Genomic DNA, 108,635 nt, shown 5'->3' with positions numbered 1-108,635 from the left:
TCCAGAGCCCCGTCCTTGCGCAGGAAGTCGGGGGTCAGGATCTCGACGGTCGTGCCGGGGCTCGCCCGGCGGATCGCCGCGATGGTGCGGGCGAAGTGCTCGGCGCCGCCGTCCTTCAGGTCGTCCCGGTCCACCGAGGTGATCACCACGTGGTGCAGGCCGAGCTTCGCCACCGAATCGGCGATCTTCTCGGGCTCCCCGGCGTCGAGGGCGTCGGGCAGCCCGGTGCGGACGTTGCAGAAGGCGCAGGCCCGCGTGCAGGTGTCGCCCATGATCATGAAGGTGGCGTGCCGCTTCTCCCAGCACTCGCCGATATTGGGGCAGCCGGCCTCCTCGCAGACCGTGACGAGGCCGTGCTCGCGCACGATCTTCTGCGTCTCGGTCCAGGCCTTGGAGCCGGGCGCCTTCACGCGGATCCAGTCCGGCTTCTTGGCCTGGACGGGCTGGTCGGGCCGGTGCGCCTTCTCGGGATGGCGCAGGCGCGCGGTGCGCGGATCGTTCTTCAGGATGTCGAGGACGACGGCCATGGGTCGGGGGCTGCCACACCGCGGGGAGGCGCCCGTGGGCGCGGTCGGGATCGCCCTGATTTAAGGCCCAAGGCGTCGCGCCGCAAACCGCCGCGACGCCGGGCCGCCCCGCGGCGGTTGAGGGTGCGGGATTTCCGTCAGATCCCGAGCAGGCGTACGAACAGCCCGGCCAGCACGGCCCCGACCACGGGGCCGGCCACGGGAATCAGCGCGTAGCCCCAGTCGGAGGAGCCCTTGCCGGCGATGGGCAGGACCGCGTGGGCGATGCGCGGCCCGAGGTCGCGGGCCGGGTTGATGGCGTAGCCGGTGGTGCCGCCGAGCGACAGGCCGATGCCCCAGACCAGCATGCCGACCATGTAGGGTGCGACGCCCCGCGGGATCGCCCCCGCGGAACCTAGCGTGGTGGTCACGAGGGCGGAGATCGTCAGGATCAGGAAGAAGGTCGCGATGATCTCGGAGAGCCAGTTGGCCTTGGCGTCGCGGATCGCCGGACCGGTGCAGAAGCAGGCGAGCTTGAGGCCGGTATCCTGGGTCGCGCCCCAATGCGGCAGATAGTGGAGCCAGACGATCACGGCGCCCACGAAGGCGCCGAGCATCTGGGCGGGAATGTAGGTGGCAAGCTTGCTGAAATCGCCGGAACTGACGGCGCCCGCCACCGTGACCGCGGGGTTGATGTGGGCGTCGGCGCTGCCGGTGGCGTTGGCCACGAACACCCCGGCGAGGACCGCGAAGGCCCAGCCTGCCGTGATGGCGATCCAGCCGGCATTCTCGCCCTTGGAGTGCTTGAGCAGGGCGCCCGCGACCACGCCGTCGCCGAGCACGATCAAGGTCATCGTACCCAGAAATTCGCCCAGGAATGGTGATGTCATAGTCTTGTCTCCCCCGTTCGCTGCTTTTTTGTAAGAGTTAAAAGCTTGTGCGAGCGTGTGGCCGCCGAAGGCGGTCACCGAATGTCCGACCGTTTCCGGTCTTCACCCGCATCCTGAGATGCGGGCGCGGAGCGGCCGCCTGGAAAGAGCCTCCAGCCGGCCGCGCGATCTGTGGAGGCCTCCTTCGAGGCGGCTGCGCCCCACCTCAGGATGAGGTCGCGGCGGGCGGGATCGGATCACGACGGACCCCGAGCCCGCGCACGGGCCCGAGAGCCGTTCGTCAATCCTCGTCGGTCTTCCAGTCGAAGGAGCGCTGCACCGCCCGGCCCCAGGCCGCGGCGATCTTCTCGCGCTGGCCGGCATCCATCTTCGGCGTCCAGCGCTTGTCGACGCCCCAGTTGCGCTTGAGATCGTCGAGCCCCTTCCAGTAGCCGACCGCGAGGCCCGCCGCGTAGGCGGCGCCGAGCGCGGTGGTCTCGGCCACCTTCGGGCGCACCACCGGCACGTCGAGCAGGTCGGACTGGAACTGCATGAGCGTGTTGTTGGCGACCATGCCGCCATCGGCCCGCAACTCCTTCACCGGGATGCCGGAATCCTTGGCCATCGCCTGCAGCACCTCGCGGGTCTGGAAGGCGGTCGCCTCCAGCACCGAGCGGGCGATGTGGCCGCGGTTGACGTAGCGGGTAAGCCCGATGATCAGGCCGCGGGCACCCTCGTTCCAGTGCGGGGCGTAGAGCCCCGAGAAGGCCGGCACGAAGTAGACGCCGCCGTTGTCCTCGACCGTCGTGGCGAGCGTCTCGACCTCGGCGGAATCCTTGATCATGTGCAGGTTGTCGCGCAGCCACTGCACCAGGGCGCCCGTGATGGCGATCGAGCCTTCGAGGGCGTAGGCCGGCTTCTGCCCGTCGAGGCGGTAGGCCAGCGTGGTGACGAGGCCGGCCTTCGACGGGACCGGCTCGGTGCCGGTGTTCATCAGCGCGAAGCAGCCGGTGCCGTAGGTGTTCTTGGCCTCGCCCGGCGCGAAGCAGGTCTGGCCGAACAGCGCCGCCTGCTGGTCGCCCAGGATGCCGGCGATCGGCACGCCGGCGAAGGGCGCCTTGGTCTCCCCGTAGACCTCGCTCGACGAGACGATCTTCGGCAGCATCGCCCGCGGGATGCCGAAGGTCTCAAGCATGCCGTCGTCCCAGTCGAGGGTCTTGAGCGACATGAGCTGCGTGCGGCTGGCATTGGTCACGTCGGTGACGTGAAGGCCGCCCTCCGTCCCGCCGGTCAGGTTCCAGACGAGCCAGGTGTCGATGTTGCCGAACAGCACGTCGCCGGCTTCGGCCTTCTCCCGGGCCCCCGCGACGTGGTCGAGGAGCCAGCGGAGTTTGAGTCCGGAGAAATAGCTCGCCAGCGGCAGGCCGGTGAGATCCCGGAACCGGTCGCGGCCGCCGTCGCGGGCAAACTCGCCCACCAGCCGGTCGTTGCGGGTGTCCTGCCAGACCAGGGCATTGTGCAGGGGCTTGCCGGTCGTCCGGTCCCAGATCAGCGTGGTCTCGCGCTGGTTGGTGATGCCCACGGCCGCCAGATCGGAGGGCTGGAGCCCGCCTTTCTCCAGCGCCTCGCGCATCACCGCCTGCGTCTTGGTCCAGATCTCGCCGGCGTCATGCTCGACATGGCCCGGGGCCGGGTAGATCTGCGCATGCTCGGCCTGGGCCAGCGCGATCACGCTGCCCTCGCGGTCGAACACGATGAAGCGGCTGCTCGTGGTGCCCTGGTCGATGGCCCCGACGTAACGGCTCATCGTTCCCTCCCCTGTGATGCCCGACCGGTCTGGCGCCGGATCGAGGCCGAAAAGATCAGGCTGCCTCGGCCTTGCGGTCGAGGTAGGCGGTCAGGCGCGCCGCGCTGTCCGCGCTGGTGCGCAGGCCGAGCTTGGAGCGCCGCCAGAGGATATCCTCGGCGGTCACGGCCCATTCCTCGGTGCGCAGGTAATCGACCTCGGCCGCCGTGAGCCCGCCGTCGAAGACCTCGCCGAGATCGGCCATGGATTGCGCGGTCCCGACGATGTCCCGGGCCCGGGTGCCGTAGGCGCGGGCGAGGCGCCGGGCGGTCTCGTCGGGCAGGAACGGCTTCTCGGCCCTCAGCTTGGCGAGGAACTGGTCGAAATCGGCATCCTTCATGGCGCCCCCGGGCAGGACCGCGTCGCCGGTCCAGGTCTTCCTGAGCGCCGGGAAGTACGGCTTCAGCTTCTCCAGCGCGTGCTCGGCGAGCCGCCGGTAGGTGGTGATCTTGCCGCCGAAGACCGAGAGCACCGCCGCCCGTCCGCCCTGGTCCTCGACGTCAAGGACGTAGTCGCGGGTCACCGCCGAGGCGTTCTCGGCCGCGTCGTCGTAGAGCGGGCGCACGCCCGAATAGCTCCAGACCACATCGGCCGGGGTGATCTTGGTGTCGAAGGAGCGGTTGATGCAGCCGCACAGGTAGTCGGTCTCTTCCGGCGAGATCGAGACCGGGCCGGGCTCGCCTTCGTAGGGGACGTCGGTGGTGCCGATCAGCGTGAAGTCCCGTTCGTAGGGAATCGCGAAGATGATGCGCTTGTCGGGCTGCTGCAGGATGTAGGCCTGATCGCCCGCGAACAGGCGCTTGACCACGATGTGGCTGCCCTTGATCAGGCGGACCGCCGCGCGGCTGTTGATGCCCAGCGTGCCGCCGAGCGTCTCGCTGACCCAGGGGCCGGCGGCATTCACCACCGCCCTGGCCCGGACGGTGCGCTCGGTCCCGCCGCGCTCGTCGCGCAGCGTCGCGACCCAGCCGTCGCCCTCGCGCCGGGCCGAGACGACGCCGGTGCGGGTCAGCACCGTGGCGCCGCGCTCGCGGGCATCCATGGCGTTGAGCACGACGAGGCGGCTGTCCTCGACCCAGCAGTCGGAATAGACGAAGCCGCGCTTGAGGCGCTTCTGCAGCGGCGCGCCGTAATCGGAGCTGCGCAGGTCGACGCCGTGGGAGCCCGGCAGCGTCCGCAGCCGCGCCAGATGATCGTAGAGGAACAGGCCGAGCCGCAGCATCCAGGCCGGGCGCAGGCCCTCGTCGTGGGGCAGCACGAAGCGCAGCGGCCAGATCACGTGCGGCGCGAGCCGCAGCAGCCGTTCGCGCTCCGCCAGCGCCTCCCGGACGAGACGGAACTCGTAATATTCGAGGTAGCGCAGGCCGCCATGGATCAGCTTCGTCGAGGAGGACGACGTGAATCCCGCGAGATCCCCGCGCTCGGCCAGCAGGACCGACAGGCCCCGGCCGGCTGCGTCCCGGGCGATGCCGGTGCCGTTGATGCCGCCGCCGACGATCAGGAGATCGTAGGCGTCGGACGGCTCGCGCTGGCGCGTTGCTGCCGCCATGGTTCCTCCAAGGCCGCCCTGATGGCGGATTGGCATAATATTGACACGGCCGTGTGTTTTCGCAAGCGAAAAAATGGATGTTCGTTACGGTTCGTCCGCGCTGTCGGCCACCGCGAGGGTGACACCCTGGCGCTCCATGAGCGCGACCACCTCGGCCGGCGGCATCCGGTCCGTGAAGAAGGTGTCCACCTGCTCCAGACGCCCGACCTGGACCATCGGCCGACGACCGAACTTGGTGTGGTCGGCCACCAGGAAGGTCTTGCGGGCATGGGCCAGGATGGTCTGCGTCGCCCGGACTTCCTCGTAATCGTAGTCGAGGAGCGCCCCGTCGGCGTCGATGCCGCTGATGCCGATCACCGCCACGTCGACGCGGAACTGGCTGAGGGTGTCGCAGGTGAGCTGGCCCAGCACGGCGCCGTCGCGGTTGCGCACGGTCCCGCCGGCCACGACGATGCGGAACTCGGTGGCCTCGGCCAGGGAGATCGCGACGTTGAGGTTGTTGGTGATGATGCTGAGATCGTCGTGCCGGGTCAGCTCCCGGGCGACGGCCTCCGGGGTCGTGCCGATGTTTATGAAGACCGAGCAATGCGATGGGATGCGGCTCGCCGCGAGGCGGCCGATCCGGCTCTTCTCCGGCAGCAGGGTGACGCGGCGGTCGGCGTAGTCGATGTTCTCGACGCTCGACGGCAGGCCGCCGCCGCCGCGATAGCGCTCCAGGCGGCCCTCGGCGCTCAATTCGTTGAGGTCGCGGCGGATCGTCTGGACGGTGACGCCGAACTGCGTCGCCAGGGCCTCAATGGTGACGAAGCCGCGCTGCCGCACCGCCGTGACGATGGCGCTGCGTCGCCCCTCGACGCCGGTCGCCTCGACCCTGTCGTCGGATCTCCGGTCGAGCGGTCGTGACATCGATACTCCCTCGCGTTGCCTCCGGCCGCCGCACCGCTGTAACGGTGCTCGGCCGATGTTCGTTTGCGAACATTTTTCGTTGTCGAAGGCCGCCGCGCAAGCTTGGACCGCCTGTGGCCGGCCCGCAACCGCCGTCGGTCCGAACTATGATTCAAGGGTGCGCGGACGCCCGGCCCGCCGGCGAGCGGGCACAAAAAAGGCCTGCCGCGCATGCGACAGGCCAAGCCACCCGGGCGGTGCCGTCTTCGGCACGCCCTGGGGCCCTTCGATCACATGTTGTGGCGCATCCGGCGGTGATGCTTCATCATCTTCTTGTGCTTCATGCGCTTGCGCATCATCGGACGCTGGGCCGGAGCGGCGCCCTGCTCCATCGCGGCGGCCTCGCCGGCGCGCTCCATGCCGCCGCGCGGGCCACCGGCCTGCGCGCCAGAGGCGTTGTAGGGCGAGTTACCCTGGGCGTAGGCGGAGCCCGCGAGGAGCGTCAGCGACGCGGCGGCCAACAGAAGTTTCCTCATCATCAATCCCTGGCGTAGACCGGCGCAGGCAAAGCGTCGCACCTCGTCAGGCGCGTTGCCGCTGCGTCGGAAAATAAGCGGCCCAGACGAGACTTGGTTCCGCAGTCCCCGCCCTTGCAGCGCACAATTGCCGGGAGCGTTAACTCGGCCTATGTCGCGTCCCGTCCCGGCCCGGCCGCGACCGAGCACGAGGGGAGCGGGTGGCGGTGGCCAGCAGCGGTTCGGCCTATCTCCTGCTGGATGTCGCCGGCACGGCCTGCGCCCTGCCCCGCAGCGCGGTCGCCGAGATCCTGCCGCTCCCGGATCTCCACACGCCCCCCGCGGCCGGAGGCTGGCTCCTCGGCTTCCTCAATCTCGGCGGCGCGCCGGTTCCGGTGATCGATCTGGCGACCCTGCTGGGCCTGCGCCCGGCGGTCGCGGCGCCCGGCCTCTACGCCCACCTCGCGCTGATGCAGGGCGAGGCCGTCGCCTATCTCGTCGATCGCGTCGCGGATCTCATGACCGTCCCGGACTCCGCGATCCGGCAGGCCGAGGAGGCCGATACCCTCAACGGCTGCGTCGCCGCCGAGCTGGTCCTCGGCGAGCGCCTCGTCCACGCGCTGGCGCCGGAGCGTCTCCTGACCGCGCAGGAACGCATCCGCGTCGACGCCCTGACGCGGGCCGCCGCCGAACGTCTCGCCGCGCTGCCGCACTCCGTCTGACCGCGCGATGGCCCGTCCGGGTAGTCCCCGTCCCGATCTGGGTGCCGATCCCGCCTACGCGCCCCTCAAGGCGCGGATCATCGCGCGCACCGGCCATCATTACTACATCGACAAGGACGAATTGCTGATCGAGCGGCTGCACCGCCGCTTCCGCGCCGCGGCCGTGGCCGACTGCGCCGCTTACGCGGGTCTCCTGTCTGACGGCGCGTCGGGAGAGGCGGAATGGGCCCGGCTCGAGGCCGAGATCACCGTCGGCGAGACGTTCTTCTTCCGCTACGCCGAGCAGTTCCAGGCGCTGCGCGAGACGATCCTGCCGGCGCTGATCGCCGCCCGGGGCTCCGAACGCGTCCTGCGCATCTGGAGTGCGGGCTGCTCCACGGGGGCCGAGCCCTATTCCCTGGCGATCCTGGTGCACGAACTGCTCGGCGATGCCCTGCCCGACTGGCGGGTCTCGATCCTCGGAACCGATATCAGCACCGAGGCGCTGGCCACCGCCCGCGCCGCCGAGTACGGCCGATGGGCCCTGCGGACGATGCCGCCGGAGGACCGGCTGCGCTACTTCACCCGTCTGCCGGCCGCTCCGGGCATCCGGCGCGAGGGCGGCTACGCCCTGCGGCCGGAATTCCGCGGACCGGTCCGGTTCGAGCGGGGCAACCTGCTCACCCTTGCCGCCCCCGTTCCGTCGCAGGGCGAGCCGTTCGACCTGATCCTCTGCCGGAACGTGCTGATCTACTTCGAGGCCCGGACGGTGGCCGCCGTGGTGCGCGGTCTGGGCCGCAGGCTGCGGCCGGACGGGTGGCTGCTGCTCGGCCACGCCGAGCCGAGTCCCGCCTTCGCGAGCTTCCTCGACGCCGTCAGCCTGCCCGGCACCGTGGCCTACCGCCCTCGCCCCGAGGCGCCGCCGCTCGCCCTGGCCGCCGTGCCGGCGGCGGATCCGCCCCGTCCGGCGCCACAGGGGGCGGAGCCGTGCGGCCAGAAGCCCAGCCGGATTCCGACCCCGTCCGCCGCGGCCGTCGACGCGGCCGTCGACGCTGCTGCCGATCCCGCCCCGAACCCGGCTGCCGATGCCGCAGCCGGGACGATCTCCGCCGAGACGATCTCCGCCGAGACGGGGCCCCCGGACGCTTGGTCGGCCGAGGAGGAGGCGGGAGGGCTCGACCGCATCCGCACGCTCGCCGATGCCGGGGAGACCGGCGCGGCCTGGCGGGCCCTGCGGACCGCGCTGGATCGAGATCCGACCGACACGGCCCTGCGCTTCTACGAGGGGCTGCTGGCCCATACCCTCGGGCGCGACGCCGAGGCCGAGCGGGCGCTTCGGGCCGCGCTCTACCTCGACCGGGGCTTCGTGATGGCGCACTATCACCTCGGCCTGCTGCTGATCGCGCTGCAGCGCCCGCACGAGGCCGTTCGCGCCCTCGACAATGCCGTCGCCTTGAGTCAAGCCCTCGGGCCGGACACGGCGCTGCCCGAGGGCGACGGCGCCTCCGCCGGCGAGATCGCGGCCAGTGCGGCCGCGGCCCGCGCCGCGCTCGGCGTCACCGACAGCAGGAGGTCCTGATGGGGGCACGCCCGAGTGCGCAGGAGGCCCGGCCGCGGACGCGGCCGGAGCGGGATCTGCGCGCCGAGCGCGCGGTCGCCCTCGCCCGCCGCGGTGCGGTCGCGGCGGCCGCCGGCCTGGACATCGACCAGCTCGTCTGCGCCTGCGGCAGCGAGCGTTATGGCCTGCCCCTGGCAGCCGTCGCGCAGGTCCTCCCGTCACGCCCCTGCACGCCGATGCCCGGCGCGGTGCCGGCGCTGGACGGCCTCATCGCCCTGTCCGGGCGGATCGTCGGGGTCCTCAGCCTCGCCCGGGCTCTCGGCCGGCCCGACGCGGCATCGGATGCGGGGTCGGAGGGTCATCTGATCGTGCTGCGCGGGCCCCATCCGCAGCCCCTCGCCCTCGCGGTGGACCGCGTGCTCGGCATCGCCCGGGTCGCCGCCTCCGGCGAGGCCGCGGTCGATCCCGACGGCTTGGGCAACGAGGCCGCTTCGGTCTATGCGCCGGGCTCCGCCTCCGGAGCGGTCGGCGACGGCCGCCCCGACTTCGTTGTCATCGACCTCCCCCGTCTCCTGCGCCGCGCCCTGCCCTGAAACGGGCCGCCTGCCCCAACCGGAGCCCTCCCCGCCCGTGTCGCTCTCGATCGGAAAACGCATCCTTCTCGGCTTCTTCGCCATCACCGCCGTGGTGGTGGCGCTCGGGCTCTACGCCCTTGAGCAGATCGGAGCGGTGCGCGACACGACCGACGCGATCGTCCGGCGGGACATGACGGTCCTGCGCCAGCTCGACGATCTCGGGAACGAGGCGCGCGATCTCGGTCTCCTGCGCCGCACCGCCGTGATCGGGATGCTGATGCAGGCTCAGGGCCGCCCGGCCCAGACCGGCGAGACCCTCACGGCCTGGCGCCAGACCGCGGCCCAGGTGGAGAACCGGCTCGCCACGACGATCCAGCTCGCCGGCGAGTACCGGGCGCAGGGGATTTCCGCCGAGCGCATCGCGGCCTGGGACCGCATCGCCGCCGCGGCGAACACGGTCCAGGGCTTCTTCCGCGAGGTCAAGGCCCAGGGCGAAGCGCAGTTCGCCGCCATCGCCCAGCAGGATGTCGCGGCGGTCGAGGCCCGCAACGCGGAGATCAGCCGCCTGCAGGCGCCCTTCCTCGACGGGATCAAGAACCTCCGGTCGCAACTCGACGGCAGCATGGCCCTGGGCCAGCGCGCCGCGCAGGCGGTCTACGAGCGCTCGCGCCTCTCGATCTACCTGACCCTGGGCGCCTCGGTGCTGCTGGCGCTCCTGATCACGTGGCTGATCAGCCGCGCGGTGGTGCGCCCCCTCGAATCGGTCATGGCCTTCGTCGCCCGCGTCGGCGAGGGCGACCTGTCCGGCCAGCTGACGGCGGGCGGCCGCGACGAGATCGGTCAGCTCTCCGCGCGTCTCAACACGATGGTTGCGGGTCTGTCGGATCTGGCGCGGACCAACCGGGCGGCGACGGCGGATCTGAACGCGGCGGCGGCGGAGATCCGCGCCTCGGCGCAGGAGCAGGCGGCCTCGGTGGAGCAGCAATTCGCGGCGGTGCAGGAGACGGCGGCCACGGTCGACGAGATCACCCATTCGGGCGCGCAGATCAGCAAGCGGGCCACCGAGGTGATCGCCACCGCCCAGGCGACCGCGCAGACCTCCCGCCAGGGCCTGCGCGCCGTGTCCGACACCGCCAAGGCCATGGAGGCGATCCGCGAGCAGGCGGAGGCGGTGGCCGGCAACATCGTCAGCCTGTCGGAGAAGACCCAGACGATCGGCGACATCATCGAGACGGTCAACGACATCTCGGAGCGCACGCACCTGCTGGCGCTCAACGCCGCCATCGAGGCGGCGGCGGCCGGCGAGAGCGGGCGCAGCTTCGCGGTGGTCGCCTCCGAGATGAAGCTCCTGGCCGATCAGGCCAAGGCGGCCACCGGCCAGGTGCGGGGATCCTGGGCGAGATCCAGCGGGGCATCAACACCTCGGTGATGCTCACCGAGGAGGCGGTCAAGCGCGCCGCCGCCGGCAAGACGCGCTCGGACACGACGCAGCGGACCATCGAGGAGATCACCGCCCGGGTGGAGGAGAACGTCCAGACCTTCCAGCAGATCGTCGCCTCGACCAACCAGCAGCAGCTCGGCATCGAGCAGGTGATGGGCGCGCTCCAGAACATCCGCCAGGCCAGCCAGCAGACCGCGGCCGGCACCCGGCAGGTCGAGGCCGCCTCCGCGAACCTCACCGAGCTCGCCCAGGCCCTCATGGCCCTCGCCGAACGCTACCGGAACTGAGGCGGCGCGCCCCTTGGCCGAGGACATCCGCAAGCTCCTGCTCGCCGCCTTCGATGTGGAGCATCGGGAGCACGTCACGGCGATCCGCGGGGCGCTCGGCAGCGCCACGCCGGATTGGAACGACGTCTTCCGCCGGGCCCACAGCCTGAAGGGGGCGGCGCGCGCCGTCGACCTCCCCGCGGTCGAGGCGGTCGCCCACCGCCTCGAGACCCTGTTCGAGGGCGTGCGCACCGGCGCCACCGCCCTCGACCGCGAGGCGGCCAACGCCGTCCACCTCGTCCTCGACCGGATCGAGTCCTACGTCGCCGGCCTCACGGACGGGGCCGGCCCGGAGATGCCGCCCGATGCCCTGGCGGCGCTCGGGCGCCTCCTCGATCTGCCCGGGGAAACGCCGCCGCCCGGCCCGGCGTCGGCTCCGGCCCCGAGCCCGCCCGCCATGCCATCGGCCCCGTCACCGACCCCGTCACCGGCCGCGCCTGCGCCGAAGCCGGCCCCCGAGCCGGCCGAAGCCTCCGCCGCCATCCTGCGGGTGCCGGCGGACGCCGTCGAGGCGCTGGCCCGGGCGAGCCACGATCTGGCCAGCACCCTGGCGGGCCAAGCGCCCGCAGCCGACGGCCTCGCCCGCCTCGCCCGCCTCGCCCGCGACCTGCGCCTCGGCGCGGAGACCATCGCCGCCGGGGCCGGCGCGGAGCGGCCCGAATGGCGCGCCTTCGCGGCCCGCGCCGACGCTTTCGCCCGGGAGGCCGCGGATCTGTCGCGGCGCCAAGCTTCTGCGACCAGCGCGGTCGAGGGGGCGGCGACCCGCGTCCGGGCCGCCGCCGAGCGCCTCGCCCTGGTGCCGGCCGAGACCGTGCTGGCGCCGCTGGCCCGGTCGCTGCGCGAGACGGCCCGGGAGCAGGGCCGCGAGGTCGATATCGACCTGCGGGGCCTCGACCTGCCGGTGGAGCGTGGCACGCTGCAGGCCCTGAAGGATCCGCTGCTCCACGCCCTCCGCAACGCCCTCAGCCACGGCTGGGAGGCGCCGGAGGTGCGGCGCGCGGCCGGCAAGCCGGAGGCCCTGGGCCTCGGGCTCGCGGTCGCAGTGCAGGGCTCCCGCCTTCAGGTCACCGTCTTCGACGATGGGCCCGGGCCGGACCTCGCCCGGATCGAGGCGGCGGCCCGGGCCCGCGGCCTCCTCGGCCCCGCGGCCGCCGCCGACCCGGAGACCCTGCTGCGCCTCGTCTTCGAGCCCGGCTTCTCCACCGCCGAGGCGGTCGATACCCTGTCGGGGCGCGGCTACGGCCTCTCGGTCGCCGCGGACGCCGCCCGCCAGCTCATGGGCAGCGTCCGCCTGGAGCCGCGCGATCCGGCCGGCACCGCCCTGATCTTCAGCCTGCCGCTCTCGGCGGCCCGGCGCAGCCTGCTGCTGGTCGAGGCGGCCGGGCGCAGCTACGCGCTGCCGGGGGGCGCCGTGGAGCGCCTCCTGCGCCTCAAGCGCGGCGAACTCCCGGTCGCGATGGGGCGGACGATCCTGCGGCTCGGTGAGGGGGATGCGGCGACGAGCCACCCGGTCACGGACCTCGCCGCGATCCTCGGACAGTCGGCCGATCCCGCCGATCCCGGCATGCTGACCGCCGTGGTGCTGCGGACCCGCGGCGGCCGTCTGGCCCTTTCGGTCGATCGTCTGCACGACGTCCGTCCGTTCCTGGTCCTGCCCGCGCCCGCCTTCGGGGCCGATCCGGGCCTGATCGCCGGCACGGCGGTCCTGCACGGGGACGTGCCGGTCCTGGTCCTCGATCCCGAGGGGATCGCGGTTCGCGCCCTGGCCGGGGCGCCGGGCGGGTCGCTCGGAACGATGGGGCCGGCTCAACGTTCGACGACTCCCGTGTCGCCGCGCGCATCCGCCCGCGCAACGATTCTGGTCGTCGACGATTCGATCACCACCCGGACCTTGGAGAAGGGCATCTTGGAAGCCGCCGGCTACCGTGTGGTCGTTTGCGTCGACGGGCAGGATGCCCTCGAACGGCTGCGCGCCGAGATCGAGCCCGTGGACCTGGTCCTCGCCGACGTGGAGATGCCACGGCTCGACGGGTTCGGCCTGCTCAAGGCCCTCCGGGCCGACGAGCGCTTCGCCCGGCTTCCGACGATCCTGATGACCTCCCGCGGGGATGCCGCCGACGTCGCCCGGGGCCTGGATCTCGGCGCCGACGCCTACCTCACCAAGCAGAAGTTCGACCAGCGCCAGTTGCTGGATACGATCGGGCAGCTCCTATGACCCCCGTCCGTGTGATGCTCGTGGAGGACAGCCTCGTGGTGCGCGAGCTGCTGCGCCACATCGTCTCCCGCGATCCCCGCCTCGAACTCGTGGCCGCGGTCGCCTCCGGCGAGGAGGCCCTCGACAAGCTCCGGACCGTGCGGCCGGACGTGATCTCGATGGATATCCGCCTTCCGGGCATCGACGGCCTCGAGACGACCCGCCGGATCATGGCCGAGCACCCGACACCGATCGTCGTCGTGGCGGATTCGGTCGAGGATTCCTCGCTGCGCATCTCCATGAACGCGCTGCGGGCCGGGGCCCTGTCGGTGGTCGAGAAGCCGGTGGCCACGACCCATGCCGGCTATGAGGGCGTGGCCGGCGAAATCTGCACGCAGCTGCGGATCATGGCCCAGGTTCCGGTCATCCGCCGCCGCCCGATCGGCACCGAATGGGCGGGCCGTGCCGTCGCTGCGCCCCACGCGCCGCCGGCCGAGCTGACCGGGCAGGCGCCGAGCCTCCTGGGCATCGCCGCCTCGACGGGCGGCCCCCCGGCGCTGGCGCGGGTGATCGGCGCCCTGCCCCAGGATTTCCCGCTGCCGGTGCTGGTGGTCCAGCACATGGGGGCGGCCTTCATGGACGGGTTCGCCAGCTGGCTCGACAGCGTCGTGACCCTGCCGGTGGCGCTGGCCCGGGACGGGGAGCGGGCCGAAGCCGGCCGCGTCTACGTGGCTCCGGGCGACCGCCACCTGGAGATCGGCTCCGGCCGGATCCTGCGGGTGATCGACTCCGCGCCGGTCTCGGGCCAGCGCCCCGCCGCCACCGTGCTGTTCCGGTCCATGGCCCGGCAATCCGGAGCCTCCGGCATCGGCGTGCTGCTCACCGGCATGGGCGAGGACGGAGCCATCGGTCTCGCCGACATGCAGAAGGCCGGCGCCCAGACCGTCGCCGAGCATGAGAGCACCGCGGTCGTCTACGGCATGCCGGCGGCGGCCGTACGGCTCGGGGCCGCCCGGGCCGTTCTCCCCCTCGACCGCATCGCCGACCACGTCCTGCGCCTCGTGGACGGGGGGGCTCGGCCGTGATCGAGGCCGGCACGGTTGAGGTGCCGGCCCGGATCCTGCTCGTCGAGGATTCGGAGACGCAGGCCCTGGAGCTGCGTCTGCTCCTGGAGGCGCATGGATTCGCCGTGGAGCGCTGCGCCTCCGCCGAGACCGCCCTCGACCACCTCAACCGCAGCCAGCCCGATCTCGTGGTGGCCGACTATCACCTGCCGGGCATGAACGGCGACGAGCTGATCCGGCAGATGCGCCTGTCCCTGCGCACCCGGGCCCTCCCCGTCCTGATGCTGACCGGCGGCAGCGGGGGCGAGCGTCAGGGCCTCGAGAGCGGCGCCGACGCCTACCTGCCGAAATCCGCCGATCGCGACCTCATGATCCTGCGGATCCGCGCCCTGCTGCGCGAGCGTCGCCCCGCGAGCGAGGGCGAGGGCCCGGGTGCGGCCGCGTTCCGGCGCGGGCGGATCCTGGTGATCGACGGGAGCGCGACGTACCGGACCTTCCTCGCCGGCCTGATGGGCCAGGACGGCCATCACGTGGTCAGCGCCGACGGGCCGGACGCGGCGCTGGCCGCCCTGGACGCGGCGGCCGGCGCCGAGGCCTTCGACTGCGTGACGGTCGATCTCCTGGGCCACGCCTATGACGGCCTCGCCCTGTGCCAGGTGATCAGCGAGCGGCGCTCCGGCCAGGCGGCGGGTGCGGGCTTCCACCTCGTCGGGATCGCCGGCAGCGATCCGGCCAAGACTTTCCTCGTCGAAGCCTACGCGGCCGGGGCCGACGACGTGGTCTCGAAGACCGATGCCGAGGTCCTGGCGCTGCGGGTGCGCGGCTTCGTGCGGCGGCGCCTGCTGGAGGAGGATGACCGGCGCATCGCCGGCCAGTTCGGCGAGCGCGAGCGGGCGGTGGAGCGCGCCCGCGCCGAGGCCGAGGCGGCCGAGGCGCGGGCCGGGCTCGCCGACGCCCTGGAGCGCGCCAACCGCGACCTCGCCGACGCCAATCGCCAACTCACCGAGGCGCAGTCCAAGCTCGTCCAGGCCGCCAAGATGGCGTCGCTGGGCGAACTGGTGGCCGGCATCGCGCACGAGATCAACAACCCGCTGGCCTTCATCCTGGCCCATCAGGGCACGGTCGAACGCCTGCTCGGCGAATTGCCGGATGCCGCGCCGGACGCGGCCGCCCGCGCCGTCGACAAGGCCCGGCAACGGGTCGGCTCGATGCGGATGGGGCTGACCCGGATCCAGGATCTCGTGCTGAACCTGCGGAAGTTCTCGCGCCTCGACGAGGGCGAACGTGCCCTGGTCAACGTCCCGGAGGCGATCGAGACGGTGCTGGCCCTGATCCAGCACAAGCTCGGCGACCGGATCGCCGTGGAGCGCAGCTTCGCGGGGCGCGCCGAGATCCACTGCACCCCGGCGCTGCTCAATCAGGTGGTGATGAACATCCTGGGCAACGCCGCCGACGCGATGCCGGAGGGCGGCACGATCCGGATCACGACCCAGTCGAGCCCAGAGTTCGACGAGATCCGTATCAGCGATACCGGTCCCGGAATCCCGGATACGTTGCGGGAGAAGATCTTCGAGCCGTTCTTCACGACGAAACCGGTGGGGTCCGGTACCGGTCTGGGTCTTGCGATTGCATACAGCGTCGTTCAAGCGCATAGCGGCTCGCTCACCGTGGAGACGGCCCCGGGTGGGGGAGCCTGCTTCGTGATCGGGATCCCGCGGCAGGCGCCAGTGCATGAGTGACGGTACGGCAGGTGTAGGGACGATCCTGGCCGTCGACGACGAGCCGGATATCCTGATCGCCCTGGAGGACCTGTTCGAGGAGTCCTACCGGGTGCTGACGACCTCGCGCCCGGCGGAGGCGCTGGAGATCCTGCGCGCCGAGCCCGACATCGCCGTCGTGCTCTCCGACCAGCGCATGCCCGGCCTGACCGGCGACGCGCTCCTCGCCGAGGCCCGGACCTTTCACGACGCGCAGGCGATCCTGCTGACCGGCTACGCCGACATCACCGCGGTGATCGCCGCCCTCAACCGCGGCGGCATCGTCGGTTACGTCACCAAGCCCTGGGATGCCGGCCTGCTGCGCTCCACCGTCCGGCAGGCCTTCGAGCGCCATAGCCTCGGCCGGGACCTCGCCACCGAGCGGGCGCTCCTGCGCGGCCTCCTCGACCACGCCCAGGACGCGATCAGCTTCAAGGACGCCCAGGGCCGGTTCGTGCGGCTGAACGCCCGCAAGGCCGCCCTCCTCGGCCACGACATCGCCGCCTGCCTCGGGCGGCGCGAGGGCGAGCTCCTCGGCCCGAAGGCGGCTCCGGTGACGGCGGCGGACGAGGCGGCGATCCGCTCCGGGGCGGTGGCCGAGAGCCTCATCAGCGATGGCCCGACGGGGGCCGAGCAGTGGAGCCACGTGACGCGCGTGCCGATCCGCGACGCCGGCGGCTCGATCAGCCACCTCGCGATGATCGAGCGCGACGTGACCGAGCAGCGGACCCTGGAGGCCCGGCTGCGGCAATCGGACAAGATGCAGGCGCTGGGCACCCTCGCGGGGGGCATCGCGCACGATTTCAACAATCTCCTGACCGCGATCCTCGGCAGCCTCGAACTCGCCGCCCCGAAGGTTGCCGACCAACCGCGGGTCCAGCGGCTGATCGAGAACGCCCGCGGAGCCGCCGAACGCGGCGCGTCCCTGACGAAGCGCCTCCTCAGCTTCAGCCGTGCCCACGACCTCCAGGCACGGGCCGTCGACGTGAACACCCTGATCACCGGGATGAGCGACCTGTTCGGGCGCAGCCTCGGCGGCCTCGTCACGGTCCGGACCGACCTCGAGGAGGGTCTTGCGGCGGTCCAGGTCGATCCGGACCAGCTCGAACTCGCCGTGCTCAACCTCTGCATCAACGCCCGGGACGCCATGCCGGACGGGGGCGCCATCACGGTGGCGACCCGGCAACTCAGCATCGGCGGCGATCCCGAGATCGCCGACGGCACCTATCTGGGCATCAGCGTCACCGACGAGGGCACCGGCATACCGGAGGAGATCCTGCGCCGGGTCTGCGAGCCGTTCTTCACAACCAAGGCGGTCGGCCAGGGGACGGGGCTCGGGCTCGCCATGGTGTTCGGCCTCGCACAGCAATCCAAGGGCCGGCTGGTGATCGACAGCGTGGTCGGGCGCGGTACCCGTGTCGAGCTGGCTCTGCCCTTCGCCGATCAAGCCCCCGAGCAGGCCGCCGAGGCGTCCGGTGCCGCCCCGGTCGCCGGCCGGCGCGCCCGCGTCCTCATCGTCGACGACGACCCGCAGGTGCGGCACGTGACGGCCTCCTTCCTGACCGGATTCGGCCACAGCACCACGGAGGCCGGCGATGGCGAGGCTGCGCTCCGGCTTCTCCAGGGGGACCGCTACGACATCGTCGTGGCCGATCTGGCCATGCCCGGCATGAGCGGCATCGAGCTGGCCGCCGAGATCCGCGACCGGGATCCGCACATGCCGGTCCTGATCCTCACGGGCCACGCCGATGCGATGCAGATCCCCGAGGACCTGCCGGTGCTCGCCAAGCCGTTCCGCTCGGCCGATCTCGCGGCCCGGGTCGCCACGCTGCTGGAGGGTGCGGTCGGGACCTCCGTCTGAGGGGGGCTTGCAACCAACCGGTTGCCGGCTCATTCTCTCTCCGTGGAGCCCGATGGCTCCGGGTTACGAAGAGGAGGTGGACCATGAGCAATCACGGCATCTTCCCGCGCCGCAGGCGTGACAACGATCTGGACCAGGACGGTCCACCGGACGAGTTCCGGCAGGGATAGGGGTTTTCGGAACGCGGCGCGGTCGAGTTCCCGGCCCGTCCGATACGGGCCGCCAGGGCGAGCTCCCGCGACCATCCGAGACGTGGACCCTGCTACAGACCCGTCGGCGCGAGCCGGCGGGTTTTTTTTATGACTCGCGCATCCTCATCGCGAGCGGAGCGACCCAGGGACACGCGACAGCTTGAGACCGCGCGCTGCCTTGGATTGCTTCGCTCCGCTCGCCAGGACGCGAAACGCAAGAAGCCGCCCCGGATGAGCCGGGACGGCTTCTCAGACATCGGGAGCGTCGGAACGCCCTTCGAGGGATCAGGCGGCCTCGGCGACCTGGCTCGGACCGGAATCCTTGCCGCGGGCCTCGACGTCGCGATCGACGAACTCGATCACGGCCATCGGGGCGTTGTCACCCTGGCGGAAGCCGGCCTTCATGATGCGGCAATAGCCGCCCGGACGGCCCTTGTAGCGCGGGCCGAGCACGGTGAAGAGCTTCTTGACCATGTCGGCATCGCGCAGCTGCGCCATGGCGAGACGACGGGTGTGAACGCTGTCGATGCGGCCGAGCGTGATCAGCTTTTCCACCACCGGGCGCAGATCCTTGGCCTTCGGCAGGGTCGTGATGATCTGCTCGTGCTTGAGCAGAGCGACCGACATGTTGGCGAACATCGCCTTGCGATGCTCGGCGGTGCGGTTGAAACGGCGGCCGCGATAACCGTGACGCATGGTGCTGGCTTCCTTTTCGTCTCGGCCGCCGTGCCACGGTACGGCCGGGTGCCCCGAAATCGGGGCGGTTGATTCCGCATGACCCTGCGGCGGGATTCTTTCGGGACCTCGCGTCGGCTCGGCGAAGTCCCGGGTCTGGACCGGCCGAACCGACGGCGCCGTACAGCGCCGCCCCGTTCAGCCCGAGGCGGCTTCGCCTCTCAGTAGTGCTCCTCGAAGCGCTTGGCGAGGTCCTCGATGTTCTCCGGCGGCCAGCCGGGGATGTCCATGCCGAGGTGCAGGCCCATGCCGGCGAGCACTTCCTTGATCTCGTTGAGCGACTTGCGGCCGAAGTTCGGGGTCCGCAGCATCTCGCCCTCGGACTTCTGGATGAGGTCGCCGATATAGACGATGTTGTCGTTCTTCAGGCAGTTCGCCGAACGGACCGACAGCTCCAGCTCGTCCACCTTCTTAAGCAGCGCCGGGTTGAAGGGCAGCTGCGGCGCGAGCGGCGCGGCCTCTTCCTTGCGCGGATCCTCGAAGTTCACGAAGACCTGCAGCTGGTCCTGGATGATGCGGGCGGCATAGGCCAGCGCATCCTCCGGCGAGACCGCGCCGTTGGTCTCCACCGTCATGGTGAGCTTGTCCTTGTCGAGATCCTGGCCCTCGCGGGTCGTCTCGACGCGGTAGCTGACCTTGGTGACCGGCGAGAACAGCGAGTCGACCGGGATCAGGCCGATCGGGGCGTCCTCGGGGCGGTTGCGCTCAGCCGGGACGTAGCCCTTGCCGGTGGCGACCGTGAACTCCATCCGGATCTCGGCGCCGTCGTCCAGCGTGCAGATCACGAGGTCGGGGTTCAGGATCTGGATGTCGCCGACCGTGCCGATGTCGCCGGCCGTGACGAGGCCCGGGCCGGTCTTGCGCAGGGTCATGCGCTTGGGCGCGTCCGTCTGCGAGCGGATGGCGATGGTCTTGATGTTGAGGACGATGTCGGTCACGTCCTCGCGCACGCCGGGGATCGACGAGAACTCGTGCAGCACGCCGTCGATCTGCACCGAGGTCACGGCCGCGCCCTGGAGCGACGACAGGAGCACCCGGCGCAGGGCGTTGCCCAGCGTCGTGCCGAAGCCGCGCTCGAGCGGCTCGGCGACGACGGTCGCGACCCGCTTGGGGTCGTCGCCGGTCGTGACCTGCAGCTTGTTCGGCTTGATCAGTTCCTGCCAATTCTTCTGAATGACCACGATCCTACCTCTCGTCCATGCCCGGGATCCGCGACGCCCGTTCCCGCGCTTCGGCCGTTCGGCGCCGCCCCTTGGCGCCCCGAACGGTCCCTGAATCCGTGTTTGCCGTTACTCGCCGCCGACCCAGAGTGCCGGAACGAAGCTGTATCCCGCCCCGTCCCGATCCACGTAGCCGAGCGCCGGGAATTCGAGATGCGAGCCGGCGATGAAGGTCCGCTCGCTCGCCACCGCGTCCATGATCTTCTTGCGCGTCTCCCGCGCCTGATCTCCGTCGACGTCGAAGCCCACACCCGCCTGCGGGTTCTTGAACTGGATCGCCGGCAGGTGCACCACATCCGTCCACATCAGCAGCGACTGTCCACCGGAGACGATGCGGAAACCGCAATGGCCCGGCGTATGGCCGGGCAGATGGAGTGCGGTAATGCCGGGCAGAACCTCGCCACCCCGATGCTCCCGCATCCGCTTGGCATAGGGCGCCACGGCCTTCCGGGCGCCCTCGAAATACGGCTTGGCCGCATCCGGCGCCCGCGACAGGGCCTCGTCCGGCAGCCAGTGGGCCGCCTCGTCGGCGTGAACCACGATCTCGGCGTTCGGGTATCGGGCCGCACCGTCCTTCACGAGCCCGCCCACATGGTCGGGATGCAGGTGGGTGACGAGAACGGTTTCGATCTCCTCCGGCTTGACGCCCGTGAGCGCCAGCGCCGCGCCGGCCCGGCCGAGGGTCTCGGCCGGAGCCAGATCGCCATAGCCCGTATCGATCAGCACCGGCTTGCGGCCGGCGCCGGTGATCAGGAAGGCGTTCAGCGTGATCTTGGGCTGCTCGGTGCGGAAGCCCGCCACCTGTAGCCGCCCGGCCTCCTCCTGGGAGATCCCCGTGACGAGATCGAGGCTGGCCTGAAACCAGCCGTCGTTGAGCGCGGTGACCGTAAGGTCGCCGAGGTTCCAACGCAGCACGCCCGGAAGCGGCTTCGATCCCGTCATGAGCTTCTCCGTCAAAAGGCTTCTCCGGCGCGGATCAGACGCGGCGACGCTTGCGCGGCCGGCAGCCGTTGTGCGGGATCGAGGTGACGTCGCGGATCGAGGTCACCGTGAAGCCCGCGGCCTGGAGGGCGCGCAGCGCCGACTCGCGGCCCGAACCGGGACCCGACACCTCGACCTCAAGGGTGCGCATGCCGTGCTCGGCGGCCTTGCGGCCGGCATCCTCGGCGGCAACCTGGGCGGCGTACGGGGTCGACTTCCGCGAGCCCTTGAAGCCCATGGCGCCGGCGGACGACCACGAGATCGTGTTGCCCTGCGCGTCCGTGATGGTGATCATCGTGTTGTTGAACGAGGCGTTCACGTGGGCGACGCCCGACACGATGTTCTTGCGCTCGCGGCGGCGGACGCGTTGCGGTTCCTTAGCCATCTGTTCTCACTCTTCCTTCAGGCACGCCCGTAACACCAGGCGCTCGGGATTCTTCTTGGGACTTGGCCGCTTGGCCCGTGCAGGGCTGGCGAGCCAGAGCCGGGCGCCTCATGGGGCGCCCAGCGGGACGGAATGGAGGCCGAGCGAAGCCCGACCCCCCGATCCCAAAAGATTACTTCTTCTTGCCGGCGATCGGCTTCGCCTTGCCCTTGCGGGTGCGGGCGTTGGTGTGGGTGCGCTGGCCGCGGACCGGCAGCTGCTTGCGGTGACGCAGGCCGCGATAGGCGCCGAGATCCATCAGGCGCTTGATGTTCATCGACACTTCGCGGCGCAGATCGCCTTCGACCAGGTAGTCGCGGTCGATCGTCTCGCGGATCGAGAGAACCTCGGCGTCGGTCAGCTGGTTGACCCGACGTTCGGCGGGGATGTTCACCTTCTGGGTGATCTCCTCGGCCTTCTTGGCGCCGATGCCGTGGATGTACTGAAGCGCGATGACGACGCGCTTGTTGGTCGGGATGTTGACGCCTGCGATACGGGCCACGATCACTCTCCATGTCAGGCCCGGGGATCCGGGCAGGTGTCGCGCGCGTCCGGTGGAGGCCGGCCCTTGCGCACGTGAAACGACGACGCGGCCCGCGGGCGGCCCTGGACAGGGCACCTCGGACCATCGTTCGGTTGGACGAAGGAGGGCCTGCTAGCGCGCGGGCGGCCCGATGTCAACGACCGTCAGGCATGGCCGCGTCCCGTCATGCGCCGCGTGCGGGACCCGGGCCGAGATGATCGAGGAGCCAAGATGGCGGTTCTGACCAGCGACGGCGCAACGCTCCGGGCCTTCGCCGATTCGGTGTTGCGGGCCGCCGAGGAAACCCTGGACGAGGTTCTACCGGTGACGCTCGCGGTCATCGGCGGCATCCTCGCCGAAGCGGAGCCCGGCTCCGTGGCGCTTCAGAGCGCGGATGACGGGCCGCCCCTGCTCTGGGCGACCTTCGCCGGGCGCCGCATGGTCTTCCGCTACAACCCGATGACGGCGATGATCGAGCTGCGCATCGGCACCGACGAAGGCTACCCGTTCCGCCTGTTCGGCCACCGCTCGCTTCAGATGGATATCGCCAACTTCTTCGGAAGCCTGCGTCGCGAAGGGCGGATCTGATGCATCGTCCGGGGCGCTGCGAGTCGGCAGCCGCGTCTCAGCGGAAGCCCTGGTTCCGCAGCCGGCAATAGCCGCCCATATCCTGATAGCCCGCGGGGCAGCGGCGGGCGCAGGTCCCCGCCACATACTTGAGCGGCGGCCGGCAGGCATGGCGGAAGCGCTTCTGCCCGTACACGAAGGATTGGGCGGGGCTCTGCGCGAAGGCCGGCAGAGGGGGGAGTGCGACCGCGAGGAGGAGCGTCGCGGTGGCGAAGAGGCGGAGGGTCATGGCGATTCCGATCCGGGATGCGCCTCTCAACCCACTGACCGCGCCTCGGGTTCACGTCCGCGCGCCACCGAGCGGTCGGCGCGCGGCGATCGACTCAGGAGGCGACACGCTCCTCGTGCGGCTCCAGCACCGCCATCAGGTCGGCCGTGACCTTGTCGATCGGCTGCATGCCGTCGATGGTCTCCAGCATGCCCTGCTTGGCGTAATAGGCCGACAGCGGGGCCGTCTGGGCGCGATAGGCCTCGAGACGCTGCTTGAACACCTCCGGGGTGTCGTCCTTCCGCACCGCCTGGCCGCGGGCCAAGGTCTCGGCGGCCCGCTTCTCGATGCGGCCGACCAGGGCGTTCTCGTCGACCTTCAGCTCGACCACCGCGGAGAGGCCCATCCCCTTGCCGGCCAGCATCGTGCCGAGGGCCTCGGCCTGCGCCACCGTGCGCGGGAAGCCGTCCAGGATGAAGCCGCGGCGGGCATCCGCCTCCTCGATCCGCTCGGCGACGATGCCGACCACGATCCGATCCGAGACGAGACCGCCGGATTCCATCACGGCCTTGGCCTCGAGGCCGATCGGCGTCCCGGCGGCCACGGCCGCCCGAAGCATGTCGCCGGTGGAAAGCTGCGGGATGCCGAAGCGCTGTACGATCCGCTCGGATTGCGTCCCCTTCCCCGCACCGGGCGGCCCGAGCAGAATGATACGCATGGCGTTGTCCTCGTTCGGCCCACTCTCTCTGTGGGCACAAGCCGTGGTGGCGAAGCCTCCCTGGCATCGCCGGGTTCGGGGTCTTCTAGCCGGTCAGGGCCCGACAGGCATCCAGACCTTTGGGCCAGAGGCGGGCGTGTCCTTGGTGACGGCCCGCCTCTGTAGCAGGCTCAGCGCCGGCGTTGCGTGGTCGAGGCGCCACGCAGCTTGGCCTTCTTCACGAGGCCCTCGTACTGATGGGCCATCAGGTGCCCGTGGATCTGCGCCACGGTGTCCATCGTGACCGAGACCACGATCAGCAGCGACGTGCCGCCGAAACCGAGGCTCGCCGCTGCGTAGGACGACAGGATCTCCGGGCACAGGCACACCAGCGTCAGGTACAGGGCGCCGATTACCGTGATGCGGGTCAGCACCTTGTCGATGAACGCCGCGGTGCGCTCGCCCGGCCGGATGCCCGGGATGAAGCCGCCATGCTTCTTCAGGTTGTCGGCCGTCTCCTGCGGGTTGAAGACCACCGCGGTGTAGAAGAACGTGAAGAAGATGATCAGCGCCGCGTAGAGCACCATGAACAGCGGGGTGCCGTGGCCGAGATAGGCCGTCACCGTGCCGAGCCAGCCGGTGGCGCCGCCATTGGCCGAGAAGCTCGCGGCGGTCGCCGGCAGGAGCAGAAGCGACGAGGCGAAGATCGGCGGGATCACGCCCGAGGTGTTGAGCTTGAGCGGCAGGAACGAGGTCTGGCCCTCGTACATGCGGTTGCCGACCTGGCGCTTCGGGTAGTTGATCAGGAGGCGGCGCTGGGCGCGCTCCATGAACACGATGAAGTAGACGAGCGCCACGGCGGCGACGCCGACGCCCAGGATGATCGCCGGGGACAGGGCACCGGTGCGTCCGAGTTCCAGTGCGCCCGCGATCGCCACCGGCAGGTGGGCGACGATGCCCGCGAAGATGATCAGCGACGAGCCGTTGCCGATGCCGCGCGACGTGATCTGCTCGCCGAGCCACATCAGGAACAGGGTGCCGCCGGTGAGCGTGATCACCGTCGAGGCCAGGAAGAACGGCCCCGGATCGATCGCGGCCGAGGAGCCCTGCAGGCCGATGGCGATGCCCCAGGACTGCACCAAAGCCAGCACCACCGTCAGGTAGCGGGTGTACTGGTTGATAACCTTGCGGCCGGACTCACCCTCCTTCTTCAGCGCCTCCAGGCTCGGGATCACCGAGGTCAGGAGCTGCACGATGATCGAGGCCGAGATGTAGGGCATGATGTTCAGGGCGAAGATCGCCATGCGCTCGACCGCGCCGCCCGAGAACATGTTGAACAGGCCCAGCACGCCGCCCGATTGCTGCTGGAAGTTCCGGGCGAACTGCTCCGGGTCGATGCCGGGGATCGGGATGTACGTGCCCAGCCGGAACACCACGAGGGCGCCGAGCGTGAACCAGATGCGCTTCTTCAGCTCATCGGCCTTGGCGATCGCACCGAAATTGAGGTTGGCGGCAAGCTGCTCGGCGGCTGAGGCCATAAGCGTCGCGTCCTGGACATGTCGCCGGGCGGTGGAGCCCGGATGAAACGAAAAACGGCGGCCCGCGTGGTCGCAGGGCCGCCGCTCGAAGGTTCGGCTTAAAGGGTGCGCGGAAACCGTGCAACGGGTCCCGGCGTCGCTCCCGTCAGGCCGTCGCCGCCTCGCTGCCGCCGCGGGTGGAAGCACCCTGAGCGTAGACGACGGTGACCGAGCCGCCGGCCTTCTCGACCGCCTCGACGGCGGACTTGGAGGCGCGGGTGACCTCGAAGCTGAGCTTCGCGGTGAGCTCGCCGACGCCGAGAAGCTTCACGCCGTCGCGGGGACGGGCGATGAGGCCGGCGGCGACCAGGCTCTCCACCGTCACGGTGGCGGCCTTGTCGAGCTTGCCCGCGTCGACAGCCTCCTGGATCCGGCCGAGGTTCACCTCGTTCAGGTCCTGGGCGTAGAGGTTGTTGAAGCCGCGCTTCGGCAGGCGCCGATGCAGCGGCATCTGACCGCCCTCGAAGCCCTTGATGGACACGCCGGTCCGGGCCTTCTGACCCTTCACGCCGCGGCCCGCGGTCTTGCCCTTGCCGGAGCCGATGCCCCGGCCGACGCGCATCCGGTCCTTGGTGGCGCCGGGATTGTCGCTGATCTGGTTGAGCTTCATCGGGACCTCCTCACGCCACGTCGCCGTGGACGCGCACGAGGTGCGCAACCTTGCGGATCATGCCGCGCACGGAGGGGGTATCCTCCAGCTCGGACACGCGGTGGAGCTTGTTGAGCTTCAGGCCGATCAGCGTCGCGCGCTGGCTGGCCTCGCGGCGGATCGGCGAGCCAATCTGCTCGATGCGGAGAGTCTTCTGTGCCATCGGACCCTCCCCTTACGCGACCGCGGCTTCGGACTGGTCGGCCGGGTCGGCATCGCGGCGGCGCGACTGGAGGGTCGACACCTTGATGCCGCGGCGGGCCGCCACGGAGCGCGGGCTGTCCTCGTTCTTGAGCGCCTCGAAGGTGGCGCGCACGAGGTTGTAGGGGTTCGAGGACCCCAGCGACTTGGCGACGACGTCCTGCATGCCGAGGGTCTCGAACACGGCGCGCATCGGGCCGCCGGCGATGATGCCGGTACCCTGCGGAGCCGCGCGGAGGATCACCTTGCCGGCGCCGTGGCGGCCGTTGACGTCGTGGTGCAGAGTCCGGCCCTCGCGGAGCGAGACGCGGATCAGGCCGCGCTTGGCGGCCTCGGTCGCCTTGCGGATGGCCTCCGGCACCTCACGGGCCTTGCCGTGGCCGAAGCCGACGCGGCCCTTCTGGTCGCCGACGACGACGAGGGCCGCGAAGCCGAAGCGACGGCCGCCCTTCACCACCTTGGCGACGCGGTTGATGTGGACGAGCTTGTCCACGAACTCGCTGTCGCGCTCCTCGCGATCATCGCGGCGGCCGCGGCCCCCGCCTTCCCGTTCACGTGCCATTGCTTTACCCGTTCATCTCACTGGCGCAGGCGGCGGGCCTGCTCGCTCGATTGCTTCGAATGCCGGACATGCACCGCACGTCCGGCCCGCCGTCGTTCAAAGATCCCGATCGGGGCCGCCGGCGGCGGATGCGCCGCCGGCGAGGTCCCTAAGATCAGAACTCCAGGCCACCCTCGCGGGCGGCCTCGGCCACGGCCGCGACACGGCCATGGTAGATGTAGCCGGAGCGGTCGAAGATCACCTTCGTGACGCCCGCGGCCTTGGCGCGCTCGGCGACCAGCTTGCCAACCGCCTTGGCGGCGGCGACGTCGGCGCCGGTCTTGAGTTCGCCCTTGAGGGCCTTGTCGATCGACGAGGCCGCGGCCAGCGTCTTGCCGGCGACGTCGTCGATGACCTGCACGTAGATCTGCTTCGACGAGCGGAACACCGAGAGCCGCGGGCGGCCGTTGGCGGCGGCCCGCAGCGCGCGGCGGACGCGCGCCTTGCGGCGATCGAGGGCTTCGAGCTTGCGAGACATGATGCCCTCCTTACTTCTTCTTGCCTTCCTTGCGGAAGATGAACTCGCCCGCGTACTTCACGCCCTTGCCCTTGTAGGGCTCGGGTCCGCGGTAATCGCGGATCTCGGCGGCGACCTGACCGACCTGCTGGCGGTTGATCCCGGAGATCGTGATCTCGGTGGGCTTCGGGGTAGCGATCGTGATCCCGGTGGGGATCGCGTATTCGATGTCGTGGCTGTAGCCGAGCGACAGCTTGAGGGCCTTGCCGGCCATCGCGGCGCGATAGCCGACGCCGGTGATCTCGAGCTTCTTCTCGAAGCCCTTCGACACGCCCTCGGCGATGTTGGCGATCTGCGCCCGCGACGTGCCCCACAGGGAGCGCGCCGGCTTGGACTGGTTGACGGGCTGCACCTCGATGGCGCCGTCCTTCATCGCCACGGCGACGAGCGACGGGACGTCGTAGGACAGTTCGCCCTTCGAACCCTTCATCTTCACCGTCTGACCGGTGACCGTGGCGGTAACGCCCGCCGGCACGGGGACCGGCTTCTTGCCTACGCGAGACATGGGATAACCTCCTTATGTCCCGATCAGAACACGGTGCAGAGCACTTCACCGCCGACGTTGCGCTCGCGCGCCTCGTGATCGGCCATGACGCCCTGCGGGGTGGAGACGATGGTGACGCCGAGGCCGTCGGCCACGTGCGGCAGCTCGCCGACGGACGAGTAGACCCGGCGGCCGGGCTTCGAGACGCGCTTGATCTCGCGGATCACCGGGCGCCCGTCGTAGTACTTGAGCTCGATGGCGAACTCGGTGCGGCCGTTGCCGAGGTCCGTCGCCGCGTAATCGCGGATGTAGCCCTCGGCCTTCAGGACGTCGAGGACGCTGGCGCGCAGGCGCGAGCCGGGCGTCTGGACGACGTTGCGACGGCGCAGCTGGCCGTTGCGGATGCGGGTGAGCATGTCGCCCACGGGATCGTTGACCATGGGGACCTCCTTACCAGCTCGACTTGACCAGGCCGGGGATCAGGCCCCGGTTGCCAAGCTCGCGCAGCGCCACGCGCGAGATGCCCATCTTGCGGTAATAGGCGCGCGGGCGGCCGGTCATGCCGCAGCGATTGCGGATGCGGGTGGCCGACGAGTTGCGCGGCAGTTCCGCGAGCTTGAGGCGCGCCTCGAAGCGCTCCTCCATCTCGAGGGCTTCGTTGTTGGCGATCTCGAGGAGCGCCTTCCGCTTGGCCGCGAAGCGCTTCACCAGCGCCTTGCGAGCCTCATTCTTCTCGACTGAGCTTTTCTTCGACATGTGGTCTATCTCCGGTGTCCGCGTCTGAAGCCCGAGAGCTTCACTGCCGGAACGGGAACTTGAAGGCGGCGAGCAGGGCCTTGGCCTCGGCATCGGTCTTGGCGGTGGTCGCCACGACGATGTCCATGCCCCAGGTCTGCTCGGCCTTGTCGTAGGAGATCTCCGGGAACACGAGGTGCTCCTTGAGACCGAGGGCGTAGTTGCCGCGGCCGTCGAACGAGCGCGGGTTCAGGCCGCGGAAGTCACGTACGCGCGGCAGCGCGATGGTGATCAGCCGGTCCATGAACTCGTACATGCGCTGCTTGCGCAGGGTCACCTTGCAGCCGATCGGCATGCCCTCGCGGACCTTGAAGGTCGCGATGGCCTTGCGGGCCCGGGTGATGACCGGCTTCTGGCCGGCGATCAGGGCGAGGTCGCCCGCCGCCACCGAGGCCTTCTTCGAGTCCGCGGTGGACTCGCCGACGCCCATGTTGATCACGATCTTGGTGATCTGCGGCACTTCCATGGGGTTCTTGTAGCCGAACTCTTCGATCAGCTTCTGGCGAACCACCTCGTCGTAGTGCTTGCGCAGGCGCGGGGTGTAGGCGTTCTTGTCGGCCTCAGCCATCGATCTGATCCCCCGTGGTCTTGGCGAACCGGACCTTGCGCCCGTCTTCGAGGATGCGGAAACCCACGCGGGTCGGCTTGCCGTTGGCATCCGCGACCGCGATGTTCGAGAGCTGGATGGCGGCCTCCTTGGAGATGATGCCGCCTTCCTGGTTCTGGGTCTGCTTCTGGTGCTTCTTGACCAGGTTGATGCCGCGCACGAAGGCCCGGCCTTCCTTCGGCAGAACCTGGATCACCTCACCCGACCGGCCCGAATCGCGGCCGGTGAGCACGACGACCTTGTCGCCCTTCTTGATCTTGGCAGCCATTACAGCACCTCCGGAGCCAGGGAGATGATCTTCATGTGGTTGCGGGCGCGGAGCTCGCGCGGAACCGGTCCGAAGATACGGGTGCCGATCGGCTCCTTCTGATTGTTGATCAGGACCGCGGCGTTCTTGTCGAAGCGGATGACCGAACCGTCGGCACGCTTCACGTCCTTGGCGGTGCGGACGACGACCGCCTTCATGACGTCGCCCTTCTTGACGCGACCGCGCGGGATCGCCTCCTTGACGGAGACGACGATCACGTCGCCCACGCCGGCATACTTGCGCTTCGACCCGCCGAGTACCTTGATGCACATCACACGGCGTGCACCCGAGTTGTCGGCGACGTCCAGATTCGTCTGCATCTGGATCACGTGCGTGACTCCTTGTTTCAGGCGGGTTTCCGCACACGGACGGTATTGCCCGGCGGACGACGCCTGATGGGGACCTGATGTCCCCGGCTCATGTGTTCGACCGCGCTGGCGGTGTCGCAAGGACACCGGCGCGGTCACCGCGTTCACAGGGTGCGAGCACCCATCGGAATGTCGCGAAGGCCGGGCGGATACTACGGGCCGCCCCGGATGGCAAGCGGAGCGGCGCGAAATCGTCGGCGGCGCATGGCTGGATTGACCCGATGCACGGCCTGGTTCCAGTCGGCGCCCGTCAGGAGGCCGCGTCGCGTGGGGATCGTCGGCGCGCCCCGATTCGGCCTCGCGCGCACGACTCGCTGCGGATCTGTCGTGCGGGCCGGCGTGCCTCTCAAAACGCGACGACCGGCGCGCCTCTCGGCGCACCGGTCGCTGAGCGCTCGGGCGGGACTCAGGCGGGCTGGCCGCCTGATTCGAACAGGAAGCCGTCGAGGCTCGGGATCGTCACCGACGCGCCGCTCGCGGGCTTCGACAGGCGCCAGGGCCGCTCCGAGCGGGCGCGGATCGCTTCGGAGGGGCGGAGCCGCCGCATGAGACCGTCCTCGCCGACCTCCTCGATCGCCAGGAATCCGTAGACCTGAAGCCGGGAGGCCGTCAGTTTCGTCCCGCGATCCTCGGCGGCGACGACCATGCTGCCGGTGGCGTAGACGGCATCGAGCAGGGACCGCTGCTCGCTGCGCCGGCGGCTGCGTGCCTCCCACTCGCCCGGTGCCTGGGCGGGAATGGCCCGCCGGAACGGAACGACGTTGCTGACCGCGACGCAACCCATACGCAAAACCCTTGACGCAGACCCGCGGCGGCACACGGGCCGCCCGTTGATCGCGACAATTCGACGGATCGCTTTAATTCTCCGTAGACCCTGCCGGCGCCCCCCTGCCCCGATCCGGTACGTCCCCTCCGGCAACCCGGCAGGATTTGCCGGCTTGCCCGCGTCCGGGGCGGGGTCCTCACGGCGGCCGCACCGGCCGTCAACGGGCCTCCTCTCATCTCCGCCGGATGGCTTCGGCCCCTCTGGGCTGCCTCCTACCCCCGACAGCGGAGTGGGACGCATCGCGTGACGGTTTCGGCGGGAGACCGTTTCATCGCCGGCCGAATCCGAGGTCGCGGCCATCGTTCGATCCGGCACGACGGGCGACCCAGGGGCCTGCTCCGGTCAGGATGGCCTCAGCCGAGATGCGCCTTCGGTCGCGAGCGGCGCCGCACGAGTCGCGCGGCGAGCCTGTCGAGAGCGACGCACAGGCCCGCGTAGAGGGCGCCGACGAACAGGAAGATCTCGGCCGGGTAGACCATGGTGCGGTTGTTCACCTGGGTGGCCACGAAGGACAGCTCGGGCACGCCGATCACGTAGGCGAGCGAGGTGTCCTTGATGAGCGTGGTCAATTGATTGACGAAGGACGGCGCCATGGCCCTGAGCGCCTGTGGCAGGATGATGAAGCGCAGCACCGGCCAGCGGCCGAAACCGAGGGCGAGGCCGGCCTCCCACTGGCCGTGGCCGATGCTCTCGATCCCGGCCGCCACCCCGTACGAGAGATAGGCCCCGCCGACGAGCGCCAGGGTCGCCGCCACGGTGCCGATCTCCGGAACCGATACGCCGAACAGGATCGGCAGCAGGAAGTAGCTCCAGAAGATCAGCATCACGATCGGCACGGCGCGGAAGACGCCGAGCCCGATGGTCAGAGCGACGCGGGACGGCCCCGCGCTCATCGCCAGGGCGATGCCCAGGACGAGACCCAGCAGGGCCGAGGCGAGGCCGGACAGGCCGGAGAGGATCAGCGTCAGCGCCAGCCCGCCGACCGGGCCCCTGGGCCAGGCGCCGAGCAGCAGGTAGCCGAGATTGTCGGTGATGATCGCAGGGTTCATCGGCGCGGTCCCGGAGCCGCGGCGCGGCGGGCCGCCGCCTGCCCCGCCGCCTCGACCAGGGCGACCGCGCCCACATAGAGCAGCGTCGCGATGCCGAAGGCCTGGAAGGTCTTGAACGTCTCGGTCTCCACCTGCCGCGACGCGTAGGACAGCTCCGCGAGGCCGATCGTCATGGTGAGGGCGGTGTTCTTGATCGTGTTGAGGTACTGGCCGACGATCGGCAGCCAGGCGACGCGCAGGGCCTGTGGCAGGACGATGTGGCGGAAGGCCTGGACCGGCGTCAGGCCAAGGGCGATGGCCGCCTCCCGCTGGCCGGGGCGAACACCGTTGACGCCTGCCCGGCCCTCCTCGGCGATGTAGGCGCCCGCATAGACGGTGAGGCCGAAGAACCCGGCCAGGGTCTCGTAGGCCGGCCAATGCACGGCGCCGAATCCCAGATCGAGGGCGTGCGGCGTGTTCAGCCAGGTTGTCGCGCCGCTCGGCAACAGGGCTGCGCCCACGAAGTACCAGACGAAGAGCTGCACCAGCAGCGGCGTGTTCCGGACGATCCCGACGAAGCCGGCCACGGCCCGCCCGGCCGCGGCGCCGCCCGCTTCCCGCAGGCAGCACGCCGCGAGACCCACCCCGGTGCCGGCGAGACACACGGCCGCCGAGAGGGCCAGGGTGAGTTCGAAGCCTTGGATCAGCCAGACGAGGTAGCGAGGCGCCAACAGGTCGCCGAAGAGCTGGCCCATCGCCGTCGCCCGGCCTCGGCTAGTTGCGGTCGCCGATTCGGAACAGGCGCGGCAGCGGCTGCTCGGTGTTCGGGCCGAACCAGCGATCGTAGATCTGTGCCGCCTTGCCGCGCGCCTCCAACTCGCGCAGCGCCTCGTTCACGAGATCCCGAAGCCGGCCCTCCCCCTTCGGGATGCCGACGCCGATATAGTCGTTGGAGATGCTGAAGGGCGGGATCTCGTAATTCTGGCGGTCCGGCACCTTCGCCAGCAGCCCGACGAGCTTCGGCCCGTCCTGCGTGATCGCCTGGACGTTGCCGTTGCGCAGGGCCGTGAAGGCGAAGGGCGTGTCATCGAAGGCGACCACCGTCGCCTTCGGGAAGTCCCGGCGTAGCACGATCTCGTTGGTGGTGCCCCTGTCGACGCCGATGCGCAGGCCGTTGAGCTGATCGGGGGACGACAGGGTGCCCTTCTTGGTCAGGAACTGCTGGCCGGACGCGAAGTAGGGGATGCTGAAGTCGAGTTGCTTGCCCCGCTCCTCCGTGATCGTGAAGTTCGCCAGGACCAGATCGACTTTGCCGGAGATCAGCAGCGGGATCCGATTCGCCGGGTTGGTGGGACGCAGTTCGACCTTTATGCCGAGCTTGTCGGCGATGGCCTGGGCGTAATCGACATCGAGCCCGGCAATCTGCAGGGTCCCGCGATCAACGAAGCCGAAGGGCGGATTGCTGTCGAAGACGGCCACCCGGAGAACGCCGGCCTTCCGGATGTCGTCGAGCCTGTCGGCCTGAGCTGCACCCACCGAACAAAGGATTGCCAGGGCGAGAGCGAAGAGGCGGCGCACGCGAATCTCCATTGGACGGAGCGGTGACAAAAACTCGGGCCGTTCACGGACGACGGAAGATCTTCGGTGCCGGACGCAAGACGATCTCCGGTCCGGAGAAGACGATCGGAGCGGTCTGTCCCGAGCCTCCGCATCATTCTCTGAAAGCCGCAATCCGATCAACGGACCGGATTTCCGTTTTTCACCGGAACATCAGCACAGCGTGCTGGGGAAGCGTGGAGAAAGGCGGTGGATGTTCTTCTTGCACCGGCAGGACGATTCGCGTGATCTTCCCCGGGTTCTGCCGCGGGTTGATGCCATCCCGGATCGAGCGCGGGGGCGGCCGTGGTTGACGGTCCGGTGATGCGGTGAGGGTCGTGTACGCGCGGACGGGGATTCCGCGCCTTGACCGATCCTTAACCTCCGGCGCGGTGCAGTTTTCTGCCGCCACCGCATTGACCTGCGGGACAACCGCGGCTAGAAGCGCGCCACTTCGGACGGCCATCGGCTGCCGACGGCCCTTGGGCATACCCCCTTGACGCCGCCGCCATCGCCCCGCGCGCTCCGAGGGTTCAAATCGCCTGACGCTTAAGTCAGATCCGTAGGTATGAGCGCGTTCGTTTCGGGCGTGCTCCTCTGCCCACACCGCGCCGAGGGTCCGTGACAGGCCCTCCGGCGCATATTCGTTTTGCGGACTGCCCTGTGCAGTCCGGCCTAGGTGACCGAGGAAGAGGGCACAGGATGCCGACGATCAACCAGCTGATCGCCCAGCCGCGGAAGATCCAGCGGAGCCGCAACAAGGTTCCGGCGCTCGACGCTTGCCCGCAGAAGCGCGGCGTCTGCACCCGCGTCTACACGACGACCCCGAAGAAGCCGAACTCGGCGCTCCGTAAGGTCGCCAAGGTGCGCCTCACCAACGGCTTCGAGGTGATCGGCTACATCCCGGGTGAGGGTCACAACCTTCAGGAGCACTCCGTGGTGATGATCCGCGGCGGCCGCGTGAAGGATCTTCCGGGCGTACGCTACCACATCCTGCGCGGCGTGCTCGACACGCAGGGCGTGAAGAACCGCAAGCAGCGCCGTTCGAAGTACGGCGCCAAGCGTCCGAAGTAAGTCGGACGCCCGGATTTTTCCCGGGCGCCGGTCTGCGTTTCCACGGCCTCGCAAGGATGTCGCCGGCCTTACGGCTCAGGCGGCCTGCGCGGGGTGCTTAAGATCTTTTCGTTCGAGAGTTCCAGAAGATGTCCCGTCGTCACTCTGCCGAGAAGCGTGAGATCATCCCGGACCCGAAGTACGGGGACGTGGTGCTGACGAAGTTCATGAACTCCATCATGTACGAGGGCAAGAAGTCGACCGCCGAGCGGATCGTCTACGGTGCCTTCGACATCGTCGAGAACCGCGCCCGCGCCAACCCGATCGAGGTGTTCCGCGCCGCCCTCGACAACGTCGCCCCGATGATCGAGGTCCGCTCCCGCCGCGTCGGCGGCGCGACCTACCAGGTCCCCGTCGAGGTGCGCACCGAGCGTCGCCAGGCCCTCGCCATCCGTTGGCTGATCCAGGCGGCCCGTTCGCGCAACGACCGGACCATGATCGAGCGGCTCTCCGCCGAGCTGCTCGACGCCGCCAACAACCGCGGCAACGCCGTCAAGAAGCGGGAAGACACGCACCGGATGGCGGAAGCCAACCGCGCCTTCTCGCACTACCGCTGGTAAGCGGTTCCGCCGTCTCTCAGGAGCAATTCGATGCCCCGCACGCACGCGATCGAGGACTACCGCAACTTCGGCATCATGGCCCACATTGATGCCGGCAAGACCACGACGACCGAGCGGATCCTCTACTACACCGGAAAGTCCCATAAGATCGGCGAGGTCCATGAGGGCGCCGCCACCATGGACTGGATGGCGCAGGAGCAGGAGCGTGGCATCACGATCACCTCGGCTGCGACGACCTGCTTCTGGCGCGACAAGCGCCTCAACATCATCGATACCCCCGGTCACGTCGACTTCACCATCGAGGTCGAGCGCTCCCTGCGCGTGCTCGACGGCGCCGTGTGCGTGCTTGACGGCAACCAGGGCGTCGAGCCGCAGACCGAGACCGTGTGGCGCCAGGCCGACAAATACGACGTGCCGCGCGTCGTGTTCGTCAACAAGATGGACAAGATCGGCGCCGACTTCTTCAAGTGCGTCGCCGACATCATCGACCGCGTCGCCGGCAAGCCCGTCTGCCTGCAGCTGCCGATCGGTGCCGAGTCCAGCTTCCAGGGCGTGATCGACCTCATCAAGATGAAGGCGATCGTCTGGACGGGTGAGGCGCTCGGCGCCAACTTCGACGAGACCGAGATCCCGGCCGACCTGAAGGATCAGGCTGTCGAGTACCGCACCAAGCTGGTCGAGGCCTGCGTCGAGCTCGACGACGAGGCGATGTCCGCCTACCTCGACGGCAGCGAGCCCGACGAGGCGACCATGCGCCGCCTGGTGCGCAAGGCCGTGCAGCTGCGCGCCTTCCACCCGGTGCTGTGCGGCTCGGCCTTCAAGAACAAGGGCGTGCAGCCGCTCCTCGACGCCGTCGTGGACTACCTGCCCTCCCCGGCCGATCGCGGCGAGATCAAGGGCATCGACTTCAAGACCGAGGAAGAGACCGTCCGTCACCCGACGGATTCGGATCCCTTCTCCATGCTCGCCTTCAAGATCATGGACGATCCCCACGTCGGCACGATCACCTTCTGCCGCGTGTACTCGGGCAAGGTCGAGACCAGCGCCAACGTGCTGAACTCGTCGCGCGACAAGAAGGAGCGTGTCGGCCGCATGCTCCTGATGCACGCCAACAACCGTGAGGACATCAAGGAGGCCTTCGCGGGCGACATCGTCGCCCTGGCCGGCCTCAAGGATACCCGCACGGGCGACACCCTCTGCGATCCGCAGAAGGCCGTGATCCTCGAGAAGATGGAATTCCCCGAGCCCGTCATCGAGATCGCCGTCGAGCCGAAGTCGAAGGCCGATCAGGAGAAGCTCGGCATCGCGCTCTCGAAGCTCGCCGCCGAGGATCCGTCCTTCCGCGTGTCCACGGACCAGGAATCCGGCCAGACCATCCTCCGGGGGATGGGCGAGCTCCACCTGGACATCAAGGTCGACATCCTGCGCCGCACCTACAAGGTCGACGCGAATATCGGCCAGCCGCAGGTGGCCTACCGCGAGAAGCTGACCCGCCGTCAGGAGATCGACTACACGCACAAGAAGCAGACCGGCGGTACCGGTCAGTTTGCCCGCGTTAAGTTCGTGGTCGAGCCGAACGAGCCGGGCGCCGGCTTCCAGTTCGAGTCGAAGATCGTCGGCGGCGCGGTGCCGAAGGAGTACATCCCCGGCGTCGAGAAGGGCCTCAACTCGGTCCTGGGTGCGGGCGTCCTCGCCGGCTTCCCGGTGGTCGACGTGAAGGTCGAGCTGATCGACGGCGCCTACCACGACGTCGATTCCTCGGCGCTGGCCTTCGAGATCGCGTCCCGTGCAGCACTCCGTGAGGCCCTGCAGAAGGGCGGCTCGGTCCTGCTCGAGCCGGTGATGAAGGTCGAGGTCGTCTCGCCGGAAGAGTACACCGGCTCGGTCATCGGCGACCTGAACTCCCGCCGCGGCCAGATCCAGGGTCAGGACATGCGCGGCAACGCCAACGTCATCAACGCGATGGTGCCGCTGGCCAACATGTTCGGCTACGTGAACAACCTGCGCTCCATGTCGCAGGGCCGGGCGAACTTCACCATGCAGTTCGACCACTACGAAGAGGTGCCGCGCGGCGAGGCCGACAAGGTCATCGCCAAGTACGCCTAAGGCTTCGGCCTGAGGCATCTCTTCTTCCGCAACGCGAATTCGAATCTAGGAGGCTCTGATGGGCAAGGAAAAGTTCTCCCGCACCAAGCCGCACTGCAACATTGGCACGATTGGTCACGTTGACCACGGCAAGACGTCGTTGACGGCGGCGATCACGAAGGTTCTGGCGGAGACGGGCGGGGCGACGTTCACGGCCTACGACCAGATCGACAAGGCTCCGGAGGAGAAGGCGCGCGGGATCACGATCTCGACGGCGCACGTGGAGTACGAGACGCAGAACCGTCACTACGCGCACGTGGATTGCCCCGGGCACGCCGACTACGTGAAGAACATGATCACGGGCGCGGCGCAGATGGACGGCGCGATCCTGGTGGTTTCGGCGGCCGACGGCCCGATGCCGCAGACCCGCGAGCACATCCTTCTGGCGCGCCAGGTCGGCGTTCCGGCGCTGGTGGTGTTCCTCAACAAGGTCGACATGGTCGACGACGAGGAGCTCCTGGAGCTGGTCGAGCTGGAGGTGCGCGAGCTCCTGTCGAAGTACGACTTCCCCGGCGACGACATCCCGATCACCAAGGGCTCGGCGCTGATGGCGCTTGAGGACAAGGAGCCGAAGATCGGCAAGGAGGCGGTGCTGGCGCTGATGGCGACGGTGGATGCCTACATCCCGCAGCCGGAGCGTCCGATCGACCTGCCGTTCCTGATGCCGATCGAGGACGTGTTCTCGATCTCGGGCCGCGGCACGGTGGTGACGGGTCGCGTCGAGCGCGGCATCGTCAAGGTCGGCGAGACGGTGGAGATCGTCGGCATCCGCGACACGCAGACCACGACGGTCACGGGCGTGGAGATGTTCCGCAAGCTGCTCGACCAGGGCCAGGCGGGCGACAACGTCGGCGTGCTGCTGCGTGGCACGAAGCGCGAGGACGTGGAGCGCGGCCAGGTCGTGTGCAAGCCGGGTTCGGTGAAGCCGCACGCCAAGTTCAAGGCCGAGGCCTACATCCTGACCAAGGAAGAGGGCGGCCGCCACACGCCGTTCTTCACCAACTACCGGCCGCAGTTCTACTTCCGCACCACCGACGTGACCGGGATCGTGACGCTGCCCGAGGGCACCGAGATGGTGATGCCGGGCGACAACGTGACCATGGACGTGGCGCTGATCGTGCCGGTGGCCATGGAGGAGAAGCTGCGCTTCGCCATCCGCGAGGGCGGCCGCACCGTCGGTGCCGGCGTCGTCGCCGCCATCAACGATTGAGCTCGAGCAAGCATCCTTAGCAGGGCGCGGCGGGGTCAAGGCCCCGCACACCCCGCCGTCCCTCTCAAGGTTCCAGGATCATGAACGGTCAGAACATCCGTATTCGCCTGAAGGCGTTCGATCACCGCATCCTCGATGCGTCGACCAAGGAGATCGTCTCCACGGCCCGGCGCACCGGCGCGACCATCCGGGGTCCGATCCCGCTCCCGACGCATATCGAGAAGTTCACCGTGAACCGCTCGCCGCACATCGACAAGAAGTCGCGCGAGCAGTTCGAGATGCGCACGCACAAGCGTGTGCTCGATATCGTCGATCCGACGCCGCAGACCGTGGACGCGCTGATGAAGCTCGACCTCGCCGCTGGCGTGGACGTGGAGATCAAGCTCTGAGTCCGCTGAGGACTTAGAGCTTACCGTTTCATCGCGCGAGGGAGAGAACCTATGCGCTCAGGCGTCATCGCACAGAAGGTCGGCATGACCCGCGTCTTTACGGACGCGGGGGAGCATGTCCCCGTCACGGTGCTCAAGATCGACCAGTGCCAGGTGGTTGCCCACCGCACGGTCGAGAAGAACGGCTACGTTGCGCTGCAGGTCGGCGTCGGCAAGGCCAAGGTCAAGAACGTCTCGGCCGCCGAGCGGGGCCGCTTCGCGGTTGCGAAGGTCGAGCCGAAGAAGAAGCTCGCCGAGTTCCGCGTGTCCGAGGACGCGCTGATCCCGGTCGGCGCCGAGATCACCGCGGACCACTTCATCCCCGGCCAGTTCGTGGATGTCACCGGCACGACGACCGGTAAGGGCTTCGCCGGCGGTATCAAGCGCTGGAACTTCGGCGGTCTGCGCGCCACCCACGGCGTGTCGATCTCGCACCGCTCGATCGGTTCGACCGGTGGTCGTCAGGATCCCGGCAAGACCTTCAAGAACAAGAAGATGCCGGGTCACCTCGGCGTCGAGCGGGTCACGACCCAGAACCTCCGCGTCGTGCGCACCGATCCCGAGCGTGGCCTCATCCTCGTCGAGGGCGCGGTTCCGGGCGTGGCCGGCGGCTGGATCCAGATCCGCGACGCGGTGAAGCGCAAGCTCCCCGCCGACGTTCCGCTGCCGGGCAAGTTCCGTGAGAACGGCGCGTCCGCCCCGGCTCCCGAGGCCGCTGCGGCTGAGGAGACCGCGTGATGAAGCTCGATATCAAAACCCTCGACGGTGCCGGTGCCGGCTCGGTCGAGCTCAACGAAGAGATCTTCGGGCTCGAGCCGCGCGCCGACCTGCTGCAGCGCATGGTCCGCTGGCAGCTCGCCAAGCGGCGCGCCGGTACCCATGCCGTGCAGAACCGCTCGGACGTGAACCGGACCCGCAAGAAGCTGTACAAGCAGAAGGGCACCGGCAACGCCCGTCACGGCGCGGCCTCGGCGCCGCAGTTCCGCGGCGGCGGCCGGGCCTTCGGCCCTGTGCCGCGTGACCACAGCCACGACCTGCCCAAGAAGGTCCGTGCGCTGGCTCTGCGTCATGCCCTGTCGGCCAAGGCCAAGGCCTCGACCCTGATCGTCGTCGACGACATCAAGATCGAGGATCACAAGACCAAGGGTCTCGTCGAGCGCTTCGGCAAGATGGGCCTCTCGAACGCGCTGATCATCGGCGGGGCCGAGGTCGACGTGAATTTCGGCCGGGCCGCCCGCGCCATCCCGCAGATCGACGTGCTGCCCGTGCAGGGCATCAACGTCTACGACATCCTGCGCCGCGACACGCTCGTCCTGACGAAGGCCGCCGTCGACGCGCTGGAGGAGCGTTTCAAATGAGTGCCGATCCGCGCCACTACGACATCGTCGTCTCCCCGGTCATCACCGAGAAGGCGACGAACCTGACCGAGCAGAACAAGGTCGTGTTCCGGGTCGCCCCCAAGGCGACCAAGCCTCAGATCAAGGAGGCCGTGGAGAAGCTGTTCGACGTCAAGGTCACGGCCGTGAACACCCTTGTCACCAAGGGAAAGAAGAAGATTTTCCGCGGCCTCCGCGGACAGCGCTCCGACGTGAAGAAGGCGATCGTGACCCTGGCCGAGGGCCACACGATCGACGTCACGACCGGGCTCTGAGGACGGGTTTTAGGGATCCAAGCCGATGGCCTTGAAGACATTCAAACCGGTCACGCCGAGCCTGCGCCAGCTCGTGCTCGTCGACCGCCGTGAGCTCTACAAGGGCAAGCCGGTGAAGGCGCTGACGGAGGGCAAGTCGTCCTCCGGCGGCCGGAACAACCTCGGCCGCATCACCGTCCGCTTCCGCGGCGGCGGCCACAAGCGCGTGCTGCGCAACGTCGACTTCAAGCGGCGCGAGCAGCTCGGCGTCGCCGCAACCGTGGAGCGGATCGAGTACGATCCGAACCGCACGGCGTTCATCGCGCTGATCAACTTCCCCGACGGGAAGCAGAGCTACATCCTGGCCCCGCAGCGTCTGCAGCCGGGCGACAAGGTGGTGGCCGGCGAGAGCGTCGACATCAAGCCGGGCAACGCTGCTCCGGTCGGCTCGATGCCGGTGGGCACGATCGTCCACAATGTCGAGCTGAAGATCGGCAAGGGCGGCGCGATCGCCCGCTCGGCGGGCAACTACGCGCAGATCGTGGGCCGCGACCAGGGTTACGTGACCCTGCGCCTGAACTCCGGCGAGCAGCGCCTGGTCCATGGCCAGTGCTTCGCCAGCGTCGGCGCGGTCTCGAACCCGGACCACATGAACATCTCGCTCGGCAAGGCCGGGCGCAACCGTTGGCTCGGCAAGCGCCCGCACAACCGCGGTGTGGCGATGAACCCGGTCGACCATCCGCACGGCGGCGGCGAGGGTCGCACCTCGGGCGGCCGCAACCCGGTCACGCCCTGGGGCGTGCCCACCAAGGGGAAGAAGACCCGGTCCAACAAGCGGACCGACGTGTTCATCCTGTCCAGCCGCCACAACCGCAAGAAGTAATCGCTATGGCACGCTCTCTCTGGAAGGGGCCGTTCGTCGACGGCTACCTCTTCAAGAAGGCCGAGGCGGCGCGGGGCTCCTCGCGTTCCGAGGTCATCAAGATCTGGAGCCGCCGCTCCACGATCCTTCCGCAGTTCGTCGGGCTCACCTTCGGTGTGCACAACGGGCAGAAGCACATCCCGGTCTACGTCACCGAGGAGATGGTCGGTCACAAGTTCGGCGAGTTCTCGCCGACCCGCACCTTCCCGGGCCACGCGGCCGACAAGAAGGCGAAGAGGCGCTGAGATGGGCAAGCAAGCCACCCCCCGCGCGCTCCCCGAGAACGAGGCGAAGGCCGTCGCGCGCATGCTGCGCGTCAGCCCGCAGAAGCTCAACCTCGTGGCGCAGATGATCCGCGGCAAGAAGGTCGACACGGCGCTCGCCGAGCTGCAGTTCTCGCGCAAGCGGATCTCCACCGAGGTCAAGAAGTGCCTCGAGAGCGCCATCGCCAACGCCGAGAACAACCACGACCTGGACGTGGACGACCTCGTCGTCTCCCAGGCCTTCGTGGGCAAGGCGCTGGTTCTCAAGCGTTTCCACGCCCGCGCCCGCGGCCGCGGTGCGCGCATCCTGAAGCCCTTCTCGAACCTCACCATCGTGGTTCGCGAAGTCCGCCAGGCCGAAGCGGCCTGAGGAGGATCTGATGGGCCAGAAAGTCAATCCGATCGGTCTCCGGCTCGGCATCAACCGGACCTGGGACTCCCGCTGGTTCGCCAACAAGGGCGACTATGCGAAGCTCATGCACGAGGACGTCGCGATCCGCGCCGCCCTCATGAAGCAGCTCAAGCAGGCGGCGGTCTCCAAGATCGTCATCGAGCGTCCGCACCGGAAGTGCCGCGTCACCATCCACTCGGGCCGTCCGGGCGTGGTGATCGGCAAGAAGGGCGCGGATATCGAGAAGCTGCGCAAGCTCGTCGGCACGATGACCAAGGCCGACGTGACCATCAACATCGTCGAGGTGCGCAAGCCCGAGATCGACGCCACCCTGGTGGCCGACTCGATCGCCCAGCAGCTCGAGCGCCGCGTCGCCTTCCGGCGCGCCATGAAGCGGGCCGTTCAGTCGGCCATGCGTCTCGGCGCCGAGGGCATCCGGATCAACTGCTCGGGTCGTCTCGGCGGCGCCGAGATCGCCCGCCAGGAATGGTATCGCGAGGGCCGGGTCCCGCTGCACACGCTGCGTGCGGACGTGGATTACGGCACGGCCACGGCGTTCACGACCTACGGCACCTGCGGCATCAAGGTGTGGGTGTTCAAGGGCGAGATCCTTGAGCACGATCCGATGGCTCAGGATAAGAAGGCCCAGGAAGAGGGCGGCCGCTCCGGCGGACGCCGTGAGCGCGATGGCGAGGGCGGCCGCGAGCGCGGACGCCGCGAGCGCGAGCACGCGTAAGGTAGGAAGCCATGCTGCAACCGAAAAAGACCCGCTTCCGCAAGCAGTTCAAGGGCCGCATCCACGGTGCGGCCAAGGGCGGCTTCGAGCTGAACTTCGGCCAGTTCGGCCTGAAGGCGGTGGAGCCCGAGCGCATCACCGCCCGCCAGATCGAGGCGGCCCGCCGCGCGATCACCCGCGAGATGAAGCGCCAGGGCCGCGTCTGGATCCGGGTGTTCCCGGACGTGCCGGTCTCGTCGAAGCCGACCGAGGTCCGCATGGGCTCCGGTAAGGGCGCCCCGGACTATTGGGCGGCCCGGGTCCATCCCGGCCGGATCATGTTCGAGGTCGACGGCGTTGCCGAGAACATCGCCAAGGAGGCGCTCCGCCTCGGCGCCGCGAAGCTTCCGATCCGCACGCGGGTCGTCCAGCGCATCGCCGACTGAACGGAGGATATCGTGAAGTCGACCCAGAGAGTGTCTGATCTCAAGGCCCTGTCGCCGGATCAGCTGAATGACGAGTTGATCAACCTCAAGAAGGAGCAGTTCAACCTGCGCTTCCAGGGGGCCACCGGCCAGCTCGAGAACGTCGCCCGCGTCCGTGAGGTCCGTCGCGACATCGCCCGTGTCCGGACGCTGCAGCGCGCGAAGACGCTGCAGGCGGCCAAGAGCTGATACGGGCCGCTAGGAGAACACCATGCCGAAGCGCATCCTGCAGGGCACCGTCGTTAGCGACAAGGGCGAGAAGACCATCGTGGTCAAGGTGGAGCGCCGCTTCACCCACCCGGTGATGAAGAAGACCGTCCGCCGCTCGAAGAACTACCACGCGCACGACGAGGCGAATGTCGCCAAGGTCGGGCAGACGGTGTTCATCGAGGAGTGCCGTCCCTTCTCGAAGACCAAGACCTGGAAGCTGGTCGAGGGCGACGCCGCCCAGGCCGAGGCCGGCGAGGCCGCCTGATCCTGGGATCCCGGCGGCTGCGGTCTCCGCATCCGCCTGATCCCGGCCCGCGACGCTGCGGGATGGCCCCCGAGACGGGTCCATTCCTGGGTCGCGGCATGACCGGTTCGACGAACGCCCGGACGCAATTCGACTCGTAAGAGCCGGATTCGTGCCGGGCTTCGTCGTTTCGTCATCCTGCGATCTGAATGCGTGTGCAGGCGCCGTTGTGAAGCGCGGACGTCTCTGTCGGGACCGCCGCTCGCCGCGGTGGCGTCGCATACGGGTTGGGGGCGTGCCTGTTTGGTGGTGCCCCAACTCTGCGTCGAGGGTCTCTGAGGCCGCGGCCGAGTCCGGACGTCCGCTTCTTTCGTATTCCGCTATCGATCGGTGCCTTGGGCCCAAAACAAAACCCCATGGCGATCCTGCGATCGCCATGGGGTTCGGTCTTAATGGATCGGGCGCCGGACTTGGTCCACCGCCCGGTCTTCGGATCAGGCTTCGCCCTCGTCGAGATCGTCGGCGGTCGGGGTCGCGTTCTCCAGGATCTTCTCGGCGACCAAGCCGGAATTCTGCCGGATGGAGCCCTCGATCTCGGCGGCGATCTTCGGGTTGTCGCGCAGGAAGCCCTTCGCGTTCTCACGGCCCTGGCCGAGGCGCTGGCTGTTATACGAGAACCACGCGCCTGACTTCTCGACGATGCCGGCCTTCACGCCGAGGTCGATCAGCTCGCCGACCTTCGACACGCCCTCGCCGAACATGATGTCGAACTCGACCTGCTTGAACGGCGGCGCGACCTTGTTCTTCACCACCTTGACGCGAACCTGGTTGCCGATCGCCTCGTCGCGATCCTTCAGGGTCGAGATGCGGCGGATGTCGAGGCGCACCGAGGCGTAGAACTTCAGGGCGTTGCCGCCCGTGGTGGTCTCGGGGCTGCCGTACATCACGCCGATCTTCATCCGGATCTGGTTGATGAAGATGACCATGCAGTTCGAGCGCGAGATCGAGCCGGTCAGCTTGCGCAGGGCCTGGCTCATCAGACGGGCCTGAAGGCCTGGCTGGCTCTCGCCCATCTCGCCCTCGATCTCGGCGCGCGGGGTCAGCGCGGCCACCGAGTCGACCACCAGCACGTCGATGGCGCCGGAGCGCACCAACGTGTCGGTGATCTCCAGGGCCTGCTCGCCGGTATCGGGCTGCGAGATCAGCAGGTCGTCGAGGTTGACGCCGAGCTTGCGGGCATAGACCGGATCGAGGGCGTGCTCGGCATCCACGAAGGCGCAGACGCCGCCCTTCTTCTGGGCCTCCGCGATGGTGTGGAGCGCCAGCGTCGTCTTGCCGGACGATTCGGGGCCGTAGATCTCGATCACCCGTCCGCGCGGGAGGCCGCCGACGCCGAGGGCGATGTCGAGGCCCAACGATCCGGTGGAGACGGTCTCGACCTCCTGAACCTTGTCGTTCTTGCCGAGCCGCATGATCGAGCCCTTGCCGAAGGCGCGCTCGATCTGAGCCAGGGCGGCGTCAATGGCCTTGGACTTGTCCTTGTCCACGGGGGGCATGTCGACCACTTTCAATGCGGGCTGGGCCATCTGGCGGGCTCCTTATGAAGGGGTTGGACGCAGTTCACAACGCGCGTCGCCACCGCCTTCATGTACCTGTTTTGTTCTTATTCGACAAGGGCGGTACCGTGGGTTGTGCATAGCCTGCCGGCGCCATCGATGCGGTTCAGGGCGAACCGCGGACTCCGGCGCGCCGATCAGTCGGGGCATGCCCGGGATCCGGTGCCGCACTCCGTTCAGGGTCTGAACACGGTGGGCGGCACCGGATGCCGGATTTCGCAGGGAAGGGCCGGGACGCTGCCATCGACGACGCCATCGACGCCGTTCAATCGGCCATCGTCTTCTTCACGGTCTCGACGAGCTGCTTCAGACTGAAGGGCTTCGGCAGGAAGTTGAAGGTCTCCCCCTCCGGCAGGTTCTTGCGGAAGGCGTCCTCGGCGTAGCCGGAGACGAAGATCACCTTCAGGTCGGGCTGATGCTTGCGCACCTCCCGCAGCAGGGTCGGGCCGTCCATCTCGGGCATGACGACGTCGGAGACGACGAGGTCGATCGGCTGGGTGCCCTCGCGGACGATCGCCAGGGCCTCGAGGCCGGAGGCCGCCTCCAGGACCGTGTAGCCGCGGGCCGAGAGGGCGCGACTGTTGACCGCCCGGACGGGATCCTCGTCCTCCACGAGCAGGATGGTGCCCTGCCCCGTATGATCCGCGGCGGGCTTGCGCGGCGCCGGCTTGTCGGCCGTGGCCGGAGCCGGTGCACTCCGCGGCGCGCCGGCATCGCCCGGCTCGGCAGCCGGCCGCGGCGACCCGGAGACCGGCGCGAGCGGCTCCGCGCGCGGGAGCGCCGGCACCGCAGCCGGGGCCGGAACCTCCTCTGGTTCGGCCACGGGCACATGCCGCGGCAGGTAGATGCGGAAGGCGGTCCCCTCCCCGATCGTCGACTGCACGTCGATGGTGCCGCCCGATTGCTTGACGATGCCGAACACCGTCGACAGGCCGAGTCCGGTGCCCTTGCCGATCTCCTTGGTGGTGAAGAACGGCTCGAAGATCTTCTCCATCAGCTCGGGGGGGATGCCCTGGCCGGTGTCGCGCACCTCGATCAGCACGTGGTCGCCGGCCGGCGCCCCGCCGCGTCCCTCCGCATCGGAGGCCGCCCCCGGATCCAAGACGTTCTCCGTCCGGATCATCAGCTTGCCGCCCTCCGGCATGGCGTCGCGGGCGTTGACCGCGAGATTGACGATCACCTGCTCGAACTGGTTGACGTCGGCCTTCACGGGCCAGACCTCGCGGCCGTGCTTCAGCTCCAGGGCGACCCGCTCGCCGAGCAGGCGCTTGAGCAGGAGAGTGAGTTCGGAGAGCGCCTCTCCGACATTCATCACCTCCGGACGCAGGGTCTGCCTCCGGGAGAACGCCAGGAGCTGGCGGACGAGGCCCGCCGCCCGGTTGGCGTTCTGCTTGATCTGCATGATGTCCTGGAAGGCCGGGTCGGTCGGCCGATGGCTCGCCAGCAGCAGGTCCGAGTACCCGATGATCGCCTGCAGCACGTTGTTGAAGTCGTGCGCGATGCCGCCCGCGAGCTGGCCGACCGCGTTCATCTTCTGGGCCTGGGCGACCTGCTGCTCCAGTTGCCGCTGCGCCGTCGTGTCGAGGGCGTACAGGATCACCCGCTCGGCCTCGTCGGTCTGCTGCCCCGGATCGCCGCCGTCGGCGGGGCTGAGCCAGACCCGGGCCGAGCGGCCGCCGGGCCCGGTCAGCTGGACCTCGATGGGTTCCGGATCGGTCCGACCGCTCGCCGCCCGGGCGAGCCCGGCTTCCAGGGCGGTCCGGTCGGCCACGGAATCGGCGACGTTCGGCTCGACCCGGGTCGCGCCGTCACCGTCGAAGGCGCCGTCATCGGCCTGGCGCGGCACCGTGCCGAACAGCCGGGTGAACGAGGCGTTGGCCCGGGCGATGCAGCCGGTCCGGTCGAGGGTCGCGATCGCGATCGGCGAGTTGTTGAGGAAGCGGGCGAGGCGCACCTCGGCGGCGCGCTGCGGCTCGTCGGTCTCGGCCCCGGCGGAGCGGTTGATCACGAAGGTCCGCGACGAGCCGGGCTTGCCGTCCTTGCCGAAGGCGACCCTGTGGTAGAGCCGCACCGGCAGGGTGTGGCCGTTGCGGCGGCGCAGGTCGAGGTCGAAGCGGTCGGTGCGGACCTCGCCCGGCAGGCCGGCGGTGCGCACGAGAACATCCGCCTCCGGGGCGATCTCGGTGAGATGCGGCCCGCCGGGGCCGACGCTGGCGAGATCGTAACCCAGCCAGGCGGCGAGCGTCGCGTTCATGTAGACGATGGCGCCGGCCGGATCGATCGACAGGAAGCCCGCCGGGGCGTGGTCGAGGTAGTCGATGGCGTGCTGGAGTTCCTGGAAGACGTTCTCCTGCCGCTCGCGCTCGGCGGTGATGTCGGCCACCGTCCAGAGCGAGGCCGCCCGGCGCGGACGCGCAAGGGGCCGCACCGAGACGCGGTACCACCCGAAGCCGCGCTCGCCGACCGTCGGCCCGAGGGGCGGCGACATCCGGACCTCCTCGGTATGGGCCCTGGCATCGCGCGAGGCCTGCGACAGGCGATAGACCGCCTCGGAGACCTCCGGAGAGCCGACGAGGATGCGCTCCACCGGCACGAGGTTCGAGAACGTGTCGCCGCTGGCGATCCGCAGATAGGCCTCGTTGGCGTAGATCAGCCGGCCCCCCTCCTCGACGACCAGCTTGCCGTCCGGGGAGGCGTCGACGATCCCCTTGGTGATGTCGTCCCGGGCCGCGCTGCCGCTGAGCTGGAGCGCCCCGATGGCGAGGGCGAACAGGAAGAACACGCCCGCCATGGCCAGCAGGGCCAGCAGCCAGACGATCAGCGACTGGGCCTGCTCGTTGGCCACGAAGGACAGGCCGATGGCGGCGCCGACCAGCAGCCCGGCGAGCACGAGGAGCAGGCCGACCCGGCCCGGCTGCTCCGACCGGTCGATCGAGCCGGTGCCCAGCAGGGCGGACGCCTGCGAGACCGGAGGCCCCGAATTCTGCGGGCCCGCGGCAGGCGCCGGAGGTCCAGTGACGTCGGCCATCGGCTTCATTCCAGAACAGTCACCCGGTTGGTCAGCCGGCCATATCAGGACATGCGGGGCGCGGCACCACTCTCGTCGCGCCAAGCCTTGATACAGCCTCGCGAAAAAAGGTGGAGGAAGCGTGGCTTTCCGTCGGCTCCGGCCCGCGGCATGGCGCCGTTGCTAGGCCGCCCGCCTCCGCAGGCGCAGCACGAACCCGATGACCTCCGCCACCGCGCGGTAGTGCTCGGCCGGGATCTCCCCGTCGATCTCTACAGTGGCGTGGAGCGCCCGGGCGAGGGGCGGATTCTCGATCACCGCGACGCCGTGCTCGGCCGCCACCGCGCGGATGCGCAGGGCCAGGGCGTCGACGCCCTTGGCGACGCAGATCGGCGCCGCCATACCGGTCTCGTAGCGCAGCGCCACCGCGTAGTGGGTCGGGTTCGTCACCACCACGGTGGCGGTCGGCACCGCGGCCATCATGCGCTTCTTCACGCGGGCCATCCGCAACTGCCTCAGGCGGCCCTTGACCTCCGGGTTGCCCTCGGACTCCTTCATCTCCTGCTTGAGCTCTTCCTTCGACATCCGGTGACGCTTGCGCCAGCGGAACCGCGCGTAGAGGGCATCTCCCAGGGTGATCGCGAGATGCATGCACAGCATGCCGGCGAGCAGCTTCAGGCTGAGGGTCAGGATCGCCGGCAGGGAGGCGGCCGGGTCCAGGCGGGCGAACACCTCCAGCCGGTCGCGGTCGTTCCACAGCAGCACCGCGCCGACGACGCCCACGGCGCCGATCTTGGCCAAGCCCTTGCCGAACTGGAACAGGGCCTCGACGCCGAGGAGCCGCTTCACGCCCGCCATCGGCGACAGGCGCGAGAATTTCGGCATCAGCGTCTCGGTGGAGAAGACCAGCGGGTGCTGCAGGAGTCCCGCGGCCAGTCCGGCCACGACGGCCAGACCCACCGGCACGGCCACCGCCTGGAGCCACAGCCACAGGCCGCGCGTCATGGCCGCCTTCATCGCCGTGGCGTCGTCCGGCAGGGCATGGGCGTTGGCGAGGTAGGCCTTGAGGCCGTGCAGGAGGTTCGTGGCGATGCTCGGGGCCGCGACCAGCAGGGTCAGGGTGAACGCCCCCAGCATCGCGAAGGTGTTGATCTCGGTGCTGGTCGCGACGTCGCCGCGCTCGATGGCCTGATCGAGCCGCCGTTGGGACGGCTCCTCGGTCTTGTCCTCGTCGTCGGTATCGTCGGCCATCTCGCTTCGCTCTCAGCGCGGACGGGTGATCGGGGCGCGAGCGGTCCGGCCGCTCAGCGGCCGACGTAATCCCCGAGATACCGGCCCAGATCGTCCAGGAAGACGCCCATCATGACGCCGAGGCAGCCCATCAGCAGCAGCATGCCGATCAGCACCGAGGCCGGGACCGCCAGGAAGAACACCTGCAATTGCGGCATCAGCCGCGACAGCACCCCGAGACCCAGGTTGAACAGGATCCCGAAGGCGATGAACGGGCCGGAGATCTGGACCGCCAGGGTGAAGCCCCGGGCCAGCGCCTTCGTGGCCAGCATCAGCGCGTCCGAGAAGGACGGCACGCCGTCGGGGGGCAGAACCTCGTAGCTGCGGGCCACGCCCTCGATGGCGAGATGATGCAGATCCGCGGCGAAGATCAGCGTGATCCCGAGCAGCGACAGGAAGTTGCCGATCGCCACCTGCTGGCCGCCCTGGTTCGGATCCACCGTCATGGCGTAGGACAGGCCGACCTGTGCCGCGATGATCACACCGGCGGTCTGAAGGGCCGCAAGGATCATGCGCACCGTCAGGCCGAGCACCAGCCCGATGATCGTCTCCCCGAACAGGAGCCCGATCAGCCGCGGGCCGGCCACGCCCTCGGTCCCGCCCAGCAGCGGACGCACGGTCGGGAACAGCACCAGGGCGGTGAGCAGCGCGAAGGCGAGGCGCAGGCGCGGCGGCACCGTCTGCTCGCCGATCCCCGGCATCAGCATGATCAGCGTGCCGATGCGCGCGAAGGTGATCAGGTAGGCCGAGGCGATGCCGGGCAGGAGCAGGTTCATCGCGGCCTCTATGGCACGCGTGGGCCGCGCCTGTCCCGGCCGGGGCGGGCATCAGCCGCCGGCCGCGATGCGGGCGGCGATGCGGGTCATGTAGCCGGCCATGGCGTCGCCGATGAAGGGCAGCATCAGCAGGAGCGCGGCGAACACCGCCACGATCTTGGGCACGTAGATCAGCGTCTGTTCCTGGATCTGGGTCAGGGCCTGGACCAGGGAGACCGCGAGCCCGACCGCCAGGGCGACCAGCATCAGGGGCCCGGCCACCTTGAGGAACACGAAGATGCCGTCGCGGGCGACGTCGAGGATGGCGAGGCCGGTCATGGGGATGCGATCTGTACGGAGGGCGCGGGCGGCGGAATCGGCGAGGGACCGGGCCGCCGTTCAGATCTGCATGCGCATGATCTCCTCGTAGGCGGAGATCATGCGGTCGCGCACCGCCACCATGGTCTGCAGGGCGGTCTCGCTCTCGGCCACCGCGGTGACCACGTCCACGACATTGGCCTTGCCGGCGGCGGCCGAGACGGCCTGCGTGTCGGCCCGCCGGCCGGCATCGCCGACGCTGTCCAGGGTCTGCCCGAGGAGCTGCATGAAGTCGCTGCCGGTCCCGGTCGTCGGCTGGACCCGGGGCGCGGGCCGGCCGCCGGCGAGGCCCTGAACGGCCGCGTAGGCACCCGCCGCGAAGTTGCTCGAAGCCATCGCCATGCGTCCTTGCTATGCGTCCTGCAGGCTCACTTCAGGATGCCGAGGGTCTGTGCCAGCATCTTGCGGGTGGCGCTGATCATGTTGAGGTTCGCCTCGTAGGAGCGCTGGGCCTCGCGCAGGTCCATGTTCTCGATCTGCGCATTGACGTTGGGCATCTGCACCACGCCCTGGGCGTCGGCCGCGGGATTGCCCGGCTCGTACTTCGTCCGGAAGGCCGACGGGTCGCGCCTGACGCGCCCGGCCTCGACGAGCCGCGCGCCGGTCTCGTCGTCGAGATGGCTGGTGAAGGTCGGGATCTTGCGCCGGTAGGGCTGCGCCCCGGCAGAGGCCGGCGCGGAATCGGCGTTGGCGATGTTCTCGGCGATGATGCGCATCCGGCCGGACTGGGCCTTGAGGCCCGCCGCCGCCACCGCCAGTGACTTGGTGAATTCCATGGCTCAGGCCCCTCCTGCTGCCGTGACCGTGCGGCCGTCGGCGCTCCCCCCTCGGTCGTCGCGCATCAGCTCTTGCCGATCGCGATCTTCAGGGTGGTCAGGCTGTGCTGATAGAGCGAGGCGGCGAGTTGGTAGTCCGACTGGTTCTCGCCGGCCTTCATCATCTCGTCCTCGAGGTTGACGCCGTTGCCGCTCGGGCGGACCTCGAAGCCCTTGGCGCGCTTTGAATCGGCCCCGACCGTCTGACCGGCGGGCGCCATGTGGCCCGGGCTCGTCAGCGTCAGGCCGGTCGCGGTGGCGGCCAGCGTACCGGTCGCCCGGTCGAAGCGCGGCTCCACGAGGTCGCGGGGCTTGAACCCCGGCATGTCGGCATTGGCCACGTTCTCGGCGATCACGCCCTGGCGCGCCTGTGCCCATTGCATCCGCGTGCGCAGCATGCTCAGCACGGGCAGATCGGTGAGAGCCAAGGTCGCCTCCGGGATGGCGTGGCCGCGCCGGAACGAGCGGGCTCGGCAAAATCTGCCGTGCGCATGGTTAACGGCGCGTTAAGCCCGCGATCAGGGACGGTCGGTCTGCGGATCGGCCGCGGGATCGCGGCTGTCGCGCCGGCGCGGGCCGCCGGGCCCGAAGCGGCGGCAGCCTTTACCGCGGACGAAGGACCGTCCGGCCTCGGATCCGCTGACCCGGCGGCTTATCCCCGACCTACTGTCTTGATCGCGCTCAATTAAAAGGTCTGTTAACGAACTCTTAACGTCGTTTGCCATGCCGCCCCCCCGGCGTGGTATGGACAAGTCCGTGCCGGCGCGCACCCGCGGCGGTCGGAACCTGCGAGTGCGTAACCTTGCGATGGCTACAATCCGTGTTCGGCTCTGACGGCTCCCCTATCATCCAGTACATCGTGATCTTCGCCGTCATCTTCACGGCGCTCGCGGCCATCGTGTTCACGGTGCGTCGGCTCACCGGCCGGAGCCTGGCGCTGCCGGGGCGTTCCGGAGGCCGTGGGCGCCAGCCGCGGCTGGGGATCGTCGACGTGTACGAACTCGACCGCGCCCGGCAGCTGATCCTGCTGCGCCGGGACAATGTCGAGCACCTGCTGCTCGTGGGCGGCCCCAACGACGTCGTGGTCGAGCGCAACATCCAGCGCGGCCAGCGGCCGTTGCCCGAAGCGTCCATCCGGCCGGAGTCGGCCTCCGAGCCGCTGGACGAGCCGCTCCCGGATCCCCTCGTCCAGGGCGGTCGCCTGCCCGAACCGCCCCGGGTCCTGCCCGAATCCGGCGGGCGCCGCGCGGAACCGCTGTTCGATCCGGGCTTCGAGATGCCGGTGGTCGTGCCGCCGCCGGTCCCGCGCTCCGCCGCCGCCCCGCCCATCACGCTGCCCCTCGATGCGGCGTTGCTCGGCGGCGACGAGCCCGGTCAGGATGTTTCCGCCCCCCTGACGGCCGCCCCGCCCCCGCCCTCACCCGATCTGCTGGTGCCGCCGCCGGTGGAACTGCCCGCGCCGCCGGCGCGCGAGCCGACGACGCCGCGGCGGATCCTCAGCCGGACCGCGCCGCCGCTGGTCGAGCCGCGGCCCGGTCCGGCCTCCGAGCGCAAACCCGACGGGTCCGCGGTCGAGGCGGAGCCCGCCCGTCCGGCGCCGAGCCTCGCGTTCCCGTCCGAGCGCAAGTCCGTCGATCCGGGGGTCCTGTCCGACATGGCGCGGCAGCTCCAGGCCGCCCTGTCTCGGTCGTCTTCGGCCGTGACGCCGCCGCCGCCCGTGCCATCGCCCGCCGTGCCGGAGGGCGTCGATCCGCTCGCCGCCGCGATGGCGAGCGCGCCGCTCGATCCAGTGTCGCCGCCGGTGTCGCCTTCGGTGTCGCCGCCGGTGCCGCCGCCGGTTGTTCCGCAGGAGGCCCCGCCGCCGCCGGCGCCGGTCCCGCCCAAACCCGTGCTGCCGCCGGCGATGCCCAAGGCCGCCCCCGTCCCGCCGCCGCCTTCTTCCGCGCCGCCCGAAGCGAAGTCTGCCGGCAATCCGTTCTCCGTGGAGGAGATCGAGGCCGAGTTCGCGCGCCTCCTGGGTCGTCCCCTCGACAAAAGGAGCTGAACGTACCCGTTTCGGCCGAGCCGTCGCGCGGCCGGGGTCGCAGGTCGCAGGCCGACGTAACGATCCGTCGGTCTCGGCGCCGCCCGGCACGGTTCCGACCGAACTTTCCCAGCCGGTTTTCGAGGGCGGCAGACGCGGCGATTGACGTTTGGTTAACCGTCTTCCCGGACGCTCGGCCTCCGAGGAGATCGCAATGCTCGCGCTGGATGCTGAAACGGCTCACCGGAGCCGCGCGTACCGGACATTCAGGCTCGACCGGGCCGGGCGCGTCCGCGCGGCCGAGATCCTGTCCGCCGAGGACGACACGCAGGCGCGCCGCCGCGCCCGGGCGATGGTTCAGCGCGACCCGATCGAGCTGTGGGAGCGGACCCGGTTTCTCGGGCGCTTCGAGCCGGTCGTTCAGGGGGGCGTCGATCGTCAGGCGCCCTGAGGCCGGCCTCGGCCGGACCGCGCGGCGCAGTCTCCGCGGCGGCGTGACCGGTCAGCGATCGGCGGTTTCCGGCATCGCGAGGACGGCCAGGAAGCTGAGGATCGCGGCGCCCGACAGATAGAACCCGACGAATCCGATCCCGCCATAGGCCGCGAGTTCCTGCGCGATGTAGGGCGCGCCCGAGGCGCCCAGGATCCCCGCGAGATTGTAGGTGACCGAGGCGCCGGTGTAGCGCACCCGCGTCGGGAACAGTTCGGGCAGCACGGCGCCCATCGGCCCGAACACCCAGCCCATCGTCAGGAGGCTGAGGCAGAGGAAGCCCAGGACGGGCGGCCACGTGCCGCTGCCGGCGGCGTGGCCCAGCATCGGCCCCATGAGGAAGCCCAGCAGGAACGTCACGGCCATGCCGGAGAGCAGCACCGGCCTGCGTCCGAAGCGGTCGGCCGCGGCACCCGACACCACGGTGCCGAGCGCCATGAAGCAGACCGCGATGCACTCGAACAGCAGGAAGGTCGGCCGGCTGTACCCGAGGGTGCCGGTGCCGAAGCCGAGGGCGAATACGGTGGAGAGGTAGAACACCGCGTAGACCGCCACCATCGCGAAGGTGCCGACCAGGACGGCGCGCCCATGCTGGGTCAGCATGGTGGCGAAGGGTACGCGCTCCGGCCGCGCCTCGCTGAGCGCCGCCTTGAAGGCCGGCGTCTCGGTCAGCTTCAGACGGACGTAGAGACCCACTCCGACCAGGACGGCCGAGGCCAGGAACGGCAGACGCCAGCCCCAGGCCTGGAAGCTTTCGGGGGACAGGCCGAAGCTGAGGGCGAGGAAGCCGAGATTGGCCAGGATGAAGCCGACCGGCGCGCCGAGCTGCGGAAAGATGCCGTACCACGCGCGCCGGCCCGGCGGCGCGTTCTCGACCGCCAGCAGGGCGGCGCCGCCCCACTCGCCGCCGAACCCGATGCCCTGGCCGCAGCGCAGGATGCAGAGCGCCGCCGGCGCCCACCAGCCCGCGACCGCATAGGTCGGCAGGCAGCCGATCAGGACCGTGGAGAGGCCCATGATCAACAGGGAGGCCACCAGGGTCGCCTTGCGGCCGACGCGGTCGCCGAAATGCCCGAACAGGGCCGCGCCCACCGGCCGCGCGAGGAACGCGATCGCGAAGGTCGCGAAGGCGCTGAGCTGCTGCACGCCCGGGGCGCCGGCGGGGAAGAAGACCGGCCCGATTACGAGGGCGGTGGCGGTGGCGTAGATGTAGAAGTCGAAGAACTCGATGGCGGTGCCGACGAAACTCGCGGCGAGAATCCGGCCGGCGCTCGGCGTGGCGTGCGTCGAGCCCGCGGTGTCGATGGTCTGCAACATGATCGGGATGGGAGAGGAGGAATCCGGGTCGGTTGCGGCGCTTTCGCACGGGGCGGCGCGAGCGGATACCCCGGTTTCGGCATGGGCACCCGACATGGGCGCGGAGGTCGCTGTGCGGCGCACCAGCGGCGGCCTTGCGTTCCCCGGTCCCGTTCGCCAAGCTGAACGGCCATATTCCGCGACGGCTGCCGGCCGCGGCGCCGTCCACATCACTTGAGTATTGCGATGAGAGTCACTGTCGAGCGCGCGGCCCTACTCAGGTCGCTCGGCCACGTGCACCGGGTCGTCGAGCGCCGCAACACGATCCCGATCCTGTCGAACGTGCTCCTGCGGGCGGAAGGCTCGGGGCTCCAGCTGCGGGCGACGGATCTCGACATCGAGGTGACCGAAAGCGTGCCGGCCGACGTGGCGGATGCCGGCGCCACCACGGTGCCGGCGCACGTGATCTACGACATCGTGCGCAAGCTCCCCGACGGCGCGCAGGTCTCCCTGGAGACCGGCGGCGAGTCCGGCCAGATGACGATCCGGTCCGGACGCTCGCGCTTCGCCCTCGGCGCCCTGCCGGAGGGCGACTTCCCGGATCTCGCCGCCGGCGAGATGCCGCACGGCTTCGAGATCGCCGCCGCCGACCTGAAGCGGCTGATCGAGAAGACCCAGTTCGCGATCTCCACCGAGGAGACCCGCTACTACCTCAACGGCATCTACCTGCACACGCTGGAGACCGAGGGCGGACCCGTGATGCGGGCCGTGGCCACCGACGGCCACCGGCTCGCCCGCGTCGAGATCCCGGCCCCGCAGGGCAGTGTCGGCATGCCGGGCGTGATCGTGCCCCGCAAGGCGGTCGCCGAGATCCAGAAGCTCCTCGACGACGGCGGCGAGACCGTCGCGGTCGACCTGTCGCCCGCCAAGATCCGCCTGCGATTCGCGGGTGGCCTGACCCTCATCTCCAAGCTGATCGACGGCACCTTCCCGGATTACCAGCGGGTGATCCCGGCCAACAACGACAAGCGGCTGACCGTGGAGCGCGACGCCTTCGCCAAGGCGGTGGACCGGGTCTCGACGATCTCGTCGGAGCGCGGGCGCGCGGTGAAGCTCGGGCTCGCCGAGGGGCGCCTCGCGCTCTCGGTGAACAACCCGGATTCGGGCAGCGCCACCGAGGAGCTCGATGTCGACTACGAGGCCGCCAACCTCGATATCGGCTTCAACGCCCGCTACCTGCTCGACATCACCGCACAGCTCGAGGGCGACACCGCCCTGTTCAAGCTCGCCGACCCGGGCTCCCCGACCCTGATCCAGGATCGCGAGGGCGCGCCGGCGCTGTACGTGCTGATGCCGATGCGGGTGTGAGTCTGACGCGGCACGTCTTGGTCCTGCCCTCGTCCTGAGGTGCCGGAGCGTAGCGGAGGCCTCGCAGGAGGTCTCCAGATGGCGACATGGGTTCTGGAGCACTCCTTCGAGGCCCGCCGACGCGGGCACCTCGGGATGCGGTAGTTGGATGGGATGTCAGACAAGAAGGGACGGTTGAGCGCGGTGCGGCTCGACCTCCGGGTTCCCCGATGAGCGATGTCCTCGATCCGCGGGTCGAGCCCAACGGGTCGGATCTGCGCGTCACACGCCTGATCGCCCGTGATTTCCGCAACCACGCCGATCTCGAGCTCACCCCCGGGGCGCGGTTCGTGGCGCTGGTCGGGGAGAACGGCGCGGGCAAGACCAACCTGCTCGAGGCGATCTCGCTGTTCGTGCCGGGAAGGGGCCTGCGCCGGGCGGAATTCGCCGCGATGGCGCGCAACGGCGGTCCGGGGGGCTTCGCCGTGTCCCTCACCCTCGATCGAGAGGGCTCCGAGCACCGACTCGGCACGGGGCTGGAGCCGCCGGGCCCCGACGGGCGGACGAGCCGGCTCTGCCGGATCGACGGCGCTACCGCCGCCTCGCCGGTGGCGTTCAGCGAGTTCCTGCGGGTGGTCTGGCTGACCCCCGACCTCGACGGGCTGTTCCGCGGCGCGGCCGGGGACCGGCGGCGGTTCCTCGACCGTCTCGTGCTGGCCGTCGATGCCGCGCACGGCGCCCGGGTCTCCGCGATGGAGCGGGCGCTGCGCTCGCGCAACCGCCTGCTGGACGAGCGCCCCGACGACGACCGCTGGCTCGACGCGGTGGAGCGGGAGGTCGCCGAGCTGGGCGTCGCCGTGGCCCTTGCCCGGCGCGAGACCGCCGAGCGCCTCGACCGGCTGATCGCCGAGACCCGGGACGACGCGCAGCCCTTCCCCTGGGCCTCCATCCGGCTCGAAGGCGATCTGGACGATCTCGTCGCGGTCTGGCCGGCCATCGAGGCAGAGGACCGCTACCGCCTCGCCCTGCGCAACGGTCGCCACCGGGACCGGGCCGCCGGGCGCACCCTGATCGGGCCGCAGAGCAGCGACCTCGTGGTCCGCCACGGTCCCAAGGACGTGCCCGCGGGCACGGCGTCCACGGGGGAGCAGAAGGCGCTCCTGATCGGGCTCGTCCTCGCCCATGCGCGGCTCGTGCGCGCCATGAGCGGCATCGCCCCGCTGATCCTCCTCGACGAGGTGGCGGCCCATCTCGACCCCCGCCGCCGGGCCGGCCTGTTCGAGGCCCTGGAGGCACTCCCGGGGCAGGTCTGGATGACCGGTGCCGACCCGGACGCCTTCGCCCAGGCCGGCGCACGGACCGAGGTGTTGCGGATCGGGGCCTGAGGCGGCCTCAGGCCGCCCGCACCGTGCTCAGGAAGCGGGCGACCTCCGCCCCGAGATGCTCCGACTGGCGCGACAGCTCGCCCGCCGCGCCCAGCACCTGGGCGGCGGCCGCGCCGGTTTCCTCGGAGGCTCTGGCGACGCCGGTGATGTTGCTGGTCACCTCGTCGGTTCCGGCCGCGGCCTGGGAGACGTTGCGGACGATCTCCTGCGTCGCCGCACCCTGCTCCTCGACGGCCGCCGCGATGGTGGTGGCCACCCCGTCGATCTCGCGGATGCGGCTGGCGATCGTCTCGATGGCCGTGACCGCCTGGCCGGTGACGCCCTGGATCTGTCCGATCTGCTGGCTGATCTCCTCGGTGGCCCGTGCGGTCTGGGCGGCGAGTTCCTTGACCTCGGCGGCGACCACCGCAAAGCCGCGGCCGGCATCCCCCGCGCGGGCCGCCTCGATCGTCGCGTTGAGCGCGAGCAGGTTGGTCTGCCCGGCGATGGTCGAGATCAGCCCGACCATGTCGCCGATGCGGGCCGAGGCTTGGCTCAGCGCCTGGACGAGATGCTGCGTCTGATCGGCCTCGCCCACCGCCGACTGGGCGAGCTGGGCCGAGCCGGAAACCTGCCGGCCGATCTCCTGCACCGACGAGCCCAGTTCCTCCGCGGCGGCCGCCACGGTCTGGACATTGGCGGAAGCTTCCTCGGCGGCGGCGGCCACGGTGGTGGACTGGCTGGCCGTCTCGGTGGCGCTCGCCGTCATGGTCTGGGCGGTGGCCTGGAGTTCGGTGGCCGAGGACGAGACCATCCCGACGATGCTGCCGACCGCCCGCTCGAACCCGTCCGCCAGCTCCAGCATGGTGCGCCTGCGCTCGGCGGCCGCGGCCTCGTCGGCAAGCCGCTTGACCTCGGCCTCCTCGGCGGCCTTGCGGGCGACCATGGCCTTGATGCCCTCCACCGCCTTGCCGACGGCGCCGACCTCGTCCTTGCGCGCCGCCTCCTTGATCTCGGCGTCGATCTCGCCCTGCGCCATCCGCTGCAGGACCATGACCAAACGATCGAGCGGGCGAGTGATGCCGACCGTCGCGACGAACACGGCCGCGATCAGTCCGGCGAGCAGCCCGAGGGCGCTGACGGTCATCAGGGCGCGGCGGGTGTCGTTGGTCTGGTCGGTCAGGTCGTCCGAGCCCTTCGCCATGTAAGCGCTGATGTCTTCGGCGAGCTTGTTGCCGTCCGCGAGCATGCCGGAGAAGACCGGGTCGATCGCCGAGTGGACCAGCGCGATGGCTTGGTCGTTCTGGTTGGAGGTGCCGAGCCGGCGAACCTCGCTGACGTCCCGGATGTAGCGCTCCATGCGTGCCGCCTGCTCGTCGATGCGCGCCGCGAAGCTCGGTGCGTGCGACCGGAAGACCGGCAGCAGTGTCTTCACCTCAGGCAGGACGGCCTCGAAGCCCTTGTTGGCATTCTGCATCTGGGACGGCTCGGTCTCCGCTATGACCCGGTACACGTAGTAATTGAGCTCGATCATCAGGCGGTTGAGCCGGCGCGCCTCGGCGACGGCGGCCGCCTCGTTGACGATGAAGTGGCTGTACCCGTCGTCGATCTTGGTCATCTGTGACTGTGCATACCAGATGCATCCGCCGACGATCGTAACGATCAGGGTAATCACGGCCACCAGTTTCGGCAGAACCTTGATGTTGGACAAGCGTAACATGGCGGTCGTGCACCCGATCGGACTGGTTGGTCTGTGAAATAATCGATCCCGGAGCATTTGTAAGCATCATACGTAAAAAATCTATTAATACGATGGTGTTATCAAGATACAAACATCGGCAGATTTGAGATTGAAACTTTATAGATGGCGATGTTGTCGAATATCACTAATCTTTTCTCGAATAGGACATCGAGAAAGACAAATCCAAAGCGAATTGGCTGGCCAATCGCGCGAATTGGCGGTTGAAAAGCCCGGATGATGTCCTGCCGGTTTCCCCGCGTCCGGTGACGCCGACCCTCCGAGGGTGCGGCGCCGGACACCATCGGGGCCGCGGATCTGCAGTCGGGGCCGGCCCTTTTCGGCACGTGGGTCGGGCGCCACATAGGAGGCCCGGCGCGCCGCCCGCCCGCTCACGGAACCCACAGCATATGTCCAAGCCCGTCCACGCCATGATCCGCGTCCTCGAGGAGGAGCGCGCGCGCGACTACTATGCCCGCGCCTTCGGCCTGGAGGTCTCCGACCGGTTCGACTTCCCGGACTTCACCCTCGTCTACATGCGGGATCCGGCCTCGCCGTTCGAACTGGAGCTCACGGTGAACAAGGGCCGCGACAAGCCCTACGATCTCGGCGACGGCTACGGGCACATCGCCTTCGTGGTCGACGACGTGGAGGCCGAGCACGCCCGGCACCGGCGCGAAGGCTTCACGGCCACCGACGTCAAGACGCTCAAACACGGGGATGACGTGCTGGCGCGGTTCTTCTTCGCCACCGATCCGGACGGCTACAAGATCGAGGTCATCCAGCGCGGCGGCCGCTTCCTCTGACCGGTCCCGTGCACCCCGCCCTCCCCGACACGCATCCGAGATCCATGCAGGACAAGACCCGCATCGTCTGCATCCGCCACGGGCAATCCACGTTCAACGCCGCGCACAGGCATGGGGGCGGCGATCCCGGCCTCCTCGACGCGCGCCTGACCGAGCTGGGCCACGCCCAGGCCCGGGCCGCGCGGGACCGGCTCCGGTCGGTCCCCTTCGATCTGGTGGTGGTCTCGCCCCTGACCCGGGCGATCGAGACCGCCGCGATCCTGTTCGGCGACCATCCGCGCCGGCCGCGCGTCCTCGTCGAGGTGCTGCACCGGGAATGCCAGGAGAGCAGCTGCGACGTCGGCCGGGCGGCCTCGGAGATCGCCGCGGAGTTCCCGCACCTCGATGTCGGGCACCTGCCCGAGGTCTGGTGGCATGCGGAGCCGGGCTGCGAGGTCGGCGGCTACCCGGTGGAGCCGCGCCCCCTGTTCGACGCCCGGGTCGCGGCGTTCCGCGACTGGCTGCGGGCTCGGCCGGAAGCCACCATCGCGGTGGTCGGGCACGGCACGTTCTTCTACCACCTCACCGGCACGTTCCTGGAGAATTGCGGCTCCATCGAGCTGGATCTCGAGGCGGCGCCCGCGGCGGCCTGATCAGGCCAGCGCCCCGGTCCGCGCGGCGTCCATGCGCTGACGGGCGCCGACGAGCGCGATCTCCGGAGCCTGTCGGCCGATGGCGAGCGCCTCGTCGAGGATCGCGCAGGCCTGGCTCCAGGTCCCGGCCACGAAGGGCGCGGCGCCTTCGGCCACCTCCGCGGCGCAGCGTGCATCCGTGCCCGCGCGTTGTGCCGCCGTCGCGGTGCGGGACACCGCCGCGGTGAGCGCGCCCTCGCGCCAGCGCCGCGCCTCGGCCGCCGCCTGCGAACGCGCCCCGCCCCGCCACGCGGCCGCGTTCGCCGCCGCCAGGGCCGCGGGCCAGTCCGGCGCGCCGATGCAGGCCTTCGCGTCCTCGACCATGCCAGCGACGGCGCAGAGCGGCGCCAGGATGCGGCGGACACTCTCCAGCGCCAGCGTCCGGGTGCGGGCGGCCTCGATCTCCGGAGCGTCGGCGCTGCCCGACAGCCGCAGCACGAAGGCCATCAGCTGGGGGCGCGCCTCGTCCGGCATGGTGTCGTTGAGCCCGAGGGCGTAGGCGGCGACCGGCCTGGAGAAGCAGGGCGGGCAATCGGCGCTGGAGCGGATCGCCCGGTAGGGCAGGCCCGCGGCCACGATCGCGGCCTCGTTGATGCAGGTCCCGCCGTCCGGGCCGGGGAAGGGATGCGATCCGGCGAGCAGACGCCAGTTCAGGATCGTCTCGAAATCGGGATGCATCAGCGCGCGCTCCGTCTCGGGTGCGCAGCGTGGCACGCCGCGCCCCGGATGGCGAGGCCCTTCAGCCGCCGAGCCCGGGCGCGAGGCCGGAGAGCATGGCGGCTCCCAGAACCAGCACGAAGGCGGCGGCGACGAGTTCGAGGCCGCCGAGCGCCAGGAGGCCCGCCTGTCCCCGGCCGCCGGCGAGGCGCAGGGCCGCGCGCTTGGCGAAGACCGCGAGGCAGGCCAGCGCCGTCGTGGTCAGGGCGGTGCCGAGGGCCATCGCCAGAACCGCCAGCACGCCCGCCCCGGGCACGCCCTGCGACACCGCGAAGACCAGGACCAGAACCGCGCCGGCGCAGGGGCGCGTGCCCGCCGCCAGCACCACCCCGGCCCGCTCGCGCCACGTGTCGAGGGTGTCGAGGGCCTGCGGCCCGGGCAGGTGGTTGCAGCCCGGACCGCAGCCCGCACCGAGGGTCGCGAGGCGTCCGGCCTTGCGCCACGTCAGCACCAGCCCGATCAGGGCGACGAGGGCGAAGCTCACGGTCTCGATCAGGGTGCCGGCCCGGGTGATGCTCGCCGCCGTGGCGTTGAGGACCAGGGTGCCGAGGCCGACGATCGCCCCGGCCATGCAGGCCTGGAGCAGCGCGGCGCAGAGGCTCAGCGCGGCGCCGCGCCGGAGCGCCCGCTCCCCCGCCAGGATGTAGCCGGCGATCACCGCCTTGCCGTGGCCGGGACCGGCGGCATGGAACACCCCGTACGCGAAGGCGAGGCCGACCAGCGGGCCCCAGCTGCCGCCGCCCCGCAGCGCGCCGACCGCCGCGTTCAGGCTGCGGGAAAAGCTCGCCTGCAGCGCCAGGATCACCCCGCCGATCCCCGTGGCGGACGGGGCAGCCTCCCGGAAGCCGATCCCGAAGGGCGAGCGCGGCGGCGGCGCGGAGAGGCCGGGCGCGACGAGCCACGCGATCCCGGCCGCCAGGAGCGCGGCCAGCCCGATGGCCAGGGCCATGAGGCCGAGCCTCAGCCCCAGCCGTCCCGCCCCGGCGGGGGCGACGATCCCGATCCCTACGGACATGCCACGAGAACCCGGCTGGCGAACTGCACCCCGTAGGTCGAGGCGGCGGTGAGCGCCTCGAAGAAGGCCTCGGTCATCCCCGGGGATCCGGCATCGGCCGTCTTCGGCTGCTCGGTCTTCGGGCGGGTCACCGTGGCGGCGCAGCCCTGCGGCGCTCCCGCGAGGGTCGCGGCGTCGGTCCCCTCGGCGAACGAGAAGGCGACGAAATAGGTCGGGTCGTAGACCTCCAGAGCAGCCACGCCCCGCCCCTGCTGGACCGGCGTCTTCAGGGGCAGCAGGAAGGTCATGACCAACGCCTTGTCCTCCATATGGGCTGCCGGCTCCTTCGGATCGCTGAAGGCCTGCTCCTTGCCGCCGACCTTCAGCTTCGTGAAGTAGCCGAACTCGGCGAGGTTGGCGGTGTTCTCGGCCGCGAGCCCGGCAAGCTCCTCCGGGCTGAGCTTGCCGTCCTTGTTGGTGTCGAGGCCCTGGGTCACGAAGGCCGTGTATTCGGGGTCGAAGCTCCACGTGTCGCGGACGCCCACGAGCTTTCCGCCCTCGTAGACGAGCTGCGCCTTGGCGGTGACCCAGACGTGGGGATGGGCGGAAGCGCCCGAGGCGGCGCAGGCGAGGGCGGCGGCCACCACCAGGGCGAGCGGTTTCGGGCAGTGCGCGGCGATCAGCATGGAAGGAGGCACGCTCGCGGCGGGAGGAACACGGTCAGGCCGGATCTTCCTCGCGTGCCGGTTGGGCGAAAGCGAGGCGCCGCCCCGTCGCGTGCGCCGCTCACTCGCCCCCGTCGAGCCCCATCAATTGGAAGCTCACCCGCAGGTCGTTCGACATCGGGATGTCGAGGCGCTCGCCGTTGGGCAGGCGCTTGAGGAACCAGCGCTCGTAGGTCCAGCGCAGCGCCCGGCTTTCGGCGAGGCGCGTGAAGGTCTGCTGCACGATGCCGGCGAACTCCGGGTCGTCCTTGCGGAACATGATGCCGTAGGGCTCGTAGGAGAGCTTGTCGGGGAGCACCGTGTAGTTCGCCCCGTCCCGCGCGTCCGTGGCGATCAGCCCGTAGAGCAGCACGTCGTCGGTGGCGAAGGCGTCGGCCTTTCCGGCCTTCACCATGGCGTAGGACGCGGCATGGTCGGGCGCCGTGACCACCTGCGCGTCGATCTTCAGCCGGGCGAGGAGGTCGCGCACGGCCTTCTCGTTGGTTGTGCCGGCCGTCACCACCACGGTCTTGCCGCCGAGATCCCGGTAGGAGGCGACGCCCGAGCCCCGCTTCACCAGCAGCTGCGTGGCGCTGATGTAATCCACCGGCGAGAAGGCGACCTGCCTGCGGCGCTCGGCATTGGCGGTGGTCGAGCCGCATTCGAGGTCGATCTTGCCGGAGGTCAGCGCCGGGATGCGCGTCTCGGCGGTGACGGGCTCGTAGCGGATCCTCACCGGCCGGCCGATCGCCGCCTGGACGTCGTCGGCGATCTCGCCGCAGAGGTCGATGGCGTAGCCGATCGCCCGGGGGCTGCCGTCCGGCCGCTTGCCTTCCACGAAGGAGAACGGCACCGAACTCTCCCGGTAGCCGAGCACGATCTCCCCGCGCTCGGCGACGCTCCTGAGCGTGCCGGTGAGCACCTCGACGGCGGCTGCTGGCGACACGCCCGCCAGCGCCAGCGCCAGAACCGCGATGAGCCGCATCGTCATCACAGAGCCTCCCAGGCGCACCGCACAAGCCACACCGCACGGGAGAGTGCCAGCGCCCGGCCCCTCCCATCCATCCCCCATCCAGAGGTGCCGAAGCGCAGCGGAAGCCTCGAAGCAGCCTTCCGGTCAGCGCCGCGATCCCTGGCGTCCTCCTCCGAGGCCCGCAGACGCGGTCACCTCAGGATGAGGAGGATGGGTTCGACAGCCGCCTTGCACCCGACATCCCGGCGGGCGCAGATCCCGCGAAACCGGCCCCTACTCTGCCGGCGAGGCCACGGTGCCGACATGGTCGAGGCGCTGGTCGGTGGTGGTGAGCTGCCCCTCCCACTTGGCGACCGCCACGGTGGCGACGCTGTTGCCCAGCACGTTGGTGGCCGAGCGCCCCATGTCCAGGAACTGGTCGATGCCGATGATCAGCAGCAGCCCGGCCTCCGGGATGTTGAAGTGCGCCAGCGTCGCCGAGATGACCACCAGCGAGGCGCGCGGCACGCCGGCCATGCCCTTCGACGTCACCATCAGCAGCAGCAGCATCGTGAGCTGCTGACCCCAGCTCAACGGGATGTTGTAGGCCTGCGCGATGAACATCACCGCGAAGGTACAGTACATCATCGAGCCGTCGAGGTTGAACGAGTAGCCCATGGGCAGCACGAACGACGTGATGCGGTTCGGCACCCCGAACTTCTCGAGGTTCGTCAGCATCTTCGGGTAGGCCGCCTCGCTCGACGCGGTCGAGAAGGCGAGCACGAAGGGCTCCTTGATCAGGTTGAACAGCCGCATGATGCCGCCGCCCCCGAGCATCAGGAAGCCGACGCCCATGAGCAGCGCCCAGAGCACGGCGAGCCCGATGTAGAACTCCACGAGGAACTTGCCGTAGGTCACGAGCACGCCGATGCCCTGCGTGGTGATCGTCGCCGCGATGGCGGCGAACACCGCCACGGGGGCGAACATCATCACGTAGCCCGTGACCTTGAGCATCACGTCGGCCAGGCCCTCGATGCCCTGCGCGAGGAGGCGCCCCTTCTCGCCGAGGGATGCCAGGCCGACGCCGAAGAAGATCGAGAAGACCACGATCTGCAGGATCTCGTTGTTGGCCATCGCCTCGACGGCGCTCTTCGGCACGAGGTGCGTCACGAATTCCTTGAGCGACAGCGAGGCCGCCTTGAGCCCCGTCCCGGCGCCGGCATCGGGCAGCGGCAGGTTCAGGTTCTGGCCGGGCTGCATCAGGTTGACCATGATCAGGCCGAGCATCAGCGAGCAGAACGAGGCGCCCACGAACCAGAGCAGCGCCTTGCCGCCTACCCGGCCGACCGCAGCGGTGTCCCCGAGATGCGCGATGCCGACCACGAGCGTGGAGAAGACCAGCGGCGCGATGATCATCTTGATCAGCCGCAGGAACACGTCGGAGACCAGCGCGATGTAGCCGGCGATCTCCTTGGCGGTCTGCGGATCGGGCCAAGTGATGCTGCAGGCGTAGCCGACGGCGATTCCGAGGAGCATGCCGACGAAGATCATCGTCGTGAGTCTCGACCCTGCCATCGGTACTGCTCCTCGCCTGAGCCCGGGATGATCGAGCATTTCAATTCGTTAACGTGTCGCAGGAACTGCGCCGCACGCAAGCCCGGCCGGGGCGCGTTACTGGCGTGGTCGACTGTTTTCGCGCGACGCTCGGGCGGCGATGAAACCTGTGGCCGGTGTGCTACGGCTGCGGTACGAGACTTGCCCCGCCGCGCCACCTGCGGTTCCCGTAGGCGGCACGAGAAACCTGCGCGCGCGAGAGTTCATGGACGTCTTCGTACAGCAGTTGATCAACGGGCTGACGCTCGGCTCGATCTATGGCCTGATCGCCATCGGCTACACGATGGTGTTCGGCATCATCGGCATGGTGAACTTCGCTCACGGCGACGTCTTCATGGTCTCCTGCTTCATCGCGCTGATCACCTTCCTGCTGTTGACCGTGTGGCTCGGGGTCAGCTCCATCGCCCTGGCCTTCCTGGTGGTGCTGGTGGTCGCCATGGTGCTCACCGCCCTGTGGGGCTGGGCGATCGAGCGCGTCGCCTACCGGCCGTTGCGCGGCTCGTTCCGGCTGGCGCCGCTGATCTCGGCGATCGGCGTCTCGATCTTCCTGTCGAACTTCGTCCAGGTGGTGCAGGGCGCGCGCAACAAGCCGACGCCGCCGATGCTGTCGGGGGGCATCACCCTGTTCGAGCGGGACGGCTACGCGGTGTTCCTGGCCTGGAAGCAGGTTCTGATCATGGCGGTCACCGCCGTGCTGCTCACGGGCTTCTGGTATCTCGTCCAGCGCACCCCCTTCGGCCGGGCGCAGCGCGCCTGTGAGCAGGACCGCAAGATGGCGGCGTTGCTGGGCATCGACGTCGACCGCACGATCTCCCTGACCTTCGTGCTCGGCGCCGCGCTGGCGGCCGTCGCCGGCGTCCTCTACCTCATGTATTACGGCGTCGTGTCGTTCTCGGACGGGTTCGTGCCCGGCGTGAAAGCCTTCACGGCGGCGGTGCTCGGCGGCATCGGCTCCCTGCCCGGCGCGGTTCTCGGCGGCCTGATCATCGGCCTGATCGAGACCTTCTGGTCCGCCTACTTCTCCATCGAGTACAAGGACGTCGCCGCCTTCTCGATCCTGGCGATCGTCCTGATCTTCATGCCCTCGGGCATCCTGGGCCGGCCCGAGGTCGAGAAAGTCTGATGGCCCGTTCTCAGGCTGCGCTTCCCGACTCCGCGATGGCCGGCATCCTGCGCGACGCCGCCCTGTACGCCCTCGTCACCTTCGGCCTCTGCGTGCCGATCATCGCCTACCGCACCGATCCCGGGCCCGGGACCGAGCTGGTGCTCGTCCCGCGCTGGGGACTGGTGGCGGCGCTCTGCGCGGCGATCTTCGTGGCGCGGCTCGTCCAGCGCCTCGTGCTGCTGCGCCGTGACGCCCGGCGGGCGCTGACCCCCTCCCCGTCCCAGGCCACCGAGGCGGTCCACGGCGAGCCGGATGCGGGCCAGAAGACCTCGAAGGTCGGGCTCTATCTGTTCATCGGCATCGCCCTGACGCTGCCGATGATCGCGGCGGCGGCCACCGGCGGCCTGTCCTCGGCGCGCTACTGGATCGACCTCGGCATCCTGATCCTCACCTACGTGATGCTCGGCTGGGGTTTGAACATCGTGGTCGGCCTCGCCGGTCTCCTCGATCTCGGCTACGTCGCCTTCTACGCGGTCGGTGCCTATTCCTACGCCCTGCTCTCGACCACCTTCGGCCTGTCGTTCTGGGTCTGCCTGCCGCTGGCGGGCCTGTTCGCCGGCCTGTGGGGGATGATCCTCGGCTTTCCCGTGCTGCGCCTGCGCGGCGACTATCTGGCCATCGTCACCCTGGCCTTCGGCGAGATCATCCGCCTCGTCCTGATCAACTGGACCGACGTGACCGGGGGCGGGGCGGGCATCTCGTCGATCCCGCGGGCGACCTTCTTCGGGATCCCGTTCACGGCGGGCGACGACGGGTTCGCGGCGACCTTCGGCATCCCGTACGATTCGATGCACCGGCTGGTCTTCCTGTACTACCTGATCCTCGGCCTCGCGCTGATCACGAACTTCGTCACCCTGCGCCTGCGCCGCCTGCCGATCGGGAGGGCCTGGGAGGCGCTGCGCGAGGACGAGATCGCCTGCCGCTCCCTCGGCATCGACACCACCGCCACGAAGCTCACGGCCTTCGCGCTGGGGGCGGCCTTCGGGGGCGTCGCCGGCTCGTTCTTCGCCGTGCGCCAGGGCTTCATCAGCCCGGAGAGCTTCAACTTCCTCGAGAGCGCCATCATCCTGGCGATCGTGGTGCTGGGCGGCATGGGCAGTCAGGTCGGCGTCGCGATCGCCGCGGTGGCGATGGTCGGCGGGCCGGAGATGCTGCGCAACCTCGGCTTCCTGAAGGCCGTGTTCGGCGAGGGGTTCGATCCCAGCGAGTACCGCCTGCTCCTGTTCGGGCTGGCCATGGTGGCCATGATGGTCTGGCGCCCGCGCGGCCTGATCTCGGAGCGCATGCCGTCGGTGTCGCTCGGCGAGCGCCGCGCGGTCTCGGGCGCCCATGTGAGCGAGGGGCACGGCTGATGGCGGCCTCACCCCTCGCCCCCCCGGTGCTCACGGTCGAGCACCTGACCATGCGGTTCGGCGGGCTGACCGCCGTCTCCGACCTGTCCTTCGCGGCGCGGCGCGGCGACATCACCGCCTTGATCGGCCCGAACGGAGCCGGCAAGACCACGGTGTTCAACTGCATCACCGGCTTCTACAAGCCCACCGAGGGCATGCTGACGCTGGCGCATGCCGACGGCACCGCGCACCTGCTGGAGCGGCTGCCCAACCACAAGGTCAACCGCACCGCCCGGGTGGCCCGCACCTTTCAGAACATCCGCCTGTTCCAGGGCATGACGGTGTTGGAAAACCTTCTGGTCGCCCAGCACGCCCCCCTGATGCGCGCTTCGGGCTACACGATCCTGGGCTTGCTCGGCCTCAAGACCTACCGGGACGCGCAGGAGGCCGCGATCGAGCGCGCCAAGGCGTGGCTGACGCGCATCGACCTGATGGCGCGGGCCGACGATCCGGCGGGCGCCCTGCCTTATGGCGCGCAGCGGCGCCTGGAGATCGCCCGGGCGATGTGTACGGACCCGGTCCTGCTCTGCCTCGACGAGCCGGCCGCCGGCCTCAACCCCCGGGAATCGGCCGAGCTGAACGGCCTCCTGCGCCACATCCGGGACGAGCACGACACCTCGGTGCTGCTGATCGAGCACGACATGTCGGTGGTGATGGAGATCTCCGACCACGTGGTCGTGCTGGATTACGGCGTGAAGATCGCCGATGGCTCTCCCGCCGAGGTGCGGGCCGACCCGAAGGTGATCGCCGCCTATCTGGGTGTGGAGGACGAAGAGGTGGAGGCCGTGGAGGCCGAGGTCGGGATCACCGTGCCGCACGCGGACGAGACCCATACGGGAGCCTCGGCATGAGCGTCGCCGGCATCAACGTCCTGGTCGAGGAGACGCGGGCGATCCAGGCGGGCCGCAAGCCGCCGCTCCTCGCGGTGCGCGACGTCTCGACCTATTACGGCAGCGTCGCCGCCCTGCGCGGCGTCGATCTCGACGTCGCCGAGGGCGAGATCGTCACGCTGATCGGCGCCAACGGCGCCGGCAAGTCGACCCTGATGATGACGATCTTCGGCAGCCCCCAGGCGCGCTCGGGGACGATCACCTATGACGGGCGCGACATCACCCGGATGCCGACGCACGCCATCGCCCGGCTCGGCATCGCCCAGTCGCCGGAGGGCCGCCGGGTCTTCCCGCGCATGACGGTCTACGAGAATCTCCAGATGGGCGCCGCCCTCCATGACGGGCGCTTCTTCGCCGAGGATCTGGAGAAGGTCTGCACCCTGTTCCCGCGGGTCAAGGAGCGCCTGAACCAGCGTGCCGGCACCATGTCGGGAGGCGAGCAGCAGATGCTGGCCATCGCCCGGGCGCTGATGAGCCGCCCGCGCCTGCTGCTCCTCGACGAGCCGTCGCTGGGCCTCGCGCCGCTGGTGGTGAAGGGCATCTTCGACGCGATCCGGGAACTCAACCGGACCGAGGGCATGACGATCTTCCTCGTCGAGCAGAATGCCTACCACGCCCTCAAGCTCGCCCATCGCGGCTACGTGCTGGTCAACGGTCGGGTCACCATGAGCGGCACCGGCCGCGCGCTGCTCGACGACCCGAACGTCAAGGCCGCCTATCTGGAAGGGGGCCATGCCGGCCCGGTCGGGGCATGAGCGCGCTGCAGGGAATCCTCTACGAGGAGCCGTCGGCCTGGCTGTTCCTGCTCGTCACCGTGGTGATGGGCGGCTGGGCCGGCTGGATGGCGGCCCGCGGCATCGCCCGGGGTTGGCGGCCGTTCTGGCACTGCGCACTGGCGCTGCTTCTGGTGGCGGCTGCCGTGCGCTTCATCCACTACGCCCTGTTTTCGGGCACGCTGCTCTCGCTGCACTACTATGCGGTCGACGCGGTCGTCGTCATGATCATCGGCGCGGCGGGCTTCCGCTACACGCGGACGCGCCAGATGACGAGCCAGTACCGCTGGCTCTACGAGAAGACCTCACCGCTGACATGGCGCGCACGGGCGCCCGAAGCGGACGAGGTCCGATGAGTGCGGCCGGATCCGCACGTGCGGTCCTGACACTTAGGGGTAGTACGCGATGAGATCGATTCTGCTGGCCGGGCTCGCCCTCGGCGCGATGGTGGCGGCCGCCCAGGCCGCCGAGGTCAAGCTCGGCGTCGCCGCGCCGATCACCGGCAACAGCGCCGCCATCGGCGCGCAGCTCAAGAACGGCGCGAGCCAGGCGGTCGAGGACCTGAACAAGGCCGGTACCCTCAAGGGCACGACGCTCACCGTCACGGTGGGCGACGACGCCTCCGACCCGAAGCAGGGCGTCTCGGTGGCCAACAAGTTCGCCAGTGAAGGCGTGAAGATGGTCGTCGGCGACTACAATTCCGGCGTGTCGATCCCGGCCTCCGACGTCTACCTCGACGCCGGCATCATCCAGGTCACGCCGGCCTCCACGAACGTGAAGTTCACCGAGCGCGGCATGTGGAACACGTTCCGCACCTGCGGCCGCGACGACCAGCAAGGCGCGGTGGCGGGCAATTACCTGGCCGAGAAGTTCAAGGGCAAGAAGATCGCCTTCGTCCACGACAAGACGCCCTACGGCAAGGGGCTGGCCGACGAGACCCTGAAGGCGCTCAAGGCCAAGGGCGGCAAGGAGGTCATGTACGAGGGCATCAACCCGGGTGAGAAGGACTACTCTGCGCTCGTCTCCAAGCTGAAGTCGGCCAATGTCGACGTGGTCTATTTCGGCGGCTACTACACCGAGGCCGGCCTGATCCTGCGCCAGATGCGCGATCAGGGCCTGAAGGCGCCGATGATGGGCGGCGACGGCATGGTCGATCGCGAGCTCGTGGCGATCGCCGGTCCCGCGGCCGAGGGCACGCTGACCACCTTCCCGCCGGACGCCCGCAAGAACCCGAACGCCAAGGCGGCGCTGGCCGCGTTCAAGGCCAAGAACATCGATCCGGAGGGCTACACGCTCTACTCGTACGCGGCCGTGCAGGTCCTGGCCAAGGCGATGGCCGAGACCGGCTCCAGCGACGGCAAGAAGCTGGCCGACTGGCTGCACCAGGGCAAGCCGGTGGACACGGTGGTCGGGCCGATCGCCTACGACAAGAAGGGCGACATCACCCGGCCCGACTACGTCATGTACGAATGGAAGAAGGGGCCGGACGGCAAGATCGACTACAGCGGCAATGAGCTGACGAAGTAAGCCGCGGCCACGAACCGGGTTTCCAGTCCGACGCCGTCTTCCGATACCGCGGGGGGCGGCGTCGTCGTTTTCTATACCGTGGATTCGTCAGCTTTCCGGGCGGATCCGTCCTCCGCACCGCGTGCGTACGCCTAAGAAGTGTGCATGATGCCGCCGGCGCGAGCGTGAGGCCGGCTCAGCGCTTGGGAGGAGGCCATGGGGACGGCAGGGACCGCGTCTGCAGACGTGCGCAGCAGCTTGGCCGCGACGTGTCCGTACTCAGCCGCAGGCCTGCGCGGCACGACAGCCCTTCTCCCGGCACCATCATTGCAAAGGCGTCGCCCGAGCGGGCGGGCCCGCGTACCCCGCCGCCGGCCGACACGATTCGGCCCGATCCAGGAGTTCCGTACCGATGCAGTCTGATATCGCTCGCCGCGGCCTTGCCGCGGCGCTGGGGCTGACCCTCGCCCTTGCTCCGATGAGCCTGCGGGCGGAGGAGCTGACCGGCACCCTCAAGAAGGTGAAGGACGCCAACGCCATCGTCATCGGCTATCGCGATGCCTCCGTCCCGTTCTCCTATCTCGGCGGCGACCAGAAGCCGGTCGGCTACGCGATGGACATCTGCTACAAGATCGCCGACGCCGTGAAGGCCAAGCTCAACCTCCCGAACCTTGAGGTGAAGCTCAACCCGGTGACCTCCGCCACCCGCATCCCGCTGATGGCGAACGGCACGATCGATCTCGAGTGCGGCTCGACGACCAACAACGCCGAGCGCGAGAAGCAGGTGTGGTTCACCAACTCGCACTTCCTGACCGCGACCCGCTACGTCTCGAAGAAGTCGGCCAACCTGCACACGATCGAGGACCTGAAGGGCAAGACCGTCGTGTCGACCTCGGGCACCACGAACATCAAGCAGATCAACGAGGCCAACACGGAGCGCAAGCTCGGCCTGACGATCCTGCCGGCCAAGGACCACGCCGAGGCGTTCCTGATGGTCGAGACCGGCCGCGCCGCCGCCTTCGTGATGGACGACGTGCTGCTCGCCTCGCTCGCCGCCTCCTCGAAGGACCCGTCCGCCTACGAGATCTCCACCGAGGCCCTGTCGAAGCCTGAGCCCTACGGCATCATGCTCCGCAAGGACGACACGGAGTTCAAGAAGGTCGCGGACGACGCCACCGCCAAGCTCTACACGAGCCCCGAGGGCAAGGCGCTCTACGACAAGTGGTTCACGAAGCCGATCCCGCCGCGCAACATCAACCTCAACCTGCCGATGAGCGCGGAGATGAAGAAGCAGTTCACGACCCCGATCTCGAGCCCCGACCCGGCGGCCTACTGAGATCCGTTCGGTTCGCTTTCATGCCATGATGCGCACCGCGGGCTCCCGCCCGCGGTGCGTCTCTGTAAGTTCACAGTAGAAGCGGCGCGATGAACTACAACTGGAACTGGCGGATCTTCTTCGACGCCTCGCCGGAGGGCACCGGCACGTATCTCGACATGCTGCTCTCGGGGCTCATGTGGACGATCACGACCGCGCTCTGCTCCTGGGTGATCGCCTTCTTCCTGGGCTCCCTGATCGGCGTGCTGCGGACCCTGCCGTCGAAGACCGCGAACACCGTCGGTACCGCCTACGTGGAATTGTTCCGCAACGTGCCGCTGCTGGTGCAGATGTTCCTCTGGTACTTCGTGCTGCCCGAAGTGGTCCCGACCCGGATCGGCGATGCGATCAAGCAATTGCCCGACGCGCCGTTCTACACGGCGGTGGTGTGCCTCGGCTTCTTCACCGCTTCGCGCGTCGCCGAGCAGGTCCGCGCCGGCATCCAGGCGCTGCCGCGGGGCCAGCGCATGGCCGGCACCGCCATGGGCTTCACGACCTATCAGACCTACCGCTACGTGCTGCTGCCCAACGCCTACCGGATCATCCTGCCGCCGATGACCTCGGAATTCCTCAACAATCTCAAGAACACGTCGGTGGCGCTGACCATCGGTCTGCTGGAGCTGACCGCCCGGGCCCGCTCGATGCAGGAATTCTCGTTCCAGGTGTTCGAGGCGTTCACGGCGGCGACGATCCTCTACGTGATCATCAACCTCGTGGTGGTCACGGCGGCGACCTTCCTGGAGAAGGCGGTCGCCATCCCCGGCCAGCGCTGAGGGCCGCCCGCTTCCGTTCCGCCACCCCGCCCGACGGCCACCGGTAACAGGCCCCGATGCTCTCGAATTTCGACTTTTCCGTCATCGTCTCGTCCCTGCCCTACCTGTTCGGTCAGGGCATGGTCTTCACCGTGACGCTCACCGCCATGGCCGCCGTGGGCGGCGTGATCATCGGAACGCTCCTGGCAATGGCGCGCCTGTCGGGCATTCCCGGCCTGTGGCACCTCGCCAAAGGTTATGTCGAGCTGTGCCGCTCGCTCCCGCTGGTGCTGGTGATCTTCTGGTTCTACTTCCTGGTGCCGTATATCGGCGCCTACGTGACGGGGGCCTCGACGCCGATCCAGGTGGGCGCCTTCCCGTCCGCCCTGATCACCTTCATGGCCTTCGAGGCGGCCTACTTCTCGGAGATCATGCGGGCCGGCATCCAGTCGATCCCGAAGGGCCAAACGGCGGCCGCCCAGGCCCTCGGGATGAATTACTGGCAGACCATGGGCAACGTGATCCTGCCCCAGGCCTTCCGCAACATGCTGCCGCTGCTGCTGACCCAGACCATCATCCTCTTCCAGGACACGTCGCTGGTCTACGTGCTGTCGCTCACCGACTTCATGGGCGCCGCCTCGAAGGTCGCCCAGCGCGACGGACGCCTCGTCGAGATGTATATCTTCGCGGCGGTGGTTTATTTCGTGATCTGCTTCTCGGCCTCGTTCCTGGTGCGCCGCCTGCAGCGCCGCGTGGCCATCATCCGCTGACCGACACTGGAGACCGTGCCATGACCTCGTCCCCGATGCCGGCTCCCACCGCCGCCGAACCCGTCGCCGATGCCAGCCACGCGCCCAAGGATGCCGGCCTGCAGTCGGGCGGCCTCATCGCCGGCGCGCCCGCCGTGGCGCCCGGCGAGACGATGATCGCCATCGACAACATCAGCAAATGGTACGGCGACTTCCAGGTGCTGACGAACTGCACCACCAAAGTCGCCAAGGGCGAGGTGGTGGTCGTCTGCGGTCCTTCGGGCTCGGGCAAGTCGACCCTGATCAAATGCGTCAACGCCCTGGAGCCCTTCCAGAAGGGCCAGATTACGGTGGCCGGCACCAAGGTCGCCGACAAGGCGACCAATCTGCCCAAGCTCCGCTCGCGGGTCGGCATGGTGTTTCAGCATTTCGAGCTGTTCCCGCACCTGTCGATCACCGACAACCTCACCATCGCCCAGCGCAAGGTGCTCGGCCGCAGCGCCGAGGATGCCAAGAAGCGCGGGCTCGACCTTCTCGCCCGGGTCGGCCTCGGCGCCCACGCGAACAAGTTCCCCGGCCAGCTCTCAGGCGGCCAGCAGCAGCGCGTCGCCATCGCGCGGGCGCTCGCCATGAACCCGGTGGTGATGCTGTTCGACGAGCCGACTTCGGCGCTGGATCCCGAGATGGTCGGCGAGGTGCTCGACGTGATGGTCGAACTTGCCAAGGAAGGCATGACCATGATGGTCGTGACCCACGAGATGGGCTTCGCCCGCAAGGTCGCCGACCGGGTGATCTTCATGGATCGCGGCGAGATCGTCGAGGACGCCAAGAAGGAGGAGTTCTTCGGCAGCCCCCGCTCAGAGCGGGCCCAGACCTTCCTGTCGAAGATCCTGCAACACTGAGTTGGAGCGCTCTACTCCGACGCCTCCTGCGCGGCCCGATATTCCCGCCCGTGCTGGCAATAGCCCTCGACGATGCGGATCATCATGGCGCGTTTCTCGGCGTCGAGGGCCCCCAGGATCCTGGCCGGGCGGCCGCCCCACAGATAACCGGCCTCCAGGATCTGACCGGGATCCGTGGTGGCGCCCGCCGCCAGCATGACGTCGTCGGCGATCAGGGTTCCTGACGCAATCGTCGCGCCGATGCCGATCAACGAACGTGCCCCGATCCGGCAATCCGAGATCCGGACGTTGTGGGCGATGGTGGTGTCCCGCCCGATCACCACGCCGTCCGCCCGGGTGCGGATGACCGTGTTGTCCTGAATATTGGTATCGGCGCCGACGACGATCGGGCCGACCTCGGCGTTGAGGTCGCAGCAGAACAGCACGCTCGCCCCGGCTCCGAGGCTCACCCGCCCGCGCAGACGGGCGTTGCGCGCCACGAACACGCTGTCGTCGACCTCCGATACTTCCCCGGGCGGGAGAGCGGATCCGTCGCCCATGCGCTCACGCAGCCGCTCGGCGCGCTCGGCGATCTCATCGGCTCCGATCGCTCGGCTCGGACGGGCGGGACTACCGGCATAGGCGTAGCCGCCGGGCAGCGTCGCCCGAGGGAATACGGTCGAGCCCGCCTCGATCACCGCACCGTCGCCGACCTCGGCGCCGTCGAGGATCACCACGTCGTCCTCGACGACCACGTCGGAGCCGAGCGTGCAGGCGTGCACGACGCTGTTGCGCCCGACCGTGACGCGGTCGCCGACCCGGGTGCCGTGCGTCCGGGTGGCGATGTGCACCGTCGAGCGGTGGCCGAGCCAGAAGCGGTCGCCGAGGATGACGGTCTGGCCGTCGGCGCGAATCACCGCCTCGTCGCCGATCCAGGCCTGCGCGCCGATCCGCGCGGCGCCGATCACCGTGCTGCCGCGACCGCACCAGACCGGGCGGCTGACGAAATCCGGCTGCACGCCGTCGTAGGGCAGGATCAGGTCGGGGGTCACGCGGGTATCCTTCTCCAGCGCCGTCCGGAGCACGCGGGCTCATCCGAGGACCGCGCGCCGGGCCGGCAGGGCGCGACGGACCGTCTCATATAGAGGCGGGGCCGGGTGTGACAGGGACGGGACTGGCCCGCAAAGCCGCGGACTCCTATGGATCGGGCCATGAGCGCCCCCGTTCCGAGCATCGCCATCCAGGCCGAGCCCTTCGACACCGCGGCCGAGATCGCCAGCGTGAGCGCGGCGCTGGGCGGCCGGGCGGGCGCCGTCGTCACCTTCACCGGGCTGTGCCGCGACGAGGGCGGGCGGCTGACCGCCCTGGAGCTGGAGCACTACCCCGGCATGGCCGAGGCCGAGATCCGGCGGGTCGCCGACGAGGCGATGGCCCGCTGGCCGCTCCAGGCCCTGCGGGTGATCCACCGCCATGGGCTGGTGCGCCCGGGCGACGGCATCGTGCTGGTGGTGACCGCCGCGAGCCACCGGGTCGCGGCCTTCGCGGCCGCGGATTTCCTGATGGATTACCTCAAGACCCGCGCCCCGTTCTGGAAGCGCGAGCACCTCGCCGACGGCACCACCGGCGGTTGGGTCGAGGCGACGGCTCAGGATGACGCCGCGGCCGGGCGCTGGCGCTGAGGGTCGAGTCCCGGGCCGCGCTGCGCGACACGATCCGCGTCCCGAAGAGGACGAGGCGGCTGGGTTGATCGCCGGTATCGATGTCCGGCCCGGGCCGAGGGCGCGGATCCGGCTGGCGCCGCCGGTGCTCCTGCGGGGGCGCCCGATGGGCCGAAGCCTGCGGTCCGGCGGCGCGCGCGGACAACCGGCGGACGGGCATCCCCGCCCCGCAGCCGCCCGCGAAGGCCGGAGAGAGCCGGCGGTTCAGGACATCGCCGTCCCGAACGCCCGCCGCCATCGGGCGGACGCCTGCGTGTCCCCCCTGCCATCCCGGTCCCGCCTTCGGTGCCCGGACTGACGGGAAGGCCGATCGGGGCATCCGTCGCAGTCGGAGGGTCGAACAAGCCGGGGACGTCGCCGGCGAACCCGGACCATGGTTTCGGGCTCGCTTCACCCTGAGAACCCGCGGTCTCGCCCTTGACCCCTGAGGGCCCAGGGCGTTCGTGAACCCGCGGTGCAGGAGTGATGATGTCGGACAGCAAGCTACAGGACTTGGACGGCCCGGTCGGGCCCTGGCGCGGAACGGCGCCGCTCGCAGCCTCCGGGATCGCCGTGGTGTGCTTCGTGGCGGCGCTGGCGCTGGCCTGGATGTCCGCCGGCACGCTCCTGCTGATCTTCGCGGGCGTCCTCCTCGGCGTGTTCCTCGACGGCCTGACCCGCGGGCTCGGCCGCGTCCTGCCCCTGCCGCGGGCCCTGCGATTGTCCGTCGTCAGCCTCGTGGTGGCGATCGCGGTGGTCGGCTTCGCGAGCTACGGCGGCGCCACCATCGTCCAGCAGGGCCGCGAACTCGGCACCACGATCAAGGATCAGGCGGCCACGGTGTCGGGCTGGCTCTCGGAGCGCGGCATCGACGTGCCGAGCCTCGCCCCGCAGGGCAGCGGCAAGGACGGCTCGACGGATTCGGGCCAGAAGGAGGGCGGCCTCGCCGGCCTCGCCTCCGGCCTGATGAAGGGCAGCGGCTCCTTCGTGTCGGATGCCGGCAGCGTCCTCGGACCGGCCGCGGCGGTGGTCCTGGGCCTGTTCGACGCTCTCGGCAACGTCCTGGTGATCGCCTTTCTGGGCCTCGCCTTCGCGGCCGACCCGAAGGCCTACCGGGACGGGGTCGTCCGGTTCGTGCCTCCGGCGAAGCGCTGGCGCGCCAGCCAGGTCCTCGACGGGGCCGGCGAGACCCTGCGCCACTGGCTGTTCGGCCAGCTGATCATCATGGCGGTGATCTTCCTGTGCACCTGGGCCGGCCTCGCCTTCCTGGGGATCGGCGGTGCGCTGATCCTGGGGCTCCAGGCGGGCGTGCTCGCCTTCGTGCCGACGGTCGGGCCGCTGGTCGCGGGCCTCGTCATCATCCTCGCCGCGCTCGCCTCGGGCACGAAGGCGGTGATCGGCGCGATCGGCGTGTATCTGGCGGTCCAGTGCCTGGAGAGCTACGGCCTGACGCCGTTCATCCAGAAGCGGGCGCTGGACATCCCCCCGGCCACGATCTTCGCCGGCCAGCTGATCCTCGGCGTGATCTTCGGGCTGTGGGGCATCGCCCTCGCCCTGCCCTTGATGGCGGTCATCAAGGTCCTGCTGGAGCAGCTCTACGTGGAGGATACGCTCCACGAGCAGCCGAGCAATTGAGCGGAGGGACTTGCTCCAGGGCGGCCGGCGATCGGATCGCCGCCGCAGAGGGCCTGCCGGCCGAGCTTCCGCGTCGGGGAGCCGGCCCGATCCTCCAGCCTTCCCCGGGAGGGGCCGCCGCACCGCGCATGCCCGGCCTGACCGAAGGACGGCGCGGTTCGAGGGCTTGCCGCCCGCGCGAGGTCGGGGGCGACGGCGCGCCGGTCTCCAGGGGCGGCATCGACGGCCTGCCCGGCGTCCCGAAGGAGAGCGCCGATCAGGCTCCGGCCGCCGCGGTGTCCTCCGGCGATGTCCGACTGTCGGCGGCGCGAAGGCCGACACCGCGGGTGATCCGAGGGCCGCGACGATGCCGGCCGACACATGCGCCGAGCCGAAACCCGCCGAGCCGAACCCCGTCAGGTGCGGCGCCGATAAGCGCGCCCCGAGGAAGAGCGTCGCCGGTTCATCGACGCCGCGCGCGGCAGGGGCAAGTGAGGACGAAGCCGAGTCCGCTTCCGTGCCGAAGCGGAGCGCGACCTCCGGGTCCTTGAGGGAGCCGGCCTATTGGTCCGTGACGGAGAAGCTGGCCCGCGCGACCATGACCAGTCTGCCCGCCTCGTCATAGGCGTGAGCGGAATACTCATTGACCCCGGTCAGGTCGCCTTCGTCGCGCAGGAGTTCCGTCAGGACTCTGCGCAGGAGCTCGCGGAGCGCGCCGTGGCTCGGGAGCTCGACGCCCTCCTCGTCCATGACCGTGACGTGGTTGGTCGTGCTGATGAAGTAGCGTGCCAAAAGACGCTCCACCATGTGGGCGGGAGCGCGCGTCTTCCGGCCGCTAGCGCCCGGGGAACGTTGCCAGCGATGAACCGTGTCTAGTGTCGCGTCGGTGAGCTCACAATCACAAATGTACGCTAGGGGACATAACGCGACATTTTGCGCGGCCGTCATCATCGCGGCCCCGAAGTCGCCCCTTCCGGGCGGCCGCCCGCGCTGCTTGTCCGGAGCCCGCAGGCGAACCAGGACGCCCTGAATGCCGGTGGCGCCGGGATCGGCCGGGTTGGCGGCTCTGGATCCCGGGCGCTGCGCGGTCCCGGAACGGCGGACGGGATGGGCACCCGGCGGCGTCGCCCGAGAGCGTGCCGGTGCGGGTCGCCCTGACGGCCGGTCAGCCGCGCAGCGCGGTCTCGATCATCCGGGCCACCGCCAGGGTCCGGCCGTCGTCGCCGAAGCGGCCGATCACCTGGACGCCCACCGGCAGGCTCTGGCCGGGCACCGGCACGTTCACGCAGGGCACGCCCATCAGCGTCCACAGCTGGTTGAAGCGCGGGTCGCCCGTCGAATCCAGGGTCGCGGGTGCGGATCCCGGCGCCGAGAAGGTCAGGATCGCGTCGTAATCGGCGAAGAGGCCCTTCAGCACCCGCCGGGCGTGATGGCCGTGGCGGCGGGCATCATCGTACTGGGCCGGCTCGATCGCCGCGCCGGCGTCGAGATGCTCGCGGACGCGGGGCGGGAGCGCGTCGGCCTGCGTGTCGTACTCCCAGGCGAGCGCCAGCCGCCCCTCGTAGTTCTGGATGATGCGGTGGCGCTCCCAGGCCTGCGCCAGCTCCGGCGGCAGGGCGAGGTCGCTCACCCGCGCCCCGGCTCGCTCGGCCGCCTGCCGGGCGCGCATCAATGCGGCTTCGGCCGCCGGTTCCGGGGCCTCGGCGAAGTCCTGCCGCACCACGGCGATGCGGGGGGCCGAGCCCGAATCCGCGCCGTCGATCTCCGGGCGTCCGGTGACCAGGGCGAGGGCATGGGCGACGTCCGCGACCCCGGCGGCGAACAGCCCGACCGTGTCGAGGGCCCAGGAATAGGTCTTCACGCCGACCGTGGGGATCAGCCGGAACGACGGCTTCACCGCCGCGCAGCCGCAATAGCTCGCGGGCCGGATCACCGACCCCGCCGTCTGCGTGCCGAGGGCCAGGGGCAGCATCCCGGCGCCCACGGCGGCGGCCGAGCCCGCCGATGAGCCGCCCGGCGTGTGGCCGGGATCGTGCGGGTTGACCGTCTCGGTCGGGTCGCTGCTGGCGAAGGCCGTGGTGGTGGTCTTGGCGAGGGCGACGGCGCCGAGCTGCTTCAGCCGGCTCACCACGGCGGCGTCACCCCGGGGCGTCCAGCCCGCGTAGATCGACGAGCCCATCTGGCTCGGCAGGCCGGCGCAGTCGATGATGTCCTTCACGCCCACCGCGATGCCGGCGAGCGGCCCGGTCTCCGGGATCGCCGGCGCCGGGTCGAGGGTGACCAGCGCGTGCAGGTCCGGCTCCCGCGCGGCGATCGCGGCGCGGCACAGATCGATCGCCCCCGCGGGGGTCAGGGTGCCGGCGGCGATGCGGGCGCGGAGGTCGAGAAGTGAAAGCATAATGCATTCAGTCTGCGGTCCGCGGCGCTGTCAACCGAGACGCCACAGGTCGCGTCATTCCCGAAACGCCGTTGACGAACGCTTTACGCGACCGTGCGCATCGTCCGGGTCATGTGGCGTGGCGTATCCCTGTTCTCGGCTCTGGCGCTGTTCGGCGCGGGCCTCACCGCGTGCTCGATCAATCATTTCGAGCGGCGCGAACCGTGGCGCGATCAGGCGGAGCAGGTCTGCCTGGCCAAGAAGCTCGTCGAGCCCTCGGAGTTCGTCACGCCGATCGCGGCCATGGACGGCCCCGGGCCGTGCGGCATGCAGCAGCCCTTCCGGGTGACGCGGCTCGGCGGCGGCTCCGTCCTGCTGAAGCAGCGGATGACCCTGGGCTGCCCGGCGCTGGCCGAGGCCGAGGCGTGGCTCGCCGACACGATCCAGCCGGCCGCCAACCTCTATTTCGGCGTGCCGGTGGCCGAGATCAACGCGGGTTCCTATTCCTGCCGCGGCCGCAACAACCAGCCCGGCGCCAAGCTCTCCGAGCACGGTTTCGGCAACGCCATCGACGTCATGTCGATCAAGCTCGCCGACGGCCACGTGATCACCGTGAAGGGCGGCTGGCGCGGCACGGAGGCCGAGCAGGGCTTCCTGCGCGAGATCTTCCTCGGCGCCTGCCAGCGCTTCACCACGGTGCTGGCCCCCGGCTCGAACGTGTTCCACTACGACCACATCCACGTCGATCTCGCCCGGCACGACCCGCGCGGTCTGAGGCGGATCTGCCAGCCGATGATCAAGTTCACGCCGCAGCTCGGCACCGGCGTCGAGCGGCCGCTGAGCCGTCCGGTCCCGCCGCAGCGCCAGCCCGCCGCCCCGCAGGCGCCGGTGGATGTGGAGCAGGACGATCCCTACGGCGTGTCGCCGATGTCGAAGGCCGGCGGCGCGACGCAGGTCGCCAGGGCGCCGGCCCGCCCGACCGCGGCATCGGCCTACACCGCCGCGCCGCCGGTGCGGCCGGCGCCACGGATCGCCGCGGCCGCCCCCGAGGAGCCCGCGCAGGACTACGACGAGCCGCTGCAGCTCGGCGCGCCGCCGAGCACGGGGCCGATCTACTGACCGGGCGACGCCGGAACGCGGGTTGACGGGATCGGGCCGCGGGCCGGTCCCGCTCCGGGGGCATCGGCCGGCGAGTGTAGCGGCCGCGCCGCACAGGCCGCCAAAGCACCGGCGCGGGGCCGCCGGAGCTTGACTGGCGGCGCGGCCGGGCCATCGTTCGCGGATGCAGGATCGCACATCCGTCGAGGCACGCGCCATGCGCCCGCTCTTTCACGGCTTCGCCCTCGGGCTGGCCCTTCTCGCCCTGGCCCAGCCGGCGCTGGCCCGCTCGGCCCGGGAGGACATCGAGCCCGCCGAGGAGCGGATCTTCCCCTTCGACGCGCAAATCCCCGGCTGCCAGGACCCGTCGGTGCTGGAGCGGGTCTCGACCAACTTCGCCGAGAAGGAGGCGAAGTTCTGGAATTCGTCGATGACGATCCTGTCCTTCGACACGATCGAGCGCACCGCTTGGCGGCCCTGGGGCCTCGACACCTATCCCCGCCGCTTCTGCACCGCGACCATCACCACGTCGGACGGCGTCCGCCGCAAGGTCGACTACTCGGTGCGCGAGAGCCTCGGGATCATCGGGGCGACCTGGGGCGTCGAGTTCTGCGTCCACGGGCTCGACCGGGACCTCGCCTACGCCTACGCCACCGCCTGCCGGATGGCGCGTCCCTGACCATGCGCAGGCTCGCCGCCGGCCTCGCGGGCCTGCTCCTCGCCGGGCCGGCCGCCGCCCAGGATTACGGCGGCTTCGCCCGTGGCGGCACGCCCGGCGCGTTCGACTTCTACGTCCTCGCACTGTCGTGGTCGCCGACCTACTGCGCGGGGCCGGGCGCACGCCGGGACGACGTCCAGTGCGCCCCCGGTCGCGGCCTCGGCTTCGTCGTCCACGGCCTGTGGCCGCAATATGCCCGCGGCTATCCGGAGAACTGCTCGGCGGTGAACCGCGCGCCCACCCGGCAGGCCATGGAGGTGGCCGGACAAGTCTATCCGAGCGAGGGGCTCGCCCGGTACGAGTGGCGCAAGCACGGCACCTGCTCGGGCCTCGATCCCGCCGCCTATTTCGCGGCCGCCCGCACGGCGCGGCAGGCGGTGACGATCCCCGACGGCCTGACGGGCGGCTCCCCGCCGCAATCCCTCGCGCCCATCGAGATCGCGCGGCAATTCGTGGCGGCCAATCGCGGCCTGCGCCCCGACATGATGGCGGTCACCTGCACCCGCGGGCAGCTCCAGGAGGTCCGGATCTGCTTCGGCAAGGACCTGCGCGGCTTCGCCCCCTGCCCCGAGGTCGCCCGCGGCAATTGCCGGGCGCCCGAGGTGCGTCTCGACGCCGCCCGCTAGGTTTTTTCGGCGTTTTGCGCGCCGGGCGCTGGACCTGGGGCGCCGGATCGGCTTGAGCGCGCGGCCATGAACTATCGGCACGCCTTCCACGCCGGCAACCACGCCGACGTCCTCAAGCACCTCGTTCTGGCGCGGGTGCTCGACCACCTCCGGCTCAAGGACAAGCCGTTCCGGGCGCTGGACGCCTTCGCGGGACTCGGCGTCTACGATCTCGAGGCCGACGAGGCGGCCCGGACCGGCGAGTGGCGGGAGGGGTGGGGCCGGATGGCCGCGCCCTTCGCGCCGGATGTCGAGGCGCTGCTTGCGCCCTACCGGGCCGCGGTGGCGGCGGTGCAGGCGCGCGACGGCGCCACCGCCTATCCCGGCTCGCCCGCCCTGATCCGCGAGGCGCTGCGCCCCGGCGACAAGGGCGTGTTCGTGGAACTCCATCCGGCGGATGCCGCCACGCTGCAGGACCGCTACGCCCGCGATCCCCGCGCCAAGGTGATGAGCCTCGACGGCTGGACTGCGATCAACGCCCAGATCCCGCCGCCGGAGCGTCGCGGCCTCGTGCTGATCGATCCGCCCTACGAGGTGCCCGGCGAGATCGAGCGCCTCGGCGCCCACCTCGCCCGGGCGGTGGCGAAATGGCCCACCGGGGTGTTCCTGGCCTGGTATCCGATCAAGGACACCGAGGCCCTCGACCGGATGGTCCGCGATCTTGATGCCGCCCTGCCCCGCCCGGCCCTGCGGCTCGATCTCCTGATCGAGCGGCCGGGCGACCCGACGCGGCTCACCGGGAGCGGCCTGATCGTGGTCAACCCGCCGTGGCGCCTCGCCGAGGAGGCGATGCTGTTCCTGCCGGCCCTGGCCGAACGGCTGGCCCGGCATGAGTTCGGAGGATTTCGCTGCGATCCGATCGGTCCCGCGGCCTGACACGGTAGACTTGGGCCGTGCCGGGAAAGCTGTTCCGGACGCCCGCAAAGGAAAACGCCGGTCCGCCCGGACGATTGTGGCGGCAAAGTCACATTTCCGCGTCGAACGTGTTCAGCGATAGGGATCTGCCCAAAAAATATGCAACTGCTCTATGTTTGATTTTGTGTCATTCGCAGCGTGATGTCAGCTTGGCCGTAGACGAATCCGAACGAGCTCCGAACCATGCTGAAGCGATCCGCCCTGGCCGGCCTGGCCACCGTGCTGCTGTCCTCGACCAGCATCCTCGCGGCCGATCTGTCGGCCCCGGCGCCGGTTCCCGTCGCGCCCCCCGCCGAGCCGTGCAAGGCCACGCTGATCGGCCCGGCCTATAGCGGCGTGATCAAGGCCAACCCGAATCCGAGCTGCTTCTCCGCGGGTCCGCTCGGGGACCTCTACGTGGGCGGCGCCATCACCGGCTACGGCTACACGCAGTCGAACCCGTTCGCCTCGTTCTCGACCCCGGCGGCGCCCAACGACCGCGACCGGTCGGCCCGGTTCGACTTCTCGAACGTGCAGGGCATCATCCAGAAGCCCGAGGGCGCGTTCCAGTTCTACATCCAGGCCGGCGGCTACTCGATCCCGCAGCTCGGCTTCCCCACGCTCGGCACCTTCACCCAGACCGATCTCCTGTTCGGCCCGGTCCCGGTCGCCTTCGGCAAGATCCAGATCAACGATGAATGGTCGGTCCAGGGCGGCCGGATGTTCACCCTGATCGGCACCGAGCTGCTGTTCACCTATCAGAACCTGAACATCAACCGCGGCCTCCTGTTCGTGCAGGAGAACTTCATCAACCAGGGCGTGCAGGTCAATTACAGCAGCGGCCCGCTCTCGGTGTCCCTCGCGGGCACGGACGGCTTCTTCTCCAACGAGATCACGTGGTTCACCGGCAACGTCGCCTACAAGCTCGACGACTACAACACGATCGGCGTCAACGGCGGCCTGAACGTCGGCCGGACCAACGCCCTCGACCGCAGCCCGCGCTACCAGTTCGCGACGCCGAACCTCCAGCAGAACAGCGGCATCTTCAACATCAACTACACCTACGCGAACGGCCCGTGGATCATCTCGCCGTACTTCCAGTTCACCAATGTCGAGCGGGACCTGCGCGTCGGCATCGCCAACTCGGCGTCGACCTACGGCGGCGCGCTGCTGGCGGCCTACTCGTTCACCGATAATTTCTCCCTGGCCGGCCGCGTCGAGTACACCGAGCAGACCGGCGTCCGCGGATCCGGCGGGACCAACCTGCTGGGCTTCGGTGCGGGCAGCAACGCCTTCTCGGTCACCGTCACGCCGACCTTCACCTTCGACCGGTACTTCTTCCGGGTGGAATACGCCCACGTCGAACTCGGCGGGATCACCCGTGGCAACCTCGCGGAGGGGACGCTCGGCACCGGCTTCGGCCGCACCGGCAACAAAACCTCCCAGGACCGCTACATGGTCGAGACCGGCATCACCTTCTGATCGGATGACCCGGACCGGTTCACGGAACCGGTCACCAGCAAGCCCCCGGCCTCAGGTCCGGGGGCTTTTTGTTGTCTGCTGAAATTGAAGGTGTTCTGGCAAATCGATTGCGACATTTGTAGTAATCGACTTCGTGTATCGACGTATTTTTGTGACGATATGTGCTCGATGAGCCGCAGATCTTGCGGTCGTCTGAACGAGGCTTGCGCCGGTGCTGGGCCGATCCGTATAAAGACCCTGGGACTCGACCGACGGGGCGTTTCGGATGGCTTCGATCGAGGCGCTCGCGGCGACGCTCTGGAGCCTGGCTGCACTGGGCATGACGCCGAAGGCGCTGCGCGTCGCCGTCCGCGAGACGCATCCCGACGCGTCCAGGAAGGATGTGGTGCGGGCGGCCTTCTACGCACTGGTCGCGGTGCAGCCCCGGGACGGGGGCGGGCTGAACGAACTGCACAGCTTCGCCCTGGCGGAGCGCTCGCCGGACGACGAGGCGTCCTTCGCGCTCGGCCCGCGGCGCACGAAGGTGCGGCGGCGTGGAGCCTGAGACCTGAGACCAGCGGTCGGGGTCCGCCCGCCGGCCATGGGGCTCAATCCCGTCTGAGCAGGCGGCGGCCCGGGCGGTGCCCCTCCTCGCCGGTGTCGCGAAAACCCAGCTTCTGCAGCAGGCCCCAGGACGCGACGTTGGCCGGGCCGCATTCCGCCACCACGAGGCGCGCCGGGAAGCGCGCGCCGAGAAGGCCGAGGATCGCCGATACGGCCTCGTAGGCGAAGCCGCGCCCGCGGGCGGCGCCCCCGATCCAGTATCCGATCTCGATCGTGCCGGTGCCGCGCAGATGCGTCCCGACCACCCCAACCAGGTCGCGTCCCGCCGGATCGGGGGCGACACCGGGATCGGCGCCGCCGCGGGTCCAGGCCCCGAGGAAGCAGTCCCGGCCCCGCCGGCCGCTGCGAATCAGATCCTCGGCATCCTGGAGCGTGAACGGGGTCGGCAGGAAGTCCACCGCGGCGGTGATCGCCGGATCGTCGGTGAGCCGGCGCAGGGCCGCTGCGTCCGCGGGCTGAAGGGCGGCGACCGAGAGGCGCGCGGTCTCGATCGCCGGCAGATCGGCCAAGCTGTCGCGCGCGCCGCGGATGGTAAACATGTCCACGATGTGGGGAGCCGCCCAGGTAGGAAAAGGGACGGTCTCGCCCCTGGGTTTCATCCCCGGCACGGCGCGAAACCCTGCGCGCTCCTTCGCTTCTGGGTCGCAGGTATGCGGAACGGGAACGGTTGCTTAACCTGAATCCGTCTTCATTGGGGCATCAGGTTGCGTCAGGCAAACGGGTGTGTCGATGCGGGTGCGCGGTACGGGTCAGATGTTGCGGACGCTGTCGCGCGTCGCGCTCATCGGCATGATCGGCGGGGCGGCCGCCGCCTGTTCCTCGGACGCATCGCGGCTGGGCAACCCATTCTCGAATCCGTTCGACTCGGAGCCTTCCGCCACCGGCAGCCTGCCGGACGGATCCCTGAAGTCGGTGCCGCCGGTCCGTACCGGCCGCATCCAATCGGAGGCGCTGAGCGCGCCCGGCGCCGCGCGTCCGGCCGCCGCCGCGAGTCCGGCCCAGACCCCTGCTGCCGCCCCCGCGACCCGAGTCGCCTCCACCGGCGGCGTCGGCTGGAGCGCCGAGGGCGGCACGCAGATCACCGTCTCGCGCAACGACAGCCTGAACCAGATGTCCACCCGCTTCGGCGTGCCCGCTTCGGCGATCCTGGCCGCCAACGGCCTGAGCAACGCGAGCCAGATCACGCCCGGTCGTCAGATCGTGATCCCGGTCTACAACGCCTCCGGGCTGAACCCCGCCGCGGCCCCGATGTCCGCCCGGCCCGCCCGGGCTGCCGAGGAGAAGCGCGAGGACGCCAAGCAGGTCGAGAACAAGATCGCCGCGAAGCGCGAGGAGGCCAAGGAGGCCGCCCAGAAGCTCGCCGAGGCGAAGGCCGCCAAGGAGGCGGCGCAGAAGGCCGCCGCCGAGAAGGAGGCGGAGCGCAAGGAGGCGCTCGCCCGCGACGCCGCCGCCCGCAAGGTCGCCGACGCCAAGACCCGCAAGGACGCCACCGCGAAGGACGGCGAGAAGCCGAAGCACGTGCGTCCCGGACAGGTCGCCAAGGCCGAGGAGAAGAAGGCCGACGACAAGAAGGCGGATCCGAAGCTCGAGGCGAAGGCGAAGGCCGAAGCCAAGGCCCAGGAAGCCCGCGCCGAGGCGAAGGCCGCCGCGAAGGCGGAGGCCGCCCAGAAGCTCGCCGAGGCGAAGGCCGCCAAGGAAGCCTCCAAGGAGGCGGCCAAGCAGGCCACCAAGGAGGCCGCCAAGGAGGCGGCGCAGAAGCCCGCCGCCGCCGATAAGGTCGCCGCCAAGGAGACGCCGAAGCCGGTGGCCGCCGCGGCTCCTGCCCAGGCCAAGTCCGAGCCCGCCGCCACCGGCTCCGTGGCCGAGGCGACGGAGAACTTCCGCTGGCCCGCCAAGGGCCGGGTGATCTCCGGCTATGGCAGCTCCGGCAACGAGGGCATCAACATCGCCGTCCCGGAGGGCACCCCCGTCAAGGCCGCCGAAGAGGGCACGGTGGCCTATGCCGGCTCCGACGTGAAGGGCTACGGCAAGCTGGTCCTCGTGCGTCACGCCAACGGCTACGTCTCGGCCTACGCCCATAACGGCGAGATCGACGTGAAGCCCGGCGAGAAGGTCAAGCGCGGTCAGACCATCGCGAAGTCCGGCGCGTCGGGCAACGTGACCTCGCCGCAGCTCCATTTCGAGATCCGCAAGGGCGGCGCGCCCGTGGATCCCATGTCACAGCTCGCCAGCAACTGAGCCGACCGGCAAGACGGCGGCACGCGGCGGCGGTCCCGGACGGGGCCGCCGTTTCGCGTTGCGGACCGCCGGTCCGGCCGCGCCGCGCCGGCCTTCCCCGCGCCCGCGCCGTGGCCGCCTAGGCCTTGGGCACCTGCAGGGTCCCGTCGGGGCTGTGGTGGTCCACGGTCTCGGGAAGGGCCTGCGCGAGGGTCGGGAACAGCTCGTCCATCGGGATTCCGAGCTTTCCCGCCATCTGGCGCACCTGATCGTTGTCGAGGACCTTGCGCAGGTCGTCGGCGGTGATCGGCTCGTTGGGCCCGCGGCCGAGCCAGGAATTGACCTGGCTCTCGTAGCCGGATCGCCGGAGCTGATCGAGCAGGGCGTTGAGCCCGCCGGGCAGGACCTGCTGGATCACGCCCGGCAACGCCTTGAGGGCGATCTGCCCCAGCGAGCCGCCGAGGGAATTGAGCAGACTCATGTGGGCCTCGCGTCGAAGGATCGGTCGACGGGAGTCTAGGGCGTCGTCCGGAAAGCGGGAGAGGCCGGCGGCTGCCCCCGGCCCGCGTGAACCGCAATTGAGTCGACAGGACCCGGACTTTGGCCCGGTATGTTGGCCCGGACACGGTTCCACGGTCGACGCGAATGAGAGTCCTGGCACCGTCTTTCGTGCTCGTGGTCGCGGCCGGTGCGGCGGTGGCGCTGCCGGCCGCGGAGACGGCGCGGTCGTCGGAGGCGCGCCCCCTCGCCGATGCCGTCTTCGTTCGGCCGCTCTACGGCACGTACCGGCATTGCGGCGGATCCTGCCTGAAGAGCGGCGCGCTCTCGTGGTTCTGCTTCGCGAAGCAGAGCTGCCATCTGAGCTGCGCGACCGCCCCGCCTCTGATGAAATGCGCGGCCCCATGAGGCCCCGATGATCAGCGGACCTGCGTGCTGAAATTCGGCTGGGGCTTCAGGCTCCCGTTCTCGCTCTGATCGGCGACGGCGGCGGGCAGGAACTCCGCGAGCACGGTGGGAACGCGCGCGTCCGGCACGCCGAGATCGTAGGCGAGCCGCTCGGTCACCGCCTCCGGCAGGCAGGCCGCCAGCGCGGAGGCCGGAACCGGCTGCCGCGTGCCCGGCGAGAGCCACGAATCGACGGCCGCGCCGTGTCCGGTCTCCCTCAGGCGGTCGAGGAAGGCCGCGAGGCCGCCGGGATAGAATTTCGCGAGCGCCAGGGCGAGCTTGCCGCTACCGGTCTCCTCAAAGGCCCGGTCGGCCGCCGCGACCACGTCGCCGATCAGGTTCTTCGCACCGTCGAGCAGTCCCATCGTTCTCCACCGTCGCGCTTCTTCGTCGCAGGAGAAGTCGGGCGCGACGCGGCGGCGGCAAGCGCGTGCGGCAATTGCGCGACGAACCCGTTAGGATCGCCCCGTGGCGAGGGGGAGTCGTTCATGGAACGCGTGCGGGCCGGCGTGCTGGACATCGCCTATCGGGAGTTCGGTCCGCCGGACGGGCCGCCCGCCGTGCTGCTCCACGGCTTCCCCTACGATATCCAGGCCTGCGAGGCGGCGGCCCTGCGGCTCGCCGCCGACGGGGTGCGCTGCCTCGTCCCGTACCTGCGCGGCTACGGCCCGACCCGGTTCCTGGACCCCGCCACGCCGCGCTCGGGCGAGCAGGCGGCCCTCGGGGCCGACCTGCTCGCCTTCCTCGACGCCCTCGGCATCGGGCGCGCCGTGCTCGCCGGCTACGATTGGGGCGGCCGGGCCGCCTGCGTGGTGGCGGCGCTCTGGCCGGACCGGGCCCGGGGCCTCGTGAGCTGCGGCGTCGGCTACAACATCCAGAACATCCCGGCCGCCGGGCGGCCGGTCGCGCCGGAGACCGAGCACCGTCTCTGGTACCAGTACTACCTCCACGGCGAGCGCGGCCGCGCCGGCCTCGCCGAGAACCGGGATGCCTTCTGCCGCCTGCTCTGGCGGCTCTGGTCGCCGACCTGGGCGTTCGACGCGGAGACCTTCGCGCAGACCGCCCGCGCCTTCGACAATCCCGATTTCGTCGACGTGGTGGTGCATTCCTACCGCCACCGCTTCGGGCTCGTGCCGAGCGATCCGGCGTTGGTGAAGATCGAGGCGCGGCTCGCCGCCCAGCCGGCGATCGCCGTGCCGACGATCGTGCTGCTCGGGGCCGATGACGGCGTCGGGCCGCCGCCCGCCACCGATACGGACGCCCGCCACTTCACGGGACCGTACCGGCGTGAGATCGTCGCGGGGGTCGGGCACAACTTTCCCCAGGAGGCGCCGGAGGCCTTCGCGGCGGCGATCCGCGCCCTGCTGTGAGCGCGCCGCATCGGCCTGTCGCTTCGACGTTGCTTTCGGGTAGCCCCTGGCTATAGTCCGCGCGCTTTTCGACAGGTCTGCGGGCGCCTCATCCGGCGGCAGACCTGCACGCTATTCGCAGGAGACGCTCGTTGATCACCCCCGCCTTCGCGCAAGGGGCCGGTGCGGCCGCTGGCGGAGCGGAGATCGCCTTTCAGGTGGTCCCGTTCGTTCTGATCTTCGTGATCATGTACTTCCTGATCCTGCGGCCGCAGCAGAAGCGGGTCAAGGACCACCAGGCGCTGCTGAAGTCCGTGCGCCGGGACGATACGGTCGTCACCAACGGCGGCCTCGTCGGACGCGTGACCAAGGCGTCGGACGACCAGCCCGAGATCGAGGTCGAGATCGCCCCGAACGTGCGCGTTCGGGTGGTCCGGTCGATGATCTCCGAGGTCCGCGCCAAGGGCACGGTGAAAGCCGCCTGAGTTCCCGGTTGAACCGGCCGGCGTCGTGCGCCGGCCCAAAAGAGAAAAAGACGGCCGATGCTGCGCTTCTCCCGTGCGAAGATCATCGCGACACTGGGCTTGATCCTGGTGGGGCTGATGCTCGCCGTGCCGAGCTTCTTCTCGCCCGAGCAGCGCAAGGGCTTCGTCGCCAGCCTGCCCACGTGGTTCCCGAGCTGGATCGTGCCGACCCGCGCCATCGTGCTCGGCCTCGACCTGCAGGGCGGCTCGCAGCTCCTGCTTGAGGTCGACCAGAACGAGCTGGTCGCCTCCCAGGCCAAGGCCCTGCGCGACGACGTGCGCCGCGTGCTCCAGCAGGAGAATGTCCGCGCCGACGGCGGCATCGGCCTCCTGCCGCGCGGCGTCCAGGTGAAGATCGACGACGCCGCCGCCCGGGCCAAGGTCCTGCCGAAGCTTCAGGAACTGTCGCAGCCGATCACCACCTCGATAGGCCAGACGGCGGCCCGCACCCTCGACATCTCCGAGCAGCCGGGCGGCGTGATCCGCCTCATGTTGACCGATGCCGGCATCACCGACCGGACCCGCCGGGCCGTGAGCCAGGGCATCGAGGTCATCCGGCGCCGCCTCGACTCCACCGGCACCACCGAGCCGTCGATCCAGCAGCAGGGCGCCGACCGCATCCTGATCCAGGTGCCGGGCGAGCAGAATCCCGAGCGGCTGGAAAAGCTCCTCGGCTCGACCGCCAAGCTCGAGTTCCGCATGCTCGCCGACAGCCCCTCGGGCGACGTCGACATGCTGCCCTCCAAGGACGAGAAGGGCGCCAAGGTCCCGGTGGAGCGCCGGGTCATGGCCGACGGCGGCGAGCTGACCGACGCGCAGCCCGCCTTCGACCAGCAGTCCCACGAGCCGATGGTGAGCTTCAAGTTCAACCTGCGCGGCGCGCAGCGGTTCGGGCAGGCGACCTCGGAGAATATCGGCCGGCGCATGGCGATCGTGCTCGACAACGAGGTCGTCTCCGCCCCCGTGATCCGCTCGGCGATCACCGGCGGTTCGGGCCAGATCACCGGCAACTTTACCGTCCAGCAGGCCAACGACCTGGCGGTCCTGCTCCGGGCCGGCGCGCTGCCGGCCAAGTTCACCGTGGTCGAGCGCCGCGTCGTCGGCCCGGGCCTCGGCCGCGACTCCATCGAGGCCGGCAAGCTCGCGACCCTGGTAGCGGCGGGCCTCGTTGTGGCCTTCATGTTCGCGACCTACGGGACGTTCGGCTTCATCGCCAACATCGCGCTGATCGTCCACGTCGGGCTGATTCTGGGCCTGATGTCGGTGCTGGAGGCCACCATGACGCTGCCGGGCATCGCCGGCATCGTGCTCACCATCGGCACCGCGGTGGATTCGAACGTCCTGATCTACGAGCGCATGCGCGAGGAGAGCCATGCCGGCCGCTCGCTGATCTCGGCGCTGCAGGCGGGCTTCGACCGGGCCTTCGCCACCATCATCGACTCGAACTCGACCATGGCGATCGCCGCCCTGATCCTGTTCTTCCTCGGCTCGGGCCCGGTGAAGGGCTTCGCCGTAGTCTTCATCCTCGGCATCCTGACGACGGTCATCACCGCGGTGACGCTGACCCGGATGATGATCGCGGTGTGGTACAAGACCTTCCGTCCGAAGACCCTGCCGTTCTGAACGAGTTCACTTTCGGGAGACGCATCACCGGCGGAAGAAGGCCGCTCCAGACCCTCACCTCATCCTGAGGTGCCCGCGTCAGCGGGCCTCGAAGGGGCCCTCCAGACGGCGCTGCGATCCCTGGAGCCCTCCTTCGAGGCCTCCGCTTCGCTCCGGCGCCTCAGGTCGAGGGTGAGGGTGGGACGAGCGGACCGGTGCTGAGATCTCCCAAACGTTAGGTCCGTTTCCATGCGCCTGCTCCGCCTCTGGCCCGATGAATCGCATTTCGACTTCATGCGATTCCGGCGCTTCACCTTCCCGCTCTCGGCGGTGCTGTCGCTCGTCACGGTGGCGCTGTTCCTGACGATCGGGCTGAACTTCGGCATCGACTTCAAGGGCGGGACCCTGGTCGAATTGCAGGCGAAATCCGGCACCGCCGACGTCGCGGCGATCCGGCACACGGCCGCGGGCTTCGGCTTCGGCGAGCCGGAGGTGCAGGAACTGGGCAACCAGGGTACCGTGCTGGTCCGCCTGCCGCTCCAGCCCGGCGAGCAGGGCCAGACCGCGGTGATGAACAAGGCGCACGCCGCCTTCGATAAGGATTACGAGTTCCGCCGCACCGAGACCGTCGGCCCGCGCGTCTCCGGCGAACTCGTGCAGTCCGGCACGCTGGGCGTCGTGCTCTCCGTCGTGGCGGTGCTGCTCTACCTCTGGTTCCGGTTCGAGCGGGAACTGGCGCTCGGCGCCATCGTCGGCACGCTCCACGACATCGTGCTGACGGTGGGCGTGTTCATCATCACCCGGATCGAGTTCAACATGACCTCGATCGCGGCGATCCTGACCATCGTGGGCTACTCGCTCAACGAGACCGTGGTGGTGTTCGACCGGACCCGCGAGCTGATGCGGCGGTACAAGACCATCCCCACCGTCGACCTGCTGAACCTGTCGATCAACTCGACCATGTCGCGCACGGTGATGACGTCGATCTCGTCCTCCCTGTCGCTGCTGGCGCTGGTCCTGTTCGGCGGCGAGGCGATCAAGGGCTTCGCCGTGGTGATGCTCTGCGGCGTCCTGATCTGCACCTACTCGGCGATCTTCATCTCGACTCCGGTGTTGATCTATCTGGGCCTGATGCTCTCGGGCGCCCGCGCCGCGTCCGAGCGGTCCGGCGTCCCGCAACCGGCGGAGTAGTCTTTTTTCCGAGATGGCCGATCAGCCAAATCCGAAGACCTTCGACTCCGGCTTCGTGCCGGGTCGCCACATCATCGACACCTACGGCAATGGCGGCTTCCGCTTCGCCGGGATGTCGCATCGCGGCTCGATCCTGCTGCTGCCCTCGGGGGTTCGGGCCTGGGAGGTGACGGAGCCGAGGGCGATCGACCGGACGGCCCTGCGACCGGTCCAGGCGGAATCGGAGGGGATCGAGTTGCTGCTCGTCGGCACCGGCCTCGACATCGCCGCCATCGACCCCGCCTTGCGGGGCTGGCTCAAGGATTTCGGCGTCGGCCTCGACGTGATGCAGACCGGGGCCGCGGCCCGGACCTACAACATCCTGGTGGCCGAGAACCGCAAGGTCGCGGCCGCGCTGATCGCGGTGGCCTGATGCCGGAGGTCGAGGGCAGGACCACCGAGACCGGGCTCGCCTTCGCGCAATCCCATTGCGAGGATCTCGTGCGGACGGGCGATCCGGACCGCTACTACGCCACCCTGTTCGCCCCAGCCGCCGCCCGTCCGCATCTCTTCGCCCTCTACGCCTTCAGCCTGACCATCGCGCGGGTGCGCGAGGCGGCCTCGAACCCCCTGGCCGGCGAGATCCGCCTGCAATGGTGGCGCGACGCCCTCCAGGGGGAGGCCCGGGGCGACGTGCGCGCCAATCCGGTGGCGGCGGCCCTGGAGGAGGCGATCCGGGTCAACCGCCTCGGTCGCCAGCCCTTCGTCGACCTGATCGACGCACGGGTGTTCGATCTCTACGAGGACCCGATGCCCCGGGTGAACGACCTGGAGGGCTATTGCGGCGAGACCGCCTCGGCCCTGTTCCGGCTGGCGAGCCTCGTGATCGGCAACGGCACAGAGCCGGGCGGCGCGGGGGCGGCCGGCCATGCCGGGGTTGCCTACGGGATCACCGGACTTCTGCGTGCCCTGCCCTGGCACGCCCGCTCGGGGCAGGTCTATCTGCCGGCGGACATCCTCGGCCGCTACGGCGTCACCCGCGAGGACATCGTCACGGGCCGCGGCGGGCCGGGCCTGCGCCGGGCCTGTGCCGACCTGCGCGACCTCGCCCGGCAGCACCTCAAGGCCTTCGAGGCGGCGCGTCCGACCATCGCCCCCTCGGCGGGCGCCGCCTTCCTGCCCACGGCCCTTGTGGAACCCTACCTCGCCGCCATGGAGCGGGCCTCCTACGACCCGCTCAACACGCCCGTCGAACTGCCGCGCTGGCGCCGGCTGTGGCGCCTGTGGCGGGCGGCGCGGCGGGTGGGCTGAGGGTCGCTCCACCGTCCTCGCGAGGGGGCAATCCAGCGGCGCTGCGCTCGCAAATGTCGCCCGGCCCTCGGTCGCTTCGCGGCGCGTGTCCCGTCGGCTCGGCGTCAGAGAACCCGCGCCAGTCCCGGCATCAGCGCCGTCAGCCGCACCGGCGCCCCCGGTTCCGGCTCGGCCTCCGGCGTCGGCAGCACCGCGACCCGGCAGCCGCCCTCGCCCCTGAGGCCCGTCACCAGCCGTCCGCCGGGTTCGAGGGCCGCGCGCCAGTGCTGCGGGATCGCCGCGACGCTGCCGTGGACCAGGATCCGGTCGAACCCCCCGTCCGGCAGGTCCGGGGCCAGCCCGTCCGCCCGGACGACATGCACCTCGGACAGGGCCGCGAGCCGCCGCGTCGCCGCCCCGGCCAGGGAGGTGTAGCGTTCCAGGCTGAGCACCGCCCCGGCCCCGAGCTGGGCGAGCAGGGCGGTCACGTAGCCCGAGCCCGTGCCGATCTCCAGGACGCGCTGGCCCGGCTCGAGCCGAAGCAGCGCCAGCATCAGGGCCACGGTGGAGGGGGCCGTCATCGACGCCCCGCAGGACAGCGGCAGGGCGATGTCCCGCCGCGCATGCTCCCGATGCTGCGGCGGCGCGAAGGTGTCCCGGGGCACCTGTTCCATGGCCCGCAGCACCGCGGTGTCCCGCAGGCCCCGGCCCCGGAGCGCCATGACGAAGGCCGCGTTGCCGGCAGCCTCTTCCAGGCTGCCCAGATCGATCACTCGGCGAAGGCCTGCGCGAAGCGCGTCAGCGTCGGCTCGTCCGTGAGATCGAGGCGCAGGGGCGTCACCGAGATCCGCTTCTCGGCGATGGCTTTCAGATCCGAACCGTGGCCCGGCTCGAACTGGGCCTTGGCGAAGGCCAGCCAGAAATACGGGTTGCCGCGCCCGTCGACCCGGGCGTCGATGGACAGCAGCGCCTGATTGCGGAAGCCCTGCGCGGCCACCGCGATGCCCTGCACGTCGGCCGGTTCGCAATCCGGAAAATTCACGTTGACCAGGATGCCGGGCTCGATCCCGGTCTCCAGGATCTTCCGGACGACCTTCGCCCCGTGCGTCCGGGCGCAGTCCCACTTGAGGGCGCCGCGTCCGCCCACCCCGTAGGCTTGGCTCAGCGCGATCGAGCGGATGCCGAGGATCGTCCCCTCCATGGCGGCCGCGATCGTGCCCGAATAGGTCACGTCCTCGGCGACGTTCTGGCCGCGGTTGATCCCCGACAGGACGAGGTCCGGCCCGTGGTCGCCCAGGATGTGGCGCACGCCCAGGATCACGCAGTCCGACGGCGTCCCCTTCACGGCGAAACGCTGTTCCGAGACCTGCCGCAGGCGCAGCGGGTCGTTGAGCGACAGCGAGTGCGACACGCCGGACTGGTCGCTCTCCGGCGCCACCACCCAGACGTCGTCCGACAGCTCCCGGGCGATCTCCTCCAGGGTACTGAGCCCCGGCGCGTGGATGCCGTCGTCGTTGGTGACCAGGATGCGCATCAGCGGGTGCCCTCGATCCGGTTGAGCCCGCCCATGTAGGGGTGGAGCACCGACGGGATCGTGATGCTCCCGTCCGGGTTCTGGTAATTCTCCATCACGGCGATGAGCGCGCGGCCGACCGCCACGCCCGAGCCGTTGAGGGTGTGGACATAGGCCGGCTTGCCGTCCTTGCCCCGGTAGCGGGCGTTCATCCGCCGGGCCTGGAAGTCGCCGCAGACCGAGCACGACGAGATCTCGCGGTGGGTGCGCTGGCCCGGCACCCAGACCTCGATGTCGTAGGTCTTCTGCGACGCGAAGCCCATGTCGCCGGTGCAGAGGGTCATGACCCGGTAGGGCAGATCCAGCTTCTTCAGAACCGCCTCGGCGCAGGTGAGCATCCGCTCGTGCTCGGTGGCGGATTCCTCCGGCGTGGTGATCGAGACCAGCTCGACCTTGTTGAACTGGTGCTGGCGCAGCATGCCGCGGGTGTCGCGCCCCGCCGACCCGGCCTCGGCCCGGAAACAGGGCGTCAGCGCGGTGAAGCGCAGGGGCAGCTCCTCCTCGCGGAGGATCGACTCGCGGACGAGGTTCGTCAGCGGCACCTCGGCGGTGGGGACGAGCCAGAACTTCTCGGTGTTGCCGGAGGCCGGGTCCGCCGCGGAGTCCAGCGTCTTCACGGCGTCCAGCCCCTTGAACACCGAGAACTGATCGTCCTCGAACTTCGGCAGCTGCGCGGTGCCGAACATGGCGGCGTCGCGCACCAGAACCGGTGGCGCCACCTCCAGGTAGCCGTGCTCCTGGGTGTGCAGGTCGAGCATGAACTGGCCGAGCGCCCGCTCCAGCCGGGCGAGCTGACCTTTCAGCACCACGAAGCGCGCGCCGGACAGCTTGGCCGCCGCCTCGAAATCCATCAGGCCGGCGGCCTCGCCGAGTTCGAAATGCTCGCGGCCCTCGGTAAGCCGCTCGCGGGTCGCGGCGTGGCTGCGGTAGAGGACGTTGCCGTGCTCGTCGGCGCCCTCCGGCACGTCAGGTTTCGGCCGGTTCGGGATCGCGGCGAGCTTGTCCGCCAGCGCCTTGTCGGCCGCGTCCTGCGCGGCCTTCAGCTCCGGCTCGGCGCCCTTCAGGGCCGCGACCTCCGCCATCAGGGCGGCGGCGCGGTCCTCGTCCTTGGCCTTCTTGGCGCCGCCGATCTCCTTGGCCAGGGCGTTGCGCCGCTCCTGGTTGGCCTGCGCGGCCGAGACCGACGCCTTCCGCGCCTCGTCCAGCGCGATCAGCGCGGCCGAGAGCGGCGCGAGGCCCCGGCGGGCGAGGTCGCTGTCGAAGGCGTCCGGGTTCTCCCGGATGGCGCGGATGTCGTGCATCGAGTCGGCTCGGGTCTTCTGCGCAGCGTCGAGCGCGCGGGCTCCGCTTTGCCGCATCGCGTCCGGTGGGACAAGCGCGGGGGCGCGTCCGAGCCGACGGTCAGGTCTTCAGCGGCGCGATCTTGAGCTGGTCGATCGTCCAGAGCCACGTCCCGTCCGCCTGCTCCCGGGCGGCCTCCACCGACAGGGCGCCGTTGGGCAGCCGCGCGAAGGTCATGGCGAGGGGGCCGTTGCGCAGGGGCGGCAGCGTCTCCGGGGCCGGGAAGTCGGATTTGCGCGCCAGCAGGTCGGCGTAGAAGCTCCGGATCTCGGCATGGCCCGTGGCGACGACCCGGCCGGCGGCCAGCACCGCGTCGGGCTCGTAGAGGGCGACGAGGCCCTCGACATCGCCGGCATTGGCGCGCTGGTTGAACAGGGCGGCAAGGTCCTCGGGGGCGCGGGCGGGTTCTCGCGTCTGATCCGACATGGCGTCTCCTCGTCCGGCTCCGGCGGCCGGTTGGTGCTGCGGCAATGCGCCGGGCGGCCGATCTTTCCCCGAGGCGCCGGTCATTTCAGGCGCGTGCCGTCGCAATCGGCCACCGACACGGCGACCGGGATCCCGGCCTTCACGCTCTCCGAGACGGTGCAGAACCGTTCGAACTGCTCCAGCACCCGGTCGATCCGCGGCAGGTCGGCCGCCGCCGCGCCGAGGCGGATCCGCACGTCGATCGCGGTGACGCGGAGCCGCCCCTCGGCATTGCGCTCCAGCCGGCAGGACGCCTCGGCGGCGACGCCCCGCGCCTCCTGGCGGAATTTCCCCAGGGCGAAGACCAGGCTGGCGCAGAGGCAGTTCGCGACGCCGGAGATCAGCAGCTGCTCGGGGAACGGCCCGGTCCCGCCGCCGATCGGGGGCGCCTCGTCGGTGAGAAGCGCCGGCAGGGCCGCGCCGAAATCCACCGTGAAGACGTAATCGGCGACCTGGGTGATCCGGATCGTCGGTCCCGCGTCCATCATGCCCCCCGGCCGTTACGGCACCCGTGCTGCCGCGATGATCAACGCCCGATCCGGGTTCCCGTTCGGAAGGCCCGGGCCATGCATCCGGATACGGATGATTTCCCCGGATCTTCCCCGTAGAACCGGCCGCCTGACCGACCCGCACGCGAACCCCCCGATCCGATGACGAGCCCCGCGACCCTGGATACCCTGATGCCGCTCCTAGAGCGCATCGCCACCGCGCTGGAGCGGGCCGCGCCCGCCGCCCCGCCGGCCTTCGATCCCGACGCCGCCGACGCCTTCCTGTGGGGCCCCGAGCGCCGGCTGACCCCGGTGCCGCAGGTGGCGCGGGTGGAGATGGGCCTGCTCACCGGCATCGACCGGGCGCGCGACACCCTGGTGGAGAACACCGAGCGCTTCGCCCGCGGCCTGCCGGCCAACAATGCCCTGCTGTGGGGGGCCCGCGGCATGGGCAAATCGTCGCTCGTCAAGGCGGCCCATGCCGAGATCAACGCCCGCAGGCCCGCCGGCAGCCGGCCGATGAAGCTCGTGGAGATCCACCGCGAGGACATCGAGGCCCTGCCGGACCTGATGGCCCTGCTGCGGCCGGACCCGCACCGCTGGCTGGTCTATTGCGACGACCTCTCCTTCGACGCCGACGACACTTCGTACAAGTCGCTCAAGACCGCGCTCGATGGCGGCATCGAGGGGCGTCCGAACAACGTGCTGTTCTACGCCACCTCGAACCGCCGGCACCTGCTCGCCCGCGACATGGTGGAGAACGAGCGCTCCACGGCGATCAACCCCGGCGAGGCGGTCGAGGAGAAGGTCTCGCTCTCGGACCGGTTCGGCCTCTGGCTCGGCTTCCACAAGTGCAGCCAGGACGAGTACCTGGCGATGATCCGCGCCTATGCCGAGCGCTACGGCCTCGCCGTGCCGCCGGAGCAGCTGCGCGCCGAATGCCTTGAATGGGCCACCACCCGCGGCTCCCGCTCGGGCCGGACCGCCTTCCAGTTCATCCAGGATCTGGCGGGGCGACTCGGCAAGACGCTCGACTGAGGGCGCCTACCGCCCGCTCGACCCGAACCCGCCCGATCCCCGCTCGGAGCCGGGGCCGGGCTCGCCCTCCAGCACGGTCAGGACCGGCCGGGTGATCCGCGTGAAGACCAGCTGGGCGATCCGCTCGCCCGGCTCGATCCGGACCGGCTCGGATTCGTCGCGGTTCCAGGCGGAAACTATCAGCGGCCCCTCGTAATCCGCGTCGATGACGCCGGTGCCGTTGCCCAGCACCAGACCCTCGCGGTGCCCGCGCCCCGAGCGCGGGAAGATCAGGCCGCACCAATCGGGATCGCGGATCAGGACGCTGAACCCCGCCGGGATCAGCGCCGGCTTGCCCTGGGGCGGGAGCACCAGCGGCGCGTCGAGGCAGGCGTGCAGGTCGAGGCCGGCCGCGGCCGGCGAGCCCCAGCGCGGGAAGCCCCAGCCCGGCAGCCGCGGATCGAGCAGCCGCAGGCCGATCTCCCGCCGGTCGCTCACGCGCCGAGACGCGCGATCGCCTCGGCCATGGCGAGGGTCCGCCGGGCGGCCTCGACATGGAGGCGCTCGACCATCTTCCCATCCACCGCGATGACCCCGCGCGCCCGGTTCTCCGGCGCGTCGAAGACGTCCATCAACGACCGCGCCTGCGCGATCTCCGCGGCATCCGGGCCGAAGGCCGCGTTGGCCGGGCCGATCTGGCTCGGATGGATCAGCATCTTGCCGTCGAAGCCGAGGTCGCGCCCCTGGACGCACTCCGCCTCGAATCCGGCCGCGTCGGTGAGGTCGGTGAAGACGCCGTCGATCGCCTCGATCTCGTAGGCCCTGGCGGCGGCCAGCACGGTCATCAGCCAGGGCATCAGGGCGGCCCGCCCCGGGGGCCGGATCCGGGACGCCTTCAGCAGGTCGTTCGGGCCGATCACCAGGGCGGCGAGCCGCCCGTCCACGTCCCGGGCCGCGCCCGCGATCTCGGCGGCGTTCACCACCGCCATCGGCGTCTCGATCATCGCCCAGACCCGCGTCGCCAGGGGCGCGCCGAGCCGGCGCAGCCGGGATCCGACCGCGATCAGCGTGTCGGAGGTGCGCACCTTGGGCACCAGAATGGCATCCGGTGCGGCCGCAGCGAGCGCCACGAGATCGGCCTCGCCGTCCTCGGTCTCGGGCGCGTTGATGCGCACCACCACCTCGCGGGCGCCGAAGCCGCGCGCCGTGACCGCTGCGGCGACCTGGGCACGGGCGGCCGCCTTGACCTCCGGGGCCGTGCCGTCCTCAAGGTCGATCAGGATGACGTCGGCGGGGAGCGACCGCGCCTTTTCCAGCGCCCGGGCGTTAGAGCCCGGCATCGCCAGCACGCTGCGACGGGGACGGATCTCGCTCATCACGCTTCTCCCGGGCCGGCGGCGCCCTCGGCGACGCGGATAGCTTTCCCTGCGCATCCCGGCAAGAACGCCCGCCGCGCGTCGCGCGAGGAAGGAACGGCATGGCACGCTGGATCGCGGGACTGGACGGCTGCCGCGGAGCCTGGGCGGGCGCGCTCCTCGACCTCGACGATCCCGACCGGCACCGCTCTGCCCTGTTCCCCGACGTCGCCGCGCTGCTCGACGCCCCGGAGCGGCCCTGCATCGTCGGGATCGACGTGCCGATCGGCCTGCCGGACCGGATCATCGGCGGCGGACGTGCCGCCGACCGGGCGGCCCGCGCCCGGCTCGGGCCGGCGCGGGCATCGGTGTTTCCGATGCCGCCGCGGAGCGCGGTCTACGCCCCCGATTATGAAGCCGCGAAGGCCGCCTCGCGCGAGGCGAGCGACCCGCCCTTCGCGCCCTCGATCCAGGGTTACAACATCTTCCGCGCCGTCCGCGCGGTCGACACGCTCCTGCGGGAGCGGCCGGAGGTGCGGGCGCGGGTCCACGAGGTCCATCCCGAGGTGGCCTTCCACGCCCTCAACGGCGGCCGGCCGCTCGGCCTGCCCAAGAAGGGCCGGCGCGCCCGGGAGGGGCTCGACCTGCGCCGGGCGCTCCTCGCGGCGGCGGGCCTGCCGGGCGCGCTGATCGAGGCTCGGGCGAAGGGCGTTCCGGAGGACGACCATCTGGATGCGCTGGCCGCCCTGGTGGTCGCCCGCGACATCCGCCTCGGATGCGCCGTGCCGCTGCCGGATCCGCCGGAGCGGGACGCGTTCGGGCTTCCCGTGGTGATCTGGGCCCCGGCCTTGCGCGCGCCGTCCTGAGCGGCCGTCCGCCCAAGGATCGCAACCGGCGCCGTGCTCGACCCAACGTGCTGTTTTGCACGCAGCCTCGCGCACAGGCGGTGTCCGTTCACCGCGCCCGCTCTAGCTCTCGATGCATGAGCGCCGCGAACCCCCTGCCCGTCCGCCACATCGCCCGCGCGATCGTGCTCGATCCGCAGGATCGGATCCTGCTCATCGCCTACACGTCGGTCCATGCCAAAGGACCGGACGGCGCGCCGCTCCGGTTCTGGTTCATGCCGGGGGGCGGCCTGGAGCCCGGCGAGGACCACGTCACCGCCTGTCGCCGGGAGCTCGAGGAGGAGATCGGCCGCGGCGATGTCGCCATCGGCCCGCAGGTCGCCGCCTGCGACGGCCCATTCCACCTGTTCCGGCAGGCGCGGGACGCCCGCGAGCGCTACTTTCTCGTCCGCCTGCCCGACGACCGGGTCGATACGAGCCGCCTCGCCGAGACCGAGGACAACCCGCTGATCGGGACACGCTGGTGGCCGATCGACGAATTGCGCGCCAGCGGCGAGCACTTCGAGCCGGCCGGTCTCGCCGATCTCGCCGCGGACCTCGCGAACGGGACTATTCCGGCCCACCCACGCGTTCTTGCCTGGCGAGAACTTTGAGTTCACTTCCTGCCGTCGCGGGATTGTCTAACTGGAGACGCCTTTATGTTCCCCGTCTACCTGACCGAAGGCTACCGGTCCTTCCTCCTCGACCGCTTCCCGACCGAGCGCCGGCGCTTCGCGCAGCTCGCCTCCACGCAGAACCCGGAGATCCTGGTCATCAGCTGCTGTGACAGCCGGGTGTCGCCCAGCGCGATCTTCAATGCCGGGCCGGGCGAGCTGTTCACGATCCGCAACGTCGCGAACCTCGTGCCGGTCTACCAGCCGGACGGTCAGTACCACGGCACCTCGGCGGCGCTGGAATTCGCCGTCCAGGCTCTGGAGGTGAAGCACATCGTCATTCTCGGCCACGCCACCTGCGGCGGCATCAAGGCCTACGCCAACAAGGCCAAGCCGCTCTCTCCCGGCGACTTCATCGGCAAGTGGGTCTCGCTCGTGGGTCAGGCCGAAGACAAGGCCGGCGATCCCGGCGCGCCGGACTACCTGACCAAGCTGGAGCATGCGGTGGTCGTCCAGAGCATGGAGAACCTGCTGACCTTCCCGTTCGTGAAGGAGCGGGTCGACGACGGCCGTCTGGAGATCCACGGCGCGCATTTCGGCGTGGCGAGCGGCTCCCTGCTGGTGCGCGACCCGGAGACGGGCGTGTTCAAGCCGCCGATCGACACGACGGGCCAGACCGTTCGCTCGGTCGCCGCCATCGCGTGCGATTGAGCGCGACGGGCACCGAAGAGCGGGGTCGGCTAACCGGCTCCGATCGGTAACTTTGCGGGAACGGCCGGCTGCGCATCGCGCACCGGCCGTTTTCGTTTGGGGCTCCGGTCGGCGCGCGGATCTCGGCAGTGCCTCTGCGCGGACCGTCCGTGGCGCAAACGGATGGCGCAACGTGCCGGCCCGTGAACGCGGCGCGCCCGCGGGTTCGCCGGTGGCCGGGGCGGAGGGGCCGGACATGAAAACGGCGGCGGGCTCGCACCCGCCGCCGGAGGTCTGGCCCGGCGGAAGCCGGGCCGTCCCTGACGATGACCCTTACATCGCGCCGGGGAGGCGCTGAGCCTGGTTGTAGTGCATCTGCAGGGCCGGAAGGGCCTGCTGGGCGTAGTTGCGCAGGGCCGGGTTCGGGCCGCCCTGGGCGTAGGCCTGCGTCATCGCGATGGTCATCTGATGCGCCTGGAGCTGCTGGCTGGCATAGAGGCGGTCGAAGCGCGGGCCGGCCGGGGTCGACGACAGCTCGGCCAGCATCGCCTGCTGCTCGGGGCTCGGCGCCACCATCGTCGAGGCGCCCGTGGCCATCATGTCGCCGCGCCCGATCTGACCGCCCGCGGCGGCGCCGCGCGCCGCACCGGCGCCGGCGCCCTCGAGGCCGCCGACCGGTCCGCCCGCGAGGGTGCCGCCGACCACGCCGGTCGCCGCGCCGACGCCGGCGCCCACGGCGCTGCCCGCCACCGCGATCGGCGCCGTGATCAGGCCGCCGACGCCCGGATCGCCGGCCACGCCGTTCATCTGGCCGCCCGCCAGGGCGACGTTGGCGGCCCGGTGGTCGCGGAGGACCTCCTGGGCGTAGGAGCGGACCTTCGGGTTGCGCGACTTGGACAGGGCGATCTGCGAGGACTGGATTTCGAAGGCGTTCGCCTGCATCGACTGGAGGCGGAAGTCGTTGGCGCTCTGAGCCAGGGCCGGGGTCGACAGCGCCAGGACAAGCGCGGACGCGGCAGCATAGTTCTTCAGCATCGGGACCTCTGTTCGAAATGGATACGCGAACTCTGGCAGGTCGCATGCGCAGCACGAAGGATCGGGCGCAGGCGGGTTCGCGAATTGGTCGGTCAACGAGGTTATGGGCTTATGGTTCCTGCCGTTTTCGCCCCGGACGGGGCGGTGGCCGAAGGGCGGCGGTCCGCGGGGTGAGCCGCCGGTCCGCAGACTCGGCCGCCGGACCGATCGCCGTCCGGCCCGCCTCCGACCCCGGCCGCAGCCGCGGCGGAACCGCATGCGCGCCCTGCTGGCGGGGTGCGGGGCGAGGCATGGTCGCCCGGTGATCTTCTTCCTGCTCCAGGTCCTGCGCGCCGCCGCTGCCCTGATGGTCGTCTGGCATCATGCGCGGCACGAGGCGGGGCTGCTGGCGGAGCGCGGCTTCGGCCAGGCGCCCGCCCCGGAAACGCTCGTGCCCTGGTGGGGCGGGGTCGATCTGTTCTTCGTGATCTCCGGATTCGTCATCGTCCATACCGGGGTCCGGCTGGCCGGCAGGCCGGGCGGGCGGGCCCGCTTTCTCGCCCATCGGATCGCCCGGGTGGTCCCGCTCTACTGGCTGGTGAGCCTCGTCTTCCTCGCCCTCGCGCTGGCCCGGCCGGATCTGCTCGGCGACGCGGCGGCCCTCCTCGGCGATCCCGCAGCCCTCGTGGCGAGCTTCCTGTTCTGGCCGTTGGCCCGGCCCGACGGCACCGTCCAACCGCTCTATGGCCTCGGCTGGACCCTGAACTACGAGGCCTTCTTCTACGCAGTCTTCGCGGCAGGGCTCGGCTTCGGCCGGCGCGGCGCCGTCGCCTGGCTGTGCGGGGGCCTTATGCTCCTCGTGGCTGTCGGAGCCCTCGTGCCCGGTCTTCCGGTGCCGCTCCGCTTCTGGACGGATCCGATCGTGCTCGAATTCGTCGCCGGCGCCGGTCTCGCCCTCGCCTACCGCGAGGGTTTCCGGCCGGGCCTGCCCCTGCGGGTCGGTCTCACGGTTCTGGGCGGCGTCGGGCTCGTCCTGGCCGCGCGCGTGCTCGCCGGCCAAGGCGGGGCCGACGGATTTCTGCGGCCCCTCCTCGTCGGCGGCCCAGCCGCCCTGCTGGTGGCGGCCGCCCTCGGACCGACGCGCGATGCCGCCCAGGTCGCGCGCCTTCCCGTCCCGGTGCGCGGGCTCGTCGGGCTGGGCGACGCCTCCTACGCCCTTTATCTCGTGCATCCCTTCGCGCTGCGCCTCGTGCGCGAGGGGCTGCTCCGGCTTGGGCTGGCGCCGGCCGTGCAGCCCTGGGGCAGCATGGTCCTGATGCTCGCCGGCAGCGTGGCGGCCGCGCTCGTGGTCCACCGCCTCGTCGAGGCGCCGCTGACCCGGATCCTGCGGGCGCGCCTCGATCCGCGCGGGCTGCAAAACCGTGTGCGCGCCGCGCTGGCCCCGGTTCCACCGGGCGGCCGGGCGGATTAGCCTCTCGGAACCGGGGAGATTGCCACCATGAAGACCCTGCTCGTACCCGTCGCGATGCACGACGCCCTGCCCTCCGTCTTCGAGACCACCCGGCTGGCGGCGACGCGCTTCGGCAGCCTGATCGAGGGCGTGTCCCTGCGCCCGGCCCTCGCCGAGTACGTCCCCGTCGACATGGTCGGCGGCATGACGTGGCTGCGCGACGAGGAGGCCGACCGGGCCGAGGCCGAAGAGGCGGGCAGCCGTTTCATCGCCTTCATGGACGGTGCCGGCATCCCGCGGCATGCCCGCGACGGCCTGTGCATTCCGGATCGCGTGCCGGATGCCGGCCCGCGCTACCGCTGGCGGCAGGACGTCCCCACCGGCGACGCGTTCCTCGGCCAGTATGCACGGCTCTTCTCGGCCACCGTGGTCGGGCGTCCGGGCACGACCGACAATGCCCCGCGCATGACCACTTTCGAGACGGCCCTGTTCGAGAGCGGCCGGCCGATCCTGCTGGCCCCGCCCAGCGCCCCGGCGAGCCTCGGCGACGCGGTGGTCATCGCCTGGAACGGCTCCACCGAGACCGCCCGGGCGGTGGCCTTCGCGATGCCGTTCCTGCGGCGGGCCGAGCGGGTGCTGGTGCTCAGCGTCGAGGGCGGCATGGTGCCGGGCCCGACCGCCCAGGATCTCGCCCAGGCGCTGGCCTGCGAGGGCGTGGACGCGTCGCACCGGGCGCTGCCGGCCGGCCGGCGGGTGCCCGGCGAGACCTTCCTGGCGGAGTCCAAGGCCTTCGGTTGCGACCTGCTGATCAAGGGCGCCTACACCCAGAGCCGCCTGCGCCAGATGATCTTCGGCGGCGTCACCAGCCATGTCCTGGCCCATGCCGACATGCCGGTGCTGATGGCCCATTGACCGCTGCGCGGACCAGGCCGGCGGCAACCGGGACCGCGCCGGGAACCGGCGCCGGCCCATGGCGTTCGGCTCCCGCGTCCGGATGGTGCGACGCCGCGAAAGGAGTCCCGTGACGAGCCCCGTGAGACGCCTCTTCCTCGCCGGCCTTCTGGCGATCTCAGCCGTCGGCGCCGCCCGGGCGGAGCCGACGACGGTCCGGTTCCGCGGCACGGTGGTCCGGGCCGACTCGGAGCGCCTGGAGATCCGCCGCGCCAGCGGCGGCACCCTCACCGTGCGGATGGTCCCGCGCACCCGGATCTACGCGGTCAATGCCGCGAGCCTCCGCAACATCAAACCCGAGAGCTACGTCAGCGTCATCGGCGAGGCCGGCCCCGAGCCGCGGCAGGCGACCGCGGTGACCCTGTACTCGCCCTCGGAGCGCGGCTTCGAGGCGGGCAGCCAGCCCTGGGACACGGCGCAGGGCGCGAGCCTGACGGCCGGCTGGGTCGCCGACCTGCAGAGGGGGCCGCCGATGCGCGTGACGCTCGCCTACAAGGACGGGCAGGCGTCCTTCGCGATCCCGGACGGCGCGCCGGTGACGCAGTTCGCCCCGGGCGAGAAAGCCATGCTCCAGCCCGGCGCCGCCGTGACGATCTTCGCCCGCTCCCACCCGGAGGGCGGCCTCGTGGCCGGCACGATCGCGGTCGGCCGCCAGGGCGTCGTGCCGGGGCTCTGAGGCGGACGAGACCCGCGCCGCATCATCGGCGGCGCACCAAACCCGCGCGCCGATGCGGAAGCTGCGCTACATCGTGTCCCGATGACCGAGCCCGCCTTCACCCTCGACCCGCGCCTCTCCGCCGACACGGCAGAGGTGGGCGACCTCGCCGTGTGCCGCGTGCTGCTGATGGACGATGCCCGGTTCCCCTGGCTGATCCTGGTGCCGCGCCGCCCGGACCTCTGCGAGATCACCGATCTCTCCGAGGCCGATGCCGCCGCGCTCTGGCAGGAGATCCGTCTCGCCACGGGGGTGATGCAGGCCCTGTCGAAGCCCGACAAGGTGAATGTCGGCGCCCTCGGCAACGTGGTGGCGCAGCTCCACGTCCACGTCATCGGCCGATTCCGGTCGGATCCGGCCTGGCCGGGTCCGGTCTGGGGGTTCGAGACCCGCAAGCCCTATCCACCCCACGCCCGCGCCCAGCTCCTCGAGCGCGCCGGCGCCCTGTTCTCCGCGGCCTGACCCTGGCATGACCGATCCCCGCGACACCCTCGGATTCGTCCGCAACCGCCTCGACCGCCACTCGTCCGAGCAGCCCGAGGAGGCGGTGCCCGCCTTCGACGCGCCGGACGCGCGCCTCGTCCTGATCTGCGGCGACCGGATCGTGCTGCGCGGATCGACCGCGCTGATCGCCCCCGCGGAGGCCGCG

Annotated in this window: 121 protein-coding genes and 1 pseudogene (2 of these 122 only partly in view); 65 read left to right on the top strand and 57 right to left on the bottom strand. The window is 70.1% G+C overall.

Going from position 1 to position 108,635, the window contains the following annotated elements:
* The 6 genes from lipA to A3862_RS20250 form a co-directional block, all read right to left on the bottom strand.
* A protein-coding gene (gene lipA, locus A3862_RS20275) for a lipoyl synthase (protein WP_043757429.1) crosses the window boundary here: on the bottom strand, window positions 1-527 show its 5' portion. 457 nt of this gene lie to the left of the window's left edge; only the first 527 of its 984 coding nucleotides appear in the window; it begins with the start codon at window positions 525-527; the stop codon falls past the left edge of the window.
* Between the two features lie 137 nt (window positions 528-664).
* Window positions 665-1,396 (bottom strand): MIP/aquaporin family protein, encoded by a 732-nt coding sequence (locus A3862_RS20270; protein ID WP_043352530.1) that lies wholly within the window; start codon window positions 1,394-1,396, stop codon window positions 665-667.
* 280 nt (window positions 1,397-1,676) lie between these two features.
* Window positions 1,677-3,182, bottom strand: a complete 1,506-nt coding sequence (gene glpK / locus A3862_RS20265) for a glycerol kinase GlpK (protein WP_043757431.1) — start codon at window positions 3,180-3,182, stop codon at window positions 1,677-1,679.
* A gap of 55 nt (window positions 3,183-3,237) precedes the next feature.
* Window positions 3,238-4,770, bottom strand: a complete 1,533-nt coding sequence (glpD, locus tag A3862_RS20260; RefSeq protein WP_043352535.1) for a glycerol-3-phosphate dehydrogenase — start codon at window positions 4,768-4,770, stop codon at window positions 3,238-3,240.
* 84 nt (window positions 4,771-4,854) lie between these two features.
* The gene (locus tag A3862_RS20255) at window positions 4,855-5,676 is read right to left on the bottom strand and encodes a DeoR/GlpR family DNA-binding transcription regulator (protein ID WP_043352536.1); all 822 of its coding nucleotides are present in this window, start codon (window positions 5,674-5,676) and stop codon (window positions 4,855-4,857) included.
* Between the two features lie 269 nt (window positions 5,677-5,945).
* The gene (locus A3862_RS20250) at window positions 5,946-6,191 is read right to left on the bottom strand and encodes a hypothetical protein (protein WP_051044842.1); all 246 of its coding nucleotides are present in this window, start codon (window positions 6,189-6,191) and stop codon (window positions 5,946-5,948) included.
* 206 nt (window positions 6,192-6,397) lie between these two features.
* Here A3862_RS20250 and A3862_RS20245 point away from each other — a divergent pair, with 206 nt between their 5' ends.
* The 8 genes and pseudogenes from A3862_RS20245 to A3862_RS20210 all read left to right on the top strand — a co-directional run bounded on the left by A3862_RS20245 (window position 6,398) and on the right by A3862_RS20210 (window position 17,647).
* The gene (locus A3862_RS20245) at window positions 6,398-6,892 is read left to right on the top strand and encodes a chemotaxis protein CheW (RefSeq protein ID WP_043352540.1); all 495 of its coding nucleotides are present in this window, start codon (window positions 6,398-6,400) and stop codon (window positions 6,890-6,892) included.
* A gap of 7 nt (window positions 6,893-6,899) precedes the next feature.
* Window positions 6,900-8,450, top strand: a complete 1,551-nt coding sequence (locus A3862_RS20240) for a CheR family methyltransferase (protein ID WP_111473918.1) — start codon at window positions 6,900-6,902, stop codon at window positions 8,448-8,450.
* On the top strand, window positions 8,450-9,022 hold the full coding sequence (locus A3862_RS20235; RefSeq protein ID WP_043352543.1) for a chemotaxis protein CheW: 573 nt from the start codon (window positions 8,450-8,452) through the stop codon (window positions 9,020-9,022). The genes A3862_RS20240 and A3862_RS20235 overlap by 1 nt, the downstream gene beginning before the upstream one ends.
* Before the next feature lie 37 nt (window positions 9,023-9,059).
* Window positions 9,060-10,732: pseudogene (locus A3862_RS20230) on the top strand (methyl-accepting chemotaxis protein).
* Between the two features lie 13 nt (window positions 10,733-10,745).
* Window positions 10,746-12,986, top strand: a complete 2,241-nt coding sequence (locus A3862_RS20225) for a hybrid sensor histidine kinase/response regulator (RefSeq protein WP_043757440.1) — start codon at window positions 10,746-10,748, stop codon at window positions 12,984-12,986.
* The gene (gene cheB, locus A3862_RS20220; protein WP_043387373.1) at window positions 12,983-14,050 is read left to right on the top strand and encodes a chemotaxis-specific protein-glutamate methyltransferase CheB; all 1,068 of its coding nucleotides are present in this window, start codon (window positions 12,983-12,985) and stop codon (window positions 14,048-14,050) included. The genes A3862_RS20225 and cheB overlap by 4 nt, the downstream gene beginning before the upstream one ends.
* A complete protein-coding gene (locus A3862_RS20215; RefSeq protein WP_043387375.1) occupies window positions 14,047-15,768 on the top strand; it encodes a response regulator in 1,722 nt (573 codons plus the stop codon). Before cheB ends, A3862_RS20215 begins: the two co-directional genes overlap by 4 nt.
* The gene (locus A3862_RS20210) at window positions 15,761-17,647 is read left to right on the top strand and encodes a response regulator (RefSeq protein WP_043355050.1); all 1,887 of its coding nucleotides are present in this window, start codon (window positions 15,761-15,763) and stop codon (window positions 17,645-17,647) included. Before A3862_RS20215 ends, A3862_RS20210 begins: the two co-directional genes overlap by 8 nt.
* Window positions 17,648-18,123: 476 nt before the next feature.
* Here the strand turns inward: A3862_RS20210 and rplQ are convergent, their stop codons facing one another.
* From rplQ to rpsM, 5 genes are all read right to left on the bottom strand, one after another.
* Window positions 18,124-18,534, bottom strand: coding sequence for a 50S ribosomal protein L17 (gene rplQ, locus A3862_RS20205; RefSeq protein WP_043355049.1), 411 nt, complete (start codon window positions 18,532-18,534; stop codon window positions 18,124-18,126).
* A gap of 200 nt (window positions 18,535-18,734) precedes the next feature.
* Window positions 18,735-19,754 (bottom strand): DNA-directed RNA polymerase subunit alpha, encoded by a 1,020-nt coding sequence (locus tag A3862_RS20200; protein ID WP_010686165.1) that lies wholly within the window; start codon window positions 19,752-19,754, stop codon window positions 18,735-18,737.
* 108 nt (window positions 19,755-19,862) lie between these two features.
* Window positions 19,863-20,735 carry an MBL fold metallo-hydrolase gene (locus A3862_RS20195; protein ID WP_043355054.1) on the bottom strand — a complete coding sequence of 291 codons (873 nt, stop codon included), beginning with the start codon at window positions 20,733-20,735 and terminating at the stop codon, window positions 19,863-19,865.
* A 34-nt stretch (window positions 20,736-20,769) separates the two neighbouring features.
* A complete protein-coding gene (gene rpsK, locus A3862_RS20190; RefSeq protein WP_010686167.1) occupies window positions 20,770-21,159 on the bottom strand; it encodes a 30S ribosomal protein S11 in 390 nt (129 codons plus the stop codon).
* A gap of 172 nt (window positions 21,160-21,331) precedes the next feature.
* On the bottom strand, window positions 21,332-21,700 hold the full coding sequence (gene rpsM, locus A3862_RS20185; RefSeq protein ID WP_010686168.1) for a 30S ribosomal protein S13: 369 nt from the start codon (window positions 21,698-21,700) through the stop codon (window positions 21,332-21,334).
* Between the two features lie 252 nt (window positions 21,701-21,952).
* Here rpsM and A3862_RS20180 point away from each other — a divergent pair, with 252 nt between their 5' ends.
* Entirely contained in the window at window positions 21,953-22,309 is a 357-nt protein-coding gene (locus tag A3862_RS20180) for a hypothetical protein (protein WP_043757444.1), read from the top strand.
* 37 nt (window positions 22,310-22,346) lie between these two features.
* Here the strand turns inward: A3862_RS20180 and A3862_RS20175 are convergent, their stop codons facing one another.
* From A3862_RS20175 to A3862_RS20095, 17 genes are all read right to left on the bottom strand, one after another.
* On the bottom strand, window positions 22,347-22,577 hold the full coding sequence (locus A3862_RS20175) for a hypothetical protein (RefSeq protein WP_043757447.1): 231 nt from the start codon (window positions 22,575-22,577) through the stop codon (window positions 22,347-22,349).
* Between the two features lie 94 nt (window positions 22,578-22,671).
* Window positions 22,672-23,274: an adenylate kinase gene (locus A3862_RS20170; protein WP_043355040.1), complete on the bottom strand. Its 603-nt coding sequence runs from the start codon at window positions 23,272-23,274 to the stop codon at window positions 22,672-22,674.
* Between the two features lie 170 nt (window positions 23,275-23,444).
* Window positions 23,445-24,791 carry a preprotein translocase subunit SecY gene (secY, locus tag A3862_RS20165; protein WP_043387379.1) on the bottom strand — a complete coding sequence of 449 codons (1,347 nt, stop codon included), beginning with the start codon at window positions 24,789-24,791 and terminating at the stop codon, window positions 23,445-23,447.
* Window positions 24,792-24,936: 145 nt separating this feature from the next.
* Window positions 24,937-25,440, bottom strand: a complete 504-nt coding sequence (gene rplO, locus A3862_RS20160) for a 50S ribosomal protein L15 (protein ID WP_043355037.1) — start codon at window positions 25,438-25,440, stop codon at window positions 24,937-24,939.
* A gap of 10 nt (window positions 25,441-25,450) precedes the next feature.
* Entirely contained in the window at window positions 25,451-25,642 is a 192-nt protein-coding gene (gene rpmD, locus A3862_RS20155; protein WP_043355035.1) for a 50S ribosomal protein L30, read from the bottom strand.
* A gap of 12 nt (window positions 25,643-25,654) precedes the next feature.
* Window positions 25,655-26,242, bottom strand: a complete 588-nt coding sequence (rpsE, locus tag A3862_RS20150) for a 30S ribosomal protein S5 (RefSeq protein ID WP_043355033.1) — start codon at window positions 26,240-26,242, stop codon at window positions 25,655-25,657.
* 154 nt (window positions 26,243-26,396) lie between these two features.
* Window positions 26,397-26,759 carry a 50S ribosomal protein L18 gene (gene rplR / locus A3862_RS20145; RefSeq protein WP_010686176.1) on the bottom strand — a complete coding sequence of 121 codons (363 nt, stop codon included), beginning with the start codon at window positions 26,757-26,759 and terminating at the stop codon, window positions 26,397-26,399.
* Between the two features lie 10 nt (window positions 26,760-26,769).
* On the bottom strand, window positions 26,770-27,303 hold the full coding sequence (gene rplF, locus A3862_RS20140) for a 50S ribosomal protein L6 (protein WP_043387380.1): 534 nt from the start codon (window positions 27,301-27,303) through the stop codon (window positions 26,770-26,772).
* Window positions 27,304-27,326: 23 nt separating this feature from the next.
* The gene (gene rpsH, locus A3862_RS20135; RefSeq protein ID WP_012319176.1) at window positions 27,327-27,722 is read right to left on the bottom strand and encodes a 30S ribosomal protein S8; all 396 of its coding nucleotides are present in this window, start codon (window positions 27,720-27,722) and stop codon (window positions 27,327-27,329) included.
* A 10-nt stretch (window positions 27,723-27,732) separates the two neighbouring features.
* Window positions 27,733-28,038, bottom strand: coding sequence for a 30S ribosomal protein S14 (gene rpsN, locus A3862_RS20130; RefSeq protein ID WP_043387382.1), 306 nt, complete (start codon window positions 28,036-28,038; stop codon window positions 27,733-27,735).
* 40 nt (window positions 28,039-28,078) lie between these two features.
* A complete protein-coding gene (gene rplE / locus A3862_RS20125) occupies window positions 28,079-28,645 on the bottom strand; it encodes a 50S ribosomal protein L5 (RefSeq protein ID WP_043348261.1) in 567 nt (188 codons plus the stop codon).
* The gene (gene rplX, locus A3862_RS20120; RefSeq protein WP_012319178.1) at window positions 28,638-28,952 is read right to left on the bottom strand and encodes a 50S ribosomal protein L24; all 315 of its coding nucleotides are present in this window, start codon (window positions 28,950-28,952) and stop codon (window positions 28,638-28,640) included. The genes rplE and rplX overlap by 8 nt, the downstream gene beginning before the upstream one ends.
* Window positions 28,952-29,320 (bottom strand): 50S ribosomal protein L14, encoded by a 369-nt coding sequence (rplN, locus tag A3862_RS20115; RefSeq protein WP_010686182.1) that lies wholly within the window; start codon window positions 29,318-29,320, stop codon window positions 28,952-28,954. The genes rplX and rplN overlap by 1 nt, the downstream gene beginning before the upstream one ends.
* Window positions 29,321-29,765: 445 nt before the next feature.
* Window positions 29,766-30,143 (bottom strand): hypothetical protein, encoded by a 378-nt coding sequence (locus A3862_RS20110; RefSeq protein ID WP_043348264.1) that lies wholly within the window; start codon window positions 30,141-30,143, stop codon window positions 29,766-29,768.
* Between the two features lie 395 nt (window positions 30,144-30,538).
* Window positions 30,539-31,234, bottom strand: a complete 696-nt coding sequence (locus A3862_RS20105; RefSeq protein ID WP_111473917.1) for an amino acid ABC transporter permease — start codon at window positions 31,232-31,234, stop codon at window positions 30,539-30,541.
* Window positions 31,231-31,968 carry an amino acid ABC transporter permease gene (locus tag A3862_RS20100; RefSeq protein ID WP_111473916.1) on the bottom strand — a complete coding sequence of 246 codons (738 nt, stop codon included), beginning with the start codon at window positions 31,966-31,968 and terminating at the stop codon, window positions 31,231-31,233. The genes A3862_RS20105 and A3862_RS20100 overlap by 4 nt, the downstream gene beginning before the upstream one ends.
* Window positions 31,969-31,987: 19 nt before the next feature.
* The gene (locus A3862_RS20095; protein ID WP_205782297.1) at window positions 31,988-32,791 is read right to left on the bottom strand and encodes an ABC transporter substrate-binding protein; all 804 of its coding nucleotides are present in this window, start codon (window positions 32,789-32,791) and stop codon (window positions 31,988-31,990) included.
* Window positions 32,792-33,511: 720 nt separating this feature from the next.
* On the opposite strand from A3862_RS20095, the gene rpsL reads away from it, so the two are divergent.
* From rpsL to rpsQ, 15 genes are all read left to right on the top strand, one after another.
* A complete protein-coding gene (rpsL, locus tag A3862_RS20090) occupies window positions 33,512-33,883 on the top strand; it encodes a 30S ribosomal protein S12 (RefSeq protein ID WP_007557568.1) in 372 nt (123 codons plus the stop codon).
* A gap of 128 nt (window positions 33,884-34,011) precedes the next feature.
* Window positions 34,012-34,482: a 30S ribosomal protein S7 gene (gene rpsG, locus A3862_RS20085; protein WP_007557567.1), complete on the top strand. Its 471-nt coding sequence runs from the start codon at window positions 34,012-34,014 to the stop codon at window positions 34,480-34,482.
* 30 nt (window positions 34,483-34,512) lie between these two features.
* Complete coding sequence (fusA, locus tag A3862_RS20080) at window positions 34,513-36,588, top strand: elongation factor G (RefSeq protein ID WP_043348274.1); 2,076 nt, start codon at window positions 34,513-34,515, stop codon at window positions 36,586-36,588.
* Between the two features lie 58 nt (window positions 36,589-36,646).
* Window positions 36,647-37,837, top strand: a complete 1,191-nt coding sequence (gene tuf / locus A3862_RS20075; RefSeq protein WP_043348276.1) for an elongation factor Tu — start codon at window positions 36,647-36,649, stop codon at window positions 37,835-37,837.
* A gap of 80 nt (window positions 37,838-37,917) precedes the next feature.
* On the top strand, window positions 37,918-38,226 hold the full coding sequence (gene rpsJ, locus A3862_RS20070; RefSeq protein WP_043351245.1) for a 30S ribosomal protein S10: 309 nt from the start codon (window positions 37,918-37,920) through the stop codon (window positions 38,224-38,226).
* Window positions 38,227-38,277: 51 nt separating this feature from the next.
* On the top strand, window positions 38,278-39,003 hold the full coding sequence (gene rplC, locus A3862_RS20065) for a 50S ribosomal protein L3 (RefSeq protein ID WP_043351246.1): 726 nt from the start codon (window positions 38,278-38,280) through the stop codon (window positions 39,001-39,003).
* Window positions 39,003-39,623 carry a 50S ribosomal protein L4 gene (rplD, locus tag A3862_RS20060; RefSeq protein ID WP_043351248.1) on the top strand — a complete coding sequence of 207 codons (621 nt, stop codon included), beginning with the start codon at window positions 39,003-39,005 and terminating at the stop codon, window positions 39,621-39,623. Before rplC ends, rplD begins: the two co-directional genes overlap by 1 nt.
* Window positions 39,620-39,916: a 50S ribosomal protein L23 gene (locus A3862_RS20055; protein WP_012319188.1), complete on the top strand. Its 297-nt coding sequence runs from the start codon at window positions 39,620-39,622 to the stop codon at window positions 39,914-39,916. The genes rplD and A3862_RS20055 overlap by 4 nt, the downstream gene beginning before the upstream one ends.
* Before the next feature lie 25 nt (window positions 39,917-39,941).
* Complete coding sequence (gene rplB, locus A3862_RS20050) at window positions 39,942-40,778, top strand: 50S ribosomal protein L2 (protein ID WP_020094256.1); 837 nt, start codon at window positions 39,942-39,944, stop codon at window positions 40,776-40,778.
* Between the two features lie 5 nt (window positions 40,779-40,783).
* The gene (gene rpsS, locus A3862_RS20045) at window positions 40,784-41,062 is read left to right on the top strand and encodes a 30S ribosomal protein S19 (RefSeq protein WP_012319190.1); all 279 of its coding nucleotides are present in this window, start codon (window positions 40,784-40,786) and stop codon (window positions 41,060-41,062) included.
* 1 nt (window position 41,063) lies between these two features.
* On the top strand, window positions 41,064-41,450 hold the full coding sequence (rplV, locus tag A3862_RS20040; RefSeq protein ID WP_012319191.1) for a 50S ribosomal protein L22: 387 nt from the start codon (window positions 41,064-41,066) through the stop codon (window positions 41,448-41,450).
* Between the two features lie 10 nt (window positions 41,451-41,460).
* Entirely contained in the window at window positions 41,461-42,207 is a 747-nt protein-coding gene (gene rpsC / locus A3862_RS20035; protein WP_012319192.1) for a 30S ribosomal protein S3, read from the top strand.
* 11 nt (window positions 42,208-42,218) lie between these two features.
* A complete protein-coding gene (gene rplP / locus A3862_RS20030; protein ID WP_043384884.1) occupies window positions 42,219-42,632 on the top strand; it encodes a 50S ribosomal protein L16 in 414 nt (137 codons plus the stop codon).
* 12 nt (window positions 42,633-42,644) lie between these two features.
* A complete protein-coding gene (gene rpmC, locus A3862_RS20025; RefSeq protein ID WP_043346669.1) occupies window positions 42,645-42,860 on the top strand; it encodes a 50S ribosomal protein L29 in 216 nt (71 codons plus the stop codon).
* Window positions 42,861-42,882: 22 nt separating this feature from the next.
* On the top strand, window positions 42,883-43,146 hold the full coding sequence (rpsQ, locus tag A3862_RS20020) for a 30S ribosomal protein S17 (protein ID WP_043346666.1): 264 nt from the start codon (window positions 42,883-42,885) through the stop codon (window positions 43,144-43,146).
* Window positions 43,147-43,619: 473 nt separating this feature from the next.
* Here the strand turns inward: rpsQ and recA are convergent, their stop codons facing one another.
* The 8 genes from recA to flgB form a co-directional block, all read right to left on the bottom strand.
* On the bottom strand, window positions 43,620-44,681 hold the full coding sequence (gene recA / locus A3862_RS20015) for a recombinase RecA (protein ID WP_391526775.1): 1,062 nt from the start codon (window positions 44,679-44,681) through the stop codon (window positions 43,620-43,622).
* 325 nt (window positions 44,682-45,006) lie between these two features.
* Window positions 45,007-47,769 (bottom strand): cell cycle histidine kinase CckA, encoded by a 2,763-nt coding sequence (gene cckA, locus A3862_RS20010; RefSeq protein WP_078947320.1) that lies wholly within the window; start codon window positions 47,767-47,769, stop codon window positions 45,007-45,009.
* Window positions 47,770-47,931: 162 nt separating this feature from the next.
* Entirely contained in the window at window positions 47,932-48,999 is a 1,068-nt protein-coding gene (flhB, locus tag A3862_RS20005) for a flagellar biosynthesis protein FlhB (protein WP_043384892.1), read from the bottom strand.
* 53 nt (window positions 49,000-49,052) lie between these two features.
* Complete coding sequence (gene fliR / locus A3862_RS20000; RefSeq protein WP_043351488.1) at window positions 49,053-49,814, bottom strand: flagellar biosynthetic protein FliR; 762 nt, start codon at window positions 49,812-49,814, stop codon at window positions 49,053-49,055.
* A gap of 51 nt (window positions 49,815-49,865) precedes the next feature.
* Window positions 49,866-50,132, bottom strand: a complete 267-nt coding sequence (gene fliQ, locus A3862_RS19995; protein ID WP_043351489.1) for a flagellar biosynthesis protein FliQ — start codon at window positions 50,130-50,132, stop codon at window positions 49,866-49,868.
* Window positions 50,133-50,192: 60 nt separating this feature from the next.
* Window positions 50,193-50,507: a flagellar hook-basal body complex protein FliE gene (fliE, locus tag A3862_RS19990; protein WP_043351496.1), complete on the bottom strand. Its 315-nt coding sequence runs from the start codon at window positions 50,505-50,507 to the stop codon at window positions 50,193-50,195.
* Window positions 50,508-50,539: 32 nt separating this feature from the next.
* On the bottom strand, window positions 50,540-50,947 hold the full coding sequence (flgC, locus tag A3862_RS19985; RefSeq protein ID WP_043351491.1) for a flagellar basal body rod protein FlgC: 408 nt from the start codon (window positions 50,945-50,947) through the stop codon (window positions 50,540-50,542).
* A gap of 65 nt (window positions 50,948-51,012) precedes the next feature.
* The gene (flgB, locus tag A3862_RS19980) at window positions 51,013-51,414 is read right to left on the bottom strand and encodes a flagellar basal body rod protein FlgB (protein WP_043351493.1); all 402 of its coding nucleotides are present in this window, start codon (window positions 51,412-51,414) and stop codon (window positions 51,013-51,015) included.
* A 392-nt stretch (window positions 51,415-51,806) separates the two neighbouring features.
* On the opposite strand from flgB, the gene A3862_RS19975 reads away from it, so the two are divergent.
* Entirely contained in the window at window positions 51,807-53,030 is a 1,224-nt protein-coding gene (locus tag A3862_RS19975) for a hypothetical protein (protein WP_043757463.1), read from the top strand.
* Window positions 53,031-53,223: 193 nt separating this feature from the next.
* Window positions 53,224-53,460 (top strand): hypothetical protein, encoded by a 237-nt coding sequence (locus tag A3862_RS19970; protein WP_043351494.1) that lies wholly within the window; start codon window positions 53,224-53,226, stop codon window positions 53,458-53,460.
* A gap of 51 nt (window positions 53,461-53,511) precedes the next feature.
* Here the strand turns inward: A3862_RS19970 and A3862_RS19965 are convergent, their stop codons facing one another.
* A complete protein-coding gene (locus A3862_RS19965; RefSeq protein ID WP_051044800.1) occupies window positions 53,512-54,816 on the bottom strand; it encodes an MFS transporter in 1,305 nt (434 codons plus the stop codon).
* Window positions 54,817-55,041: 225 nt separating this feature from the next.
* On the opposite strand from A3862_RS19965, the gene dnaN reads away from it, so the two are divergent.
* Complete coding sequence (gene dnaN, locus A3862_RS19960; RefSeq protein ID WP_043384901.1) at window positions 55,042-56,163, top strand: DNA polymerase III subunit beta; 1,122 nt, start codon at window positions 55,042-55,044, stop codon at window positions 56,161-56,163.
* A 209-nt stretch (window positions 56,164-56,372) separates the two neighbouring features.
* Entirely contained in the window at window positions 56,373-57,527 is a 1,155-nt protein-coding gene (gene recF, locus A3862_RS19955; RefSeq protein WP_051045120.1) for a DNA replication/repair protein RecF, read from the top strand.
* A 7-nt stretch (window positions 57,528-57,534) separates the two neighbouring features.
* Here the strand turns inward: recF and A3862_RS19950 are convergent, their stop codons facing one another.
* Window positions 57,535-59,226: a methyl-accepting chemotaxis protein gene (locus A3862_RS19950; RefSeq protein WP_043757465.1), complete on the bottom strand. Its 1,692-nt coding sequence runs from the start codon at window positions 59,224-59,226 to the stop codon at window positions 57,535-57,537.
* 428 nt (window positions 59,227-59,654) lie between these two features.
* Between A3862_RS19950 and A3862_RS19945 the strand changes: the two genes are divergently transcribed.
* A complete protein-coding gene (locus A3862_RS19945; RefSeq protein WP_043384907.1) occupies window positions 59,655-60,050 on the top strand; it encodes a VOC family protein in 396 nt (131 codons plus the stop codon).
* 44 nt (window positions 60,051-60,094) lie between these two features.
* Window positions 60,095-60,682: a histidine phosphatase family protein gene (locus A3862_RS19940; RefSeq protein WP_043384910.1), complete on the top strand. Its 588-nt coding sequence runs from the start codon at window positions 60,095-60,097 to the stop codon at window positions 60,680-60,682.
* Here the strand turns inward: A3862_RS19940 and A3862_RS19935 are convergent, their stop codons facing one another.
* The 5 genes from A3862_RS19935 to A3862_RS19915 all read right to left on the bottom strand — a co-directional run bounded on the left by A3862_RS19935 (window position 60,683) and on the right by A3862_RS19915 (window position 65,663).
* The gene (locus A3862_RS19935; RefSeq protein WP_043757468.1) at window positions 60,683-61,399 is read right to left on the bottom strand and encodes a hypothetical protein; all 717 of its coding nucleotides are present in this window, start codon (window positions 61,397-61,399) and stop codon (window positions 60,683-60,685) included.
* Window positions 61,400-61,460: 61 nt separating this feature from the next.
* Complete coding sequence (locus A3862_RS19930) at window positions 61,461-62,453, bottom strand: nickel/cobalt transporter (RefSeq protein WP_043384916.1); 993 nt, start codon at window positions 62,451-62,453, stop codon at window positions 61,461-61,463.
* A complete protein-coding gene (locus A3862_RS19925; RefSeq protein WP_043757471.1) occupies window positions 62,444-63,118 on the bottom strand; it encodes a DUF1007 family protein in 675 nt (224 codons plus the stop codon). The genes A3862_RS19930 and A3862_RS19925 overlap by 10 nt, the downstream gene beginning before the upstream one ends.
* A 100-nt stretch (window positions 63,119-63,218) precedes the next feature.
* Window positions 63,219-64,127: an amino acid ABC transporter substrate-binding protein gene (locus A3862_RS19920; RefSeq protein WP_043384922.1), complete on the bottom strand. Its 909-nt coding sequence runs from the start codon at window positions 64,125-64,127 to the stop codon at window positions 63,219-63,221.
* Between the two features lie 255 nt (window positions 64,128-64,382).
* Window positions 64,383-65,663 (bottom strand): dicarboxylate/amino acid:cation symporter, encoded by a 1,281-nt coding sequence (locus A3862_RS19915; protein ID WP_043356732.1) that lies wholly within the window; start codon window positions 65,661-65,663, stop codon window positions 64,383-64,385.
* A 244-nt stretch (window positions 65,664-65,907) separates the two neighbouring features.
* Between A3862_RS19915 and A3862_RS19910 the strand changes: the two genes are divergently transcribed.
* The 10 genes from A3862_RS19910 (at window position 65,908) to A3862_RS19865 (ending at window position 75,205) form a co-directional block, all read left to right on the top strand.
* Window positions 65,908-66,825 carry a branched-chain amino acid ABC transporter permease gene (locus A3862_RS19910; protein WP_020094234.1) on the top strand — a complete coding sequence of 306 codons (918 nt, stop codon included), beginning with the start codon at window positions 65,908-65,910 and terminating at the stop codon, window positions 66,823-66,825.
* Window positions 66,825-68,219 (top strand): high-affinity branched-chain amino acid ABC transporter permease LivM, encoded by a 1,395-nt coding sequence (gene livM / locus A3862_RS19905; protein ID WP_043384925.1) that lies wholly within the window; start codon window positions 66,825-66,827, stop codon window positions 68,217-68,219. The genes A3862_RS19910 and livM overlap by 1 nt, the downstream gene beginning before the upstream one ends.
* Window positions 68,219-69,109: an ABC transporter ATP-binding protein gene (locus tag A3862_RS19900; protein ID WP_043757476.1), complete on the top strand. Its 891-nt coding sequence runs from the start codon at window positions 68,219-68,221 to the stop codon at window positions 69,107-69,109. The genes livM and A3862_RS19900 overlap by 1 nt, the downstream gene beginning before the upstream one ends.
* Window positions 69,106-69,903 (top strand): ABC transporter ATP-binding protein, encoded by a 798-nt coding sequence (locus tag A3862_RS19895; protein WP_043348611.1) that lies wholly within the window; start codon window positions 69,106-69,108, stop codon window positions 69,901-69,903. Before A3862_RS19900 ends, A3862_RS19895 begins: the two co-directional genes overlap by 4 nt.
* A gap of 5 nt (window positions 69,904-69,908) precedes the next feature.
* A complete protein-coding gene (locus tag A3862_RS19890; RefSeq protein WP_043348619.1) occupies window positions 69,909-70,277 on the top strand; it encodes a DUF6867 family protein in 369 nt (122 codons plus the stop codon).
* A 49-nt stretch (window positions 70,278-70,326) separates the two neighbouring features.
* A complete protein-coding gene (locus tag A3862_RS19885; protein ID WP_043348612.1) occupies window positions 70,327-71,448 on the top strand; it encodes a branched-chain amino acid ABC transporter substrate-binding protein in 1,122 nt (373 codons plus the stop codon).
* A gap of 391 nt (window positions 71,449-71,839) precedes the next feature.
* Window positions 71,840-72,763 carry an amino acid ABC transporter substrate-binding protein gene (locus tag A3862_RS19880; RefSeq protein ID WP_043384931.1) on the top strand — a complete coding sequence of 308 codons (924 nt, stop codon included), beginning with the start codon at window positions 71,840-71,842 and terminating at the stop codon, window positions 72,761-72,763.
* 89 nt (window positions 72,764-72,852) lie between these two features.
* On the top strand, window positions 72,853-73,575 hold the full coding sequence (locus tag A3862_RS19875; protein ID WP_043348617.1) for an amino acid ABC transporter permease: 723 nt from the start codon (window positions 72,853-72,855) through the stop codon (window positions 73,573-73,575).
* Between the two features lie 56 nt (window positions 73,576-73,631).
* Window positions 73,632-74,324, top strand: a complete 693-nt coding sequence (locus tag A3862_RS19870) for an amino acid ABC transporter permease (RefSeq protein WP_043384934.1) — start codon at window positions 73,632-73,634, stop codon at window positions 74,322-74,324.
* A gap of 152 nt (window positions 74,325-74,476) precedes the next feature.
* On the top strand, window positions 74,477-75,205 hold the full coding sequence (locus A3862_RS19865; protein WP_043385028.1) for an amino acid ABC transporter ATP-binding protein: 729 nt from the start codon (window positions 74,477-74,479) through the stop codon (window positions 75,203-75,205).
* An 11-nt stretch (window positions 75,206-75,216) separates the two neighbouring features.
* Here the strand turns inward: A3862_RS19865 and A3862_RS19860 are convergent, their stop codons facing one another.
* The gene (locus A3862_RS19860; protein WP_043761153.1) at window positions 75,217-76,236 is read right to left on the bottom strand and encodes a gamma carbonic anhydrase family protein; all 1,020 of its coding nucleotides are present in this window, start codon (window positions 76,234-76,236) and stop codon (window positions 75,217-75,219) included.
* A gap of 159 nt (window positions 76,237-76,395) precedes the next feature.
* Between A3862_RS19860 and A3862_RS19855 the strand changes: the two genes are divergently transcribed.
* Both A3862_RS19855 and A3862_RS19850 read left to right on the top strand, forming a co-directional pair.
* On the top strand, window positions 76,396-76,863 hold the full coding sequence (locus tag A3862_RS19855) for a molybdenum cofactor biosynthesis protein MoaE (RefSeq protein WP_043757480.1): 468 nt from the start codon (window positions 76,396-76,398) through the stop codon (window positions 76,861-76,863).
* 507 nt (window positions 76,864-77,370) lie between these two features.
* A complete protein-coding gene (locus tag A3862_RS19850; RefSeq protein WP_043385032.1) occupies window positions 77,371-78,516 on the top strand; it encodes an AI-2E family transporter in 1,146 nt (381 codons plus the stop codon).
* Window positions 78,517-79,056: 540 nt separating this feature from the next.
* Here A3862_RS19850 and A3862_RS19845 read toward each other — a convergent pair.
* A complete protein-coding gene (locus A3862_RS19845; protein WP_043350926.1) occupies window positions 79,057-79,287 on the bottom strand; it encodes a DUF6894 family protein in 231 nt (76 codons plus the stop codon).
* Between the two features lie 373 nt (window positions 79,288-79,660).
* A complete protein-coding gene (locus tag A3862_RS19840; protein ID WP_111473914.1) occupies window positions 79,661-80,893 on the bottom strand; it encodes an amidase in 1,233 nt (410 codons plus the stop codon).
* Window positions 80,894-81,004: 111 nt separating this feature from the next.
* Here A3862_RS19840 and A3862_RS19835 point away from each other — a divergent pair, with 111 nt between their 5' ends.
* From A3862_RS19835 to A3862_RS19810, 6 genes are all read left to right on the top strand, one after another.
* Window positions 81,005-81,991: an extensin-like domain-containing protein gene (locus A3862_RS19835; protein ID WP_043384942.1), complete on the top strand. Its 987-nt coding sequence runs from the start codon at window positions 81,005-81,007 to the stop codon at window positions 81,989-81,991.
* 196 nt (window positions 81,992-82,187) lie between these two features.
* Window positions 82,188-82,649, top strand: a complete 462-nt coding sequence (locus tag A3862_RS19830; protein ID WP_043350928.1) for a hypothetical protein — start codon at window positions 82,188-82,190, stop codon at window positions 82,647-82,649.
* A gap of 2 nt (window positions 82,650-82,651) precedes the next feature.
* Window positions 82,652-83,314: a ribonuclease T2 family protein gene (locus A3862_RS19825; protein WP_043350900.1), complete on the top strand. Its 663-nt coding sequence runs from the start codon at window positions 82,652-82,654 to the stop codon at window positions 83,312-83,314.
* A gap of 66 nt (window positions 83,315-83,380) precedes the next feature.
* On the top strand, window positions 83,381-84,229 hold the full coding sequence (locus tag A3862_RS19820) for a 23S rRNA (adenine(2030)-N(6))-methyltransferase RlmJ (RefSeq protein ID WP_043384946.1): 849 nt from the start codon (window positions 83,381-83,383) through the stop codon (window positions 84,227-84,229).
* Between the two features lie 222 nt (window positions 84,230-84,451).
* On the top strand, window positions 84,452-85,729 hold the full coding sequence (locus A3862_RS19815; protein ID WP_043350904.1) for a porin: 1,278 nt from the start codon (window positions 84,452-84,454) through the stop codon (window positions 85,727-85,729).
* 265 nt (window positions 85,730-85,994) lie between these two features.
* Window positions 85,995-86,273 carry a hypothetical protein gene (locus tag A3862_RS19810; protein WP_043350907.1) on the top strand — a complete coding sequence of 93 codons (279 nt, stop codon included), beginning with the start codon at window positions 85,995-85,997 and terminating at the stop codon, window positions 86,271-86,273.
* A gap of 43 nt (window positions 86,274-86,316) precedes the next feature.
* Here the strand turns inward: A3862_RS19810 and A3862_RS19805 are convergent, their stop codons facing one another.
* Window positions 86,317-86,871, bottom strand: a complete 555-nt coding sequence (locus A3862_RS19805; protein WP_111473913.1) for a GNAT family N-acetyltransferase — start codon at window positions 86,869-86,871, stop codon at window positions 86,317-86,319.
* A 190-nt stretch (window positions 86,872-87,061) separates the two neighbouring features.
* Here A3862_RS19805 and A3862_RS19800 point away from each other — a divergent pair, with 190 nt between their 5' ends.
* Window positions 87,062-88,570, top strand: a complete 1,509-nt coding sequence (locus tag A3862_RS19800; RefSeq protein WP_111473912.1) for a peptidoglycan DD-metalloendopeptidase family protein — start codon at window positions 87,062-87,064, stop codon at window positions 88,568-88,570.
* 118 nt (window positions 88,571-88,688) lie between these two features.
* Here the strand turns inward: A3862_RS19800 and A3862_RS19795 are convergent, their stop codons facing one another.
* Entirely contained in the window at window positions 88,689-89,030 is a 342-nt protein-coding gene (locus A3862_RS19795; RefSeq protein WP_053608349.1) for a YidB family protein, read from the bottom strand.
* A gap of 164 nt (window positions 89,031-89,194) precedes the next feature.
* Here A3862_RS19795 and A3862_RS19790 point away from each other — a divergent pair, with 164 nt between their 5' ends.
* Window positions 89,195-89,455: a hypothetical protein gene (locus tag A3862_RS19790; protein WP_043757495.1), complete on the top strand. Its 261-nt coding sequence runs from the start codon at window positions 89,195-89,197 to the stop codon at window positions 89,453-89,455.
* 11 nt (window positions 89,456-89,466) lie between these two features.
* Here the strand turns inward: A3862_RS19790 and A3862_RS19785 are convergent, their stop codons facing one another.
* Window positions 89,467-89,859 carry a YidB family protein gene (locus A3862_RS19785; protein ID WP_053608351.1) on the bottom strand — a complete coding sequence of 131 codons (393 nt, stop codon included), beginning with the start codon at window positions 89,857-89,859 and terminating at the stop codon, window positions 89,467-89,469.
* Window positions 89,860-89,982: 123 nt separating this feature from the next.
* On the opposite strand from A3862_RS19785, the gene A3862_RS19780 reads away from it, so the two are divergent.
* The 6 genes from A3862_RS19780 (at window position 89,983) to A3862_RS19755 (ending at window position 95,450) form a co-directional block, all read left to right on the top strand.
* Window positions 89,983-90,864 (top strand): alpha/beta fold hydrolase, encoded by an 882-nt coding sequence (locus A3862_RS19780; RefSeq protein WP_043757498.1) that lies wholly within the window; start codon window positions 89,983-89,985, stop codon window positions 90,862-90,864.
* 131 nt (window positions 90,865-90,995) lie between these two features.
* Window positions 90,996-91,328: a preprotein translocase subunit YajC gene (yajC, locus tag A3862_RS19775; RefSeq protein ID WP_012319243.1), complete on the top strand. Its 333-nt coding sequence runs from the start codon at window positions 90,996-90,998 to the stop codon at window positions 91,326-91,328.
* 57 nt (window positions 91,329-91,385) lie between these two features.
* Window positions 91,386-92,990, top strand: a complete 1,605-nt coding sequence (gene secD, locus A3862_RS19770; RefSeq protein WP_043350919.1) for a protein translocase subunit SecD — start codon at window positions 91,386-91,388, stop codon at window positions 92,988-92,990.
* 228 nt (window positions 92,991-93,218) lie between these two features.
* Window positions 93,219-94,160, top strand: a complete 942-nt coding sequence (gene secF / locus A3862_RS19765) for a protein translocase subunit SecF (protein ID WP_043757501.1) — start codon at window positions 93,219-93,221, stop codon at window positions 94,158-94,160.
* Between the two features lie 13 nt (window positions 94,161-94,173).
* Window positions 94,174-94,572, top strand: a complete 399-nt coding sequence (locus tag A3862_RS19760; RefSeq protein ID WP_043757504.1) for an Mth938-like domain-containing protein — start codon at window positions 94,174-94,176, stop codon at window positions 94,570-94,572.
* Window positions 94,572-95,450 (top strand): phytoene/squalene synthase family protein, encoded by an 879-nt coding sequence (locus A3862_RS19755; RefSeq protein ID WP_043757506.1) that lies wholly within the window; start codon window positions 94,572-94,574, stop codon window positions 95,448-95,450. The genes A3862_RS19760 and A3862_RS19755 overlap by 1 nt, the downstream gene beginning before the upstream one ends.
* A 104-nt stretch (window positions 95,451-95,554) precedes the next feature.
* Here A3862_RS19755 and A3862_RS19750 read toward each other — a convergent pair whose 3' ends face one another.
* The 5 genes from A3862_RS19750 to A3862_RS19730 form a co-directional block, all read right to left on the bottom strand.
* On the bottom strand, window positions 95,555-96,202 hold the full coding sequence (locus tag A3862_RS19750) for a protein-L-isoaspartate O-methyltransferase family protein (protein WP_053608353.1): 648 nt from the start codon (window positions 96,200-96,202) through the stop codon (window positions 95,555-95,557).
* Window positions 96,199-96,963 carry a 5'/3'-nucleotidase SurE gene (gene surE / locus A3862_RS19745; protein ID WP_111473911.1) on the bottom strand — a complete coding sequence of 255 codons (765 nt, stop codon included), beginning with the start codon at window positions 96,961-96,963 and terminating at the stop codon, window positions 96,199-96,201. The genes A3862_RS19750 and surE overlap by 4 nt, the downstream gene beginning before the upstream one ends.
* Complete coding sequence (gene serS, locus A3862_RS19740; RefSeq protein ID WP_043385037.1) at window positions 96,963-98,303, bottom strand: serine--tRNA ligase; 1,341 nt, start codon at window positions 98,301-98,303, stop codon at window positions 96,963-96,965. The genes surE and serS overlap by 1 nt, the downstream gene beginning before the upstream one ends.
* A gap of 100 nt (window positions 98,304-98,403) precedes the next feature.
* On the bottom strand, window positions 98,404-98,769 hold the full coding sequence (locus A3862_RS19735; RefSeq protein WP_111473910.1) for a YybH family protein: 366 nt from the start codon (window positions 98,767-98,769) through the stop codon (window positions 98,404-98,406).
* 80 nt (window positions 98,770-98,849) lie between these two features.
* The gene (locus tag A3862_RS19730; protein ID WP_111474372.1) at window positions 98,850-99,293 is read right to left on the bottom strand and encodes an OsmC family protein; all 444 of its coding nucleotides are present in this window, start codon (window positions 99,291-99,293) and stop codon (window positions 98,850-98,852) included.
* Window positions 99,294-99,458: 165 nt separating this feature from the next.
* Here A3862_RS19730 and A3862_RS19725 point away from each other — a divergent pair, with 165 nt between their 5' ends.
* Window positions 99,459-100,334 (top strand): ATP-binding protein, encoded by an 876-nt coding sequence (locus A3862_RS19725; RefSeq protein WP_043384970.1) that lies wholly within the window; start codon window positions 99,459-99,461, stop codon window positions 100,332-100,334.
* Between the two features lie 6 nt (window positions 100,335-100,340).
* On the opposite strand, the gene dut is transcribed toward A3862_RS19725, so the two are convergent.
* The gene (gene dut, locus A3862_RS19720; protein WP_111473909.1) at window positions 100,341-100,811 is read right to left on the bottom strand and encodes a dUTP diphosphatase; all 471 of its coding nucleotides are present in this window, start codon (window positions 100,809-100,811) and stop codon (window positions 100,341-100,343) included.
* Window positions 100,808-101,689 carry an HpcH/HpaI aldolase/citrate lyase family protein gene (locus tag A3862_RS19715; protein WP_043757518.1) on the bottom strand — a complete coding sequence of 294 codons (882 nt, stop codon included), beginning with the start codon at window positions 101,687-101,689 and terminating at the stop codon, window positions 100,808-100,810. The genes dut and A3862_RS19715 overlap by 4 nt, the downstream gene beginning before the upstream one ends.
* A 101-nt stretch (window positions 101,690-101,790) precedes the next feature.
* Between A3862_RS19715 and A3862_RS19710 the strand changes: the two genes are divergently transcribed.
* The 3 genes from A3862_RS19710 to A3862_RS19700 all read left to right on the top strand — a co-directional run bounded on the left by A3862_RS19710 (window position 101,791) and on the right by A3862_RS19700 (window position 103,877).
* Window positions 101,791-102,534 carry a DUF429 domain-containing protein gene (locus tag A3862_RS19710; RefSeq protein ID WP_111473908.1) on the top strand — a complete coding sequence of 248 codons (744 nt, stop codon included), beginning with the start codon at window positions 101,791-101,793 and terminating at the stop codon, window positions 102,532-102,534.
* A gap of 116 nt (window positions 102,535-102,650) precedes the next feature.
* Window positions 102,651-103,166, top strand: a complete 516-nt coding sequence (locus tag A3862_RS19705) for an NUDIX hydrolase (RefSeq protein WP_043351773.1) — start codon at window positions 102,651-102,653, stop codon at window positions 103,164-103,166.
* A gap of 45 nt (window positions 103,167-103,211) precedes the next feature.
* Window positions 103,212-103,877, top strand: a complete 666-nt coding sequence (locus tag A3862_RS19700) for a carbonic anhydrase (protein ID WP_043351772.1) — start codon at window positions 103,212-103,214, stop codon at window positions 103,875-103,877.
* A gap of 312 nt (window positions 103,878-104,189) precedes the next feature.
* On the opposite strand, the gene A3862_RS19695 is transcribed toward A3862_RS19700, so the two are convergent.
* A complete protein-coding gene (locus tag A3862_RS19695; RefSeq protein ID WP_043384982.1) occupies window positions 104,190-104,891 on the bottom strand; it encodes a DUF4142 domain-containing protein in 702 nt (233 codons plus the stop codon).
* A 256-nt stretch (window positions 104,892-105,147) separates the two neighbouring features.
* Here A3862_RS19695 and A3862_RS19690 point away from each other — a divergent pair, with 256 nt between their 5' ends.
* The 5 genes from A3862_RS19690 to nudC form a co-directional block, all read left to right on the top strand.
* On the top strand, window positions 105,148-106,341 hold the full coding sequence (locus A3862_RS19690) for an acyltransferase family protein (RefSeq protein WP_052083614.1): 1,194 nt from the start codon (window positions 105,148-105,150) through the stop codon (window positions 106,339-106,341).
* 27 nt (window positions 106,342-106,368) lie between these two features.
* A complete protein-coding gene (locus A3862_RS19685) occupies window positions 106,369-107,232 on the top strand; it encodes a universal stress protein (protein ID WP_043351769.1) in 864 nt (287 codons plus the stop codon).
* A gap of 121 nt (window positions 107,233-107,353) precedes the next feature.
* Entirely contained in the window at window positions 107,354-107,947 is a 594-nt protein-coding gene (locus A3862_RS19680; protein WP_236952938.1) for a hypothetical protein, read from the top strand.
* 81 nt (window positions 107,948-108,028) lie between these two features.
* Window positions 108,029-108,448, top strand: coding sequence for an HIT domain-containing protein (locus A3862_RS19675; RefSeq protein ID WP_043757523.1), 420 nt, complete (start codon window positions 108,029-108,031; stop codon window positions 108,446-108,448).
* A 7-nt stretch (window positions 108,449-108,455) separates the two neighbouring features.
* Window positions 108,456-108,635 carry the beginning of an NAD(+) diphosphatase gene (nudC, locus tag A3862_RS19670; RefSeq protein ID WP_043351766.1) on the top strand. The gene runs 723 nt beyond the window's last position, so 180 of the gene's 903 nt are visible here — the first part of the coding sequence; the start codon lies at window positions 108,456-108,458; its stop codon lies off the right edge, out of view.

It is taken from the genome of Methylobacterium sp. XJLW, from assembly GCF_003254375.1.
GTDB lineage: Bacteria > Pseudomonadota > Alphaproteobacteria > Rhizobiales > Beijerinckiaceae > Methylobacterium > Methylobacterium fujisawaense.
Note: the sequence above shows the minus strand (reverse complement) of the source record. Positions and strands in the feature narration are given on the sequence as shown.

Excerpts from the sequence above, each read along its gene's own strand:
- rplF (WP_043387380.1), bottom strand. The coding sequence starts at position 27,303 with ATGTCTCGCGTAGGCAAGAAGCCGGTCCCCGTGCCGGCGGGCGTTACC.
- rplB (WP_020094256.1), top strand. The coding sequence starts at position 39,942 with ATGGCCTTGAAGACATTCAAACCGGTCACGCCGAGCCTGCGCCAGCTC.
- A3862_RS20105 (WP_111473917.1), bottom strand. The coding sequence starts at position 31,234 with ATGAACCCTGCGATCATCACCGACAATCTCGGCTACCTGCTGCTCGGC.
- A3862_RS19900 (WP_043757476.1), top strand. The coding sequence starts at position 68,219 with ATGGCGGCCTCACCCCTCGCCCCCCCGGTGCTCACGGTCGAGCACCTG.
- A3862_RS19715 (WP_043757518.1), bottom strand. The coding sequence starts at position 101,689 with ATGAGCGAGATCCGTCCCCGTCGCAGCGTGCTGGCGATGCCGGGCTCT.
- fliE (WP_043351496.1), bottom strand. The coding sequence starts at position 50,507 with ATGGCTTCGAGCAACTTCGCGGCGGGTGCCTACGCGGCCGTTCAGGGC.
- fliR (WP_043351488.1), bottom strand. The coding sequence starts at position 49,814 with ATGAACCTGCTCCTGCCCGGCATCGCCTCGGCCTACCTGATCACCTTC.
- A3862_RS19760 (WP_043757504.1), top strand. The coding sequence starts at position 94,174 with ATGGCCGATCAGCCAAATCCGAAGACCTTCGACTCCGGCTTCGTGCCG.
- A3862_RS19755 (WP_043757506.1), top strand. The coding sequence starts at position 94,572 with ATGCCGGAGGTCGAGGGCAGGACCACCGAGACCGGGCTCGCCTTCGCG.
- A3862_RS19705 (WP_043351773.1), top strand. The coding sequence starts at position 102,651 with ATGAGCGCCGCGAACCCCCTGCCCGTCCGCCACATCGCCCGCGCGATC.
- rpsQ (WP_043346666.1), top strand. The coding sequence starts at position 42,883 with ATGCCGAAGCGCATCCTGCAGGGCACCGTCGTTAGCGACAAGGGCGAG.
- A3862_RS19855 (WP_043757480.1), top strand. The coding sequence starts at position 76,396 with ATGAGCGCCCCCGTTCCGAGCATCGCCATCCAGGCCGAGCCCTTCGAC.
- serS (WP_043385037.1), bottom strand. The coding sequence starts at position 98,303 with ATGCACGACATCCGCGCCATCCGGGAGAACCCGGACGCCTTCGACAGC.
- rpsK (WP_010686167.1), bottom strand. The coding sequence starts at position 21,159 with ATGGCTAAGGAACCGCAACGCGTCCGCCGCCGCGAGCGCAAGAACATC.
- dnaN (WP_043384901.1), top strand. The coding sequence starts at position 55,042 with ATGAGAGTCACTGTCGAGCGCGCGGCCCTACTCAGGTCGCTCGGCCAC.
- rplD (WP_043351248.1), top strand. The coding sequence starts at position 39,003 with ATGAAGCTCGATATCAAAACCCTCGACGGTGCCGGTGCCGGCTCGGTC.
- A3862_RS19795 (WP_053608349.1), bottom strand. The coding sequence starts at position 89,030 with ATGAGTCTGCTCAATTCCCTCGGCGGCTCGCTGGGGCAGATCGCCCTC.
- A3862_RS19735 (WP_111473910.1), bottom strand. The coding sequence starts at position 98,769 with ATGTCGGATCAGACGCGAGAACCCGCCCGCGCCCCCGAGGACCTTGCC.
- A3862_RS19880 (WP_043384931.1), top strand. The coding sequence starts at position 71,840 with ATGCAGTCTGATATCGCTCGCCGCGGCCTTGCCGCGGCGCTGGGGCTG.
- A3862_RS20170 (WP_043355040.1), bottom strand. The coding sequence starts at position 23,274 with ATGCGTATCATTCTGCTCGGGCCGCCCGGTGCGGGGAAGGGGACGCAA.
- A3862_RS19810 (WP_043350907.1), top strand. The coding sequence starts at position 85,995 with ATGGCTTCGATCGAGGCGCTCGCGGCGACGCTCTGGAGCCTGGCTGCA.
- rpsC (WP_012319192.1), top strand. The coding sequence starts at position 41,461 with ATGGGCCAGAAAGTCAATCCGATCGGTCTCCGGCTCGGCATCAACCGG.
- A3862_RS19970 (WP_043351494.1), top strand. The coding sequence starts at position 53,224 with ATGCTCGCGCTGGATGCTGAAACGGCTCACCGGAGCCGCGCGTACCGG.
- glpK (WP_043757431.1), bottom strand. The coding sequence starts at position 3,182 with ATGAGCCGTTACGTCGGGGCCATCGACCAGGGCACCACGAGCAGCCGC.
- surE (WP_111473911.1), bottom strand. The coding sequence starts at position 96,963 with ATGCGCATCCTGGTCACCAACGACGACGGCATCCACGCGCCGGGGCTC.
- rplR (WP_010686176.1), bottom strand. The coding sequence starts at position 26,759 with ATGTCTCGCAAGCTCGAAGCCCTCGATCGCCGCAAGGCGCGCGTCCGC.
- A3862_RS19675 (WP_043757523.1), top strand. The coding sequence starts at position 108,029 with ATGACCGAGCCCGCCTTCACCCTCGACCCGCGCCTCTCCGCCGACACG.
- A3862_RS19865 (WP_043385028.1), top strand. The coding sequence starts at position 74,477 with ATGATCGCCATCGACAACATCAGCAAATGGTACGGCGACTTCCAGGTG.
- A3862_RS19780 (WP_043757498.1), top strand. The coding sequence starts at position 89,983 with ATGGAACGCGTGCGGGCCGGCGTGCTGGACATCGCCTATCGGGAGTTC.
- A3862_RS19820 (WP_043384946.1), top strand. The coding sequence starts at position 83,381 with ATGAACTATCGGCACGCCTTCCACGCCGGCAACCACGCCGACGTCCTC.
- A3862_RS19920 (WP_043384922.1), bottom strand. The coding sequence starts at position 64,127 with ATGACGATGCGGCTCATCGCGGTTCTGGCGCTGGCGCTGGCGGGCGTG.
- A3862_RS20210 (WP_043355050.1), top strand. The coding sequence starts at position 15,761 with ATGAGTGACGGTACGGCAGGTGTAGGGACGATCCTGGCCGTCGACGAC.
- A3862_RS19885 (WP_043348612.1), top strand. The coding sequence starts at position 70,327 with ATGAGATCGATTCTGCTGGCCGGGCTCGCCCTCGGCGCGATGGTGGCG.
- A3862_RS19725 (WP_043384970.1), top strand. The coding sequence starts at position 99,459 with ATGACGAGCCCCGCGACCCTGGATACCCTGATGCCGCTCCTAGAGCGC.
- rplV (WP_012319191.1), top strand. The coding sequence starts at position 41,064 with ATGGGCAAGCAAGCCACCCCCCGCGCGCTCCCCGAGAACGAGGCGAAG.
- A3862_RS19850 (WP_043385032.1), top strand. The coding sequence starts at position 77,371 with ATGTCGGACAGCAAGCTACAGGACTTGGACGGCCCGGTCGGGCCCTGG.
- rpsG (WP_007557567.1), top strand. The coding sequence starts at position 34,012 with ATGTCCCGTCGTCACTCTGCCGAGAAGCGTGAGATCATCCCGGACCCG.
- A3862_RS19940 (WP_043384910.1), top strand. The coding sequence starts at position 60,095 with ATGCAGGACAAGACCCGCATCGTCTGCATCCGCCACGGGCAATCCACG.
- A3862_RS19840 (WP_111473914.1), bottom strand. The coding sequence starts at position 80,893 with ATGCTTTCACTTCTCGACCTCCGCGCCCGCATCGCCGCCGGCACCCTG.
- flhB (WP_043384892.1), bottom strand. The coding sequence starts at position 48,999 with ATGGCCGACGATACCGACGACGAGGACAAGACCGAGGAGCCGTCCCAA.
- A3862_RS19875 (WP_043348617.1), top strand. The coding sequence starts at position 72,853 with ATGAACTACAACTGGAACTGGCGGATCTTCTTCGACGCCTCGCCGGAG.
- A3862_RS19930 (WP_043384916.1), bottom strand. The coding sequence starts at position 62,453 with ATGTCCGTAGGGATCGGGATCGTCGCCCCCGCCGGGGCGGGACGGCTG.
- rpsE (WP_043355033.1), bottom strand. The coding sequence starts at position 26,242 with ATGGCACGTGAACGGGAAGGCGGGGGCCGCGGCCGCCGCGATGATCGC.
- A3862_RS19825 (WP_043350900.1), top strand. The coding sequence starts at position 82,652 with ATGCGCAGGCTCGCCGCCGGCCTCGCGGGCCTGCTCCTCGCCGGGCCG.
- A3862_RS19690 (WP_052083614.1), top strand. The coding sequence starts at position 105,148 with ATGCGCGCCCTGCTGGCGGGGTGCGGGGCGAGGCATGGTCGCCCGGTG.
- A3862_RS19945 (WP_043384907.1), top strand. The coding sequence starts at position 59,655 with ATGTCCAAGCCCGTCCACGCCATGATCCGCGTCCTCGAGGAGGAGCGC.
- secD (WP_043350919.1), top strand. The coding sequence starts at position 91,386 with ATGCTGCGCTTCTCCCGTGCGAAGATCATCGCGACACTGGGCTTGATC.
- A3862_RS19935 (WP_043757468.1), bottom strand. The coding sequence starts at position 61,399 with ATGCATCCCGATTTCGAGACGATCCTGAACTGGCGTCTGCTCGCCGGA.
- A3862_RS20235 (WP_043352543.1), top strand. The coding sequence starts at position 8,450 with ATGGGGGCACGCCCGAGTGCGCAGGAGGCCCGGCCGCGGACGCGGCCG.
- A3862_RS19870 (WP_043384934.1), top strand. The coding sequence starts at position 73,632 with ATGCTCTCGAATTTCGACTTTTCCGTCATCGTCTCGTCCCTGCCCTAC.
- secY (WP_043387379.1), bottom strand. The coding sequence starts at position 24,791 with ATGGCCTCAGCCGCCGAGCAGCTTGCCGCCAACCTCAATTTCGGTGCG.
- cheB (WP_043387373.1), top strand. The coding sequence starts at position 12,983 with ATGACCCCCGTCCGTGTGATGCTCGTGGAGGACAGCCTCGTGGTGCGC.
- rplO (WP_043355037.1), bottom strand. The coding sequence starts at position 25,440 with ATGAAGCTCAACCAGATCAGCGACAATCCCGGCGCCACCAAGGACCGG.
- A3862_RS20195 (WP_043355054.1), bottom strand. The coding sequence starts at position 20,735 with ATGACGGGATCGAAGCCGCTTCCGGGCGTGCTGCGTTGGAACCTCGGC.
- A3862_RS19710 (WP_111473908.1), top strand. The coding sequence starts at position 101,791 with ATGGCACGCTGGATCGCGGGACTGGACGGCTGCCGCGGAGCCTGGGCG.
- rpsH (WP_012319176.1), bottom strand. The coding sequence starts at position 27,722 with ATGGTCAACGATCCCGTGGGCGACATGCTCACCCGCATCCGCAACGGC.
- flgC (WP_043351491.1), bottom strand. The coding sequence starts at position 50,947 with ATGGAATTCACCAAGTCACTGGCGGTGGCGGCGGCGGGCCTCAAGGCC.
- A3862_RS19800 (WP_111473912.1), top strand. The coding sequence starts at position 87,062 with ATGCGGGTGCGCGGTACGGGTCAGATGTTGCGGACGCTGTCGCGCGTC.
- livM (WP_043384925.1), top strand. The coding sequence starts at position 66,825 with ATGGCCCGTTCTCAGGCTGCGCTTCCCGACTCCGCGATGGCCGGCATC.
- A3862_RS19815 (WP_043350904.1), top strand. The coding sequence starts at position 84,452 with ATGCTGAAGCGATCCGCCCTGGCCGGCCTGGCCACCGTGCTGCTGTCC.
- A3862_RS20055 (WP_012319188.1), top strand. The coding sequence starts at position 39,620 with ATGAGTGCCGATCCGCGCCACTACGACATCGTCGTCTCCCCGGTCATC.
- A3862_RS19695 (WP_043384982.1), bottom strand. The coding sequence starts at position 104,891 with ATGCTGAAGAACTATGCTGCCGCGTCCGCGCTTGTCCTGGCGCTGTCG.
- A3862_RS19730 (WP_111474372.1), bottom strand. The coding sequence starts at position 99,293 with ATGGACGCGGGACCGACGATCCGGATCACCCAGGTCGCCGATTACGTC.
- A3862_RS19965 (WP_051044800.1), bottom strand. The coding sequence starts at position 54,816 with ATGTTGCAGACCATCGACACCGCGGGCTCGACGCACGCCACGCCGAGC.
- A3862_RS19685 (WP_043351769.1), top strand. The coding sequence starts at position 106,369 with ATGAAGACCCTGCTCGTACCCGTCGCGATGCACGACGCCCTGCCCTCC.
- A3862_RS20255 (WP_043352536.1), bottom strand. The coding sequence starts at position 5,676 with ATGTCACGACCGCTCGACCGGAGATCCGACGACAGGGTCGAGGCGACC.
- tuf (WP_043348276.1), top strand. The coding sequence starts at position 36,647 with ATGGGCAAGGAAAAGTTCTCCCGCACCAAGCCGCACTGCAACATTGGC.
- A3862_RS19700 (WP_043351772.1), top strand. The coding sequence starts at position 103,212 with ATGTTCCCCGTCTACCTGACCGAAGGCTACCGGTCCTTCCTCCTCGAC.
- fusA (WP_043348274.1), top strand. The coding sequence starts at position 34,513 with ATGCCCCGCACGCACGCGATCGAGGACTACCGCAACTTCGGCATCATG.
- A3862_RS20270 (WP_043352530.1), bottom strand. The coding sequence starts at position 1,396 with ATGACATCACCATTCCTGGGCGAATTTCTGGGTACGATGACCTTGATC.
- A3862_RS19895 (WP_043348611.1), top strand. The coding sequence starts at position 69,106 with ATGAGCGTCGCCGGCATCAACGTCCTGGTCGAGGAGACGCGGGCGATC.
- rplP (WP_043384884.1), top strand. The coding sequence starts at position 42,219 with ATGCTGCAACCGAAAAAGACCCGCTTCCGCAAGCAGTTCAAGGGCCGC.
- rplE (WP_043348261.1), bottom strand. The coding sequence starts at position 28,645 with ATGGCTGAGGCCGACAAGAACGCCTACACCCCGCGCCTGCGCAAGCAC.
- fliQ (WP_043351489.1), bottom strand. The coding sequence starts at position 50,132 with ATGACCGGCCTCGCCATCCTCGACGTCGCCCGCGACGGCATCTTCGTG.
- cckA (WP_078947320.1), bottom strand. The coding sequence starts at position 47,769 with ATGGCCGACGTCACTGGACCTCCGGCGCCTGCCGCGGGCCCGCAGAAT.
- rpmD (WP_043355035.1), bottom strand. The coding sequence starts at position 25,642 with ATGGCACAGAAGACTCTCCGCATCGAGCAGATTGGCTCGCCGATCCGC.
- rplQ (WP_043355049.1), bottom strand. The coding sequence starts at position 18,534 with ATGCGTCACGGTTATCGCGGCCGCCGTTTCAACCGCACCGCCGAGCAT.
- A3862_RS20110 (WP_043348264.1), bottom strand. The coding sequence starts at position 30,143 with ATGGGTTGCGTCGCGGTCAGCAACGTCGTTCCGTTCCGGCGGGCCATT.
- A3862_RS19835 (WP_043384942.1), top strand. The coding sequence starts at position 81,005 with ATGTGGCGTGGCGTATCCCTGTTCTCGGCTCTGGCGCTGTTCGGCGCG.
- rpsS (WP_012319190.1), top strand. The coding sequence starts at position 40,784 with ATGGCACGCTCTCTCTGGAAGGGGCCGTTCGTCGACGGCTACCTCTTC.
- rpsN (WP_043387382.1), bottom strand. The coding sequence starts at position 28,038 with ATGTCGAAGAAAAGCTCAGTCGAGAAGAATGAGGCTCGCAAGGCGCTG.
- rplX (WP_012319178.1), bottom strand. The coding sequence starts at position 28,952 with ATGGCTGCCAAGATCAAGAAGGGCGACAAGGTCGTCGTGCTCACCGGC.
- A3862_RS19915 (WP_043356732.1), bottom strand. The coding sequence starts at position 65,663 with ATGGCAGGGTCGAGACTCACGACGATGATCTTCGTCGGCATGCTCCTC.
- A3862_RS19805 (WP_111473913.1), bottom strand. The coding sequence starts at position 86,871 with ATGTTTACCATCCGCGGCGCGCGCGACAGCTTGGCCGATCTGCCGGCG.
- A3862_RS20100 (WP_111473916.1), bottom strand. The coding sequence starts at position 31,968 with ATGGGCCAGCTCTTCGGCGACCTGTTGGCGCCTCGCTACCTCGTCTGG.
- A3862_RS19950 (WP_043757465.1), bottom strand. The coding sequence starts at position 59,226 with ATGTTACGCTTGTCCAACATCAAGGTTCTGCCGAAACTGGTGGCCGTG.
- glpD (WP_043352535.1), bottom strand. The coding sequence starts at position 4,770 with ATGGCGGCAGCAACGCGCCAGCGCGAGCCGTCCGACGCCTACGATCTC.
- A3862_RS20180 (WP_043757444.1), top strand. The coding sequence starts at position 21,953 with ATGGCGGTTCTGACCAGCGACGGCGCAACGCTCCGGGCCTTCGCCGAT.
- A3862_RS19925 (WP_043757471.1), bottom strand. The coding sequence starts at position 63,118 with ATGCTGATCGCCGCGCACTGCCCGAAACCGCTCGCCCTGGTGGTGGCC.
- A3862_RS20250 (WP_051044842.1), bottom strand. The coding sequence starts at position 6,191 with ATGAGGAAACTTCTGTTGGCCGCCGCGTCGCTGACGCTCCTCGCGGGC.
- A3862_RS20175 (WP_043757447.1), bottom strand. The coding sequence starts at position 22,577 with ATGACCCTCCGCCTCTTCGCCACCGCGACGCTCCTCCTCGCGGTCGCA.
- rpsL (WP_007557568.1), top strand. The coding sequence starts at position 33,512 with ATGCCGACGATCAACCAGCTGATCGCCCAGCCGCGGAAGATCCAGCGG.
- recA (WP_391526775.1), bottom strand. The coding sequence starts at position 44,681 with ATGCCCCCCGTGGACAAGGACAAGTCCAAGGCCATTGACGCCGCCCTG.
- A3862_RS19785 (WP_053608351.1), bottom strand. The coding sequence starts at position 89,859 with ATGGGACTGCTCGACGGTGCGAAGAACCTGATCGGCGACGTGGTCGCG.
- A3862_RS19790 (WP_043757495.1), top strand. The coding sequence starts at position 89,195 with ATGAGAGTCCTGGCACCGTCTTTCGTGCTCGTGGTCGCGGCCGGTGCG.
- A3862_RS20240 (WP_111473918.1), top strand. The coding sequence starts at position 6,900 with ATGGCCCGTCCGGGTAGTCCCCGTCCCGATCTGGGTGCCGATCCCGCC.
- A3862_RS19830 (WP_043350928.1), top strand. The coding sequence starts at position 82,188 with ATGCGCCCGCTCTTTCACGGCTTCGCCCTCGGGCTGGCCCTTCTCGCC.
- recF (WP_051045120.1), top strand. The coding sequence starts at position 56,373 with ATGAGCGATGTCCTCGATCCGCGGGTCGAGCCCAACGGGTCGGATCTG.
- A3862_RS19910 (WP_020094234.1), top strand. The coding sequence starts at position 65,908 with ATGGACGTCTTCGTACAGCAGTTGATCAACGGGCTGACGCTCGGCTCG.
- rplC (WP_043351246.1), top strand. The coding sequence starts at position 38,278 with ATGCGCTCAGGCGTCATCGCACAGAAGGTCGGCATGACCCGCGTCTTT.
- secF (WP_043757501.1), top strand. The coding sequence starts at position 93,219 with ATGCGCCTGCTCCGCCTCTGGCCCGATGAATCGCATTTCGACTTCATG.
- rpsJ (WP_043351245.1), top strand. The coding sequence starts at position 37,918 with ATGAACGGTCAGAACATCCGTATTCGCCTGAAGGCGTTCGATCACCGC.